Raw genomic sequence first — 115,343 nt, forward strand, 5'->3', positions numbered from 1 at the left:
GTTTGCAGAAAAGCGGCAAGGGCTTGCTCCTTGTCAGCCCGCATCCATTTATCCGAGCCATAGCCATTTTCGAATCTCTGCAGTTCGTTTCGATTAAGCGCCTGCCCCCCATCCTGAGCAGATGTCTTTAGCGCCGTTGTATAGCGGATATCCAGCCTATTCATCTCCCGAATATTTTCAATATGTAAGCTTCCCAGCCATAACATGGGACTCACAAGTAGTACAAAGATGATCGCCCAGTCAGTAATCTTCATTCAGGACCATTCCTCCATACATCATTAAGTCGGAAGCCTGCGAAGCAGGACTGCCATACAAAAAATCAGAGAAGATATCCATCGGCCCACGTGAACGATTTGTCAGCGTTACCGAGAAATAATCACCTGTCTGAAGCTTGTATCGTCCTTTCTTCCTGGGCGTGCCAGCCGTATCCCCCGGAAATAATACTGATAAAATTTCGGGGGAATAGTAGGCATCGTATACAACACTGAACTCATTCAAAAACGTGTTGGGATTGGCCGGATCGCCATACTCCGGATGATATTTCTTCCGGCGATGCTCCAGCTCCACCTCATGCATCCCTCCGCCTACCTCCAATTGGCGAATAAATTCTTCATACATAATGGAGGATATAAATCCCTTGTTCCTGACCGCGTCAGCAAATTGCACCATAGCCTGATAGGCAGCTAAATAACGAATATCCTCCTCCCGCTGAGCCGTCTGCAAGGCTGGATAGGCAAACAATAACAAAACAGCCAGCAAGGCAGCGGTCACCTTGGACAGAATATGGCTCACTCTTTCATCTCCTACCGTTGATAGAACAACGTATACTGAATGCTGCCATCTGCATCATAAGTCGGTTTGGCAGCATATTTGGCATTTAAATTAAGCACAGCTAACGCGATATTGCGGCTTCGCTCCAACACGTCCATGGAATCCGTAGCCGTACCGGATGTCAACGGAATCCCATCCACGACGACCAGTTGCCCTTGATTGCACCATTCCTTTAAGTTATGTATAATCTGCAAGCCAGTATAGGTATCCAGGTTCTGGTTCACTCCAGCTTCACCACTATGATATACAGGAGCCAATACCAAGCTTTGGGCCGCTCCCATGCGCGTAAATACACTGCGAACCGAGCTATGCAAATTCATGGCCAGGTAGTCTATCGCTGAATTTTGACGATGGTCGAAGGCCAGAGTCAAACTGACTGCTGCTAGACAGAAGCTGATGGAAAACAGCAGCCATAACATTCCCTTTACGTGATTCATGGACAACCGCCAAGCTGTACAACAGCAATCAAGGAATCACCGTGGTCTGAGTAAATACGACACCACGCACGACATTTGACCTATCCTTGATTACTCGTGCCTTAAATTTCCCACTTGGATTGACATATTCATTCAGAATTTCATTCCATGAATTTCCGATATCTGCATGGCTTGGCCCTATGACGGAGCCGTATTTTTCTGATCCTTCAGGAACATTAACATTTAATATGTCACCATACCATTCTCCTCCACTATTCTTCCCTGTTTTCACCAATACACCAAATTGCTGGCGGTCATTAAATTTCCGTAAAGCATTAGTCACCTGGGAACCGCTGATGGTCGTATCGTCATAAACCGTAAATGAAGCTTGGGACAACTCTGTTTGAATGTCCGAGAAATGAGTTTGTGCAGTTTTCGTTGCCTCCTGTGCTGACACAAACAAAATAACTACAATTGTAATCAAGGCAATGGTCAGAAAAATCCCTGCTGCTACTTTTAATGCGGATGATGCATTATTCATAATCCCTGTTCTCCTTTAATTTATAATTTTTGAATTTGTTCAAAATAAAAGCCCATTTGCTCAAAGCTCATCCAGATCAGCGGAATAACTAAATATGCAAAAACGAGCGAATACATAGGGGCAAATCCGATCATCCGTCCAAGTCCGGCCCTGGTATCCAGTGACTTCTCATAATCGAGACGACGGCATTCAAAGTGATACGCCATTTCAGTATCCAAATCATCAAAAGCATCAGCGATAGTGATCTTCTCGGTGGCCAAGATCAATTTATCCGTCAATCGCTGAAATTCGTCCAGGCTCACCTCGTCCTTAAGCTCTCTTAAGGCTTGTTCAGCTCCGTGTCCGTAATTGAGCAGACATCTTTGCAAAGGAGTACGAAAAATCACGGCATAGGAGGCGAGCCAATCCAATATCTCTTCTACGGAAATCCGTTCCAATTCACGCAGTATCGCGATCATCGTTTGGAATTGATACACCTCGTGCTTCATATCCATCAACCGCATAACACGTTGAAAATGCAACGCCCACAACGGAAAATAATATCCGGTTAACCCGGCCATCAAAGCTAGACCCATTTCCCACCATTTTAGATATTCACCATTCCACCGGTCCAGTTTATCTAGGATTCGCTGTGTGGCTACAACAATGTCCTCGAAGGTAATCATGTTGTTTTCTTGATTTAGCTGCGCCATCACGGACTCGCTAATGGCATCATAAGTCAAGTTCTCCTTCATGCCGAGTTCCCGCATGACAGCCGCATCCAGTTCGGCCCCGTGTCGTCCGGCTTCCACCATATCCTGAGGTATGGAGCCGAAAAATACCGGCTCCCTTGGAGGCTCCGTCATAATTCGTTGCTGAGAAATAAAATGCAAGGCTAAGGCAAAGCCCAGAGCCAGGAGGAAACAAGCAATAAAGCTACATATTCTTCTTACCTGAAACAACTCCACACGCAACCGTTCATTTGTATCCTGAATCAGCCGTGTCAAGCGATAATAGGTCACCGAAGCAGGAGAAGGAACAAAGCAACGGCATATCCACGCTAATCCTTTACACTCCAGGATCACCGCTTCCCAAGGTCTATTCGCTGGTTCGGCCCGGTAAGAGGTCTCCACTTCGCTCTTCAGCTTTTGCAGCAGTATGTAACAGAGCAAAATGATCAAAAAAATACTCAGTTTGATTAAGATTCCGGCTTTGCTCAAATAAAACTGATCCATTAACGGGAAATTTCCCCTGGCCCATATTTCAATAGGCTTCGTAAAAAATACCGGTAATAATGCAATGACATGCAATCCCTTAAGCAAATAATCAAGCCGGTTCTTGCGAATAAGCTCAAGCTGTATTTCTCCGGTCAAGCTGCTGATTCCGCGTAAATAAAGCGAACCACGTTCACGCTTGCGATCACCATACTCCAGTATTAGTCGGGAGATACCGGCGAAGGCCTTGAGAAAACGATTTGGTGCCGTTTCGTAGTATTTCTCCAACGCCTCATCCGGACGGGCGTTCTCCAGTGCTTCACTAATTAAGTGGGCATGCACCCCAACCTCATGACCTGTCTCCTCGCCCGCTTCTTCAATAGCATCGGACACCATTCCATGCCGGTGATAAGCATGTCTGACAGCAGTAAAAAAATCGAGCATCTGTTCCAGCAGCTTCTTCTCCAATTGATTGACATAGCCGTCCAGCAGTAAGTCTTGTATGACTGTAGCAGCAAGCAACATTAATAGAAAGAAACTCCAGCTTGGGTTCAAAATCGTTAACAATAGAATTCCAAGGGTAAACGAAATGGTAATTCCATAAACAAACTTCATCGTTTGCCGTCGGAGCTCGAATTCATTATAACGATGAATGATGGATAACCGGGTTCGGACCTTCCAGATATAAAGCTTAAGCGGCGGGCACTTCATACCCAGCGCATAAGATTTTAACAAGACTGAGGAAAGAACCGCACCAAGCCAGCGTAGAGGCTGCCCCTTCGACACATCCCCCATTGCGGTTCCATCTGCCCAAAGGGCCTGCTCCTTCCTTCCGGCATACCGCCCGGCCAGATACAGCACCAGGCCACCAACTAAAGACAATACGAGGATAAGCTGTAGAAATGTCTTAAGCTCCAACCGTCTCCCCCCAATACGTACTGGCGAATTGATCAAAAGCAGCCGCATCCTCTGGCAGCATTTCCCGTATCATGGCTTGGCGGCAACGGCTTGAAATAGCTTGTACAGCCACATATCCTCCGGCACGGTACTCAACGATGACTCGTTCCACATATCCTTGGCGGGTTAAAGCTTTTGCTGACTCCCCATGTGCTCTCTCTGTAGTGGCACCACCAATAGCAACTTCACCTGGCTCTAGTCGATAGCATTCCGTGATGCGCTCGATATAACGATTGCCCGCCATGTCGCGGCGAAGATGAATATCAAAATCGATTACGGAGGCCACCTGAAGCTCCGCTATGTTTTCATCCCGGAATACCCCCGTCTTGAGTAATGAATTACGCAGCGACTCGATCAAATCCCGGAAGGTTTTGGCATGGTGTGTGAAGATGGTAAACAAGCTTGCTACCTGCGCCATCTGCACCATCCAGGCTGCCACCTCATCCGTAGCGACCTCTCCCAGAATATTGACGGTTCCATCCGTCTTCTTCTGCAGATCCAATCCCGCTTGTCCACTCACATAGTCCGTCTCCCTGAAGCTTAAAATATTCCGTCCGCTATACAGCCGTCGTAAATTAAGCTCAAAGGACATCTCCTGGACACGCAGGGTATAAGCCGCATAGATATGCTTGACCATAGCCATTAGCAATGTGGTTTTCCCCGAGCCTTGTGAACCAGTAATTGAGGTGATTCGACTGCCCTTCATCAAATACTTGAGCAACTGGACCGGCAGACCCGCATTATTGCCCTGTATTAACTGCTCCAAAGCGGCGTTCTGTACATCAAACTTGCGGACAAAGAAAGCCCAGGTCTCGGCAAAGGGAGGCCTTACTACCACGACCCGCGATCCATCCTTCATCTCATTAACCTTGAATCCATTTGCTTCAGACAGTTGTCCAGGCAAGTTGAATTTATAGATATTTTGACAAACTCGCTTTAACTCAGCTTCACTCCCGAAGGACAGAAATGATAGACGCAGACTTTTGCCCTTATAGAAAACCCACACACTTTCCCAAAAGCGGACAACTCGTTCCCCATCTTCATCTAACTGTAAGTCTGACACTGACTGCTGCCAAAGCTCCGGGTACTCATCAACGGTTGCGAAGCTGCCGGAAACCCCGCTTACCCCTCCACTAACACCATCGATCCGCATCTCTCGCAGTTCATCAACAACTGAAAACCCCTTGTACCCTTGATAGACACGTTGAACTACGATATCGAGCTTCTCCTGAAAGGAAAGCGCACGATACTCCAAATAGAACACCCGATCCACATCTTCTCTATTGATTTCATAAACTGAGGTGCCATTCGCCGTCTTAGGGGGCTTAGGCTCATCCAGGGCATAATCTTCAATGATTCTGCGCAAGCTCTCCGTGCCATAACGTAAACGATAAAGATACATTATAATATCGAACCGATCCTGCGGAGTCAGCAAATCACGACGCTGAAAGGGCATGATATCATCTATGTTCCCCTCATGAATACCGCAGCTTCCGGTCAAGATGTCACGAATAAATGATTTGACATAACGTTTATCGCGCAAATCCCCATAGGTACAGCCTCGTAAAGCTTGACGAAGCTCCGTCCTTGCCTTGACCCTTCGATTCCAGACATCCTCACCGATTCCCCAATCATTGCTGTACGGGCGACTAAGCTCATGCAGGCTTTCCTTCACCTGGTTGATTAACGTTTCAATCCTAAAGGGCTCCTGTTCCGCTGGTTCTTGTCCTGTCCGGTTAAGAGAGGTACGAACCTTCAACCAGAGATACAGCAGCAGAAGCAGCAATATTAGCGCAATCATCAGGCCATTGGTTAATTTGTTCAAGTGCCTAGGCCCCCTTCTCTTGCCTTGGGCCGTTGTGACCGGTGCCCTCCACAAGCTCCAGCAGCTTGCCTCCAAGACGATAAAATTGATCCAGCAGCTGCTGATGAGCATTTTTGGGCCGAGGTACCCATCGGTATTTACGGAAAAAGGTCAATATGTCCTGATCATTCCAGGCATCCATAAATTCCGACTGATGCGGAATGCCAAATATGGGCAAGCCGGATTTATAGCGACGTTGAATATTGGCCAGGCTCCAATGGGATTTTGCATCAAAGGAAGAAATAGCAACGCAAATGTCTGGGTGCTGCCTGGACAGATAGGGAGCAATATCGTTAAAAAAAGCTTCCAACTGTGCTCTTCGCTGCGGAAGTACCGCAACCATAATATCCCCCTTTTGTCGGGAACGCAGAGCCTCGCTCAGTCGCCGGCGTCCTTGAAGATGGAGAACGACCAGATCATAAGCCTGCTCAGCCATTTGCAACAGAGCCGCTACCTCTTGTTCCCCTTCCCCCGCCAGAGCTAATCCGTCATGCTGTAATCCCCCAGCAAAATCAAGCCTTCCCCGCAACAGAGGGAGTGTGTAATCTGCGATATTTCCCGGCTTGAGACGCCCGCTGGCAGCCATACGCAACAAGGCAGCCATGCCGAATTCATCCAGTTCCCTGTTTGCTCGTCCGGCCTGATGGCGCAGTACAGCTTGACGCAGTCCTTCTTCAGGCCCGCTTGAGACCCGACCTTGATTGAGCAGCAACACCCGCTGCGAATAATGCAGCCCTAGCATGATGGCGCAGGCAGTGGCGATTTCAGCAGCTATGCCCTGACCTCCGTCCCAGAATAACAGCCGGCTCATGCCTGTCTCCTTTCTGCCTGACGTAGCGCTTTTTTGGCCATAGTCGATTCCCAGCCAGCCAAATCATGCAATAGCTGTCGTAGTGCTCTTTTGTAGGAGCGGGACAGATGGGAAAGACGCAAGCGGCCTGCATGCTCGTTCTCCAATTGGACAGCCAGATTCAACTCGTTCCAGGGAATGCGGATCCCATCCTTACGCCATTCCAGTGCAAGCCCGTCCATAAAGCTCATAATATAATCGCTGCTCAGGTAGCAATCCACTGTACGGATATACACCGGACGAACAGTCATCCCCCGCAGCTCCGGCCATAAATGTAACAAAGTACCAAACCACTGTGCACTTGCCTCCACCTCATAACGGTCATACGAGGTTACCCATATGATCTCATCCGCGGTTGCAAACCACTCAGGTCCAAAGCCATTTAATGACTCCAGATCATACAGCTCATAATCATAAGCGTTTGCGGTTTCTCCACCCGGCTTCTTCATAGAGGCCTGCGCGGCCGTCAACGGGCATGCAATAACATCAAAACCGCAGAACTCGGTCACCGCCAGCCCGGAATCATTGCCCCCCAACGCATACCGATACTTTCTATTCTCAGTGCCATCCGCCAGCAATACCTTTGTACCCGTCGCTGCTAACGCACTGCACAAGTACAACAACAGATCACGTTTATCACTCTTGCCTACAAACAACCAACGCTTCACGTCATACCCTCCTTTATTTCACCGTATCCAATTTGAAGCTGTCCTCCGGCGCTATCCCTCTGTCCCCTGCTGATCCGGGTGAAGCTAAAGCGTCAGACGAAGCAGAGCTTGCCCGGTAATCGGACAATTGGGCTTGACGGCTGGAGTATTCGGCTGCATGCTGCGGCGTCATCGTTAGCAAATCACTTTCCAGTCCCTTCCGCGCATTGGCACTAAGCACCGCTTCCGCCTGTTTCACAATATTAGGGTCCTTCTTGATAAGCTGCATGACAGCCTCATTGGCCGGATAGGTTGGCACCGGCTTCTTTTGTAAATAGGGCTCGACATAAGCGAGCGCATAAATCGATGCTTTATGTAAGTAAGCGTCTACTATGGCACTGGAGAGCGTTAATATTTCTGCTTCTCCAATCGTAAGGGTGACCGTCCCCGAAGCTAGCTCTTCAACCTTTTTCTTGGATAGCAAAATATAATCCTGACCCGTCGGGAACTGAATCCGTATATCAACAACGTCGCTCTTCTCTAATAGTCCGGGAAGCTGTACAAAGGACATCTCTCTCCATCGCAAGTCATCCGGTGTGGGCTCTTCCTCATAAAGCAGCGTTTCCGTTAATAGTGTACGCGGCTGCAAGGAGACTTTCGCATATTTGCCTGCAACCCCCTCCTGCGCGCTCAGGACATCGGCCGGAATACTGTCTATCGGCAGCTTTACCCGCTTTAAATCCTCCTGCTTGATGGGATGACCGGCTATGATTTCACGAGTGATTACCCAACCCTCAGCCGTCTCCCTGCTGGCAACTCCCCTCAAATCTTTAAGCTGTTCTTCATATGATTGTGATAATGCTTGCTTGGCTGCACGTTCTCCATTTTCCTGAATCAGAGCATATGCGATGAATATCGCACCTACAGCAGCAGCTCCGATAAATCCGGCGATCAGCATTTGCTTCGATTTTTGCCTAAGTCTTGGCATGCCTCAGCTTCCCTTCCTTACTGTTTTTACTTAATCCAATAACTTGACCCTGTACATAATGCGCTGCAAGGTCGTTCTTGCGGACCCTCCAAGGCGCGGCAGCAAATCAGAACAGATCATTTCAAATACTGCCGAGCTATCCGCTCCCGGCTCAAAGGGATCCAACTCCGGGGGAAGTCCATAGATATGCTTGGTATGCAGCAATTTGCCCAAACGGCGAAGTATCGATGGCGCTGCAAAAGGAATACAGAATCGCAAATCCGGAGGCAGCTTCCCTACAGCCTTTGCGCCTTCTATGAACCGTACCAGCTCCTCGCTTCTCCATACTGCGCCGGACCCCACCACAATCGGTAAGTCAGCACGCCGGAACTCTTCCAGCAAGTCGGCACTCCGTGCAGCACCCAAATCGCAGACCACGCAATCCAGTCCTTGAGTTAACAATTCAATAAATTCAGATCGAGTGCATGGCTTGGTGTAGACTACACGAGAGATGCGAAACATACTGCTCGGACTGGGCCGTGCCGATAGCCGTTCTTCCTCGCTCATACCTGCTAGAAGCTGAAACGCCGTTGCTTTGGAGTCCATCTCTGCTAATGCTACCCTCTTGAAATGCCGGGATAGCATATGTGCCAGTGAGATGGCTGCACTTGTCGTGCCCACTCCGGAGGATACACCAAGCATAGCTATGACGAGCGTGCGGCCGCTGAGCGGATGAGCAGCAGCGGTTGCTTGTTTTGGCCTCCTATGGATCTCCGGGAGGTTATCGGAAGCATGGAGTATCGCATCCTGCAATGCCGTGATCACCATCTCGGCTGATGAATACCTGTCCTCCGGATTTTGCTTAAGCAAGCGACTTACGATAGCAAGCAAAGGGCCGTAGCCCTGGCTACGAAATGCACTTGCTGCCTCCTGCGACCAAATGCTATAACGGCAGCCACTCCCCAAATAGAGCAGAACAGCCCCAAGTGAATACAAATCGGCGCGGGCATCACTTTGCCGGCCACCATATTGCTCTGGCGCAGCAAATCCTAGCGTCCCAAGCTGTACAGTATCCTCCGACTTGCTCTCCGCAAACATACGGGCGATGCCAAAATCCACAAAGCGAAGTTGACCCTTGCCGTCTACCAGCACATTGGAGGGTTTTACATCCCGGTGAACAATCGGTGGCTGATGGTTATGCAAGTATTGCAAGCCTTCCAGCATCTGTAAGCCAAAACGGGTTAATTCTTCCACTGTTAGCCTTTCAGCTTTTGCACTTACATAGCGATCTAAATGAACACCCTCTATGAAATCCATCACGATATACGAATACCCATCCTGATCCGCATCCATAAAATCTACGATTCGGGGCAACCGGTGATGGTTTAGAGAAATGAGCAACTCCGCCTCCCGCGCCACCAGAAGGGGCTCCCCGGGACGGGTCAAGCACTCCTTCACAGCCCACACTTTGCCTCGCAGCTTCAAATCTGCTGCCAGATAGACCCGGCTCATTCCACCCTGCCCGAGCAATCGCTCCACCCGGTAACGCTCGGCAAGCACTTGCCCCGGAGCCAGCCTGGAATCGAAGCGCATCTGTTAACCTCCTTCTCCGACCGCACGCAAAAAAAGGAAAGCCTCCATATCCTCGCTCTGGCCAGTAGGCCAAAACAATGACATGGGATGCTTTCCCTTTGTACGATCAATGTATAATTTTGGAATCAGTATAAAACAATTAGGAAGTAAATGTAAAGCTCTTTTTTAAAAATCTCTATCTCAATATATAATTTATGTCATTAATATTTAATCATATATAATGTAATTTCATCGCGATTATGGAACAATTGTTTGGCTTGCTGAATCTGTAGCCTGGCCTCCTGGAACATCCCGGTTACCTCTTGAATCAAAGCCATCGGCTTCTTGGTCAGCAGCTTGACGGTCACAACGACTGTTCCGCCCGGAGCCAGAGCATATAACAGCTCTGTAACCAATCTTGCCGTCAGCTTCGGGCTCCAGCTCATATCGCAGACTAGTAGATCAAATTGATTTTCTCTAAATTTTACGTTATTCGCGTTCCGTTGCAAGAAGGTTAGCTTTGGCGAAGACAATAAAGATGAATCCAGCTTGGCCGTATCTACTGCCGTAACTTTGAGCCCCCGTTCTAGTAGAAATGAAGTCCAGCCCCCTGGAGCCGCGCCGATATCCAACGCTTCATGGAACGAAGCAAATGGAATGCCAAAGGCAACCTCCGCCTCGAGCAGCTTGAATTTCGCACGGGATATTTGCCCGTCCTCCTTACGGAAACGGACGGCTCCACCGTTCCAGTCTGACAAATTATCCTGAGGGTGAGACACCCCTGCATATATACGATCTCCTGAAGCAAACAGCGAGATGATCCAATCAGCCTCTCGCACGACAAACTCAGCTCCCGCTATATCTTTTAATTCCTCCTGCAACCGATCTCTCAACTCCGCCGCCGAGCCTGCCCACAGTGATTGTTCTGACTTTCGGGCCTGTATCGCGATCTTGGCTGCTGGCAACCGGAAATCAGCCATTAGATATTTACGCAGTGGAGTAAGCCAGGTTTCTTCTTCATTACTCTCATGCTCTAGCGGAGACCATTCCCAGTCCACAAGGAACGTATGACGCAAAAAGACAGGTGGTGCCTGGATCAGCCGATGATGGACATCCTCCGGTATAGCCTGCAATGTAGCAACAAACACTTCACCAGGCACCAGCATCTTGCTCTTTACACTGCCGAAGGCGCGGCGCAATTCCTCCTGCGCATAGGGAGCAAAGCCATGATTCGCCGTACAAATCCACTTGGATTCAGGCGGCACCTTGCAGTTCCTGGCGATTTCCTCCAGCCGCTCGAACGGTATCGGCCCATTATGCAATTTCACCTGTGGCGGAAGGTTAGGATATAAAATTTCGTACATGCTTTTTTTGCCCGCGATGCTGGAGGTATGCAGATAAATTTCGCGCGGGAACTTTCCCTCCCGAACCAGGGCTGCCGCCATTTCCGTTCCTGTGGGTTCGCCGGGGCCCATATCATAATCGAGCGATAAAATGTCAACCTCCGTCAAGCGAAGCAGTTCCAGACACTCTTCGGTAGTGCGCGCTAACGTAAATCCTTGCGGACACCTGCGAAAATCGTCCATATATACATGAATCAATAGTGTTCTTCCTTTCCCGCGGTATTCAGCTTCAGGCTTCCACCCACCGCCTCACTCGCTCCAAATCCTCTCTATAGGTCCCGTCTTTCCCGGTTTCGCTCTCCATAATCAACGGCAACCTCCGGATCGCATCAATCTGCAGAAGGCGGCGGAAGCCAGCCTCCCCGATGTATCCTTGACCGACACGGGCATGACGATCCTTACGCGAAGCTACCGGATATTTTGAATCGTTCAAATGGATCACGCACAAGCCATCCCAATAGCCAAGCTGCTCAGCTTTGTCAGTAAACCCCTTATCCGCTGCTCCCTGCCACATTCCTGCAGCAAACGCATGACACGTGTCAAAGCAAAAGCCAATGTATTCCGGATTCCGGCATAACTTGCGTACCTGCACTAATTCCTCAAGCGTCATCCCCATCAAGCCGTGATCTCCAGCCTGGTTCTCAATTAACAGCTTTGCCGATCCTTTCCAGTCAGAAAGTACATCATTTATACATTGTATAATATTTTGGTAACCTTGTAAGGGGTTTCCTTGCTTAAATATGCCAAAATGAACAACGATCCCTATTGAGCCGCAGGCCTCGGCAATGTCCAGATCATTGCGCAGCGAGTCCACGATCTGGCGATATAATATCGGCTCTGTCTCGGAGTTGACCGCCAGATTGCTGGGATATGGTGTGTGTGCGACGGAGACCAGACCTTGCATGGAGCAGAAGCTCCGGCAATTTTCAGCGTCCCGCAGGTCAAAGGATTTCAGCTTCAGGCTGCGCGGATTTTTTGGGAAAAACTGAAAGGCCCCCGCGCCCATGTGAAGGGCCGATTTGGCAGCACCGAGGTAACCGTCCCGAATGCTGACATGGCCCCCCAATTGGAGTTCATCGGTCATACTGGCAGCCCGGGCTGTAAAACACCTTGCGCCCGTTCATTTCACCTTTGACAATGCGGTCCCCGCATCGCGGGCAAGTCTCTCCTTCCCGGTCATATACCCTGCACCACTCATTGGCTCCCCCCGTCAGCTTATCATCCGGAGTCAGCGGCATCTCCATATATCCGCCAGCCTCTGTCGCTTCCATAAGCACCTCACGAACTGCTTGGTACAAGCGGGAGAAATCTTCATCGCTCAGACTTTGAAGCTTGACAGTCGGCAGCAGACCGGCCGCGAAGGCGATTTCATCCGCATAGCAATTGCCGATGCCGGCTACTACGTCCTGATTCACCAGCGTCGTCTTCAGGCTGCCGCGCCGTTTGCGCAGAAGGGCTGTGAACCGTGCTTCGTTCATCCTCCGGTCCAGCAATTCCGGACCTAAATGAGCCAGCAAATCCTCCGCCTCCTTGGCGCTATGTAAATGCAGATACCCTAGGCGCAAGCCAATAAAATAAAGCACCAAATCCTCACCAAAGGTAATTTCAATCTGGGTGGTGCGATTGGGACGGTCTTCCTTCCCGCTCAGATAAAGCAACCCGCCGAGCATCAGATGAAGCAGCAGTCTTTTTCCGTTATCGAGGTGAAATAGCAGATGCTTCGCCCGGCGCTCAACAAAAATAACCTGTCTCCCCGTCAGCTCCCGGATAAAAATATCGGTGTCTACGTTAACGGATTTCTCCCGATTAACAACAACCTTGCTTATAGGTGTATCCAAAATTCGTTGCGATAGCTGGATTCGGTAATTTTCCATCTCCGGCAATTCCGGCATGGTTCATCGTTCCCTTCATTCATAAGAGTAATGTAATTAGTGGTTGCTCTGTCTAATATGCTCTGCAACCTCACTCAGCGTATGACAGACGACATCCGGATGTACCCCGGAGGATTCGATATAGTCCGGCAGATTATCAACCGTCGTCACCCCGGTTAGCGCCAGAATTGTACCACAACCGGCACGGACTCCAGCGGCGATGTCGGTATGCATATTATCCCCGATTACGGCCACCTCTGCCGCCGCAAGTCCAAGACGAGCAATGGCATAATTCATTAGCGGCGCCTCAGGCTTACCGATGATCACAGGCTTCACTCCTGTTGCTGCCTGAATGGCCGCACCCAGCGTACCGGCTCCAGGCATCAAGCCATCTTGCGAAGGCAGCAGCAAATCGGGATTCGTCAGCACATACCCGGCACCGCCGCGAATCCAGCGTGCCGCACGAGTCAATGTCTCATATGTAAATTGCCGGTCGATGCCCTGCAGCACGACCTCCGGCTGCTCTTCATCCAATGTAAGCCCGGCTTGACGGACCGCTTCCCGCAACCCGTTCTCACCGATCACGGCTACCCGGCGCTGCGACATCTCCACAGCAATATATTCCGCTGCCGCTACTGCCGAGGTGCAAACTTCTTCCGGCCTAGCCGGAATTCCCATCCTTTGCAGATGCTCAGCCACCTCCACTGGGGTACGGGAGGAGTTGTTGGTCACGAACAGAAAAGGAATAGCCTTGCTTCTCAGCAAAGAGATCAGGGTATCCGCTTCCGGTATCATCGTTGTCCCATGGTACAGCGTACCATCCAAATCAATCAGAAAGGCTTTCCAAAGCTGTGGCAATATGTTCATCCTTCCCATGATGCAATGTCTCTATTATTGTACCTAGTATACATACGAACAGGCAAACTTTTCCGTTGCGCTTTATTGACGGGTAATCCATATTTCTCAGGAACCATGCACATTCACCATGCATTTCGTCGAACTATCCCGAACACTTGGAGGAAAGGCAGCTTATGCCTGGCAAACTTTGAAGCGGCCTGTCATTTCCTGCGCTTTCCCGGAAAATAGTAATTATACTCGTCTGAGAATGGGATACAGCACATGCTCCTGAGCCAATACGGCTCCCGGGAATACCGCCTCCGCTTCTTGCTGCAGACGAAGCAACTGATCACCCGATTTGTAACGGGAGCTAAAATGAGTGAGCAGCAGCCCCCTGGCACCGGCCTCCTTGGCTGCGAGTGCCGCCTGATAAGCCGTACTATGATGGTACTCATAGGCTGTCTCTACCAGCTCCTGCAAAAAAGTGGACTCATGCACAAGCATATCTGCGTTATACGCAAGCTCCCCTACGGCCGTGCAGGGCCGAGTGTCTCCAAGGACGGTGACAATCCGCCCTGCCTTGGGCGCTCCCAGCACATCTTGGGCTTGCAGGATGGAGCCATCGGGAGTCGTAATATTTTCCCCCTTCTTCAGTCGTCCATATAAGGGCCCCGGACGGATACCATGCCGAGCCAACACAGCCGCATCTAGCTTGCCCGGCAAATCCTTCTCTATGATCCGGTAGCCGTAGCTATCGATGCGATGCTCCAGCAAAGCCGACTCTACCCGAAAGGTATCATCCTCGTAGATAATGCCCCCGTCATGCTCCACGATGTCCAGCTTGTAATTGATGCGGGATTCACTTAGCGCAAGCACCGTATCTACGAATTGCTTCAAGCCCTTTGGTCCGTATATAACCAGCGGTGTATCACCGCCTTGATAGGCACGGCTCGAGATCAGCCCGGGCAAGCCAAATAAGTGGTCACCGTGCAAATGAGTGATAAAGATGCGTTCCAATCTGCTCAATTTGAGCGGAGAACGCAGTATTTGATGCTGCGTGCCTTCGCCGCAATCGAACAGCCAGAGGGAACGTCTTTCTTCAAGCAGGCGTAAAGCCACTGAGGTCACATTCCGCTCCAACGACGGAACGCCTGCATTCGTTCCTAAAAAGTAAAGTTCCATGCCGATCGTCCTCTCGCTTGATAAATTAAACCGCTGAAACCCTCCGAATTTCGGAGGGTTTCCAAGATGCATACTTTAAAATAAGTGTTCAAAAATTAAAATTTTCAGCCCCAAAGCTTATGCTTCCGACGTGCGTTTTAGGCTTAGGTTTTGTCTACATTGAAGTATTGAGCCTCCGGATGAGCAAACACCATGGCCGAGACCGAGGCCTCCGGTTCCATCATGAAGCCGTCGGTAAGGGTGACACCGATATCCTGTGGCTGCATTAATTCAAATAACGGCCCCTGATCCTCCAGGTCCGGACATGCCGGATAACCAAAGGATACGCGAATGCCTTGATAACGCGCGCCATGGCGCTGCTTCATCGTCATGGTTGCCGGATCCGGGAATCCCCAGGTATCCCGCATCATATGATGGACACGCTCCGCCAACGCCTCGGCAAGTTCCAAAGCAACGGCTTGCAGCACGTGGGAGCGCAGATATTCTCCCTGCTCCTTCCACTTCTCCGATAACTCGCGTATGCCCTGTCCTGCCGTAACCACAAGGAAACCCACATAATCCATTACACCGCTGTCCACCGGCTTCAGGAAGTCGGCCAAGCATAAGAACGGCTCCACCTTTTGCCGTGGGAAGCTGAATTTCTTTAGCACCTTGCTGGTATCCGCCGGATCATAGATAAGGATGTCATTGCCGGACGACTGTGCCGGGAAGAAGCGATACATCGCTTGTGTGCGCACAATTCCGTCCGTTATGGCTTCCAGTAAAATCTGGTCTACCGTTTCCTTAAGCTGCACGGCCTTGGCATCTCCGGCAGCCAGCAATTGCTCCACAGAGCCACGTAAACCAAGATGATGCCCCAGCAGCATTTGCATATTAATGTAAGGGGTAATATGTCCAATTGGATACTGCCGCAGGACGTGCCGATTTAAATCAGGCGGAAGATACACCGGGGCATCTGCTGAAACTTTGGAGCGCTCCACACGGGTTAATGCAGGCAGCGGCTCGGCAACAGCAACCACCCGGTCCGCTTCCTTCTCCGCTTCCATTTCCAGACGCATCTGCTCACGGATAGCCGGGTCCATCAGCTTATTAGCCAGATCCAGACCATCCATGGCATCCTTGGCATACACAACCATTCCGTTATATTCAGGCCGGATGCGCGTCTTGGTAAATTTGCGTGTCAATGCTGCACCGCCCACCATGATCGGTACATCGATGCCGGCATTGCGCAAATCCTGCGCAGTTGTAATCATTTGCTGAGCTGATTTCACCAACAAACCGGAAAGGCCAATCGCATCCGCCTTCTCTTCCCGGTAAGCCTCGATAATGCGCTCCGGTGGTACTTTTATACCCAAATTCACGATATTGTAACCATTATTGGACAAGATGATCTCCACCAGATTTTTGCCGATGTCATGCACATCGCCCTTCACCGTAGCCAGCAGTATTTTGCCTTTTACACTGCTTTCGTTCTTCTCCATAAACGGCTCCAGGAAAGCAACCGAAGCCTTCATGACCTCAGCGCTTTGCAGGACCTCCGCTACGATTAGCTCGTTATTATTGAATAAGCGGCCTACCTCTTCCATCCCGGCCATCAACGGGCCGTTAATGACCTCCAGCGCAGTATAGCGGCTCAGGGCCTCCTGCAAATCCGGGATAAGCCCTTCCTTGGTGCCCTCAACGACATAAGAGGCCAGACGTTCTTCCAATGTCAAGTTCACGGCCTTCTCAACCTTCTCGACCTTCTTATTCCGGAAAGCAGCGACAAAGGCGGCTAACGTCTCATCGTTGGTGTTATAGATCAGCTCCTCGGCCAAACGGCGTTCTTCCTCAGAGATCTTGGCATAACGCTCCAGCTTCTCCGTGTTAACGATGGCATAATCCAGCCCAGCCTTCGTGCACTCGTACAGGAATACTGAATTCAACACCTCGCGGCCAGCCTCCGGCAAGCCAAACGATACGTTGCTGATACCCAGCACAGTATGCACTTGCGGCATGGCCTTTTTAATCAGACGGATGCCTTCAATCGTCTCCTTGGCGGATCCGATATATTGCTCATCTCCTGTCCCAACCGGAAAAACAAGCGGATCGAAAATCAGATCCTCAGCATTTAGTCCATATTTATGCACCAGCAGATCATGAGAGCGTTTGGCTACTTCCAGTTTGTCTTCCCGAGTAATGGCTTGTCCACGCTCGTCAATCGTCCCTACAACGACGGCTCCGCCGTATTTATGAAGGATCGGAGTTACCTGCTCGAACTTCTCTTCGCCATCCTCCAAATTAATGGAGTTAATGATCGATTTGCCCTGGCAATATTGCAAGGCCAAATCAAGCACCTTCGGATCGGTAGTGTCGATCATCAGCGGTACCTTTACCTTCTTGACCACCAGCTCCAGAAATTTCTTGATATCCTCAGCTTCATCACGATCCGGGTCCTGCACGCAGACATCAACGACCTGGGCGCCGTTCTTGACCTGGGCACGGGCGATTTCAGAAGCTTCCTCATATTTACCTTCAACAATCAAACGCTTGAATTTTCTCGAACCCAGAACATTTGTTCTCTCCCCGACAAGGTACGGACGATTGGCCGATTCAATGTATACTGGCTCAATGCCGGATAAGGCCGGCGAATGGTTCCCAGCCAATTCACGCGGGCGATGCTTGCTCAGCGTTTTAGCCAGGGCTTCGATATGGGCCGGGGTTGTGCCACAGCAGCCACCGGCAATGTTCAACCAGCCCGACTCGGCAAAGGCCGACATCTTGCGGGCAAGCGAATCCGGTGATTCATGGTAATGTCCGTTCTCGTCGGGAAGCCCTGCATTGGGATGACAGCTTACCGCTGCTTTGGCGATACTTGACAACGTACGAATATGATCGCGCATAAATTCCGGGCCGGTTGCACAATTAAGTCCGATAGAAATGGGCTTCAGGTGTTCCAGGGAAATGTAGAAGGCCTCAATATTTTGCCCGGCCAGCGTCGTTCCCATCGGCTCGATCGTCCCGGAGATCATAAGCGGCAAGGTCTTTCCTGTCTTGGCAAAAGCCCGCGTTATCGCAATGCTTCCTGCCTTCACATTAAGTGTATCCTGCGAGGTCTCCAGCATAAGCGCATCTACCCCGGCATCCATCAGGGCAACGACCTGCTCCTCATAGCTGTCTGTCAGACCGTCAAAGGTAACCCCCCCGGTAACAGACAAGGTCTTGGTTGTTGGCCCCAAAATTCCTACCACATAACGCGGATGCTCTGGTGTGCTATATTTTTCAGCGGCTTCAATCGCCAGCTTGGCGGCTGCCAGATTAATCTCGCGGGCTCTATCCGATATATCGTATTCAGCCAGCACGACAGAAGCCGCGCCAAACGTATTGGTCTCAATCAAGTCGGCTCCAGCCGCCAGGTATTTCTCATGGATTCCCCGAATAATGTCCGGACGAGTGAGCACGAGCATCTCATTGCAACCATCCAGGTCTTCTCCACCAAAATCGGCAGGAGCCAGATTTTCCTGCTGAATCATAGTGCCCATCGCACCATCAAGGATTAGAATTCGCTCTTTTATTCTTTCAAGCAGGCTTGGTTTACTCATGATCCTGTCCCTCCCGTAAAACGTTAAGATTTAGTTTAACAGAATGAAGCGTTGAAGAAAAGAGGTACAGCCTATCCATTCGGGAGAATCCATGTGCCTGTTCCTGTCGGTCAATCCATATCGGTTTGTGTTTTATGCCGAAGCCATTATAATGAAATAGCAAATCCTCTGCCATTGAATCATTAGAAAGCCAGGTGATCTGATTGATCAGCACAATTATGGTGGCCCTTGTAGCCATCGAGCATATTTATATTCTTATAATGGAGATGTTCCTATGGACAAATCCACGTACAATGAAAACCTTCGGCACCACACCGGAGCTTGCCCAAGCCACCAAGTCGCTGGCTGCCAATCAAGGACTCTATAACGGATTTCTTGCCGCAGGACTCATCTGGGGGCTGCTTCAACCTAACCTACAATTCGCGACCCAAATCCAGATTTTCTTCCTTGTGTGCGTCGTGATTGCAGCACTGTATGGCGGGGCTACAGCTTCGCGGTCCATTATTCTGAAGCAAGGAGCACCTGCTTTGATTGCTTTACTGCTAGTAATTTTCTCCTGACTACCACCCTCCCCCGAAAAGCTAGATAGTAGACAACAACGGCGGTGCAGGGATTATCACTCCTGCACCGCCGTTGTATTTTGGAATTGAATTAATGGACGATAAATGATTTTGATGGCATCGAATGCTGATCCCTGGCTGTCACATGAGAGATCACTTTGTAGGTTCCCGGTTGATCAAAGGATTGCTCCAGCACATAAGTACCGTCTCCAGCAGAGGTTACCGTAATTTGACTGTGCTCCTCTTCGGTATCGTCTTCACGCCAGAACTCAAACGCAACCTCATCAGCATCGTTTATCCTCTCCTCATTATGGGTGACAGTGGCCGTGAATGTCACCGTCTCTCCAACCCGCACTGAATCAGGCGTTACTTGAATTTGAACCTGAATGGGTACAAGCGAGAAATTCTCCATTGCCGCCGATTCCGTACGTGCACAACCGCCAAGCAAAGTCAACGTCAAGATGAAAGCGGCCAGCAACCACCCGCTTCTCTTCATGAACGATTCCCCTCTCCACGATCGCCAATGCTTTTGATGCGGTATCTGGAAGCTGGTCTGTTATTCTAGCCCGGCGATAATATCGTATAGCTCCGTTAAACGAGTAATTTCGTAATCAGGTACGATCTCATCATTGCGCGATTTATGCTCGCGATTCACCCAAACTGCATTCATACCAACGCTAAGGGCTCCCTTGATGTCCGTCGTCAGCTTGTCTCCAACCATCAATCCTTCACGGGGATCAATGTCCAATAATTCCATCGCATGCTGAAAAATAGACGGGTCCGGCTTCCCCTTCCCGAAGCTGCCAGAAATCAGGATTTCATCGAAGTAAGGTGCCAATTCCGGGACCCCGTCAAGCTTCTCCTGCTGGAGTGCCGGACAACCGTTCGTCAGCAGCAACAGCTTGACCTTTCCCTTCAACTCCTGCAACACCTCAAACGTTTCTTCATAGATATGAGGACGGGATCTGCGCTCGCGACCAAACTGTTCGGCCAATTCCTCCGCTAGCGATTCATTGTCAACCCCAAGAGCTAGCAACCCTCTTCTCCAGGACTCCTTACGGTAGACAGGAGCAAGCTGTTCCAACTGGCGGAACTCCGGCTGTTCACCCGCGGAGAACGTAGCCCATAATCCTTCAAAGGGATTTATGCCGATCATCGTAGTGAACGGGTAAGTCTCATAGGATTCGTACAGCCCTCTTGCCTCACGGCGAACAGCTTCTTCAAGCTGCTCGGCTTGAAGCGCCGTACCGACCTTCTTTACTGCATTTTCACAGGTTGCCGCAAAGGCCTCCTTCACACTGCGGTCATCCCAGAGCAATGTGTCATCCAAGTCAAAACAAACCGCTTTGATCGTCATCTTTCCGTGTCCCCCTGGTTCTCTCTTCTTTTAGAGGTTGTTTAAAAAGTTGTCTTCCAGGACGAAGCTGGAACTGGCTCCTATATAGAAGACTATTCTTTTTCAAGCTTGACATGATGTGTGTTGGCATATAACTCCAGTCGCGCAGCCATCGCTTCAACATCAAACCGGTTGCGATTCCGGTAAAATACCCATTTAGGCTCTCTTGTCTTCGGCTCAATCACAATCTTGTTCGCGCTAACCTTAATTTTACTAATGTTGCCCGCGTCCAGCATTTTGTCGCGGTTGAATTTTGACGTATACAGCCAGCTCTTGTTAATCCGCAGGTATGGCTTGCGAAGATAAAGGGCAAGGGAAAGTATCATATACAAAATAATGGTTGTCCAATACAAAAACGAGCTTACTTGCTCTGGGCCACTCATAAAGCCCACTACAGCATACATCAAGGCCAGCAAAAACAGTACAACAGGCAAAATAATGTTGCGCCCCTTGAATACATCCCCGTCCCCATTGGCTCCCAAGGAGCTGCGGGAATTGGGATTGCTTGGTCCGCGTCCTACATTCGGACCTTTCCCCTTCTTATTCATTCTTACTCGATTCCGCTCTACTTTGCGGTCAAACGAAGCCATCTACATTTCCTCCCTATTTATCTACAATCTCAATGGAATCAAGCTGCTGCCGAAAGTTCCTGCGCACGTTTTGCAGGTAGGTTTCCCGAAGTTGGGCTCTTTCCAGCACCTCATCCTGCGTCAATCCTTCCGTTTTGTGCTTGCGAGCCAATTCATTGATTCGTTGTACCAAGGCATCAATATCCATAAATTCCTCCTGCTATTCGTTTATGATATTTCCCTTACGACCGTCCAAAATTTAATCAGGTACTTCGAGATCACATAGGGCATTAATTCCTACTTTGACATGAGAAAAAGAGCTTGTCAAGGCGCGCTGGTTCATCACCAGACTCGTTCCAACAAGCTCTAAACAATACATGTATGCTCCACTTGTCTGTTCTCAAAAAAATCCATTTTGTATCCTTACCTCTGATCCATCCAAGTGATCTTATCGAGTAGGAAGTAAAAGAACGTCGCCTGCTTGAATTTTACTGGTCTCCAGACCATTTGCCCGCTTCAGCTTCTCTACATAAATACGCGTATCCTGATTTGCCGGTTTATGAGCTACAGCTATCTCCCATAACGTGTCTCCCGACATCACAACCACTTGGGCAAGCTCTGTCTCTATCGACTTGTCGTCCGATGAAGCGGCTAAAGCCGTTACGACGCCGGTGCAAGTGACAACCAAAACAACCAATAAAGTAATCATTTGAAAAAACCGGAGATTAGGCCAGGTGCTCTTATGTAAAACTCGCTCAACCACGGGACGACGTAAAGAGGGTTGCTCGTAGATACTCCGATAAGAACTATATTTCAACATAAAAATCATACCCCCAAACAAATGTTCTCATTTCATGCTTTGAATATATCACGAACATTTGTTTGATTCAATATCTTTTTACGAACATTTGTTCTTTTTTATTTTCGCCTCATAATTAGAACTAATGTTTGTACGAACGGAAGTTCTATGTTATAATTTTCCCAAACATTACTAAATGGGGTTGATCCGAAAATGTCAAAGGTATCAAGCCGTCAGCAGGCTATTCTTGAGTTTATAAGAAATGAAGTGCGGGCTAAGGGATATCCTCCTTCCGTACGTGAGATCGGTGAAGCCGTTGGACTGGCCTCCAGTTCTACTGTTCATGGACATCTGGATCGGTTGGAGAAGAAGGGCTTTATTCGGCGCGATCCAACGAAGCCTCGGGCCATTGAGCTTCTAGGTCAGGAGGACTCGGAGAATTATAACTTGTTCTCTCATAGCGTAGCTCGTGTTCCCGTTGTGGGAAAGGTCACTGCCGGGATGCCGATAACCGCCACAGAGAATATTGAGGATTACTTTCCACTCCCTGAGCATTATGCAGGTGGTGCAGAGATCTTTATGCTTGCCGTCGTCGGCGACAGCATGATTGAAGCAGGTATACATAGCGGAGATTACGTCATCGTCCGTCAGCAGCAAACAGCTAACAACGGAGAGATCGTTGTAGCTATGACAGAAGAAGATGAAGCTACCGTCAAGACCTTTTACAAGGAGAAGGACCATATTCGTCTCCAACCAGAGAATTCCTCCATGGAACCCCTTCGTCTGAAGCATGTTACGATTTTGGGCAAAGTCATTGGATTGTTCCGCGACTTGCATTAATGACAAATAGGACAAAACGTGATGATCCATCCGTTTTGTCCTGTTTGTTATCATACTCATCTAGCCCCATCCTATGGCTGTCCTCCCCACATCATTCCTCCCAGCGGAGATCCAGCAATTGGGGCGTATACCCCGTTTTTTCACGACGTCCTCTTGTACTCCAACCCAAGCCGGAGCGTTCCGATACCCACCATAACTTTAGTCTGGAGCGCCGCCGTTGGTACCTCTTCAATTCACTTATCGCCATAGCTTCAACCTCCTTGGCTATAAGTTGCCCATCTTTGAATAAATCATGTAAATGTTTAGCATTTTCAGAAATTAAAAAATTACCTACATTGGATATTAATTATTTCCTTCAAACTGAATATGCTGGTTTATAAAGTTTTGATAAGAACGCAGAATTACCGATATCCATTTACATTGTGTTCCTTAACTCAATGAGAAATTACAAGGGTATATAAAAACGATAAATAAACGGTGCTTCAGGTTTAGGGGTGAAGAATTGCTGTGTCACCTTCACCGTGTATTAATTTAAACCCCTAACTCTTATTTGTCAAAATAACTATTCATTGTATCCCACATTCGATTAAATGCATTTCGTTCCATAGAGTGACTAACATGCAGCAGCTCCGGCTTATCATTAGTCGTTGGATCAAAAGCCAAGAACTCCTCACGAGTAGGACAAACATAACACTTTCTGTTCATTAACATTTCAATTTTATTTTCAAATGGGCGATCCAACAATTTAACAACAGCAATATTCCCCTCTCTGTACTTCGTCGCTGAGTAATGAATAAGAAAATATCCTTGTTCAAATCGGTATTCAACCGGATAACCTGTCATAATATACCTCCAGATTCTTCTCCTGTGTTTTCATACAATTCTGTAAGTCATTGTAATGTCATATCAGCAGTATATCGTATATCCTCTGGAATCAGTAACACATACCTTCCGGATAATACTCTTTATGTGCCTTGATATATTCATGCTTTCCGCAGCCGTTTCTAACGAATCAGAAGGGAGATACACCCCGACTCTCCAAAAATCGGTATGCCTTAACATCTGAATCCCCTCTACCCGGGTATTGCCTCCTTATCAATAAATCCTGCCCTTCAGTCTGATGTCCTCCATCCGTTCCGTAAACGAACAAAAGGCCAGCTCCGGCCCTTTTGTTCGTTTACCCTCCAAACCCTTATTATTCGTGGTTTCTGCCCTATTTCCTTACCATTATGTTTTTAAAAATCATTAGGTTCTAGAAGTTCAAATTATCCATTCATTTGTTATATTTCTGATCAAGACGTTCTTTTCGCACTTTTTCATAATCATTTCGTAGCTTAACTCTTTCCTTTTCTTCATTTATACTTTTTCCCATTAAATCATTTTGTTCCTCTTTTTTTTCTTCAATTACTTCATTAATTAGGTTATTGATTGAAAAATACTTTCGCGATGTATATAAAATTACTATTGATATAAAAACCATCAAGATCATAAATGATAAAAATAAAATTGTAATTTCTCTGAAATTCCTTAATATTTCCTCACCTTTAAGTTCTGCCGTCTTTAAAATAATTTCTTCACCTTGAGATTTTTTAGTTTTAGAGACATTCCATTCTTCCTCTATTCCTTTCAATCTTAACTGAGCAATATCATCAATTATTGCATTATTAAAATTTAATTGGTTCTGATTAGACGTAGTAACAATACTTATAAAAAGTGAGATAATTAAACTTAAAACCGAAAAGACATAACTAATGGACTTATACCACTCGCTTAATGCATTGGCATCCGATTTTAATGTCCTTAATTCATTTAAATCCCTCTTTTTTAGATCTTCTTTCATTTCATGTTGTTTGTTTAAAGAACTCCTCCAAGAAAGAAGCCTTATATTATATTTTTTCTTTAGAAAATCCTCAATATTTTTGAATTTTTCCATTTTTTCATCACCTTATGTAATTGTTGATTAATTTCTTTCGTACCGACTTTTTATTTACACACAATTTTTCGTTATTTTATTTCCAAATAGCACGGGAATATAGTCATAACCACCGGCTAAGCCGGTGGCTTCCATCAGCCCTATAAGGGCATGGTACTAGCAAGCGCCTAAGAAGGCGCACTGAAAGTCTGCCAACCGCGAGCGGTCTCGGGCATGCCCCTTTAAGGGGCTTTTTTACTTGCCCTTTCCTACCGACTCACCCGTAAACGGGTTGAACAGTTCTTTCATCGTGAGTTGTTCGTAGTTCTTATCTTCTGTTAGCTAATTCTGAATGTATTCGGCTATCGCTTTCCTGTTACGTCCTACCGTATCCACAAAGTATCCTCTACACCAAAACTGTCGATTTCCATAGCGATACTTTAGATTGGCAAACTTATCGAAGATCATGAGCGAACTTTTTCCTTTCAAGTATCCCATAAATTCCGACACACTTAACTTAGGTGGGATACTCACCAGCATGTGTATACGGTCTGGGCATGCCTCCGCCTCATGAATCTCCACACCTTTTCTCTCACTCTCGTATGATTTTTCCGATTTCTCTTTTCAATTTCCCATAAATTACTTGTCGTCTGTACTTTGGTGCAAATACAATATGGCATTTGCAGTTCCAGCGGGTATGTGCTAGACTGCTCTTATCCATTTCTCTTGTCCTCCTTGATTTCATGATGCGGTTGGCAGACCGGCTATCATTTTATCATAATAAATCAAGGGATTTTTACTCATAGCTATAAGCTTTCCTGAACCCCCAGTCGAACTGGGGGTTTTCTGATACAAAAAAACCCTCACACCTTACGGCGCAAGGGTTTCCCCAATTAATACAAAGTCATATATTGATCTCTTTCCCATTGATGCACTTGCGTACGGAAGATATCCCACTCAATTTCCTTCAGCTCGTAGAAATGAGTCAAGGCATGTTCGCCAAGCGCTTCGCTAACTACTTCGCTGCGCAGCATTTCGCCAAGTGCTTCCTTGAGATCTGATGGCAAGCTAGGAATACCTTCCTCCACACGTTCTTCTTCGGACATGATGTAAATGTTGCGGTCCACGGGCTCAACCAGCGGAAGCTCTCTACGAATACCGTCAAGGCCTGCTTTGAGCATAACAGCCAGTGCCAGATACGGGTTGGCTGCCGGGTCCGGATTACGGACCTCAACGCGAGTGCTAAGACCGCGGGAAGCCGGAATACGAATCATCGGGCTACGGTTGCTGGAAGACCAGGCCACGTAGCAAGGTGCTTCATAACCAGGAACCAGACGTTTGTAAGAGTTGACAGTCGGATTGGTAATCGCCGCCATAGCGCGGGCATGCTTCAGGATACCAGCCATGTAATAACGGGCTTCCTCACTAAGACCAAGCTTGTCACTCTCGTCATAGAAAGCATTGACATTGTCTCTGAACAACGATTGGTGACAGTGCATCCCCGAACCGTTAACGCCAAACAAAGGCTTAGGCATAAAGGTCGCATGCAATCCATGTTGGCGAGCTACTGTCTTAACAACCAGCTTGAAGGTTTGAATTTGGTCAGCAGCTTTAATTGCACTTGCATATTTAAAGTCAATCTCATGTTGGCCAGGAGCTACTTCATGGTGAGAAGCCTCAATTTCAAAGCCCATTTCCTCCAGAGTCAATACGATCTCGCGACGGCAATTCTCACCCAAATCGGTTGGTGCCAGGTCAAAATAGCCACCCTGATCGTTAAGTTCAGTTGTCGGGTTCCCCTTCTCATCCGTCTTGAACAGGAAGAATTCAGGTTCAGGACCTACGTTCATCGACGTATATCCCATCTCTTCGGCTTCCTTCAAGACACGCTTCAGAATACCCCGCGGGTCGCCAGCGAATGGCGTCCCATCAGGCATGTACACATCACAAATCAGACGGGCCACACGATCTTCAGTAACCCAAGGGAAGATAACCCAGGTATCCATATCCGGGAAAAGATACATATCGGATTCCTCAATACGAACATAACCTTCGATGGAGGAGCCGTCAAACATCATTTTATTTTCCAAAGCTTTCTCCAATTGGCTTACCGGGATTTCGACATTTTTAATCGTCCCTAGCAAATCCGTAAATTGCAAACGGATAAAGCGTACGTTTTCTTCTTTGGCAATGCGCAAAATGTCTTCTTTGGTGTATTTCGAATAACTCACACGAACCTCTCCCAACATTTAAATTATTTTTTGAAAAAACGGGACAACTCTCCCTGGATCAGAGACACCTGACCAGGCTTGCTTCCTGATACCAATTGCTGCTTTAGCATACGATAGATTTGCGAATCCGTCATCTCCCGACGTTTCTCTTCCGTATCCTTCGTAATCACAGTTGCTTCCTGGGACTCCCGGGACATCGGGTTCATCACCTGCTTAATGCCTGCGATATTAACACCTTTATCGATGAGTCCTTTAATTTCAAGCAAGCGTTCCACGTCGTTCAGGGAGAACATCCGCTGATTTCCCGACGTGCGGGCAGGCACGATAAGCTCATGCTGCTCATAGTATCTAATTTGTCTTGCGGTCAAATCCGTAAGCTTCATCACAATGCCAATAGGAAACAAGGCCATATTTCTGCGAATTTCCTCACTCATCGCTATCAACCTTCCAGTTAAGTTATCATGAACCTATCATATGTCAGTTATCCTAACATGTCAATAGATGTGTTAGGATAACTTACAACAAGTTGCGATCCTTCATAGTCTGCAGCGCAGTGAGCAGGCCAAATTTGACATGTGAATAGGTTAATCCTCCTTGCATATAGGCGATATACGGGGCACGGATGGGAGCATCTGCCGAAAGCTCCAGACTTCCTCCCTGGATAAAGGTTCCGGCGGCCATGATCACCGGATGTTCGTACCCGGGCATGTCCCATGGCTCTGGAACAACATGACCGTCCACCGCTGCCGCCCGCTGTATCCCTTGAACGAAGGCAATCAGTTGCTCCGGTTGACTAAAGGAAATGGCCTGAATCAGATCGGTCCGCGGGTCCTTCCATCCTGGTCGGCTCTCGAAGCCGGCCTGCTCGAACAATGCGGCTGCCAAAATGCTGCCTTTGACCGCTTGTCCCACAATGGTGGGAGCCAGGAATAATCCCTGATAGATTCCGCGTGTGGCCCCCAGCATCGCTCCTACCTCTCCGCCGATTCCCGGTGCCGTCAAGCGATAGGCGGCAAGCTGTACCAACTCAGATCGGCCACATATGTATCCCCCGGTCTCCGCCAGACCTCCGCCTGGGTTCTTGATGAGAGATCCGGCCAGCAAATCGACTCCAACCTGTGTGGGCTCCTGCTTTTCCGTAAATTCACCGTAGCAGTTGTCAACAAATACAATCACATCGGATTTGATAGCCTTTACACGCTCCACCATGTCACCAATCTGAGCTACCGTAAAGGAGTCGCGCCAGTCATATCCCCGGGACCGCTGAATGCCGATAACCTTGGTCCGTTCGGTCATTTTCGCTTGCACGGCATCCCAATCTACTCCTCCACTGGGCAATAAGGCGGTCTCGCCATAGGCAATACCGAAATCCTGAAGCGAGCCGCTGCCATCCCCGGGTTCTCCTATCACCTTATGCAAGGTATCATACGGACGTCCTGTAATATAAAGCAATTCATCTCCAGGACGCAACACACCAAACAATGCGGTGGCAATCGTATGTGTTCCAGAGGCAAAATGCGGCCGGACCAGGGCCGCCTGGGCGCCGAACACGTCCGCATAGACCAGATCCAGCACCTCACGTCCGCGATCATTATAGGCATACCCGGTAGAGCCTGCAAAATGATAATCGCTAACCTGATGGCGCTGGAATGCCTCGATGACTTTCCATTGATTCTGATCGACGATCCGGTCAATATCTCGAAAACGTTCTTCTACCTGCCGTTCTGCGGCTTCCAACCAATGTACGATTTCTTCTGCAAATACTGCCATGCTTAAGTTACCTCTCCCTTAACCGGTTCGTTCCTGTTGTTATAATCCGTTCACCCTATTGGGTTCGTTGATGCACTCTTTTTGTCCAGCTTCATGTCCTCGGTACGAATTGTCATCAGCTCCAGCCTTCCCGGCGAGCCACCGGCATACTGGTTCAACAGCCGTACCGCTTGCTGCCGCACAGAACGCTCAATAACATTGCGAACATAGCGGGCATTGCTGAATATTTGCTCGCTTTCACACTTCTCCCGCAGCAGATGCTGCTTCAGCTTGAGTATGGCTTGCGGCATTAGAATATAGTCGCGTTCCTTGGCCATGCCCTCGGCAATTTGGATAAGCTGATCAATGGTATAATCGGGAAAATCCATCTGAATCGGAAAGCGGGAAGGCAAGCCTGGATTAGTAGCCAAAAAAAAGTCCATCTCATCGGAATAGCCGGCCAGAATCAGAATGAATTGATTCTTGTGATCCTCCATCGCCTTGACTAGAGTATCGATCGCTTCCTTGCCGAAATCCTTCTCCCCGCCGCGAGCCAAGCTGTAAGCTTCGTCAATAAACAATATACCACCCAGCGCCTTCTTCACCAAATCGCGTGTCTTCTGCGCCGTATGACCGATATATTCACCCACCAGATCAGCTCGTTCCACCTCGATCAAATGGCCTTTGCTGAGTACTCCCAGACGTTGAAACATTTTGGCGACAATGCGCGCTACCGTAGTTTTACCCGTTCCCGGATTTCCCTTGAATACCATATGATAAACCTGCGTCCCGGACAGCAGTCCCGCCTCAGAGCGCATCGATGCAATTTGTAGCAAGGCGTAAATTTCATACATCAGCTCTTTAATATGATCCAAGCCAATCAGGTGATCCAGTTCTTTTTGAATTTCTGCAAAAAGGCCCTGTTGCGGTGAGGGCTTTGCAGCAGACTGTGGTTCGCTATCAGGTACAGCTTGGGAAACGACCGGCGGTTCGCTGCTGCGCAAGATGACATTGATCTGCCGGGAAGGTCTCTCCTCAGGGGAGCCGCTTCTGGCCATAACACGCCCAGACATAGGTAATCACCTCTTTATAAGGGTAGGGCTGAATAAATTCACGATATGCTCCTGCTTAAGCAGCACACTTTTAAATGTATTCTCTCTCCCTGTCCGTTATTAGAAGTTTTGCTATTTCAGGCCAATCGCCAGCGCCAGTTGATCCAGCTTCCACTTTGAATAGGCCAGCACCTCACGGAAAGTGTTAGGGAACGGTTTTAACACCTTGGACTTGATGACAGACAGCTTCGGATTGGTGTAATCCAACGCTTTGGCTATTTCCAGCGCCCGATTCCCGTGAAAAGTATGCGTGATGATCAACGCGGATGATAAGCCTTGTTCCTTCATTATTTCCTGACTAAATTTAAGGTTCTCATAGGTACTGGTAGCCTCGTTCTCAAGCAGCATCTTCTCTCTTGGCACTCCATGCTGCTCCAGGTAATTGGCCATCCCCTCCGCCTCTGTGACGTTGGATTCAGGGGTATCCAGACCCCCCGTCAACACGAATAATTCAAATCGGCCTGCCTCGTAATCCCTCAAACTTTGGTCCAGGCGCTCCTTCAAGCCCGGGCTGGGCACATCTCCCCACAACGATGCTCCAAGCACAATACCAACATCCACTGGTTCGGCAGACTGCGTAATCGCGGCTGCATTGCGTTCAATACTACCGATTTGCGCCAATACAAACAGCAGCCAGCAGATGCCAAGCACCGCTATGAGCCATCCAAAGCGAAGCAGACGTTTACGCTTGCTGCCTCCTCGTCTTACGGTGGAAACCATGGAATATTCCATGCTGCGCCGTCGTCTCCACATCATAGACTTCCTTCCGGTTCAAAAGGCTCCGAAGTCATAAAGCCGCTGCGATAATGCTCCATTGACAGGTCAAAATACGGAAAACGCTGACCTTTAATGGCATGAAGCAACCGCTCCGCAGTCTCTGTGGCCAGATCATAATCCTTGACGGTAATCTGTCCCTTGGTCAGCGCCTCATCCAGTTCGTCTTCATCCAGCAGGAAGGTCTCCCGATTCTTCAGGACCACAATGTCCAGGTACAGGTCATCAAACCAAGGAACACCTTGATCCGTAATCCCTTGCGTCTTGCAGATATCGATATACCATTCTACAATATCTCCATGATCGTCAAACATAGCTGTAACGATAAAATGCTCGCCTTTAGGATAATATTGCAACCAGGTAAAGCCCTTGTCTGCTATACGAAACGTATGTCCTCCGTATGTCTTCCATAACGGATCACGCAAGGCGGTGATGCTGTACAACGTCACGTAACCCGTAAAAATGCCGCTCTCCACATATCTGGACTTGAATTGACGCTGGGTCACACGGCGCCAATTTGCGCGGTCTCCGAATTTTCGCTTCATACATATTACCCTTTCAACACAGTGTAATATCAGCTTACCATATTTAAAAAAGAGTCACAAAAAACATTTTCTGCCCCATTTTGCAGCAAAAAGACCCCTGGCTGCACCTTACGTGCTCCCAGGGGTCTCGTTTTCACAGCTTTATCTCACTTCAGCACAAATGGCAACTTGTTCACCTTGCCTGTAAAGCCAGGGGGTTAGCCGCCATTTCCGGCAGGCATATTCAGAACCTCGCCCTGATTGCTGCCTCCATCCCCTTCTCCTTCAGGGGGAGGCGCGCTTCCCCCATCGTCCCCATCCATTGGCTCGGATTCATCGTTCACGGCTCCGTTCCCAGACCCGTTCCCTTGACCCTCGTTGCCATTGCTGTTGCCGCCATGGTTCATGTCTCCCTGACCGTCACCACCCGGGCCGCCCTGATTTTCTCCATTTCCCGGAGGGGTGCCATGGTTGCCGCTGCCATTATTCTGACCCCCATCTTCCGCTCCAGGGTAATCAGGAAATTCCGGAATTTCTGGAGTTTCCGGAAGCTCCAGTCCCGGATCAGTCTGTTCTTCACCATCTGGAGGAACTTCGGCTTCAATCAATACCTGAGCAAGATTCGACGGCTCACTCTCCACAGCATTGACAGGATCGTAAGCTGTCACATAATAAACATACCCTGTGCCCGAGGTAACGCTAATATCCTCGGCTTCTGTCGTAACGGAATCCATAATCGGGCTGAATTGCTCCTCAGTAGCCTCGCGACGGTAGATGTGGTATACGACATCCGCCTGTTCCACAGGATTCCAACTCAGCGATACTACACCCGTATCCACATTATAGGAAGCACTTAAGCCTGTAGGAGCCGTCGATTCCGGTTCTTCCTCTTTGACCGGCTGCAAGTTATCGGGAATCGGAAATGACTTCTGTGGCACTCCCTTCAGCGCTTCATTCATTACGGCAGCGAACAGGGCTGCTGTCTGACCGCTGCTACCGTTCAGCAAATGGTTCTTATCCGCTGTATCGTAACCCATCCATACCGCACCGGTCCATTCCGGCGTGTATCCGACGAACCAGACATCACGGTTTTTGCTGCTCTTCAGCCCTGGAATACCGTGCTGAGTTGTTCCCGTCTTACCGGCAACCGGACGGTCCAGCCTTGCGCGTTTCCCCGTCCCATCGTTGACCACGTTTTGCATCATTGAAGTCATGTAGTAAGCGGTCTGCTCACTAAGCACGCGCTTTGGCTTTGGCGCATTGTATTTGTATTTCTCCACCCCATTGTGGTCAACAATTGTCTTGATGGAATACGGCGGGTTATAGGAGCCGCCATTAGCAAAAACGCTAAAGGCTCCCGCCATTTCAAGCGTATTGGTACCATGGGTCAAGCCACCAAGTGCAATCGCCAGATTGCGGTCGTCCTTATCCATGGTAATACCCATCTCTTTGGCATATTTCACACCGGTGCCAACACCCACTTCATTCAACAACCACACCGCCGGAATATTTTCCGATTTGGTTAATGCGGTTGTCAAATTAATGGTCTTGGAATAGCCATGCAGGTTCTTCGGACAATAGTCGCCAAAGCACTGCTTCTCGTTGCTAATCTGCGAATTTGGCGTAAACTTGCCTGATTCCAGTGCCGGCGCATAGGATACGATCGGCTTGAACGCCGAGCCTGGCTGACGGCGGCTGTCCAGACGGCTAAAGCCTTTACGCTGATAGTCGCGCCCGCCAAGCAGGGCGACCAGGCTGCCGTTCTCATGGTTCATAATGACCATAGACGCCTGCACCTGCTGCTCGTCCTTGCTCTTCTCGAAGAAATCATCATTATCAAATGCCTTCTCCAGCGCCTTTTGCGCCTGGGCATCCATCGTTGTATAAATTTTGTAGCCGCCACGGTTCAACTCATCTTCCGTCAGGCCAAATTTCTTTTCCGCTTCCTCGACAACATAATCTATGAACGCAAGATAGCTTTGGTTTCTTGCCGGAGGCTCGTAATTGTAGTCTACGGCCTTGGCATGGTCCCGCTCCTCAGCGGTAATATAGCCCTCCTGATACATCAGCTCAAGCACCACGGCACGCCGTTCCTTGGATAAATCCGGATTCTTGAGCGGATTGTAGCGTGAAGGGGCCTTCGGCATCGCTGCGAGCGTCGCCATTTCCCATAATTCCAGTTTATTTAGATCGCTCTTGCCAAAATAACGAATCGAGGCAGCCTTAATGCCATAAACGGTTCCCCCAAAGTTAATGCGATTAAGGTACATCGTGAGAATGTCCTCTTTCGTCTCATGCCGTTCGAGAGCCATCGCAATCGACATTTCCGTCGCTTTGCGGAAGAACGTTTTATCAGCACTCAAGAAGATGTTCTTCGCAAGCTGCTGGGTAATTGTACTGCCGCCTTCTACCAGCGAGCGGGCCACGATATCCTTGACTGCTGCACGTCCGATGGACCACAGATCCACCCCGTTGTGCTCGAAGAACCGCCGATCCTCCGTAGCAACAAACGCTTCCCGCAGTAGTTCAGGAATTTGCTCATGCTCCACAGGCTCACTTTTGTCAATCGAGAGCTGTCCCATCAGGACACCGGTACGATCATAAACCTTGGTTGTTTCATATACCGTCAATTTATCCTGGTTCTCCAACAAAATCTTCTCGCCGCTGACTGTAATATACATGTAACCGGCAATCGCACAAAATATGGCAAACGCAACGGTAAAAAACGAAGTCCATAATACCTTTCTAACCGACAGCCTTCTTTTTCTCTTCGCCTTTGGCGAACTTGGCTTTTTCTCGGTTTGACTACTTCTTTGCAGTCTTGAAGGACCTTTCCTAGACATGTTTCTGACTCCCTTCCTGCCAATCTGCCTAAAAGAGGTAGTTCAAAAAGTTATCGCTCCGCTATCCAGTCCCTAGCTTCATTCAATCTGTCAGGCGTTATGAGTAAACGCACAGCGAAAGCATAAGCTTGGTGCTGAAAACCGGACTTTTTGAACACACACTAAAAAGAGATTGCTGCCTGGATAAGGCAACATAGCAACCTCACTTAAAGGCTAATGCTTATTCAGGTGCGCGGAAAGAAAAGAACAACCCGAATCAGGTTGTTCCTCCCTATCCCTATACTTTTAACGTATTGAAATCAAAAAAGTTTCAGCTCTGCTTAATCCTCGCTTGGCGGCTCCTGCATCAGCGATACATTCCGCTGCGGCTGGAAGGTCGAGATGGCGTGCTTGTACACCATTTGCTGGCGTCCATCGCTATCAATCACGATTGTAAAATTGTCAAATGCCTTGATTGTCCCTCTGATCTGGAAGCCATTTGTCAAAAATACGGTGACCGGAATGCTCTCTTTGCGTAGTTGATTTAGAAATGTATCCTGGATGTTGATGGTCTTGTTCATAGCCGTACCCCCAATAGGAATCAATTAGTGTTTTGAATTATATTCAAGATCAGCGGGAAACTTTCCTGCTATTATAGCATGGGCCTCCGCTAAAATCCCGGAAAAATTTTTACCGTCACCAACGTCAATCCAGGCAATCTCCTTCATATGGCGGAACCAGGATAGCTGTCTTTTGGCAAAACGGCGGGTGTCGCGCTTCAATTTCTCCACAGCCAGCTCAAGTGGCAGGCCGTCCTCCAAATGCTCGATGATTTCCTTATAGCCGAGTCCCTGCATCGAGACCAGTTCGCGGGTATACCCTTTATCAAGCAATCCACGTACCTCATGGACCAGCCCCAACCGCAGCATCTCGTCAATTCGCTGTTCAATACGGTTATAAAGCATTTGACGGTCCATTGTCAAACCAATGATGCACAGCTCGTAGGGGGATTGCTTGTTTTGTCCTTCTAATTGAGACGATAGAGTACCGCCTGTCAGATGGTAGATTTCCAGTGCGCGAATAACACGCCGCACATCGTTGGGATGAAGCCGGGTCGCCGACTTCGGGTCTACAGCCGCAAGCCTGGCATGCAACGCCTCAGCCCCGTGCCTGTCGGCATAAGCCTGCTGATTGGCGCGAAATTCCTCATCCGCCCCCGCTTCGGTAAATTGAAACTCATAACAGACCGATTCCACATACAGGCCAGTTCCCCCGACAACAAAAGGCAAATGCCCCCGAGCTGTAATCTCCGGAATAAGCTGACGGCACCACTCCTGAAACATGGCGACAGAGAAAGGCTCATCCGGTCGCAGGACATCGATAAGATGATGAGGAACCCCGCCCATTTCCGCCTGACTGATTTTGGCCGTGCCTATATCCATCTCCCGGTATACTTGCATGGAATCACCGGAGATAATCTCGCAGGACAACGACTTGGCCAGTTCAATGCTTAACTTGGTCTTGCCAACGGCGGTAGGTCCGACCAGCACAAGGAGTCTAGGTTTATGAAGTTGAGTCAAGGGAAATCACTCCGTAAGCTATTTTAGTATGGGCGCGGGTGCTCGCCGTAAAGCCCAGGCGATCAAACTCGCCGCTGTCCTTCTGCTCCTTGAGCACCACGGTCTTGCGTGCTACCCGGCAGGCTTCCTTTACCGCCTCGGCATCCAGTCGGCTGGAATTGGCAAAGGACCGCAAGGGAGACAGAGAAGAGGATTCAGCGATTGGATTGCGGAACATCGGATCGAAATAGACGATATCGACGCTATGATCAGGCATAGCCCGTAAAGCCTGCAAATGGTGGGCGTGCCGCACCTCAATGCGTCTAAGCGCCTCGTCAAAGGGAAGCAGTCCGGACATGTACCGCTGTGAGCCTGCATATAATAACGCCCAGAGCGGAAGCGAATCCTCCAGCGCTACTACGCGCCCTTCCTGGCCTACCGCAAGCGAGAATACCATGGCATCAGAGCCCAGACCGGCTGTGGCATCAAGCACCGTATCGCCGGGCATCACGCCTGCCGCCTCCAGCATGGCATCTCCTTCGCCCTTAAGCAGCCGCTTCGCCCGCACGAAGGCCATGCTGGGGTGAAACGTCATTGGCTCCTGCCCGGCGCGATGCAGACGGGCCCCCTGCTCCAGAATGACCAAAATGTCGCCATCGCCGTAACGTTCGGCGAGCCTAGGCAGGGCCGTCCGGCTTCTGGATACATAAGGCTGGGCGGACAGCGCCGCTAGCTCACGCGCCCGCTGTACCGTACCGGGAGTTTCGTGGTCGCCCGTTGTAATGATCATAATTCAAACCCAATCCCTTCATTTCACGGTCAGTCCATCGTTACATGACCCGTTTGAACAGCTTTTCCAAATCATAAGTAGAGAAAGAAACAAGTATCGGACGCCCATGCGGGCAGGTATATGGCTGCTTGCAGGCGGCAAGCCGCTGGATCAGCGTACCCGCCTCCTCCATCGTCAGCTTCTGGTTCGCCTTGATGGATGCTTTGCAGGATACCAGGGTGGAGGATTTCTCGCGCAGCTTGGACAAATCGATCGTTCGCTCGCTTAGCACCCATTCGGCCATCTCTTCAATAATCTCGGCTTCTTCCCCTTGGGGGAACCAATAGGGATGGGCCACCACTCGAAAGGTGCTGCCTCCGAAATGCTCCAGAATGACGCCTGCTTGCTCGAACCAATGCAGGCGTTCCTGCAGCTTGGCCCCGTCCGAAGGCGTAAATTCCAGTGTGATCGGCAGCAACAGCTCCTGGGAGGCATCTGCCGGGTGTCCAAACTTCTCATAGTAGTATTCGTAATTTACTCGCTCATGCGCAGCATGTTGGTCGATCAAGTATAAGCCCTGCTCGTTTTGGGCGATCAGGTAAGTGCCATGATGCTGTCCGATCAAGGATAGCTCGGGAAAGGCCGGAAGCTCCGGCGCCGCCTCGGGCGAGCCGCCGTACAGCGCTTCCGGCATCTCTTGCAGCCGCGCGGGCGACAGCGGCGGCTGCGCTGATGCGCTGCCGCCATACGCTGTGGCGGCAGCGTTGCCTTGGCCAAGCCCGCCTTGCGGCTTGGCCAAACCCGGCCCGGGCGACGGCGCAAAGCCCGTCGCCTCTGGCCGTGCGGCGCCGTACGCGTCGGCGCCGCCAGGGCCGCGTTCCCGCAGCGGTGGCAGGCCTTCGGCCGCTGCGGGAACGCCATAGCCCGCGGGACGGGCGGCGGTCATACCGCCGCCGTCCGCACGCGGGCCCGGCGCCGCCTCGCCAATGCTTGGCGGGCGCTCAGCCTGGGCCGCCGTTGCCGCTGGCCCGGCGGCCCCATCTCCCGCGCCTGATCCCGGCGCGGAGAAGTGGAATTGCTCCTGGATCACGGAGCGACTTCCTCCCTTGCCGATGTTCTGCCGCACCACCTGCGGAATCAACACCTGTCCGGACAGCACGGCCCGGATGCTGTTTTCCACAAACCCGTTCAGCTCTGGTTCCTTGCTGAACCGCACCTCCAGCTTCGCCGGATGCACATTGACATCCACCAGTGATGGATGCATGTTCAGCATGAGCACCGCGATGGGATAACGGTTGATAGGCAGCAGTGTATGATAGGCCCGCAGCATGGCCTGATGCAGCCCATGATTGCGAATATACCGACCATTGACAATCGTGGACATGCCATTGCGGTTCGAGCGAGCCAGATCGGGACGTCCGATAAATCCCGTAAGCTTATAATCCAGATCCTCCGCCTCAATCGGCACCATCCCTTTGGAGGTATTGATGCCATAAATGGCGGCAATAACCTGAAGCAAATCGCCTCCGCCTGGAGTTTGCAGCAGCGTATTGCCATTATGCCGCAGCGTAAAGGCAATTTCGGGATGCCCCAGCGCCTGACGGTACATCACATCAGAAATATGCCCAAGCTCCGTCTGGATGGTTCTCATATATTTCAGCCTTGCCGGAGTATTGTAAAATAATTCCTTTACCTGAATATCCGTCCCTTGCGGAGCGGCTTCATCATCCTGTCTCTTAAGCATGCCCCCCTCAATCTCGATCACCCGGCCAAGTCCCGTATCACTGCTAGAGGAGACAAGACGAACCTTGGACACGGCGGCAATACTCGCCAGCGCCTCACCCCGGAACCCCAGCGTGCGAATCTGGTACAAATCCCGTCCGGTGGCAATCTTGCTGGTTGCATGGCGGAAGAAAGCCGTCTCGCAATCCTCGGGGTCGATGCCTGATCCGTTATCAGTTACCCGGATCATTTGCAATCCACCCTCATCCACCGCAACTTCGACTTTCGTCGCTCCCGCATCCACGGCGTTCTCCACCAATTCCTTCACCACGGAAGCCGGTCGCTCCACGACTTCCCCGGCTGCGATCTGGTTGGCGATATGCTCGTCCAGTATTGCGATTTTTGCCATTTCCTTGCCCTCCCGTCGAATAAGTCCGGCTCACGGTACACGGTCAGAAGCTGATGCTTCCGACAAGATGCGAAGCCGAACTCACTTCCTGAATCCCTTTGTGATCAAAAGATGACTTTTGAACTACCTGTTATAGCTCCCTGGCCTTCATTTTCAGATCGTTGACTAGCTGCATTGCTTGCAGCGGTGTCATATTCATCAAGTCAATTTCTTTAATGAGATTAATGATCTGCCGCATGCCCGGGTCTTCCGGGGCTGGGGCGGATTTTGCTTTCCGCTTCGGTTCCTCATCGCCAAAGATTGACAGTTGGACAACCTCTTGGGCTTCCTCATTCTCCGAGGCTGCTTCAGCAGCAGCTTCACTTGCAGCAGCCTCAAGCACCGCCAGCTTTGCCCCTGCCAAACCACCTGGCTGTTGCTCCAATCCGTTAGCCAGCGGCTCGCCAGCCTTCATCTGCTTGGTGTCAGCCCCATGCAAATAAGTAGAGGCGCCTTCTCTGATAACGGCAGGTTTGGTCCCGCTATCTTCCAGACCATGCAGCAGCCCGTAGGCGCGGCCAATGATTTCGTCTGGCAAACCTGCCAATCTGGCACAGTAGATGCCGTAGCTCGTATCGGCAGCACCCGGAATCAGCTTGCGCAGGAAATGCACCTTATCACCGCTCTCCTGCACCGCCATGCTATAATTGCGCAACCCTCGCAAGCTCTGCTCCAGATGGGCCAGCTCGTGAAAATGGGTTGAGACGAGCGCTTTACAACCGATGCGATCATGCACGTATTCAATGACCGCCTGAGCAATGGCCATCCCTTCGCTGGTTGAGGTGCCACGGCCCAACTCATCGATGATGATCAGGCTTCGCGGAGTCGCCTTTTCCGTCATAAGCTGAATGTCAGCCATCTCTACCATAAAGGTGCTCTGGCCGCCAATCAGATCATCCGCGGCTCCAATTCGTGTAAAAATGCGGTCCACCAGCGGCATTTCCGCCTCATGAGCCGGAACGAAGCTGCCGAGCTGCGCCATAATTGAAATAAGGGCTACCTGCCGCATATACGTACTTTTGCCCGCCATATTTGGCCCCGTAATCAACAGGATGCTGGCGTCTTCCTTGCGCAAGGCCGTGCCGTTGGCGATAAACGCGGAATCCTGCATAACCGATTCCACGACCGGATGTCTTCCTTGTTCTATGATGAGATCATAGCCGTCCGTTAATTGCGGCTTGACAAAGCCGTTCTCCGAAGCCACGGCTGCCAGAGACCGCAGCACATCAATACCGGCGATTTGCTCTGCCAGCTTTTGCAAACGCGGGATATTGCCAGCAACCTGCTCGCGCAGCTCGTTAAACAGCGCATATTCAAGGTCGACCATTTTTTCCTCGGCCTCCAGAATCAGCGCTTCCTTCTCTTTCAGCTCAGGGGTAACGAACCGCTCCGCATTGGCCAGCGTCTGCTTTCTTTCATACCGTCCTTCCGGCAAAGAAGCCAGATTCGCCCGGGTAACCTCAATATAGTAACCAAATACTTTGTTATAGCCGATTTTCAGGGATTTGATCCCGGTAGCTTGCCGCTCCGCCGCTTCCAACTCCGCGATCCAGCGCTTGCCGTTCACTCCCGCTTCCCGCAGCTCGTCCAATCGAGCATGGTAACCGGGTTTGATGATGCCGCCGTCTCGTACCGATACAGGAGGATCGTCGGCAACCGCCGCATCAATCATGTCCGCCAGATCCTTGCCCTCATCCATTGAAGCAGCGATTTCGCGGAGCGTGATCGATCCCGAGCTAGCGCACAGCTCTTTGATTTGCGGTACTTGCCGCAGGGAGGTCTTCAGGGCAACCATATCCCTGCCGTTGGCATTTCCGAAAGCGACGCGCCCGACCAGCCGTTCCAAATCATAGATTTCCTGCAAGGAGCTGCGCAGATCCTCTCGCAAAATAAACGCGCCATGCAAATGACCCACCGCCTCCAGCCGTTCCTCGATGCGGCTCTTTTGCAGTAACGGCTTATCGATCCAGCGTCGCAGCAGTCTTGAGCCCATGGAGGTTTCGGTCTTGTCGAGCAGCCAAAGCAAGGAGCCTTTCTTCGAGCGTTCCCTGACTGTCTCTACGAGTTCCAGATTACGCCGGGTGAAGGGATCGAGAATCATAAAATGCTCGGGCTCGTAGGCGGATATTTTCGTCAATTGTCCCAACGAACGCTTCTGGGTTTCGCTCAAATAGCCGATAAGCAAAGCGATATTGTCACCACGCTCCGGCTCCAGGCGAGTCCATTCCGCTTCCCCAAACAACGTGCGCCCGGTCTCCGCTTTGGCTTTAGCCCAAGGTGTGTAGACGACAGGCTTGCTGAGCGGAGCGGCTTGTCCGCTAACCCAGTCCAGCAACGCGGCGTCGCCGATAATTTCCGCCGGATCGTACAGACCGATCTCATCGCGCAGCCATTCCTTGCTGGACGGCGCCGAGGTCGTATACAGCTCTCCGGTGGACAGGTCGCAAGCAGACAAGGCCATTATTCCTTGACGCTCGGTAATGCATACGATGTAATTGTTAACTCGCTCGCTGACCGTTTTACCTTCCATTATTGTTCCCGGAGTAATGACTCGCACGATTTCGCGCTTCACGACGCCTTTGGCGACGGAAGGGTCCTCCAGTTGCTCGCAAATCGCTACCTTGTAACCCTTCTCAATCAGTCGATATATGTAGTTGTCCGCCGAATGGTAAGGAACTCCGCACATCGGAATTTTCTCCTTTGTGCCCCCGTCCCGTCCGGTTAATGTAATTTCCAGTTCCTTCGAGGCCAAAATAGCATCGTCAAAAAACATTTCGTAAAAATCACCCAGCCGGAAAAAGAGAAACGCATCCTGCGCTTCTGCCTTGACCCGCAAGTATTGTTCAATCATTGGCGTGTAGGTAGCCATGATCCCCCTCCACCTTGTCCTCTTTTAGTTGAAGCTTGCTAAGATTAATTTTGATCACGATGATACTCATGGAAGTTTACTCGGCGGCGAATCTTGAACTCAGGCGGGACTTCCGTGGCTCACGTAGGCTTACGAAGCATGTTTTCTGCAGAAACCTTCCCGCAGCTCACGTACTCCTGCTTCCGAAGTCGTTTTCTGCGAAAACACGCAGTTCGTTTAGCTCGTGTAAATCCGCTTCTCATTCCCTACCTTTATCCAGCTCAAGCGTTTGTAAAAAAAGCACAGCTGAAGCATAAGCTTTGATGCTGAATAGCTAACCTTGGCAAGCTTTACCCGATTGTAGTGGCTTGCCTAATCTTTCTTCCACAGATTTCTATTATACCAGAAAGGAAGCTGCGGTTACGAGAGGTTTTACAGTTTCAGCAGGGCAGTCGCTTACGAAACAGACACCGGTACTCCTACAAAGGGACAGCATTTTGTCGGCGGCGGAAACGCAGCAAGCCTTCAGGCTGAGACAAACAAGTGGGAAATTCTCCCTATAATTTGCACAAAACGGCTGAATTTCGAGGTTTAGCTGGAAAAACTCCCTATAATTCCACACTTTTGGTCCATATCAGGTGATTTCGATCGTATTATATGGACAATTTCCCTATAAAAGCCAAGAATCCATCGATTAGTAAACTTTAGCTGGAGGATTTCCTGTTAAATCGGCAATTGCTGCAATTTATGGTAGCAGCTCCCCTAATAATCAGGACCGAGCCAAAGGGGACCAAGGCAACGGGGACCAAGGCAAACAGGGCCTAAGCCTTACGGCCCCTATCCATCTGCAAGAGATGGCCCCGTAAGCTTCCAGGCCCGGCGGATATCGGCAGACTCATCCCAGGTGCGGCCGGATAACAGCAGCTTGAAGAAGGGAACAAGATAGCTTTCATAGGCGGCATATGACGAAGCAGCCTGAATATCCGCGATGATGCGCGGCAGCGCCGCTTGAAGCATTCGCCGGTCTCCGCTATAAAAGGCCGAGAAAATCTCCTCCCGATCCAGCGGTCTGGCCAGCAGTTGGCTGGCATTCTCAGCAATCAGGCAGGCCAGAGCTACCACGCCCTTGGTAATACGCGGCGAGACAAGGAAGCTCGGCAAGGTGCGATACTCAAAGCCGCCGTATTCCTTGCGGCGAAAATCGCCAAGGAAGCCGTATTTCGGACGGCGCCGAGCGCTCCCCTCTGCCTCCAATAGAGAAAGAGGCAAGGCCAAATAGTTGTCGAGCGTCCGTAATAGCTCAGCCGTCAATAACACGCCGCTGAAATGCAGATGGCCTCCCAGCGGAAACCCCTGCTGCGGCATCGCTCCTGCCTGCCAGATCAGTTCGCGGTTATCGATCGCCGCCTGAGCCTGACGAAAGGCTCGCAGCAAATGTGTGACGACCTCGCGGGGCTCTTGACCCGGTCGGGGTCGCAGTTCAGCGAGTGGGAACAAACGTCGCCCCCGATAACGCAATACATCGCAGCCCGCTTCTCCATGAAATTGCAAATAACGCGAGGCTGGAATTACCTTGCGTGTGGTATCATTAAACAACAGAAATTCGGGGTCCATCCCGATTAACCGTTCCCCGGACAACTCCAGCAGCCGCTCCTGCTCGGCAAGCTCATCACGCATTGCCAAAGCCAGGCCGTTCGCGACCGCCGAGCTGCGTATTTCCGAAGATATAGACAACGGGTCAATGGTGAATCGGCCCTCCTCACCTGCCGAGATGATCACCTCGCCCATATCCAGGCCAAGCGCATAAAGCGCCCGGATGGCCGTGCTCTCCAGACGCTTCCCGAGCGGGGAGTCGGAAGCAGGGCCGCTCCCTGGCAGCGGCAAGGTCTGTCCGGTATTCCCTAGCAAACGTGTCTCCAGTACCCGAAGGTGAAATACCGTCACCGCATAACGCCGCGCGAAGGACGCTTCACCGCCGTTTTGAGGCATAGAACGGACCTGTGCCACCTGCAAGCCGGCGGCTTGCAGGCGCTGCCGCCAGGCCACCGGATCGCGCAAAACCAGGCGCCGGCTAACAATAATCTCCTCTACCGGCCCGCCCCAATAGGCCTCCTCGGGTCCGTAATAAATCCAGCGTGGGCCGGAGCTCTTGAGACCATCGGCTTTGCGCAGCACCTGGTAAGGCCCGCCAAGACGGACGAGCGCTTGCAGCAAACGAGCATGAGACGCCTCTGAGCTAAGTCGGATTTTAAACACAAGACATTTTTTCCTAACCATAGCTCCACCCCTCCTTTCGCCCAAAAGGGGGCTTTTTCCACAAAAAGAGGGCAGCCGCCCTCTTCGACGACGCCCCTGCTGCATATACTACACTGTAAGCGGCATAACCCGGTTCTTCTCCACTACGACTTCCGGCACAGACACGAATCACAATTCGTCGTCGAGGAGATCCGGGTCCAGGTCTTCGTAATCCCCAAGCTCCGAGCCGAAATCGTAATCCTTGTCTTCAATGTCGCTACCCGGCACTACAAGGACATTCAGCTTCGTCTCAGCAACCAGTTCAACCGAGAATTCGCGTTCCACCCGAATGGCAACGCGGCCGTCTCCTGACACACTGGCTTCCACGGTACTTGGCTCTTGCGTAGCTTCGGCGGACACCTCTACCGTAGAAGTACGGTGTCTGGAATCCAGATAGTTCAACGGCACATTCTCAACATAAGATACAGTTTCCTTGGCAACCTCGGTCTGCGAGTTCTTGTCGTACGAATACCAAATGTTAATATCGTAAGTACCAATAACTTCAATTCCGTCTCCCGCCGCAACCGCTTCATACTGGTGGTTAATAATCCAGGCCCCCAGAATGCTTGAAGGTTTGTGAGGTGGAGTCACGGTATGTGTTACGGTAGAGAACTTACGACCTTTTCCGCAGATCGCTTTCGTGATGATCTCTCTACTTTGATATTTCAATGACATGTTAGAACCTCCTCCATACATCATTCACTAAAAGTGTATGCAGGACATTCGTCTAGGGTGACAACTATTTTAAAAGCTATTTCAGTTCCCCTTCACCTGTTGCTCTGCAATTCGCTGAATCGGGGTTTTATTTTTTTTGGAGATATCCAGAAATAAAGACAACTCCCGGCATAATTGGAGGATCGCCGAGCGAATCTCGAACTCCTCACGAGTGGACGGCAGCTCCATCATTTTAAAGTTCTGCTCCAGATCATCCAGCATTTGCTCCGTAATGCCGGTGTACTCCTCCTCGTTCACATCCACACTAAGTCGGTCGAACAGCAAGGCGGCAATCTCGCCCTGGGGCATTTGCTGATATACCTGGGAGATGAGCTCCAACATTCCTTCAATACGCTCCAACTGCTGCTTACGCATATAGAAGTACACCGTCCAAGCCTCGTTTGGGGTAATCATCTGATTCTCCAGCGCGCGCCCCGCCGTCGTTACCCCTTCCTCAACCAATCTACCGGCATTTGTTAATTCCTTCCCGTCCCAGATATGCTTCGGGTCTCGCAGCGTCTCCGCAATTTCCTGAAAGATAATGGAAAACAAGCCATCCACCCTGCGACGCAGGTCCATGAGCTTGTCCTCCGTCTTAGGCATATACAGAAAGTTAACGACCATTGCCGAGCCGAGACCGATGATAAGTAGTTCCGTTTGCGTCAGCAGGACATGCCAGGATATCTCCTCGCCACCGAACACGCGGAACACCACTACCGAACTGGTTACAATGCCTTCCTTGAAGCCAGCCCGGGTAATGAGCGGAAAGGCGATCAGGATGTAGATGGCCAACACCCAGATATGAAAGCCCAAAACGTAGAAAATGCCGAAAGCCAGCAGCAGACCTAGCAGTGAAGCGAAGAAGCGCGCCCCGATGGATTTCAGACTCCGCTTGCGCGTTACATCCACGCCCAGAATAGCCAGCAAGCCCGCCGAATTAGCTCCAGGCACATTCGCAAAATCAGCGATAAAAATCGCCATCAGTGTGGCTATTGCTGTTTTGATGACTCGAAATCCCATAGAAACCACCTTTTCCCGCATCGGATGAACAAACACTATAGTATGGCAATATCCTACTTTATTTTGCACATTCGGACAATCCTTATCTAAAAAATCCAAGATTCGACGCCGAGGTTGCTTCCGGGTCCTCTGCGTGATCCACAGATGACTTTTTCCAACAATATCGAAAAAGGAGCGTCACCGCTCCTTGATTAGCTTGCGTTCAATATAGACAACCATCTGATACATGGCCGTGGCAACGATGGCGATAATGACCAGACTTGACAGCACTAGCGTAAAGTTGAATACCTGAAAGCCGTACACAATCAAATAACCCAGCCCGATCTTGGCTACGAGGAATTCTCCCACAATAACGCCAACCCAGGCCATGCCTACATTCACCTTGAGTGTGGAGACAATAGCGGGAAAAGAAGCGGGCAAGATCGCTTTCAGGAAGACATCGCGCCGACTGCCCCCGAACGTGCGAATGACCTTTACCAGATTGGAATCCACTTCATTAAAGCTATTAAACACAACCAGGGTGGTCACAATCACGGTAATAGACAATGTCGTTATTACAATAGCGGTAAACCCGGCGCCAAATAATACGATAAAGATCGGTCCCAGCGCCACCTTCGGCATACTGTTGAATACAACCATATAAGGGTCAAGCACCTTGGACAAGAAGGGAGACCACCAGATTAATACAGCCAGCAATGTGCCGAGCAGGGTGCCCAGCAAGAAACCTACAGCCGTTTCGCCCACCGTCATTGCCAGATGAGGCCATAGCTCCCCGTTTACCATATCCTTGATGATCTGCCCGCCCACCTTGGAGGGATAGCTGAATATCAGGACATCGATCCATCTCATACGTCCGGCCAGCTCCCATAACAGGATAAAGGCTGCTAACAACATGGCTTGCACCCCAAACACCCAGCGGTTCATCCTCCGCTTTCGCTTGCGGTGCTCTGCCCATTTCTCCTCCAGCCAGGCTTCCAATGCTAGGCCCCCCCTCTTTCGGCACTCTCAAGATCGCGCCAGATTTCATGAAATAGCTCATTGAACCCTTCCGCATCGCGGGCGTAGAAGGGTGTAGCCTGCCGAATCGACTCGGGGATGATATATGTGCTGCGAATGCGGCCTGGATTGGCAGCGAGCACAATGACCCGGTCGCTGACCGCAATCGCTTCGGAGAGATCATGGGTGACCAGAACGCCTGTCTTGTGACGTTGCTTAAGCGTTCCCCACACCAGATCCTCAAGCTGAAGCTTGGTTTGGTAATCCAGAGCCGAAAAAGGCTCATCGAGCAATAGCAGCTCAGGGTCGGTTGCTAGCGTCCGCACCAGCGCGACCCGCTGCCGCATACCCCCGGAGAGCTGATGGGGATACAGCTCCGCCGTATCCCCAAGCCCCATCTCGGCCAGTAATTCCCGAGCCTGCTTCCTGCTCTCCGGCGTCAGGCGACCTGTCAGTTCCAACCCCAGCACCGCATTATCCAGAATGGTGCGCCAAGGAAACAAATAATCCTGCTGGAGCATATAACCCACCTTCGGAGACGGCCCGTTCACAGGCTGGCCATGCAGCAGCATTTCGCCGCGCGACGGAGGAAGCAGGCCCGCCATGACGGACAGCAGCGTCGTCTTCCCGCAGCCGCTGGGGCCAACCAGGCTGATCATCTCACCTGCTTGCACCGCCAGACTCATCCCTTGCAGAGCAAGTACGGCTTCCCGGTCCGTGACGTAGACCAAATCCAAATGCTTTAATTCCACGACAGAAGGCATCAAAGGCTCACGTCCCCTTTCCGTATCGTTGATGAATACGCTGCTTCCTGGGCCGTTGTTTATTTAGCCGCTTCTACGGCCTTCTCCGCAAACGTATTGTCCACTAGCTTTTTGGCATCTACTCGCTCATTTAACTCGCCGGCCCCTTCCATCACATCCAGCAGGTTGTTCCAGGCTTCCTCTTCCAAAGCCGGAGTCGTGGCATAGGTTCCCTGTTCGAGATAGCGCTGAATCGAGCTGGCCAAGATATCCATATCGGTATCTTTGAAATAAGGGGCGACTACCTCTGCGACTTCCTCCGGTGTGTGGGACTGCACCCAGCGCTGCGCCTTATGAATGGCATTTGTGAAGCGCTGGACCGAATCGGCATGTTCATCAATGTAACTTTGGCGCGTCATAAACACTGTGTACGGCAATTGCCCGCTTTCCGTGCCGAAGGAGGCAATGACCTTTCCTTTCCCCTCCCGCTCGATGATAGAAGCCTGGGGTTCAAATAACTGAACGAACTGCCCCGTACCGGAGACAAATGCTGCCGTAATATTGGCAAAGTCGATATTTTGAATCAGATTCAGATCCTCATGCGGATCAATTCCATGCTTCCGTAAAGTGAACTCGCCGGCCATTTGCGGCATGCCCCCCTTCCGCTGTCCCAGAAAGGTGCTTCCCTTCAGCATCTCCCAATCAAAATCGCTAATCTCTTCCCGTGACACCAGAAAGGTACCGTCCGTTTGCGTCAGCTGAGCGAAATTAATGACCGGGTCCTCGGAGCCCTGCTGGTACACATAAATGGACGTTTCCGCCCCAACCAGCGCCACATCGATGGCTCCTGACAGCAGTGCGGTCATCGTTTTATCCCCACCAGCCGTAGTTTGCAGTTCAACATCAAGCCCCTCTTCGGCAAAAAAGCCTTGGGTTAAAGCTACATATTGGGGCGCATAGAACACCGAACGGGTCACTTCCCCTATTTTTATCTTGGTCGCTTGACCCTGATCTCCACAACCGCTCAAGGCAGTGGTCAGGAGCATGACTAGGGCAAGCCATAATCCAGCATGGCCTTTGCTCATACCGTTCACCTCTCCTTCCAAATTAGCCGTCTCCTAGCCAAGCCTTCATCGGCACAGACCAGAACATACTAAATAATATGCATAAGCTAGGCAAAAGGTTAAGGCTGGGCGCTTGGCTCCAAATTACAGCAAAAAGCCGCTGCCGAAGCGGATTTCTCCATTTCGGCAGCGGCTTTGTCGTCAGGCTGGTCTCCAGATCAACCAGCGCATTAACTCGGCTAGTTACTTTTAAATTCCATAAATCGCTTTGAATTTTTCTTCCAGATAATCGGCCAGATAATCCGGGTTCAGCTCTTCACCAGTTACAGCCAGAATAATCTCCGACGGCTTGCGGCTCTTCCCGTACTTATAAATCTTGTCCGTCAGCCATTCCTTGATCGGCTGGAAGTTGCCTTCCGCAATAAAGCCTTCAAACTGTGGCAGTTCCTTGCGCAAGGTATGTGTAATCTGTGCAGCGTACATATTGCCCAGCGCATAGGAAGGGAAATAGCCGAACAACCCGCCGGACCAGTGCACGTCCTGAAGCACACCAAGTCCATCACTTGGCGGAGTCAGACCGAGGTAGGATTTGTATTTCTCATTCCATACCTCAGGCAGCTTGCTGACGGCCAAGCCCTCATTGAACAGCATCTTCTCAATTTCATAGCGAATAATGATATGCAGGTTGTAGGTAAGCTCGTCCGCATCAATACGAATCAACGAGTTTTTTACAAGGTTGGCCCCCTGATAGAACCTCTCCGCAGTCACATCCTTCAGCTCGGCCGGGAAATGCTGCTGCAGGTCGCCAAAATACCGCTGCCAGAAAGGCAAGCTGCGTCCGATCACATTCTCCCAGAAGCGGGATTGCGATTCGTGAATCCCCATAGATGTCCCTTGGCCGAGCGGCGAGCCCGCCAATTCTTCAGCCACGTTCTGCTCATACAAAGCATGTCCCCCTTCATGCAGAGAGCTAAAGATCGCACTGGTTACATCATCCTGCTTATAGTTGGTTGTGATGCGCACATCTCCATGATTTATAGTTGTCTCAAACGGATGAACGGTCTCGTCGATTCGTCCTGCTTCAAAATCATAACCGATCTGCTCCAGCAGGAAGCGGCTAAACTTCTCCTGCTGATCCTTGTCGAACAACTGGTTCAGGAATGGAGCCTCCGGCTTGTTCTTGGCAGCCGTGACGGCTTCCACCAGTGGAACCAGGCGAGCCCGCAGTTGGCCAAAGACCTGATCCACCTTCTCCACCGTCAAATCGGGTTCATACATATGCAGCAAGGTATCGTAGCGGGTCGCTCGCGGCCCCCAGTAATCGATAAACTCCTGCGTCTTATCCACAATCTGTGTTAAGTAAGGCTCAAATCCGGCGAAATCATTATTTTCCTTAAAATCCTCCCACAGCGTCTCCGCATGAGCCGTCAATTCCGTATACTCCTGGAATTTCTGAGCGGGAATCTTGATGCTGCGATCATAATCCTCCTGCACTTCCAGAACCATGCGCCGCTGAACATCATCCAGTTCGCCCAGAACGGTGGCATGATTGAGATAAGAAAGGTATTCCCCCATCTCAGCCGAGGTTTGCAGCTTAAAGGCTTCCGTCGATAATAGGCCGATCGTGGCTGCCCGGGTTTCCGCTCCTTTGCGCGGCGCTCCCGTACGTAGATCCCAGTTCATCAGGGCTACCGCTTCCTCATATGCGCTAATCTTCTGTAGAAGTGTCCGAAATAGCTCCCACTTCTTGGCCGTTTCCTGCTTCATGACATCTCCCACCTTTACAGGTTAAAATTATTTTATTGCTACTCTTGATGATACTTTTAACAATCCGTATAATCAAATTTTAAGATAGAAAATAAGCTAATAAAAGGAGGCAGGTCAGATGAACCAGCTTTATTCGATCCTCGATTTCAACCGCAAATTTGTTGAAGGCAAGGAATACGAGAAGTATTTGACAGATAAATTTCCTGAGAAAAAAATTGCGATCGTGACCTGCATGGATACACGGCTCGTTGAGCTTCTGCCTAAAGCGATGGACCTTCGCAACGGCGACGTCAAGTTAATCAAGAACGCAGGCGCTATCATTTCCCAGCCCTTCGGGAGTGTTATGCGCAGTCTCATCGTAGCCATATATGAGCTGCATGCTGAGGAGGTCTTCATTATAGGGCATACCGGCTGCGGTATGGCGGCCTTGAATTCGGACCGGGTCATTGGCTCTATCCGCGAGCGGGGCATCAGTGATGATGTGCTGAATACATTGGAGAACTCCGGAATCAAGCTCAAGAAATGGCTGAGAGGGTTCGATAACGAGAAGGAAGGGGTTGTTCAAACGGTCAATCTTGTCAAAAGGCATCCTCTTCTGCCTGCGGATATCCCCGTGCACGGAATGCTGATCGATTCGGTGACCGGAGAACTCGAACTGATCATTGACGGATACGAGCAGCTGCCTGCAAACCCGACTTTTTGAACTCGCACTATAAGGAAGGGATGAAAGCATAAGATGAACTACCATTTGGATGAAAGAATACAGCGACGGGGAACCTGGTCCGAGAAGTGGGATAAGGGACAGCAATTATTTGGCGATCCCGATGTATTGCCGCTTTGGGTAGCAGACATGGACTTTGCCTGCGCACCGGCCATTGTTGAAGCTGTTACCGAACGCGGCAAGCAAGGAATTTACGGGTACACGCTGCGGCCCCAAGAATATGTGAATGCCATTACAGGCTGGTTCTCACGCCGGCATGACTGGCAGGTGGACTCAGCCTGGCTGACAGATGCTCCAGGCGTAGTGCCTGCGCTCAGCATCGCTGTCCAGGCCTTAACTGAGCCCGGAGATGCCATTATTGTACAGCCTCCGGTGTACAACCCCTTCTACGATGTCATCCGCAGGAATGATCGGAAGGTTGCCGAGAATCCACTCATTCTGGAGAATGGGCAGTATCGCATGAACTATGCCGAGCTTGAAGCCTTGATGCAGGCCGGGGCCAAGCTGCTGCTGCTTTGCAGCCCCCACAATCCCGGAGGACGTGTATGGACCCGGGAAGAACTGGAACAGGTCGGCAGCCTTTGTGCCCGGTACGGGGTTAAAGTAGTAGCGGATGAGATCCATTGTGATCTGGTCTTCCATGAGTACCGCCATCTCCCCTTCGCCTCTTTGTCCGAAGCTCATGCCCAGATGACAGTAACCTGCCTGGCTCCTTCCAAGACGTTTAACATTCCGGGCCTGGCTACCGCCTTTGCGGTCATATCCAACCCTGAGCTACGGCAGAGGTTCATTGACCGGATGCAGGCCTTGGCCCTCGGTTCAGTTAATTACTTTGGACCTGCGGCAACGATTGCGGCCTATAATCATAGTGAAGACTGGCTGGAAGCGGTACTAGAGTACGTGCAGGACAATCGTGACTATACGATAGAGTACCTAACCGCCAATCTGCCTGGTGTGCAGCCGATGCAATCAGAAGGAACCTACCTTCTTTGGGTAGATTGCCGGAAGCTTGGCCTCAGCGGGACTGAACTGAAACGACTGATGTATCGCCAGGCCAAAGTCGCCTTCACGGAAGGTTCTGTTTACGGAACGAACGGAGAAGGCTTTCTCAGAATTAATCTGGCCTGTCCTCGCTCCTTGCTGACAGAAGCGCTGGAACGATTTGTAGCAGCAGCGGGATGTTAGCGTCCCGTTACTCTATTAAAATATGCCAATTCATCCAAGAATCATATTTTTCGTCGACATATGATAGAGTATCCTAACAGCAAAGGAGGGATACTATATGCCAACCCTTATTGATGGCAGAACCTCACAGAATGCCAGCACCGCTGGCTCCATCGCTATCCCGATTCTTGTCATCGACACTCCACAACTATTTGGACAAATTGGCTTGATTACCCAAGGAGCGGTTGGAGTCCCGCGTGTGCAGTTGAAGGGAACAATTGCGCTTCAGCTTCCATTAGCTCTGGTTGCCGTTACGATCACCGTGGTCAGGGGAACACTTCCAACTGATCCGGTCGTCTATAGCGCTTCGTCTATATTTAACCTTTCTGTACTGGCTCCGCAGCTTCTCACCTTCTCGGCCAACGATTACAATCCTCCGCTGACCCCCCAGTTAACTTATAGCGCCTTCATATCTTCCAGCTTACTGGGAACGGTTCGCGTCGGTCCGGAGAACTTTGACGGCATCCTGATCGCCGACTAACATTTTGATTCATCATCCCAAGCCAAGTCCTGGGATAGCTGCATCAGGACTTGATTTATCTACCGGTTTCAGCAAATAAGCCACTTGTCACAAGTGGCTTATTTCACCTTGCCGTTTCGTTATGTCCGGTAGCTTTTAGCCGCCTTGGCTGGCCTCTGCCTTCTCCTTGCGCAACGTCTTTAATTGCTCCGAAAGTTGCTCCAGTGATTTCTTCCGCCGCTCCATCGCTTGCTGATGCTGCTGCTCCAGCAAAGCAAATTGTCGGCAGTCAAACTGCATCCAGGCCATTAGGCTAGGCGCGTCCGGCAGGACACCTCTCTTGAGATGATTGCGTCTGCGAGCGACACAGCACAAGTATTTATGCTGCAGCTCTACCTTCTGTATCTCAAAATAGGGATTCATGCAAACTGCCAAGTTCCCGGCATAGAACGTCTGCTTATGATCGTAAAAAGGGTGGTAGCCGTAAGGCACCGTCACCACCAATGTGCCATTATCCGCCAGCAGCCGATGAGCATGCTCCAGCAGTGTCTCCGGGCGAGCAAAATGCTCCAGAATCTCACCCAAAATGATGGAATCAAAATTGCCCTTTCCCTTCCAATCCGTAATATCCATCAGCTTGAATTGAACTTTGGCTCGCACGGAGACGGACTCCTTGGCTAGCTCCTGACGGGCATACTGGATACTCTTCTCCTCCAGATCGATGCCAGTAACTCGTAATCCTTCCCGCGCCAGCAAGATCGCCGTAATGCCTTGGCTACAGCCTACATCAAGCACGGTCTGACCGGTAACCGAACGGCAAATCCAGTGCACCCTAGCCCGGGTCGATTCATGGGATTCCACTGAATTGACCAGACCGTAATAACGCTCGCTCACTCGATCATGAATAGCCATCTGCCTATCGTCTCCCCTCTCCTCCTCAGAATCTCCTGCCTCAGATCATAAATTCCCTCAGCACCTGCTGGATCTCGGCCGGAGTCAATCGATCCCGCGGTGGAACCTTCTTCTTGGAGGTATTGGTGGCATGCACCACATTTACATAGTTGCGAGGAGTCAGCAGTTCATGGGGCAGATCAACCACATTGCCATGCGTGCCTCTTCCCGGCAGCTTGATCCGGTAGCCTGACAAATAGTCGGCCGTCTTGTACAAGAAAACGTAGAACTGTGGCGAACGATGAAAGGTTGGCGCCATTTCGCCGGCGACGCTATCCCATAAATATCCGTTCTGATTGGTCAAGGCCATCGTGTCCGGCTTCGGCTTCACATTATACAATTGCTGTACATAAGTACGGTGGTACAGATCGTCTGAATCCAGGCGGGCAATGTATAAATCCTCGCTATCGCCTGCAAAAGCCGAAATCACATTTAAACTCTCCTTATTCGTGCCGAACCAAATATTTTTGGGCAGCGGGCTTTGACTCGCCAAAATGTCGGCAACTATCTCCTCAGTGCCAGGTGCAATTTTCAATATAGCCATAAAGTTCTGATTGGTTTGCGCCTTCAGAGAACGAAGTGTAAAGTTGCGAAAAATTTCCATCCGGTTCACCAGCCATTCCTTGGTCAACCGCTGGGGATCAAAACCGAAGGTATTGAAATTGGTCTCAATAATTACCTTTCTCGACATGCACTCTCCTCCTTCACCGTTTAAACCACCGGTGTTGTACTTTATGCTCGAAGTGGCCAAACCGACAGGACGTATGCAGCAATTCCAGCAAAATATAGATCATTGTGTCGGAGCCTATGCAGCAGGCAGGATAGCCGCACAATAATTTCATCAGCTAGCTACATAGAGTAAAGAGATTTATATGTCTTCATGTGAAAGGATGAAATCGCATGCAACAGGTATTTCTGGAAAGTAAAGATTTATTAAAACGCATATCACAGGCTCTCTGGAAAAAAGAGCCTTTTTCTCTGGTACGAATCGGGGATGGAGAGAACCTTGTGTTGTCCCAGGATACGGTATGGCCGATAAGCAAAGTTCTGGAAGAACGCTGGGCCATTAAGGCCAGCAAAGGAGAGAAAGGCCTATATTTGCCCAACCTTCCCTTGCGGGATGCGGTTGCCGCCTCGATTCGGAATGCATCGGTGGTTGGCATACTGCCGTATAACGATAGCTTGATCAAGGCACCAGACTATTTAAAACGGCCGTTAACCGATCAGGTATTCCGCCATTTTGATCTGAACCCTGTATTGGTGTGCCATGCCGGGATCAACCGTGAACTGGCAGAGATGCAGGAGTTCTGGAGGCTGCTAAAGCAACGGCGCATTCTAATCGTCACCCGGGAAGCTGAACAACTGCGGCAACGCCTTGAACAACCGCCCTACTCTCTTCATATCGTGAAGTCCTTGCCGTTTGATCACTGGGGACAGTATCGGGAGACGATGGACTGGATTACCAGCCATGCAACCAGCTTCGACATCGCCCTCTTCTCTTGCGGGGTGAATGCCGTCGTGCTGGCCGAGCGGACGATGGCCCTTACTGGAAGAATAGCACTCGATTTCGGCAAAGCCGCTAATATTGTCCTAAAGGGACGGGCCAATTGAGTGAGGTGGTTCATCTCAGAAAGCTCGTGATGCACTCTTGGCTGGAAGCAACAAAAAAGAAGCGGGCCCCTGGGAAAGGAACCGCTTCTTTAAATTTTTACCAGGTCTTTTCTATGGTAACGGCTTTCCTGCTTCCAGCAGCGCTTTGTTGCGTACCAGGAACAGGGATAAAAATATCATGAGCAATCCCGTGCCGAGCAGCAGCCATTCAATCGCGAATATATCGGCAATCGGGCCGAAAATCAACATCCCCATCGGCATCATGGACGTTGATATCATGCTGAACACCCCGAAGATGCGACCCATATAGTTCTCGTCTACCTTCTCCTGGATCATAACCATGGTTGGTGTGTTCAATAGTGGCATCGCTATGCCAAAGATGCCCATGAACACAAGGTAAATCCAGAAATTAGGAACCGCCCCCAGCAAAAAAGTACATATACCCATGACTATAGTTGCCAACGTCATAGTATGGATTTTATTGTTCATCCCGCCCCAAGCCGCAATTAATGCCCCACCTGCCATCATCCCGACAGAGAATACAATCTCGATGGCTGTCAAACGCCAAACATCTTCGCCAAAAGTACGGGTAACTTGCAGCGGCGTCAGGAAGGATGCCGGAGCCATAAGGATGAAGAATAGCGCCATGAAGGGAAAGAACGCCCTCAGGTAAGCCTGCTGACCGATATAAGCCAACCCTTGCTTGAGATCGTCAAAATATCCCGTAGCAACGTTCTCTGCCGCTTTGCGATGAACCGGGATGCGAAAGAACAGCAGCAGCGTCAGGATTGCGAGGGCAGCCGTGACGACATCGATGAAGAAGATGGTCTCAATGCTGGCCACTGTCAGCAGAGCCGCGCTCACGATTGGCGATACGAACATGATGATAGCTTGCAGGCTTCCGTTCAGCCCATTAACCCTTGTCAGTTTGTCTGCTGGCACAATCTGCGGCAGAATCGCTCCAACGGCCGGGCTCTGCACTCCTGCTCCAAGCGCACGGACAGCGGCGATCACGAATAACAGCCACGCCTCATCGTAGCCCGCCAGAAATAGTAGAGCCAGGATGAGCGTTGACAATGCAATCATGCCGTCAGCCAGCATAATCAGCAACTTACGGTTGTATCGGTCTGCCCACACCCCCGCTACCGGAGACAACAAAAAGGTGGGGATAAAGCCGCAAATGATGTACAAGGTCATCATCATTCCCGACTTCGTGTTCAGTGTGATATACCACATGATGGCGTACTGAACCAGAGATGAACCAAATAATGAGATAGTTTGGCTGCTAAGGAACAGGATAATATTCCTTTGCCACCGATCCGGCGACGGATTGGAAGTTGAATGCTCTGCGTGGTTCACCTTTGTCCCCCTTTATCATAAACAACATATGCTTCATTATAGAATAACCCGCTTCTGTCTCCAATACTAAAATTTTAATGCTGTTCCCCCTTACATTTCAGAAGGTTCAGACTCTTCCCGATATCAGTTCTGCTCTCACGGAGAGAAACCTGCCCAGCTCACGGGTGGTGATGGCATCCACCCCCATACCTGCAAGCCGCCTCATATCGTCAGCCTCGGACACCGTCCAGACATACACTTGCAGCCCCTGGCTGTGGGCTTCCTCCAGCAATTCCTGCTGGACAAGCTCATAAGGGAGATTTAACCCGAAGCAGCCAGTCGCCCGACTATCCGCACAAGCATGGGCAACTGCTTTGGCATAGCTAACCGTATGGAAGTGAGCAACATCCACATTTAACAGCTTGCGAAGCTGTGGCGCACCCAACTGTGCCTCAAAAGCGGCGGTATAACCGCAACCGCTCAGAAAGACCTGATCAGCCATATCAAGACGGTCAATCAGCATCGCTAATGGCTCCAAGCAGGCAATCGTCTTTAAGTCCAGATTCATCATGATGCCCGCATCCTTCACAACAGACAGAAGAGTCTCCAGCAGAAGGGGCGGTGAGATCGCCTCATCCTGTAACTCCTCCAAGCTCATGGCCAAAATACTGCCTTCACCACCGTTGTGCAAGCTGACCCTGTCGTCGTGAGCGAGGATAAGCCTTCCATCGCGCGTTACGCGAATATCATCTTCATAAATATCAGCTCCTAGTTCCAGCGCTGCATCCAAAGAAATCAGGGAATGATCAGGATGCCCCATGCAGCCGGTATGAGCAGTCATCAGTGGAAATTTGTGCATGTTATGAAATACCTCACCTTCGGTCAGAAATACGACAAGAGCTTAAAAGCTCAATTTCTTATGTTACGCAACATCGATGATCTCCATATCATCATAATGTTAAGATTATGTAAATGCTGATTCATTTCCTGAGAATAATCCTCTTATAATTGCTTCAATTTTTAGTTTGTGGTGTCACGTAATTGTTCAACTAAAGATCTTTTTTGAAGAATGTTTATTACAACAGAAGATATTATAATTGAAAGCAAAAGAACCACAAGGATATATCCGAGAAGGTAAATCATAGGGAAAGTCCAAACCCATGAATCATCACCAACACTATTTAGATATAAAACAATTCCGAATCCTGCCAAGCCACCAAAAAGTAGGGTAAATACAATATTCCAGCCAGCTAAAATTAATCCCTCGTATTGGATTGATCTTATCAACTGACTTTTACTCATTCCGACAGACCGTAAGATTGAAAATTCCTGCTTACGGGACAGAGTATTTGCCATAAGTGTATTAATAAGATTGATAATTGCGAAAAGCATAGTAAATCCGCTGATTCCCCAAATCACAGCACTTGTACGTTGATACATAGATGAACTTTCTTCATAATAATCGTATAGAGTTTCCAATGATAAGAGTGGATTTTGGGCGACTAAATCTTGAATTTGACTTCTTATTGCAGATTCCTCAGCATTATTATTTATCGAAACAACTACAGTTGAATTTAAGTTTATTCCTCCTGGCACCATTCGTTCAAGTAATTCTTGAGGAATTATAAAATGCTTAGCAGTTCCAAACGCTTTTCCACCAACAGTATCCTCAAAAACAGTATCATTAATTTCACCAGCAATTTTATATTGTTTGCTTTGATAATTTTGCCCATCATACCAGTTGAATGTTATGGTATCGCCAATTTTAAATTTCCACCCATATACAAATTCTGCATGTGAATTTCTTAAAACAAGAATTTCATTGTTATCAATCATTTCTTGATAATTAATTTTTCCTTCGGTAGCGTACTGATTTAGTAAATCTACTTGTTCACTCTTAAAAGGGGATAAGGTATCACGTTCCTGACTGTCCTGATAATTGTAAGAAACAGCTAAGTTCTCAAAAATAGATAGTTCTTTTATTCCACTAATTTTTGAAATTTCTTTTATAAATTGGTCACTTAACGGATTCTGCATTTGTACACCGGTAGCTCCAAATTCATTATTTTTTACTGCATTTCCCGATAACGAAATAATAAATTCTCCATAGTCCATCATGCCTTGTCGTGCGAACTTCTCCATATTGAGTGAAGCAATTAGTGTTGTTCCAGCCAGAAACATAATTCCGGCAATGCTAAGAGATATAACTGTCATAATGATTTTCTTTCGATTTCTTGTAACACTCATGAGAGCAAGACTAAAAGGCGTAATCTTACGGTGCAGACGTTTTGAAAATAACTTTTTGAAATTGTTATAGCTCGAATTTTTAGTAGCTTCTATTGGCGAAATTGAACTTGCCATTTTGGCTGGCTTACGTAAGGATAGAATGACTGTCGTATAAGCAAAAATAAAAATGGCAATGCTGGCTATCAGTGCATTTCTAAGGTTCCAGCCGTCCGGCTTGAAAAAATAGGCGATAGCATATCCTATAGGAAGTCCTAATACAGTACCAATAACACAAAGGATTCTTCCCTCTATTATTATCATTCGCCGTATCTGTTTTGCAGTTGCCCCAATAGTGCGCAATTGACCAAAATCTCGTATTTGATTCTGAATATAAATATAAAAAATACTGTAAATAACCAAATAGCTAACAAATAAAATAAATATGGTTACAAGCAGAACAATTATTATATCTTCCCCGTTAGGGGTGAGCGATTTTGCAAAAGCATCATTTACATCAATGTTTTTATTTAAAAGGCCATAGGTTGTGCCAAGCTCTTGCGCAGTTTCTTCAAAGGAGTTTTTAGACATATTCTCTGTATTCTTTAACTGAACCGCAAGAGCCGTGATAGCGTCTTTTAGTTGACTCCCTTTTTCTGCGTATTCTTGGGAAAAATATAGGGAATAAACTTTTTCAGTTGAACCATTGTCTGTAAAACCTGTAACAGTAAAAGTTTCAGTAATTCCGTTATAAAAAGTAACCGTTATTTTATTTCCGAGTTGTAGTTCCTGCCCAATCTGCCGCATATAGGCTTTATCAACGGCCAATTCATCTATATTTTTTGGGTAGTGCCCCTCAACTATTTGATCTATTAAAATATTTCCGGTTTTTTGTTCAAAGTAGATTGGAATTACTAAATAATTATCAACTTCGCTGCTTGGAGCTTGTTTGAACAAGAGTGTATCCAGAGTTCTTGTATCTTCACTAATTTGTTTAATTTGGTCTACATCTACATCTCTAAACAATACATGGCTTGATTGCCGTAGTTGTCTCTGTTCAGAAGTATTCATTCCCACGAGTGATAAGACAAAAGCTGATAGTAAAGATACAGAAATCATAATGGTAAGTACAATAAGTATGTTTCTTATCTTTCCTGTTTTCAAACTGCGGATGGCAAGTTTTTTTGAAATCTTGCTCGTGTTATTTTCAAATGGTAATGTCATAATATCCCCTCCTAACCAACGATTTTGCCATCTTCAATCCGTACAATACGGTCGGCAAGTTGAGCAATTTCACTATTATGAGTAATCATGACGATTGTTTGATTAAACTCACCGCTAGTACGCTTTAGAAGCCCCATTACATCTGCACTGGTTTTACTATCAAGATTGCCGGTTGGTTCATCGGCGAGAATAATAGCCGGCTTTGTTACAAGGGCGCGGGCGATTGCGACACGCTGTTGCTGTCCACCTGAAAGATTGCTTGGCATATTTTTCAACTTATCTTCTAATCCGAGCATAGACACAATTTCACCTGTAAATTTTTCTTCTGCCATTTCACCGTCAAGCATTACAGGAAGAATAATGTTTTCGTAGACATTTAGAATTGGCACAAGGTTATAGTTTTGAAAAATAAAGCCGATATTACGACGTCGAAAAATAGTAAGCTGTTCATCGTTCATTCTGGCAAGTTCCTTATCCCGCACAACAACGCTTCCAGAAGTAGGAATATCCAATCCCCCCATCATATGTAGCAATGTGGATTTGCCTGAACCAGAGGTTCCGACAATAGCAACAAATTCACCTTTCTCTATAGAAAGAGTTACCCCGTCAAGAGCATGGGTAATATTTGGCTTTATACCATAATGTTTTTTCAAATCTTTTGCTTGTAATATACTCATATCATTCCTCACCTTTTTTGTTTGATGTGCTCATTGTAAAGCAAGAATGTTGCAAAAACCTCCTAGCACAAAGGATTTTGCACACGAATTGCTTCAAGTTTGGGATATTCTTAGCAACTAATTATTTTTAGGCAGGAAAACAGAAAAAGTGGTGCCTTGTTGAACCTCTGAAATGACTTTAATATAGCCGCCCTGTTTTGTAATAATTTCTCTAGCCATATAAAGACCAATTCCTATTCCGTCAATTTCATGGACAGATTCTTCACGATAAAATCGTTTAAAGATTGATGCCTGTTCGCTTTCTGGAATACCTTTCCCTGTATCCACTATGTCTATTTTTATATACATTTCCCAATCGTGGACAGCTATTTGAATACTGCCATTAGCCGGAGTATATTTTACTGCATTATCCAATAGATTAAACAGTGCTTCACCTGTCCAGCGAACATCATGATAAAGGATTAGCTCTTCAGGACAGCTTACGGTAAGAGATAGTTCTTTTTTCTCTAATGGAGCTAAAATACCATTTAGCGCAGATACGATTGTTTCATAGACAGGAGCGAATTTCTTTTCCAAGACAATTAATCCAGTTTCCAAACGAGAAGCTTTCACTAATGCCTGAATCATAAAATCAAGTTTTTCTAATTGACCACTTGTAGCTTGTAAAAACTCATATCTTCGTTCTTCCGTCATAGTACGTGTTAATAAGGTATCATTTATAATCTTTAAATTAGCTATTGGTGTTTTTGTTTGATGGGAAATATCTGAAACAAGGGTTTGTAGCTCTGTCTTTTCCTGTTCAATCTTCTGCCTGTTTTCTTGCATGATATTATAAAGTCGATCCAAACGGTGACTAATGCGGGCAAGCAGACTTTCCTCTTCTAAATTAATCTCCGGCTTATTAGTTCCATCTATCATATTGTCTAATGTTCTGCATAAATCTGCGGTAAACTCAGACAGTTTATATTGAAACAGGTGTAGAAATAAAACGCCCCAAAACAGCATAGAAATAAGCAGTGCCAAGCCCCCATAAATTACAAATGTATTTTTAATTAGTAAATACATCATTGTAATTAGGACAAAGAGCGTAAGGGTTCCTCCTATGGAAATTCCAATAATAATTTTGTGAATAGAAAGAGATTTTTTGCTCATGAATTACCACCGCCAATCCATTGATAGCCTATACCATAAGCGGTTTTAATATACTTATGGTCGCTTACCTCAATTTTTTTGCGTATACGGCTTATGATAGTTGTTAATGTATGTTCATCTACGAAATCGCCGTCAATATCCCATAATTTTTCTAAGAGCTGTCGTTTTGTCAATATTATTTTGGGATTCTCTATAAAGAGAAGCAGTGTGCGGTATTCTTTAGGAGTAAAATCAACAGTATTATTATTCAAACTAGCGGACTGTTCAGAAAAGTCTATTTTCAAAAAGCCATCATCATATAGATCATGCCTTGGATTTTTCTGCTCTATATTTTCAAAAACAGCATTTATTTTCTTGCCAAGAACAGCAACAGAAAAAGGTTTTGTGATATAGTCCGCACCCCCTACCTCATATCCCTTTAGCATGTCGCTTTCTCTATCGTTGGCGGTCAAAAATATAATATAACTATCAGCATACCTTTCTTTGATTTCACCACATAAATCCAGTCCGTTTCCGTCGGGTAAATTAATATCCAGTAATACTAAATCGAAATATGTTTCTCGTAAACATTTAATACTAGAAGCATAGTTATATACCGAAACGACTTCATATCCGTCAGAAATCAAATTGTATGCCACTGTTTTATTTAAAAGGGTATCATCTTCAACTATCAAAATTTTCTTCATTCTAATCACTTCCTCCTATGGCCTCACTATAAAAATTCATATTACAATACAATTGTTGCAGAAATATCCTAAATACTATAAATGAGCAAATTCACTTCCAGTAAATTGTAAAAACAAATAAAAAAGAGACAAAGTGCTTTCCTTGTGTTAAAAAGTAGTCACCACAACACACTTTTAAACGAAGGAGAATCACGAATGTCTCATACCGCCATCGTACCTGAACCGACTGCTGTCCGCAACTACTTGTTGCAGCATCGACTACCTTTGTATTATTCCAAGCCTGTTTTAGCACATCTGGAAACCTACATGACGGCGATACATCCAATACGACGAACCGTTCACGGTGACGAGGCGAACGTCTTCTTTGCGGATGTGCTGTGCGAAGTCTTGAATGGAGACGCGGATCCCTTGGGGGTAGAGAATCCGATTGGTCTTCAGTGCACCGATGACATGATAGCCCGCTCAGAAGCAAGGTCAACGTTTACGGCATATCCATCAAGGGCCAGCTTGCGAATAAAAGCACTCTGATTTTGACTATTCACTTCTGCCATGCGTTTTTGTATGGTGGCTAATTCTTCATGCGTTACCATGATATGAAGCCGCAGATTCCGTTCTCTTTTCCTCAAATTGTTGAATCCGAGGGGGAACAGCTTGTCATAGAGGGTTGCCTAAGCTATCTTGGCATTTAGGTCGCCCAAAGAGTATTATGCGCGCAAGCACTTTTGTTGGCTGTTGTAGGAGCCGCCACCTTGCCGTGACTGCTTGGCATGGCTGATGTTCTGAAAAAAACAAATTCTCAAAAAATAAATCATAACCACCCGTTTGAAGGATGGTTATGATTTTCTCAGCTCTTGCCTATTCCTCGATCACTCCGATGCCACACTCAGGACCCGTAGACCTTCCAGCTTTGCAGGCCCGTAGATGTCGTTTCCTTGGCCACAATCATAAGCCGCAAGCGGTCGGTCGTCACCGGCGAGAATGTCGTTGTGTTGTATTGATCGGCCTCAATCCCATAGCCGGAAGCTCCGGTTACGTCCACCCAGGCTGCCCCGTCCCAATATTGAATGGTATAGCTGGCAGGGAGGTCAATCCCTCCATCGTCATCGAACCAGTATACATCCACCTGATCCACGGTGAAGGTCTCATTCCACTCATATTGAACCCATTGGGTCGTGTTCGGGTTGTCCCAATTCCCATAAACCGCATGTCCACGATCATTGGAGCTGGTTGGTGTGTAGCCGTCATTCAAGCCGTCCAGACTTTCCCAAGGAGACACATAGGAGGCGGAAGCCGTAGCTAGTGGGGCGATATCCTCCGCCTCCTCCTCGCCTCCTCCAGAATCACTAGCCAGTGCAGCAATTTCGCTAGCGCTGAGCCCACGACCGTAAATCCGGAAATCGTCAATGCTTCCGTTCAGATAAGGATCCCCGCCAAATTGAGAGCGCCCGATCCAGTTCTGTGTAGTCAGTCCCAAATGCGATGGACTTAGGGTCAACGCTGTATTTCGCGCGACTTCGCTGCCATTGACGTACAAAATGCCCGTTGATCCGGATTTTGCAACCGCAACATGAGTCCATTCTTCGGTAGGCAGCGGCGTGTTCACACTAATCTGCTGCTCGCTGCCATTCCCATTCGTTGTTATGCCGAATCGCAGCCCGGCGGCTCCCCCGGCATCGGGAGTCAGGAACATATAGCTGTCCGTTCCTGTTCCAAAATCAAAAATCCGGGCCCACTCCGAATTAGCGCCTGGATTCACCCAGGTAGCTACCGTAAAATCGTTCAGATTGCTGGTGATCCCTGAAGGGAGTGATGCGTATGCATTTGTGCCATTCAAGGCCAGCGCATTGCCGGATTTGCCTGTGACCCAGCTAGTTCCACCGGACAGGGTAGCGTTGTACCCATTGCCTGAGGTATCGGTGGCCATCGAGCCCGCTGTCTCATCCAGAGGATAGATAGCTACTACTTCCGGTGTGCCCGGCACTCCCGGACCTTCGCCCGGTTGCAGCTTGATGTCATAGGTCGTGGCCGTGCCGATGTTCAGGGAGACCACCGTCGGTGCTCCATTGATTGCTGTCACATAGCCAACGACATCGTCATTGATTAATACATCATAGGAATCCGCAGCAAGACCGGTAAAGGTAACCTTTGTGGTATGAGCGGTCCCTGGCGTAGCATTCTGGAGCGAAAATTGAACATGGTCCTTGTAGGTTGCTACCGTGGCTGTCGTATAGGTATCCCGCTCCAGTGCCATCCCGAATTTCTCTGTAATCAGATTCAGCTTCTGGAACACTCCGTCTTTGGGAATAACAACGTAGTTGTCCCCACTCTTAGTGACATCGGCCCCATAGCCGTAAAGGCCAAACAACGGGTCGACCGCCACATCGGCGCTCATAATTTTGATCGCACCCCACAGACCAAGATCGGCTTCACCGGACATGCCACGCCATCCGTTAAACAGCGGTCCACCTCCGACACCGAGCGCCCCATGGTTGCCTTTGGTCATCTGATACGTCCAGGCTACCGCCCCAATATCTTCCGGATCGGAACTGATCTGCCCGGAATTGATAGCGCTCAGATTGCCAATCTTTGAAGCATAGGTCAGACGTTGCTCCACCTCCGGATTCGTGGAATAATTGCGCACCCAGTCATCCATCGCATAGCCTTGCAGGGCTACCGTGTACTGGAAGTTCCACCACGGCTCACCTGTAATCGTTACCGGCACCGAGTAAAAGTACCAGAGCGGCATATGGCCGCGAGTCGCCCGAACCTTGGTATTGATCTTGTTCATCATCGTCTGGTTGTTGTTCATTTTCGCCAGCATATATACGGATTCTTCTCCCGTATTATCATAGTTGTATTCCGAACCGTACGGATAAGTAGTGTTGCGGAAGTTGTTATACTTGCGATTCATTTTATTGATAACATCGTTAGCCTGAGTGTTGTAGCCTTCCTCTTGCAATGCCTTGATCATTTCCGGCGTGCTTAACTCACCCATGAGTCCGGTGTTCCAGTTGTAAGCAACCGGACCATCATAAAGGGCTTTAAAAATATTATAGGCTCGCAGCAGATAAGTCGTGCGCGGATGTTCATAATCGATCATATCCGGGTACATCTTCGCCAGCTTGTACATGCTGAAGTAGGTATTGTAAATATGCGGGTAAGCGTAACCCCGATAAGTTGGCGTCGTATTCGGCTCCGGCATCAGGAAATCGTGAATTAAATAATCCTCATGATGCCCATTCATCAGATTGGTCCAGATCGCCGTCTCCAGATAGTCATCCACAGCTTGAATTTCAGACGCTACCGGTCTCTGGACGTTCTTTTCGGCCAAGAACTGGCCATGAGTCAAGCCCCAATCGTCTCCCCAGCCCCAATAACCATCAAATACATTACGGCGGGAGTTCGATTGCATCATCCAGTCGTCAAATACCTTGTCCCGGATATCGCCCGGCACATTCCACTGTTGCTTCTGCACCATAAACGTGGCATGGCGCTGTAAAGCATCTGCAATCGGCTCAATAGCGTAAAATTGCAGGACAGTTTTCTCTCCGCTACCATAGTTGACTGTAATATCATTTTGACCAAGCCTATTTAATTGCAGCGAGTACAGTTGATGACCACCCGGCGCAGCACCCAGCGAAGTAATCGTGGTCTGCGAAGGGTATTGCGCCACGACAGAGTTGATCTCCTTGGTCGTCCGCAGACTGAACTTGGCCGTCTGGTCCGTAGGCACAATCATACCCGGTACGACAGTGAAGTCGATCATGCCTTCCGATTATAGCCGATCCTTCACCGCTTGCTCGTTAGCGGCTTTAAAAAACTTGAAAGCATATGTCTTGCTCGCTCCTGGTGCCAAGATCAGGCTCGTGTTGGGCAAGTAGCCCCGGTTCGTGCTCTTGATGACATTGGAGTGGATGTAGAACACCGTCAGTCCTTCTGGCCAGCCGCCTTGGTCGGCTGCCCACATGCTGCCCGGATGCTCTTCAACCCGCCAGTTGTCCATATATTCAAACCCGGCTCCGGTCGTGCTATCCGGTACCATAAGCAGCGTATTGCCAATGCCGCTTGGACGTTGAACAGTAATATAGGAGTTGTTGTTGGCTACGTTGGAGTGAGTTACGACCCGAGACTCGTAAATTTGCTCGTTCCCTCCAGCTGACCAATATTCATTGAAAGGCAGAGGCAGTCCGAAATCGCCGATCTCCAGCGTTTGATTGCTGGTGTTGGTGACAGTGATCTCCCAGCGCAGGTGGTTGTTTTGCAAAGAGTAAGCCTCGTTCACCCGGAAGTTGCGAATCCCCTCCGCATGGCTGGAATTCTCATACGTAATATTGACCGTATTCCCGGATTGGCTTTGTGTCCGTCCATCTGCAGAGCGGTTGGTCCATGCCGTTGTCCAAGCCCCGTTATTCAGACGGTACTTGAACATCAATTCCCCCAACCACTGGTGATCAGACGTATTTTGCTGCGGTGCGTTGGTAGCATTCATCACGTAGTTGGTCGGAAAGCTATCCCCGACAATCTGCAAGCTGGTGATTTCTCCGTGATCTCCGGTAGTAACCTGAAAATCGCCGTTGGACAATGTATAGGCGGAAGCCGCCTTCGGTAATGCGATAACCAGCGTACTTGCCACAAATAAGCCAACTAGCCATTTCACAGGTCTTGACAACGTCCTTCCTTGCCCCATCATTCGCCGCCTCCTTCTTTGATTCAGGAATAGTCAGAACAGCCCCTCTTCACCAATCCGGGTTCCATTTGTATGCTCGTCCCCTCTCCGCTGCTTGCCCGAAAAACAACTCACCTCCCTTTAACTAGATTTCTCATCTCTCATCTGCCTGAATTTTATGTTATTTTCATTATAATGTAAACGTTGTCAATGTAAAACTATGAATTTTTCATATAAATTAACATTTTATAGATTCCTGTTTCGTAAAGAGCTTCATGAACTGGTCCGCTGGTGGCTTTTCTTCGTGAGTCTATGTCAGACTGGATAAAATGGCCACCCAATTTTTTTCTATTTCATTTGTAACGAAAGTTTAGTTTTATAGATATATAGTGTGAGAGGGGGTGAACTAATGGCGAAGGATTTGGAAGAAATCTATAAAAATCATGCTAACAGCGTCTACAGATATTTACTCAGTTTGACTCATGATGATGACTGGGCTGAGGAACTTACGGAGGAGACATTTTACCGGGCTGTTTATTCCATTGATACTTATGATGGCTCTTGCCAAATCAGAGTTTGGCTATGCCAAATTGCCAAGCATATTTGGTATCAGGAGCTGGCCAAGAAAACAAAGCAAGCCCATCATGAGCTTCACGAGGATATTCCTTCGCCGTCTAAATCCCCGGAGGAAGCCGCACTGTTCCAGAGTCACAAGATGGATTTGTACAAGGCTATTCATCAACTAAGCGAGCCGATGCGTGAGGTTGTACATATGCGGATATCCGGTGAATTTTCATTTGCCGAGATCGGTGAAATTTTGGGCAAAAGCGAAAATTGGGCACGGGTGAACTTCTACCGGGCCAAACAAAAACTTATGGAGGTGCTCTAATGCTTAAATGTCATGTTGTTCAGGATTTATTACCTAGTTATATAGACGGCTTGGTGAGCAAAGAGACGGAGGCGGAAATTCAGCAGCATTTGCAGGAATGCCAAGCCTGCCAGGCTATTTATACTAAAATGTCCACCCCCACAACAGCCGCCCCCTCTAAAGAAGCTCACCGCGAAATCGACTTTCTCAAGAAAATCAGGAGGAAGATTACGGGGAAATTACTTTTGGGTGCTGCCGGCATCGTCCTGGTTCTTGCTGTAGCGGCTTACTTCATCGCAATAGGCTCACCTGTAAGTCAAAATCAACTGGTTTATAAGACTCAGGTTGAAGGAGACCTTTGGCAGCTTGATTTGGAGTTAACCAATAACAAGGCCTTGCTCGTACGGACCGAATCCCTCTATGGTGAAGCTAATGCGGATGGCATCCGCCCGGTGATTGGCAAGATTCTTAAGCCGTATCAACTCGTGCCCTCTCCCCTTCTCGAAGCCGAGAATAAGTCGTTTTTGTATGGTACCCAACTGGACAATTTCGAGCGGGAGGATTATAAAATTATTTTACGGCTCGACGATGGTGATATTACGTTCACCGGGGATAATCTCAATCCTTAAAGATGGCTAGCACTAGTGTAGTGTCCAAGGTCGATGTATAATAAGGGCTCCAAACTAAAATCAGTGGTTGACGTTTGGGCGAAGGGGAGACTGCGCGTTCGTAAAGAAATTCATTCACAAAGGCGACCGCTCCGTTTTTCCAGAACCCCTACGACCCTCCGCTGCATAGGGGCCTGCTGTCAACCACTAGTCTTAAGATAGAGCCATTTGTTTGGTTTATTAGCAGAAATGTTACCAAGGAGTTGGACCCACCGATGACTACGCTCCACCCTGACTATATTCCAGCCATTCTTGAAGCCTATTCGCTTCCTCCTGGCCTTGGAGTCGAGGAGCGCGACAGCGGCATGAATAATACAACGCGGTATGTGCTGCTTCCGGACGAAGAGGTTCGGGTGCTGCGTATCTATGAAAATCACCGTTCAACGGAAAAGCTTGCGGTTGAACACGAGCTGTTGCGGCTGCTCGCGGAGCAGGAACTGCCTTTTGCCATACCTTGCCCGCTGCGCACCCGGGAAGGCGGCACCTGGACCATCGCTCCGGACGGCAAGCTTGCCGCGCTGTTCACTTACCTGTCCGGGGCGAAGCCCACACCGGAACAGCACCACCTGGCTTATGCCTATGGCCTCGCCACAGGCCAGCTTACGCAGGCCATGGAGGGACTGCGGCTTCAAGCCGCCCCCGCCTACCCGCCCTATGACGAATTGCTGGGCGGACACACAGCAGAGGCGGCGGAAAGCGCCCGCCGCCTCTATCATGCCGACCCCGCCCTCGCTTCGCTTGCCGGGGAGGCGAACTTTCTGCTGGACATTTGGGTCTCCTTGTCCAGCCGGGCCGAATCCATCCGCCATTTGGAGCGGCAATGGATTCATGGGGATTTCTCCCACGCCAATGTGCTCATGGACGGTGGGGCCGTCAGTGCGGTGCTCGACTTCGAGTTCGCCACCCATGACCTCCGGGCGATGGAATTGGCCGTAGTCCTGGCCGAGCAGCTATCTGCACCTGGCGGACTTTCCAGACGCGTAGTGCTGGATATGCTGGCCGGGTACCGTCAGGCCAGTCAGCTTACAACGGATGAATGGGCCTGTCTTCCCGAGCTGCTTCAACTCCGCAAGCTTGATGTCCTCCTGCATTTCCTTAACCGCTATGAAGCCGGGCTGGACCCGGTAGCGATCTTAGTGGACCAAACGCGCAAATCCGCAGCCGTCTGCCAATTTATCAGCACGGAAGCGGATTGGATTCGCAGCGTCTAAAGCCTCTATTCGGAGAACTCCGTCAGCAATTCTTCCACTGGAGTTCTCCTTTTCGGCTTGGGTGCTTTATCGAAGTAACCGAGATGCAAAGTTCCCACGATGCGCTCATGGGGCTGCACCCCGACTTGTTGATGAAAGGAAGGGTCCCAGTTCCACTCATTGGTCTTCCAGACTACCCCCACCTGTCGTTCCCATGCCAGCAATTGGATATTCTGAATCAAGGCCGAAGCCGCTCCAAAGGCGTCCTCCCCATATTTTTGACGGGAATCAGCTTCAATGACCACCAGCAGATGGGCCTGCATCAGCTCGCAGTATTGCCTGAATGCCCAATCACTCCAGCGTTCCGCAAGCTCGGACGAATACGTTCCAATCACGGCTTTTGCAAAGCGTTTTCGGGCATCCCCGGTGAACAGGATGAATCGCCACGGCTCCTTCCTGCCGTGAAATGGCGCCCAAACAGCATCTCGCAATATACCGAGAATAACCTCTCGCTCCAGTGGCTGGCCGTTAAAATCCCGAACGGTTCTTCGCTCCCTAATGATGGATACTATGTCCTTCTCCTTACCTGCCATCTCCGGTTATTTCCCTTCCTCGGGACTTGCCGGAGCCAGCATATCTACCGCTTCCTTCATCGTCTCCCGAATCGTGACAATATCGGAGCCATAATACTTGTCTGTCTCCAGGAAATGCAGCTTCCCGTTTTTCACTGCATCCAGGCTGTTCCATAGCCCCGATTCTTTAATCTCTTCAAAGGCTTGGCGATCATCGCCCTCTTCACGTACGATAATGAACAGATGGTCACCCGCAAATTCCGGTAATTTCTCCATGGAAATTTGCACGGCCGAGCTGTTGGGATTTTGCTCAATTTCAGCGGTCACAGCATCCGGTGCAGGAAGCTGCAAGCTGCTGCGCAGCATATATCCGGCGAAGTTCCGGTTTAAATAAATACGCAGACGACCCTTCTCCACCCGGAAAATAGACACCGTCTCGTCGCCAATCGCGGTGGTCAAGCGCTCTCGTGCAGCTTCTGCCTCCTGCTCATATTCGGTAATCCAGGCTTTCGCTTCCTCACTCTTGCCCACCAGTTCAGCCAGTTTGACGAAGATACCATAGATAGGATCCTGGTCGAAGCTCAGGTAATATACCGGCGCAATCCGAGCGATCTGTTCCATCTGCTCTCGGTAAATCTCCAGGAATACAGTAGGTGCTACAACCAGATCCGGATCAAGCTCCAGGATTTTCTCCGGGTTAGGCGGGTCACCAATACGGTCCACCCCTTTCATCTGATCCAACGTATAAATGACCTTAAATCCGTTATCCCCCGAGGCGATCGGCTTGATGCCCAGTGTCAGTAGTTCGGGAGCAAACTCCCCGGCCACAATCCGGGATGGTGTCACGGGAACCTCTACTTTACGGTCCAAGTCGTCCACGACAGTGCGAGTCTCCGCAGATGTCGAAATCGAGTTTTGCGGGTCATCATTATTTTTTGATGTATTCGCCAATCCGCATCCTGTCGCCAGCAATGCCAGTATTAATAGCAGCACCAATAACGTATATCCCGGTTTTCGTTGTAGTTGCAAGTCATGATGCAAATTCATCGGACCCTCCCGCTTTTTCTGTGATAATGATTATCAATTTATATTTTAATCATCTCATCAGAACGGCTCCATGGCGAATTCTTGCGTAAGGGATGGATTATTCCGACATACGGCTCCCGGATAACAGCCAGCCGGCCGCTTCCTCCATCTGGAAATAAATAGATATAGGATCATAAGCCAGCCAACGGCTGACGTCTAATTCATATACTCGGCCTGAGAGACGAGCGGGATGAGAACGAAATGAATGGGCGGCCTGCAACTCCCTCCACCGTCGCCGTGCTCCTTCTTCCGGCTGTACCACGACGAACAGATCATCGGCTTCGTAAAATCCGATTTCTTCTATACTTATGGCACTGGAATGAAAATGAATATTGCATAGACTTTGCAGCAGAATGCGCTCGGGAGGAACCATTTGTAAAGAGCGATAGAAGGGATACCCCATATTTTGCATGCCGTAAATTTGCAGCAACGGTTCCCTGACGCGAAGAATCGCTACACAACGCGGCTTCCCGCCCTTCGCATGCTGCAATCGCAGCATATGACGGCGTTCTTCGTACCCCTTGATCCAATGTGCCGCCTGCGCCTCTTTGCCAAAAAAGTGCGCAAGTTTGAGAAGCTGCCCATAAATCGGGTCCTCCAGCACGTCCAAATATACAACCGGGGCAACCTCTGCCAATCCTTGCTCGTGCTGGCGATTCATTGTGATGATGACATCAGGCTTCAGCGCAGCCAAACGCTGCTTGTCCACCTCCCGTTCCCGGGATAAAGACAGTGGCTCAACATCCTCCATCCATGGCACATATTTACCGATGGCTTTGACATCAGCCGCAACAGGCCTCACACCAAGCGCCAGGCAATGCCCATAACCATCGAGTGCGACCACGCGAAGCTGGGGCGAGGCCATATAAGCTGAAGGAGCTATGCCAACCATTTGCTTGAACCTGCGGCTAAAATGGTATGGGTCCTCGAACCCTACGCTGCGGGCAACCTCCATAATGGAAGCGGGCGACTTGGCGAGCAAGGATTTCGCCTTCTCCATCCGCAAGCGTGTGATATACTCCTTTGGGCTGGTCCCCGTTTGCTTTTTGAACATCCGCGAGAAATGATCCGGGTGAATGCCCGCAATGTCAGCCAGCTCAGAACGGCTAATTGACTCGTTCAAATGATCCTCTATATACGTCATAGCTTGTTGAATATGCCCATTTTTCATGATTGCACCTACCGTCTTCCATTCATATGAGAATCATTATCAGTAGAATTATAGCATATTCAAGGCACAGGATTTTCAGCATTTCAAAGGTTCAACCACCCACCAGTGGTTTTCGGTTTCCCACGCTTCGCGTACTCAACTGACTTAAGCCATCAATAAAGCGATCTTGATCAAAATAAAATTTTGACCAAGATCATTTAAAATTTTATTTTTTCCTTTTTAACAATTTACCTAAGATATATTATTGAATAATCCTTGTAAGGCGAATTTCAGAACTTATATAGTTTACGGCAGTAACTAGAGTAGAATCAATAATTATGCCCTCTCCAAATGGGATTAAACGCACAGTGTCACCTGCGTTAAACACGGAGTTTGAAAAAAGCACGGAAAGCTGACCAGGAACAGCTCTATCGGTAGTAAGTGCGGTCGATGCATTTCTTACCAACCGTACATTGCTTGGTGGACTTGTCGAGCTTACTCTAACCCTCGCTTCTACTAGATAGTAGCCAGATTGAGTTATAGTTACTAAACCATCGGAGTTAGTAAATGACCCTGGGACATTTTCAGTAATCTCAACTAGAGGTATAGTACCGTTTTCCGGAATTGTTGTTGGTGGTACTGTATCATTAGCATCCCGAGTAATTCGCCCAACTAACATACTTTCTGTTGGTCCTGTTGGTCCTATAGGCCCTGTAACCCCATCAGCTCCTGCTGCACCTGTTGGTCCTATAGGCCCTGTAACCCCATCTGCTCCTGCTGCACCTGTTGGTCCTGTGGCTCCTGTCGCTCCTGTGGCTCCTGTCGCACCAGTTGCCCCTGTGGCTCCTGTGGCTCCTGTCGCTCCTGTTGCACCAGTTGCCCCTGTCGCTCCTGTTACACCAGTTGCCCCAGTTGCTCCTGTTGCTCCTGTCGCTCCTGTCGCCCCTGTCGCTCCTGTCGCTCCTGTGGCTCCTGTCGCTCCTGTTGCCCCTGTCGCTCCTGTTGCCCCTGTCGCTCCTGTGGCCCCCGTCGCTCCTGTGGCCCCCGTCGCTCCTGTGGCTCCTGTCGCCCCTGTGGCTCCTGTCGCTCCTGTAGCTCCTGTCGCCCCTGTGGCTCCTGTCGCTCCTGTCGCTCCTGTCGCTCCTGTTGCCCCTGTTGCTCCTGTTACACCAGTTGCCCCTGTCGCTCCTGTTGCCCCTGTCGCTCCTGTTGCCCCTGTCGCTCCTGTGGCTCCTGTCGCTCCTGTCGCACCAGTTGCCCCTGTTGCTCCTGTGGCTCCTGTTACACCAGTTGCCCCTGTCGCTCCTGTTGCCCCTGTCGCTCCTGTGGCTCCTGTTACACCAGTTGCCCCAGTTGCTCCTGTGGCTCCTGTCGCTCCTGTTGCCCCTGTGGCCCCTGTCGCTCCTGTTGCCCCTGTGGCCCCTGTCGCTCCTGTTGCCCCTGTCGGTCCTGTAAGCCCATTTGGTGCTTCGATATTTATATTGGCTGATCCAGGTGCAACGGTTATATCGAGAGTAGTAGAGATGAAGTTCATTGAATCTCCCGGCAACATAGCTGCAGAGCCGCCAGTTTGATCATTAACCGAGAAAAGCGCAATGCCAGCATCAAACGTTCCAGTCGGCCCAGTCGCTCCCGTCGGGCCAGTAGCGCCAGTCGCTCCAGTGACACCAGCTACAGCTAATGGAGTATAATCTGGAGATGAGCCTGGAATACCACTAGGCGGGGCTGAATTTACCATATAAGTGCTGCCGTTGTAGGTGACAACTTGACCAACTGGATAGGTTGGTGTATTCAAAGGGTCAAATACAGTTAAACCTCCTAACCCAATACCGGTAGCCCCAGTAGCACCTGTAGGTCCGGTCGCTCCGGTTGGCCCTGTGGGTCCCATAGGCCCCCCAGCAGGACCAGTGGGCCCTGCTGGGCCAGTAGGGCCTACCAATACACTTGAGTTAAGAGCATGATCCATTTTGGTTTGTAGAAACATTTGATTACGTGTAGTATTATTCAAAATGTTTCCTATACTGTTATTTATTCTTAACAAATCTTCGATTGTAGCTGGAGAACCAGTTAAGCCTGGCAGTGTTCCTAGTACATATTGCAATTTTTCCCCTTCTGCATTCAGAATGTGACTAAGCCCCAATTCTTCCATAGCAATAGATGATAGAATCAGGTTAATTGCATCCTCCCTTGTTAAAGAAACACTCGGTGTAATATTTGGCAAGTTAGGTTGAGTCATGTTTACTACCTCCATCACAATTTGTAATTTCGATACCTATATATTGTATTCAATTATTAAAAATTGCTTTGTGTTCTTTCCTTATTATCTATACATTCAAAAGAAAGTCCGCATGTTTCTCCACCATCTCCACTTTATGGAGTAGACTTATAGCATATTCAAGTTATAGAATTTTCAGTATTTTCAAAGATTCTAGCTGTCGCGTCACATCGTTTATTTCGTAATCAACAAAAAAAGCAAGCTCTCCCAGATCGGAAGTGCTTGCTCCTCTTGTGCTATTTGTTCATCTTATTCCTGTGGATGGTTTCCGTGAATATCCCATTTAGGTCGGGACGGCTCCGGTTCTGGAATTACCGTATCGGGAGTCAATGTAATAAATGACATATCCTCCTCTGGCGTATTAGAAATGTCCTTTATAAAAACAATGTTTTCCTCTTGGGAGAACTCAAGAAAGCTTTTTAACACCAGAGCATTGTCTGCCGTTAAAGCCCCATCCTTCGTCAAGACAAGGTTTCCATATTCCCCTGAATAATCCAGACCATTAAATTCAGAGGTATGGATAAGTACAATTTGCAGGTCCTGTAAGTAATAAACCTTTGCTCCGGTCGCTTCTCCTACAATACGCAGGGGAACATAGACGCTTCCATTTTCCGCAAATGGAGCTGCCTGCAAGCCTTTCTTTTGACCATTAATGTAGGCGGATTTGCTGCCAAGTGTAAAGGACACCTTAAGGCCTGCCTTCGTTCCTGTTACCGTCTTCGCCTTAGCGTCATACGCAACGGCGAGCCCAAGCTCATCGAATATCTTACGGAATGGAACAAAGGTGATACTCCTCTTACTCACAGCACTTACTATAAGTGGCTTCCCATCAACGACTACATCTGTTTTGCCAAGAAATGCCGAAGCTGTTAAGGGCATTGCTCCAATTGCCATAACCATAGCTATAAAAACCAACAAAACACTTTTCTTTATCAAAATATTCCCTCCTTAGCAATATACCAAGGAATATCTTATCATATATTCTCTGGAAAACGGGAAAATTCGTGAGCATTGACGTCTGTATCACACCGTATTATACTGTATTTGTATATACAATACAGTTACTCGCGAAATGGTGGTGTCAGCTTGGAAATTGTAGTGAGCAATCACGCAAACCGTCCTTTATATGAGCAAATTGCAACCCAAATTAAAGCGGCTATCATGAGTGGCGAATTGAAAGCCGGAGAAGCAATTCCTTCAGTGCGCTCATTGGCGAAATCGTTGAAAATTAGCGTATTAACCGTTCAGAAGGCATATGCCACTTTGCAAGAAGACGGCTTTATTGAAACAACCGCAGGTAAGGGCTGCTATGTGTCAGCCCAAAACCAGGATTTTTATCTTGAAGAACAGCAGAAAAAGATCGAAGAACATTTCACAAAAGCAATTGAGATCGCTCGTTCCAGCGCTATAAATCTTGAAAAACTGACCGGACTGCTCACACTTTTATATGAGGATAAGCTTTAAATGACCAATAACATACTGGAGGTGCTTTACTCTTCCCCGCGGTGTAATTATGGGACTCATCGGGGAAAACGGCGCGGGTAAATCCACCACAATCAACTGCATTTTGAATGAAGTGCAGAAAACCGCTGGACAAATCCTGATTTTTGGCAAAGACCACATGACAGACGAAATTGCAATCAAGGATCAAATCGGTGTTGTATTTGACGACAATCATTTTCCCGATATTTTTACGCCTGTGGAAATCGGCAAATACATGTCCGGCATTTATTCCCGTTGGGATTGGCAAGCTTATCGCAACTATTTGCAACAGTTTCAGTTGCCTGACAATAAAAAAGTTAAGGATTTTTCCAAGGGATTTTTCCAAGGGGATGAAAGTAAAATTGGCATTTGCGGTTGCCCTCTCCCATCAGGCCGACTTCTTAATTCTGGATGAAGCCACTAGCGGGCTTGATCCGATTGTACGGGACGATATCCTGGATATATAAAGGGGGTTGCCTTTAGCAGCTTTGCGTTAACGCTTTTGTTCATTGCGCTGATCTTACCGTCAAACTACTCTATGGGCGTTAATGCCGGCTTTGTGATGATGCTGGTGTTGTTAGGTGTCATTTTACTTTTGGGCTTTTGGTCGAGTAAGCACGAAAATGCAATTATCCTGTCCGTTGTGAATCACTTTGAGCTATGGATGGGAGCTCGCTGCTTTAGCCGTTATTGTTATCTGTCTGATCCAGGAAATAAATGAGAAACGAGCCCTCTGCTTGCTTAGCGGCTCGTTTCTCTTGAATATGAATTTGAATCCGGAGTTAATCTTCGCTCCCTACCTCCGCCACTTCATAAACCGGTAGTCCAGCACATCCACCAGCAAAAATAACAAAAAGCCGACCAGGCTGAACAGCAGAATTCCGGCGTACATTTGCGGATAATCCAGCCGAAGCCAAGCATCCATGATGAAGAAGCCCATGCCATGCTCGGTTCCATAAATCTCCGTAAAGAACAGGACCGAAATCGCGGTCCCCAACGAAACCCGAATCGTGCTGAGGATGACGGATAAGGCGCCGGGTAAAGTAACATGCCAGAACTGCTGAACCCGTCTTGCCCCGATACTCGTCAGTACATCATAGGTGCTTGCCGGTATCGCTTTGATGCCATCGCGAACAGAAATGATAATCTGGAACAACAAGATCAGCATGATCATAAGAATCTTGGAGGTCTCGCCCAGTCCAAAGAACAACATCACCACGGGGAGCAAAGCGATTTTAGGTACCGGGTACGTCAAATACACCACCGGATCCAGCAGTTTGTTCCAAAGGGCGGAACGTCCCATCAGCAGCCCGACAAGCAAGCCGAGAATCAGTGCCAGCAGAACGCCAGCAAACACGCGCATCAAGCTATAGCCTACATTCAGCACAAGCTCTCTTCCACCAAGCTGGCCCATCGCCAGATAGACTCCGGTTGGGCTAGGCAGCATAGGATGATTCACCAGAATATGCGCCACGTACCAGATGGTATTCATCCCCATGAACACAAGCAACAATCTCAGGATATAATTAAGTCTCCGCGAATTCACCATATTTCCTGCATAACCTTTCTGACCTTCTTCATTTGGGCAAAAAAAGCATCGCTAGACCGCTTCTCCGTAAGCTTCAGCGCAAATACTTCCCCGTTGTCGATGATTTCCGCAGGATCGCTTTTGCTTGAAGGGAGAACAATCAATTTCTGCCCGAGCAAAATGGCCTCGTCCACATCATGGGTCACGAATAGCGCGGTAGCCGGATTGGCCTGCCAATGCTCCAGGAATAACTGTTGCAGCGTCTCCCTTGTTATGGCATCCAGGGCAGAGAACGGCTCGTCCAGCAATAGCATGGATGGAGCGATGGCAAAAGCTCGGGCAATAGCAACCCGTTGCTGTTGACCTCCGCTAAGGGATAGCGGATAACGCTCCGCCAGCTCGGCAATGCCCATCGCCGTTAGCCAGTGGTCTATTTGCGTTTCCCGTTCCTGCTTGCTTTGTCCCTTGGGATGCGCAATGCTCATCGCTACACGAATGTTGGACTTAACGGTCTTCCAGGGCAGCAAGCCGTAATTTTGCGGAACCAAGCCCATCAGAACGTGCTGTTCACGCAAAGAGCTTCCATTGAACAGCAGTTCACCCCGGTATTCCGGCAATAGACCTGTAATAGCGCGGAGCAGCGTAGATTTCCCGCTCCCGGAGGGGCCGAGAATGGTATAGATGCCATGCTCGGGCAAAGTGAAACTGATCTTCCCCAATGCCAGTTCCCCGCTTCTGTACTCTACCTCAAGCTCCTTGACACATAGTCCGTTATTTCTTGAACTGGACATCGGAGATCACTTCTTCGGGGGTAATGTCTTTGGTCAACAGCCCCTGTTCACGAGCCCAGGCGAAAGCCGCTTCCACTTCCTTCACATCCACCTGGTTAGCCGGAATGTAAGCAGGCACCTCAATTTGCTCCTTCAAGGTTTCAGGATAGCCTACCTCTTTAATCACCAGATCGATGTAGTCCGCTTTGTCATGGGATTGCATATAAGCAACTGCCTCATCATAAGCAGCGTACATGGCGCGAATCGCCTCCCCCTTGGCATCGATGGCGCTCTGCGGGAAAGCCAATACGAACGGATTTACATTCGCCTGGTGCGTCGAGCTAAGCATACGCAAGCCTGCGGCTTGGCCCATCGTGACAAAAGGCTCCGGTAAAATGGCCGCATCCGCCTTATTATTCTTCAACAGCTCCAGCCGGGTTGGAATTTGCGGCACCTCTGTAATCCGAATATCCTGCTCTGCTAGACCGGCCTGCTTTAGCATCATTGCAACAGTATATTGCGTTGAAGTGTTCTTGGACAGGATCACCGTCTTCCCTTTCAGGTCCTTCACATCCTGAATTTCGCTATTGCCGGTAAGCAGGTCAAATTCTCCAAAGGTAGTGCTGGTAATTTTGACATCCAGCCCCGCTTCATTATAGATGGAGATCGCCACCAGATCAGCGCTGATTCCGTCCACCTTCCCTGCTTGAAAAGCCACGTCCCGATCCTTGGCGCTCTTGAATGTCTCAATATCCAGAAGAACCCCGTGCTTTTGATCAAAGCCTTGCTCATGAGCAATCACAAATGGAATGGCATCAATGGAGGGCAACAGGCCCAGCGTCAGCTCAGCCAATTCCTCCGGCTGATTTTTTGCCGAATCAGCTACCACCGGTATGCCGCTTACCTCACTCGTATTCGTAGTGCTAGCTGCTTTGCTGCCGCAAGCCACCCCCACCATGCCGAAGATCAGCATCAGTGCAAGCAGCATCATAGTTCTTTTAGTAGTTCCAAGCTTCATTGTTGTCCCATCTCCCTGTATGTTCTATCTATAGTAGGCATAGCCATGTGCCATACTGGCTCAAGTTTGTTCTACCGTCTTTACTTGCAATTTTATTCACAATATATAAGACAAATAGACCATTTTCCTCCAGGCAGCCTCAAATAACTTCATTTTACACCCATTGCTGCATTTTGTATATTTACATTTTTAAATATTTGATTTGACGTTGTCTCAGCATAAGAAGATCGTCTATCGACGATCTTCTGAACAGCCCCTGGTCCCTTAGCTCTTTATCTAGCCCGCGTCGAACTGACTGTTGTACAGCTCGGCATAATATCCACGCCGGGCCAACAATTCCTCATGACTTCCGCTCTCCACCACATCTCCATCCTTCATATACAGAATCAGATCGGATTCACGGATAGTAGAAAGTCGGTGAGCGATGATAAAGCTGGTCCTGCCCTTCATCATTCGTTTGAAGGCTTGCTGAATTCGTATCTCTGTCAAGGTGTCAATACTGCTGGTTGCCTCGTCCAGAATCAGCATCGGCGGGTCTACCAGCATGACCCGGGCGATCGTCAATAATTGCTTCTGCCCTTGGGATAAGCTATCTCCAGTCCCGCTGAATTCCGTATCGTATCCCTTGGGGAGTCTTTTGATGAACGCATGAGCGTTCGCTGCCTTGGCGGCTGCAATAATCTCTTCCAGTGAAGCTTCCGGCTTGCCGTAGGCAATGTTCTCACGAACTGTGCCGCCTTTGAGCCATGTCTCCTGCAACACCATGCCAAAAGCCCCTCGCAAATGATCCCGGGTCATATTTTTAATATTAATGCCTCCGATTGTAATCTCGCCGTCATCCACATCATAGAAGCGCATCAGCAAATTGACGAGCGTCGTTTTCCCTGCTCCCGTCTTACCCACTATAGCAATGCGCGTTCCCGGTGTTACCGTCAAATTCAGATCTGAAATCAGCGGACGATCGGGTTCATAAGCAAACCGGACGTGCTTGAATTCAATAGTAGACTGTCCCGGTGGCAAAATGGCGGCTGGCTGTGGATCATCCGTTTCCGCTCTCTCGTCAATAACTCTGAACACACGTTGTGCCGAGGCGGTAGCTGCCTGCAGCTGCGCCATTACGCCGGTAATTTCATTGAATGGCTTCGCGAACAGGTTGGCATAGATCAAGAAGCTCGACAAGCCCCCGACTGTTATTCTGGACAAAATCACCAGTATTCCGCCAAACATGGCGATGGCCGAGAAGGTAATATTGTTGACCAGACGAGTGGAAGGGTTAGATAGGGAGCTAATAAATTGCGACTTCTCGCCCGTTCTCTGAAGACGTTCATTTTGCACTTGGAAGGCTGCGAAGCTGCGCTCCTCATATTGGAAAGCCTGAACCACCTTCTGACCGCCAACCATCTCCTCGACATAGCCGTTCAGACTACCGACAATCTCCGCTTGATCCCGGAATAATTGCTGGGAACGTATGGTTATAAACCGGGCTACATAATAGGCTGCCGGAGCTGAAAGTAATACAACGACTGTCAGAAGCGGGCTGGTATACATCATCAATACAATCGAGCCTGCTATCGTCACAAGGCCCGTCAGAAGGGTTGAAAAGCCCTGAAGCAGTCCGTCTGAAATAGCATCCATATCATTCACAAAACGGCTGATGCTATCGCCTTGCGGATGATTATCATGATATTTGAGCGGTAAGGTGTTCAGCTTGTCAAACATCTCGCGACGAAGGTCGTTTATCGTCTCATAGGCAAGACGATTAGTCCAGCTGGCAAGCAGCCAGCCGAACAGACTACCGAGACCATATACGACAGCCAGCCAGGCAAGCAAGCGAAATACCGCATTAAATTCAACAGCCCCCTGAATGACCATGTGATCAATAGTTCTACCGATGAGAAGCGGCCCTACCAAGCTGGCAGTTACACTAAGCAACGCACTGATCAGGGTTCCGAGCATATAAAGCTTGTATTTTCCAGTATAGGTGAATATTCTCGACCAGGTTTCTTTCATGCTCATTATTTTGCCTCCTCCTCTGACAACTGGGAGTTGCAAATTTCACGGTAAGCATCACATTTCTGCAACAATTGCTCATGGGTACCGATCCCCGCAATCCCACCGTCCTCCATGACGATGATCCGGTCTGCATAACGAACTGTGCTGACTCGCTGAGATACAAGCAGCAAGGTCATATGCTCCCCGAAGTCCCTGATCGAATGGCGAAGTGCTGCTTCTGTGACATAATCAAGCGCACTGGAGGAATCATCCAGAATCAGAATATCCGGGCGGGCAATCACGGCTCTGGCAATGGTTAGACGTTGCTTTTGACCTCCGGACAAATTAAGACCGCCACGAGCGACCTTGGTGTCATAGCCTTCCGGCAGCTTGCTGATGAACTCATCTGCCTGAGCTATTTGGGCTGCCTCCCTCACCTCTGCATCGGTAGCCTGCTCCTTCCCCCAGCGAATATTGCTCGCAACGGTGCCTGTAAAGAGTACGGCTTTCTGTGAAACAAGCGCAATCTTACGGCGAAGCTCGGCCAGCCCCAGGCTGGATACGTCCTGTCCTTCAACACGCACCACGCCCTGCTGTGGATCATAAAAGCGCGGAATCAGGTGCACCAGTGTAGATTTGCCTGAACCGGTCCCCCCGATAATGCCGATGGTCTCGCCCGGCTGAATAGCAAAAGACAAGTCACGAAGCGCCGGATCACCAGCCTTGTTATAGCCAAAGGTCACTTGATCAAACTCTATAATCGGTACACCTGGCTTGCTGCCCTTCCCCACTTCGATCGACTTCATCTGCGCTGATTCAGGATTGGCTATCCCTGGCTCGGTATCCAATACTTCATTGACCCGGGCTGCCGAAGAGGAAGCCTTGGTGAACAAAATGATCAGATTGGATACAACAATCAGAGCGAGCAATATTTGAGTTACATAATTGATGAAGGCAATAATCTCACCGGAGGACAAGGTTCCTGCCTGAATATGAATGCTCCCTACCCACAGAACAGCAATAATCGTCGAGTTCACAACCAACGTGGTTGTCGGACTAAGCAAAGCAGAGATGCGGCCCACACGAATCGCTGTAGCGGTAATATCATCGGCTGTTGCGCGAAACCGCTCCTGCTCTTCTCTACGTTTGGCAAAGGCACGAATCACACGAACACCGCCCAGGTTCTCACTTAGCACTACCGCCAGTCGGTCAAGCTTCTTCTGATAAACACGATACAAGGGGGCCGATTTCTTGATAATTAAATATAAGACCAGACCAAACACGGGCGTGGCCGCCATCAGCACCAGCGAAAGACGCATATCCAGCAGCATAGACATAATAATGGCCCCAATGCAGATAAACGGAGCTCTGATGACCAGACGGATCAGCATGGCTACGGCTGTTTGAAGCTGGTTGACATCATTGGTCGTTCGATTGACAAGTGAAGGAGTCCCAAAATGATCCAAATCAGCATAGGACAACGAGGAAATATGCTTGAACAGCTTATTCCGTAAGGTGGTTCCAAAGCCCTGAGAGGCTCGCGCCGCATAAAATTGGCAAATTAGTGAGCAAGCGTAACCGAGTATGGACATAGCGAGCATCAGCCCGCCCATCTTGAGCACATATGTACTATCCTTGTTGCCAATACCATGATTGACAATCAATGCAACAACGGTTGGCAGAAGCAGCTCTAATATAGCTTCAATCAATTTAAATAATGGGCCAAGAATCGTTTCCTTTTTGTAGGGTCTGAGAAATGTAGCCAGTCTGAACAAGGTTGCACCACCATCGCTTATTTTTATAATTGCTGAATGTAGAGGTAGTTCTTAGGCTTAAAGTGGTTCCCCTCCAAACAGCCAACTTTGATTATGACATAAAGGCTGATATATTAATAATATTGCCTTCATATTAATTCCATATGTTTTCAATATATCAAAAGAAGGGATTTACTCATGGATATAAAGCAGCTACACTACTTCCTGACCATAGCAGAAGAAGGACAGATTACAGCAGCAGCCAAAAAATTGCAAATGGCACAGCCCCCCTTAAGCCAGCAGCTCAAGCAGCTTGAGGATGAACTCGGAGTTAAGCTTGCTGAACGCGGCCCACGCAGCATTCATTTAACAGATGCAGGCGAAATTCTTCGCCGCAGAGCTATGCAAATTATGGCATTGGCAGATTCTACAGTGCGAGAAATCCAGGATATGTCACATGGACTGATGGGAACACTACAGCTTGGCACGGTTTCATCCTCCGGGGCAGCTCTGCTTACCGATAGGTTAACCGAGTTTCAGCGAACCTACACAGGCGTAAAGTTTGAAATTCATGAGGGCAATACGTTTCATGTGATTGACTTGCTTCAGAAGGGCGTCATTGAACTGGGGATCGTACGAACGCCATTTCAAACCAATGGGTTGAATTGCAAGTATATTTCCTCCGAGCCAATGCTCGCGGTCATGACACCGAAGTACGACTGGAGCCCCGGTCAATCCGGCTGTGAGGTGGAAGAGCTAAAGGATCGCCCGCTGATCATATACAGACGGTTTGAAAGCTTGCTTCACGATACCTGTGAACGTGCTAATTTCGAGCCCAAGCTGTTTTGTAAAAATGATGATGCCCGCACCACTGTACAATGGACTCAAGCCGGGCTTGGCATCGGCATCATTCCTCAGTCAGCCTTGAAGCTAACCAACTCCGAGGGCCTCATCGCCAAGATGATTAACAGCGAAGGGCTTTGGACCAGAATTGCCGCTATCTGGCCCAAGAATCGTTATCTGTCAGGCCTGGCTGAGCGTTTCCTTGCCAGCTTTGGGGAAGCTTGATCGCAACATAAAGAGGCCAAAGTGTACCTCCTGTTTACAGGGTGCAGCCACTTTGGCCTTGTATTCCGAAATGTCATTTAGCAGTTGCCTTAAACCGAAGCGTTGTTGTTCGGATTACAATTGTCCATTTTGCCCTTCCTTTAGCACAAAAAAACCGTTTCTGGCAAAAGACAAAATTTTGCTGGCGCTAATGCCTGTCTGCTTGGAAATATCGATGACCATCGTATCCGGATATACTTCAACAATACTGCGTATTTTTTCATAAGCCTCTTCACAGCTCTTGCACATCTTCTTGCTTGACTTTTCACATAAATTTCCGCAAAAATCACAAATCTGATAGTTTCCCATGCTAACCCCTTACCTTATATTATGTAGAGCTTAATTCTATAGTTGAAATAATATCAAAAAACATATCATATTCCGCACTTTTCTCTTCCATTTCGCCACTTGTAACCATTAAAGATTTATCCTCTTCTTCAAAAACCACATAAAATATCAACAGCTTTACTCCACTATCATCATCCGCCTCAGTTGTCACTAGTCGAGCTGGCTGATCATTAATCATCATCTGTTTGTCTTCTATGATCCTGGTCTCTTCATCTTCCTCTAATGTTCTATTCATAAAATTCATGTCCTTTGGCTTGGTCCCATAAAATAGAACCGACGAACCATCTGTAAATCCCTTACCTTCCTTGGACAAAGCTAATATGAAATTCCCGGCAGCAGTGTCATCCTTTACAGACCATTCCTTAGGATATTTGAAAGTAATACCAAATTCAGAATATGTATAGGTTGCGTAATCAAAACTAATCTTATCTGAGGTACAACCTGCCAGCATAAAAACCAGTATTGTGAAAAGCGCTAACTGCCTCATCCCCGTAACCTTCTTTCATCTTCCCTTAAATTCCATCTAAATTATACTCAAGTCCCAAATTTCGTTAACTACCATCGCTGCTTTGTGAATATTCACGATATCCTTCCTTTTCTGTGTCCACTAATAAGGAATTGCCGCTTGGTCTTATGAGAGCTAGCAAGATATTGCAAGTATACCATTAATCGATTATGAGAGGTTATTTAAAAAACCATTGCCCTACTTTTTGAACACGCACTATAAGGAAATCCCTCTCTGCAGATATTTCAGCTTTTATCTTAAAAAAATTGGAATTATCAATTGTGATGTTACTTAATGTATGTTAAGGTATTGTTAAGTAACATATTTGGAGGGATTCTCTGTGCAATATGTAAATCCGATTCGAGATATTGAGACCATACAAGCGATGAAGCTCGTACTGAGAAAGCAATCGCTCAGAGATGTGTTGCTGTTTGTGCTGGGAATCAACACCGGGATCGGTCTTGTTGACATGCTGAACCTTACCGTGCAAGACGTCTGGGACGGTCAGAGCCCCAAGCCATTCCTTTATCTTAAGGATGCGAACACCGGGGAAGTGAAGGCGTATTACCTCAATAGTAAAATTCGGCAAATCCTAGATGAGTATTTGTCCGGCTGCGACTGGAGTCCGGAAGATTATTTATTCAAATCCAAAAAGGATCGTCGCCCGATTACCCGTCAGCAGGCTTATCGTATTATAAATCATTCGGCAAGGGAGGTAGGAATTACGGAGAAGATCGGTACGCATACCCTGCGGAAGACCTTCGGTTATCATGCGTATCAGAAAGGTATCGCCATCTCGATCATCAAATCGATTTTGAATCACCACTCCACTTCGGAAACCTTGAAGTATTTAGGAATTGATAAGAATGCAGACTTACCCATCAAAGTAGATGTGAATTTATAGCGATTCTGCTTTTGTCCCAAAAAAATACCCTCCGTAACCACCGGAGAGTATTCAATACAATAGCCTATATTCACAGTTCCTAATTATTCATCGGTGTCTTCCAGACCCAACGCTGCATCGATATCTACGTTTTTCAGCTCAGTGACGATTCCATCGTCCACCAGAACCTGCAAGGTCTCGGCATCCTTCATGAAGCGGAAGATTCCATTATCAAAATCCGTGTCCACTTCCTTGAAGAAGATGCCTTCAAATTCCGTATCTTTCTCGTGATTAAAGCTCAGCTTATAATGATCCTCTTCCTTGATCAAATAAGCACGTGTGCCGTTTCTGTACATTCCTTCCCCATCCCGAATATAACGGGAGACCGAAACGATGTGCAGATCGACAAAAGGAATTTCGCGCACCAGGGAATTGATAATGGAGCCCTTTGTGATTTGCTCCCAGCGGCTCTGAGCCGTTTGACCGAGAATAATCTGAGTAATGTTCTTTTCTCTTGCGATTTCAGCAATAATCTTTGTCACGGGACGGCTTTCATTATCTTTCATAATAAATTCTGCTGAGCTATGGGAGTTCGCATATTCTTTCCATTTTTCAATATAAAAAATTTTCTCCGCATCCAATTCGTCGAACGGCTTGGAGTCGATCGTCAAAATGTAAAGCGGAGCCTTTAACATACTGGCGATTTTACAACCGCGTTTGATTAGCCTTTCGCCATTGGGTCCATAATAAACGCAGACAAGAATACTTTCATTGAACAAATTATCCATTTTTTAACTCTTCACCTCAAGGTTAAATAGTAGAGCTTCATTTAAACTATGTAAGACTATAATTGAAGTTACGGAAAGAGTCAACTCGAAGCCTATATTATTCGAAAGTAAGGAGGAGGACGCTTGGCTACATTCTATTTTTTTATGTTTCTTCCGTTTATTAGTGCCCTGCTGGTACCTTTTCTGTACAAGTATTTGAATCGTCAGATACATACAGGTTGGTTTGTATTACTAGCCCCCCTATCCATCTTGATCTATTTACTTCAATATATACCTTCAATCGCTGCGGGTGAAACGTACAAATATACCCTATCCTGGATTCCCACCCTTGGCATCGATATTACTACTTATGTAGATGGCTTAGGCTTATTATTCGGGTTGCTTATCACGGGAGTGGGTGCCCTGGTGATCGTCTACTCTATCTTTTATATGTCTAAAGGCCGGGAGGCGCTCCATCATTTCTATGTCTACTTGCTTTTATTTATGGGAGCGATGCTGGGTCTGGTATTCTCAGACCATCTGCTCGTGTTATATGGCTTCTGGGAGTTGACCAGTGTATCCTCCTTCTTATTAATTGCTTATTGGTACGAGCGCAAGAGCTCGCGTCAAGGCGCATTGAAGGCCATGCTGATTACCGTAATGGGCGGCTTCGGCATGCTGGCTGGCTTCATTATGCTGATCATGATGGGCGACACCTACAGCATACGGGAGATTATCGCCCAGATGGATCTGATTCAGGGCCATGCTTTATTCATTCCTGCGATGTTGTGTATCTTGCTAGGGGCCTTCACCAAATCGGCGCAATTCCCGTTTGGCATCTGGCTGCCTGATGCGATGGAAGCTCCTACTCCGGTAAGCAGCTATCTGCATTCCGCAACCATGGTCAAGGCGGGCATCTATTTGGTTGCTCGTATGACCCCGATCTTCGGCGGCAGTTCCGTATGGTTCTGGCTTGTGGCCGGTGTCGGGATGATTACGCTGCTATATGGCTCCTTATCAGCACTTCGTCAGACGGATCTTAAGGCGCTGCTGGCTTACTCTACGATCAGCCAATTAGGCTTGATTATGAGCTTGCTTGGTGTAGGCTCTCTGGCAGTGTATTTTGGGCCTGGCGAGAATGGCACTATTTTCACAGTAGCTACCTTTGCCGCCCTGTTCCATTTATTCAATCACTCGACCTTTAAAGGCAGCTTGTTTATGGTCGTCGGCATTATCGACCATGAGACAGGCAAACGGGACATACGTTATTTAGGCGGTTTGATGCAGGTGATGCCAATGACATTCACCATTGCGTTAATCGGCGCTTTCTCTATGGCAGGCCTACCACCGTTTAACGGCTTCCTGAGTAAGGAAATGTTCTTTGGCGCAGTAACGGAACTTACCCATACAGGGGTTTTCGGTCTGGAGCATATCGGCGTTTTATTCCCGATTATCGCCTGGGTAGCTAGCATATTCACCTTTGTATACTGTATGATTTTCGTCTTCAAGACCTTTGGCGGCAAGTACCATCCTGAGAAGCTGACACGAAAAGTACATGAGCCGTCCCTGGGAATGTTGTTCGCCCCTATGGTCCTGGGACTGCTCGTCGTGTTGATCTTCTTCTTCCCGAACGTGCTAGGCAAATATATTCTTGCTCCGGCGCTAACCGCGGTGCTGCCGATGATGCCTGTCACTGCGTACGATTTGAAGATCAGTGCATGGCATGGGCTCAACATGGAATTATTGATGACCATCGGAGTCGTTGTGATTGGCTTCCTGTTGTTCAAGTCAGCCAAACACTGGATTCGGGTCATTCGCAATTATCCGCAAAGGCTAACCTTGACGCATCTGTATAGTATAGCTCTGCCAGCTATGGAGAAAGGCGCAGCCTCCTTAACAAACCGCTATATGACAGGTTCGCTGAGACATTACCTGAGCTACATTTTCTCCTTCTTTGTCATGCTGTTGCTGGGCTCGCTTCTATTGCTTCACGGGATTCATTTCGATTTCTCCAACAACGCGAGCATCAGCTTCTTCGATGCCGGGCTGGTATTAGTCATGATTATTGCGGCACTGACCGTGCTGTTCACGAACCATCGCGTAGTAGCCATTGTGGCCCTGGGCGCGGTAGGCTACATGGTATCCATGTTCTTCGTGATCTTCCGGGCACCCGATCTGGCATTGACGCAGATGGTGGTCGAGACAGTCACCACCGTGTTGTTCTTGCTCTGCTTTTATCATTTGCCGAAGCTCAAGAAGGATATCGAGCGCATTCCATTCAAATTAACGAATCTGATGATCTCGCTAGCCGTCGGGCTGACCGTAACCATTCTGGCACTCTCGGCGAACGGGCACAAATTGTTCGAGCCGATTACCTCTTTCTTCGAGAATGCCTTTGAGCTGGCAGGCGCTAAAAATATCGTCAATGCCATACTGGTTGACTTCCGCGGCTTCGATACCATGCTGGAAATATCCGTTTTAACCATAGCGGGCTTGGGCGTTTATGTCCTCATCCATCAGCGGCTCAAAAGGAGGGAACACGATGAAACCGAATAATGTCATCCTGCAGACAGTTACCCAGGTTGCTGTATTCATTATCTTTACCTTCTCCATCTATCTGTTCATGAGCGGTCATCACCAGCCAGGCGGCGGTTTCATCGGTGGACTCAGCACGGCAGCGGCCATTGTGCTGCTCTACCTCTCCTTCGGGATTGAGAAGGTGCGGGAGAACATCCGAATCGACTTCAAGAAGCTTGCCGCCGTCGGGGTCTTTATTGCTGTAGCCACAGGACTTGCGGGGGTAATCTTCGGTCAGCCGTTCCTGACACAGACCTTCGGTCATGTGCAGCTGCCGATCTTCGGGGATACGGAGCTGGCCTCAGCCATGATCTTCGACACAGGCGTTGCACTGGCCGTCATCGGTACTGCGGTCAATATTATTCTGAGCATATGTGAGGATCGCTAATATGGAGACTTTAATCATTCTGCTGGTCGGCGTGCTAATATCCATTGGAACTTATTTGATTCTATCCAGACGGCTGCTGCGCATCGTGCTTGGATCATCCCTGATCAGCCATGCGGTGAATTTACTGCTCATTACCTCCGGTGGCTTGAAGACGGGAGCAGCTCCCTTGCTGAGCGAAAAGACAAAGCAATTTACCGATGCCATCCCGCAAGCCTTGATTCTCACGGCCATTGTCATCAACTTTGCCGTAACTGCGCTAGTATTAGTTCTGGGTTACCGTGCCTATCAGAGCTACGGAACCGATGACATGGAACAGTTAAGGGGAAATGAGTATGAATAACTTGTTGATTGCTCCGGTGGTTATCCCTTTGTTAGCAGGAATGGCCCTCATTATTTTACAGAAGAACATACGTCTTCAACGGGCTCTTAGCCTGAGCGCCCTGTGCGTTACCGCCATCATCAACGTGCTGCTGATCAACCAAATCAGCCATGGCGGAATTCAAACCTTGCAATTGGGCGGCTGGGAAGCGCCGTTTGGTATTAGCTTCGTGGGCGATATGTTCAGCGCTCTGCTGCTGCTGGCCACTTCTATCGTTGCTATTGGCTGTCTGATCTTCGCCTTCTCATCAACGGAACGACGGCAGGAGAAGCTCTATTTTTATCCTTTGTTTTTGTTTCTGATTACAGGGGTTAACGGCTCATTCTTAACGGGGGACTTATTTAACTTATACGTATTTTTTGAAGTGTTTTTGGTTGCTTCCTATGTCATGATCACTTTAGGTGGTACCCAAAAACAGCTTCGGGAGTCGCTCAAGTATATCTTCACGAATATTATATCGTCCGCCTTCTTCCTCATAGGCGTAGCTTATTTGTATTCTATTACTGGCACACTCAACCTGGCGCATCTCTCGATGCGGATTGCCGAGGTAGGTCAAGATGGACTGATTACCACCGTGGCCCTGCTGTTCCTGATCGTCTTTGCCCTAAAAGCTGGCCTGCTGCTCTTCTTCTGGCTGCCGGGCTCCTATAGCGTGCCACCTACAGCCGTCTCGGCTATCTTTGCCGCCCTGTTGACCAAGGTTGGCATCTATGCCATCTTCCGTATGTTTACCTTGATCTTTTATCACGAGCCAGGGGTTACCCATCTCGTCATTGGCATTCTGGCGGCGGCAACCATGATACTGGGTGGGATAGGTGCGATCGGGTATTGGGATTTGCGCAACATCCTCACCTACAATGTAGTGATCAGCGTCGGATTCATCATGCTGGGCTTCGTCTCCATGACAACAAACGGGATGATGGGCTCTATCTATTATTTGCTCCATGATATGGTGATTAAGGCACTTGTATTTCTCATAGGCGGAACCATCATTCACCTGACGGGAACAAGCCGTTTGAAAGAGATCGGCGGCTTGATACGCTTGCAGCCTGCACTTGGCTGGATGTTCCTGATCGCCGCCTTATCCATGGTTGGCATCCCTCCGCTCAGCGGCTTCCTGGGCAAGGTGTTCATTACTCGCGGCGCCTTCGAGTCCGGTTACTTCTGGCTTGGCGCGGTCGGACTGGCAGCGAGCCTGTGCATCCTGTACTCCATGATCAAGCTGTTCATGAACGCCTTCTGGGGTGACACGATGCTGAATGAAGAAGAATTAAAGGGAAATGCCAAGGGCCTGCTGTTCCCCATTGCCTTCCTGACTTGCGTCAGCTTGGCCTTGGGAATAGGCGCCGAAGGGATCGCAGGATACGTAACCCAGGCTGCCAATGAATTGCTTAATCCAAGCCTGTACATTCAAGCCGTGTTCAAATAAAGGAGGGATGATCATGCCCGTTCAGGTATTGCTTAACATCTTCATCGCTTGCTTGTGGATGTTCCTGCAAGACAACATCAGCGTATTGAACTTTATCAGCGGTTATATTGTAGGTCTATTTATTTTGTTATGTACGCGCCGGTTCTTTAAAGACCGCTTCTATGTCTTCACCCTGGCTGCCATCGGCAAGCTGTTTATCATTTTCATTCATGAGCTGATTACCTCTTCCATGATGGTTATGAAGCATGTGCTGCGCCGCAAGATTGAGGTCACTCCAGGGATATTCAAGGTCAGAACCGACTTGGAGGGAAGTCTGGAGGTTACCCTGCTCTCTCTGCTGATTTGCTTGACACCAGGTTCGGTGGTGATGGAGCTTACTTCGGATTCCAAGGAACTGTACATTCATGGCCTGAATTTGCCCGAGTCCAAAGAATCCGTCATCAAGTCGATTTCCGTATTTGAAAAAGCGATAAAGGATGTGACGAGAAAATGATCTTCCAGACGATATTGCTCATCGCTTTAGGCATATTAATGCTGTCAATCCTGGCCAATATGTACCGGGTCGTGAAGGGGCCTTCCGGAGCGGACCGCGTTCAGGCCCTGGATTCCATCGGGATCAATATGATCGCCAGCATTGCGGCCTATTCCGTACTCTTCCATACTCAAGCCTTCTTTGATCTTATCCTGCTGATCGGGATTCTCTCGTTCATCGGAACGGTTGCCTTTGCCCGGTTTATAGAGAGGGGTGTTGTCATTGAGCGGAAGCGGTGAAGCCGTAGGGGCCATCCTCATTCTGGTCGGGGCCATTTTCAGCTTGATAAGCGCCATCGGGGGCATACGTTTGCCGGACGTGTATACCAGGTCTCATGCTGCATCTAAAAGTTCTACACTTGGCGTGCTTTGCGCGTTGGTAGGAACCCTGCTGTTTTTCCTGATTTCCGACGGCTATTTCAGCATTCGCCTCATCCTGGGCATCTTCTTCGTATTCCTGACTGCCCCGGTGGCCGCTCATGTCCTGTGCCGATCAGCCTACCGCAATGATGTCCCGATGGTGGGGACAGCCGAGGATGAATTGAAGGACTATTACATGGAGAATGAGAACACGGACGATGACAAAGAGGAATCGACCGAAAATGAAGAAGCCCCTGCGATGAAATTGATTGACAGCGAGCCCCCGCTTCAGGTTTCGGAAACTTAAAGCAGCAGCCAAAATGGGCTTAGACTAACTGTTTCTGTTCCATGTCGGCCCGGCAACTATGAATCACTCTTTTAAGCAAACAAAACGAGCCCCGGTTCATGCCGAGGGCTCATTTTGCTATCATATTTGGATCACTTCATCTTGTTTCGTGCGTTGAGCACTATTTCTCTAATTTGTTTGGCATTTTCGCTAATTTCTGCCTTAGAGCCCTTTGTAAGCAGCCCCCCAATACCTACGCAGTCTACCCCATGTTCAATCCATGCTGATAAATGATCCAAGGTCACTCCACCTGAAGCGATTACAGGCATGTGCGGGATTGGTGTTTTAACAATGGATACAAGGGACGGGCCATAGAAATTCGAGATAGGAAATGCCTTCACAAAGGAAGCGCCTAGCTCCAGAGCTTGGACCATTTCAGATATGGTGGCGCATCCCGGCGCATAGGGAATTCTGTATCGATTACAGATTCTGGCAACCTGCTTGCTAAGGTTTGGGGCAATAATGAATTTTGCCCCGGCTAACATGGCCAGTCTCGCGGTTTCACTATCCAGTACCGTGCCGGCCCCGATCAGAAGTCTGTCTCGGAACCTACCGTCCAGCGCCTGGATAATTTCTCCTGCGTTCGGGAGGGTATAACTGATTTCCAGTACGTCCACTCCCCCATCCAGACATCCCTCGGCAATTTCAATGCCTCGCTCAATCGTTTCCACGCGGACGATTGCCATGACTCCAGAATTTGCAATTCTTTTCTCAATATCCGCTTTGAGCATGGTTCTCACCTCCCGCCAGATTGTAAAAGTTCAGCGTCTCTCTAATTTTAGCCAGCACTTCTTCTTCGCTTACTTCCCTCACAGGCGCTCTTGCTGAACCTACCGGAATACCTGACAATTCCACAGCTTTTTTCAGTACAGAAGGAGGGGTTCCAAGCTTCAATACGGACCGAAGAACTTCAACCTCTCTCTGAGCCTTTTCCGCTGCTTCGAGATTCCCATTCACAAAATGGTTGTAAATTGAAATGTCCAGCTCGGGAATTAAATTGGCGGTTGCAGCTATAGCTCCGACTGCTCCGGCCTGCAAAGCCTTAAGAATTAAGGAGTCTGAGCCGGATAGAGTAACGAAATCCCGGCCTTTGGCCGCCTTAATATAATTCTCTATATTTTCAAGCCTGCCGCTGCTATCTTTAATGCCAATGATATTGTCAATTTGGGCAAGCTCCCCGGCTGTAGCTGCTTCAATATGAATTCCTGTATTCTTAGGCATATTGTACAAAATGATAGGGATCTGAACGGACTCTGCTATTGCTTTATAATGCAACAAAAGCTCCCTCTGTGTCAGAGGTACAAAATATGGGGTAATGACAGACAAAGCATCTGCTCCCAGCTTCTCCATCTTCTTGGCCAACGAGATGGTGTCTCTGGTGCTATTCCCGCCTACGCCTACATAGACCGGTACTCTTTGCGCAACAGCATCCATAGCTATTGAGGCAAATTCTAGCTTCTCCGCTTCACTCAGCACATGAAATTCGCCATTGGTGCCAAGTATAAATATGCCATTGACCCCTGAGTCAATCAGTTTATCCACCAGTTGTCTTGTGGAAGCTTTATTTATCTTCTGATCTTGATCCAGAGGAGTAATCATGGCAACAATAATTCCCTTGACCTGCATAATCTCGACCTCCTGATCTATCTTTTATTTACTGAACTATATAAGTTGAACCATTCCCAAAGGCGAACAGTATATGCTTCCGATGCAGCTTTCTTGCAGAAAGCTTTGAGCTTCTTCAGAATCATTTTTCTCGCTTGCTTGTTTTGCCTTTTCTTCATTTCAATTTATATAGCTTACCCAACGCACCACTTGGATGCCATTTCACATATTGCTCAGGAGTTAGGTTCCGTTCATCCTGAAGAAGGATGCTTAGCCCCTGCAACATAATGATTTCAGCCACCACAGAGGCGCGGGGAGGCTTGTTCAGCGGGTCGCCCTCCAGCCTCACACCGGCGTGCAGAACGACATCCCCCATGTTCGCCAGCCATGAATCCTTATTTCCGGTTACAGCGATAATTTTAGCCCCATTGCTTATGAGTGTTTGAATCGTCGCCTTCAACTCTTCTGTTCCCCCACTGTTGGATATGGCAATCACCACGTCTCCCGGAACGACCTGACCTGATGAACCATGAACCGCCTCCGTACCATTCAGTTCATAGGCTGGAGTTCCGGTGGAGGACAATAAGGAAGCTATATAGCTCGCAACGTGACTTGGTTTTCCAATTCCTGTAACGTGAACACGGTTTTGATGACTTTGTGCCTGAAAGATCAGATCGCGGGCTTGTTCAATGGCCACCTCATCAATGGAAGCAATAAAGTTAGAGATTTCACTCTGTAAAATATTTAGAAATGCAGGCAATGCTTTATTGGTCATAGGGCTTCTCCTCCACTAAACACATTAGAAATTGCTTGAAAATATCCATTTACATCGGTTTTATGAATTGAAAAATGGAATGGAGCACGGTTCCGACAATATTGTAGTCAATGTTCGGGAAGGTTGCGCCTTCAATACCTAGTGTTCCATAGACCGGATACAAAATCGTCGGCAAGAACGCCAGCAATAAACCAACCACAAAGGATCCGGCAACCGCCCCCCTCCATCCGCCAGACGCATTGCCAAATACGGCTGCGGTCCCTCCGGAGAAGAAGCAGATATGTGCTGCTGGAATAATGACTACGGGGAATACACCAGGAAATGCAGCCATCACCACGATAGCCAGCAAGCCGGCGACATAGGCGGAGACAAAGCCTACAATAACTGCATTGGGAGCATACGGAAACACGGTTGGCACATCAAGTGCCGGGCGAGAACCCGGAATAAATTTTTCGGAAATTACTACAAAGGCTGCTGTAATTTCAGCCAGGAACATACGCACTCCTGACATCAAGACCGACATTCCGGCAACAAAGGTAAACGCCTGAACGATTGGAAATACGAGCCAGTGCTGTGAGCCTGCAAGCTCCTGGGCAAATGTCTTTCCCGCTTTTAATGTGGCGATATAGAACAAAAGCAGCATCACGATGGATAATCCCATCAAGAAATCTCTAAAAATAGATAACCATTTTGGAAATTGAATAGTTTCCGTTGTTTGATGCTCATATTTTTTAAATATAAGTCCAATGTAACCGGAAAGCCCGTAACCCAGCATATTAAAGTGACCAATCGCTTGCTCGTCTCCACCTGTCATTTTTCGCATAAATGGCTGACAAAATTGTGGAAGTGCAGCGGACAGAAATCCGAGAAGTATGCCACCAACGATTATCGTTGTTGTGCGGTCAAAGCCATGGGCAGTCATGATGAGAACTAGCACACAGGAGAAAAACAAGCTGTGCCCTGTTGTAAAAAATATATTTTTAAACCTTGTAATACGGGCAAATACCAGATTCAATATAAAGCCGAGGATCAATGTCAAGGACACCTCAAAGCCATAGGTGCTCTGCGCTAATGCTGTTGCGGCCTCCGGCGATGCGATGACCCCGGTAATGCCAAAGCCATATTGAAATAATTTATTAAAGTTCTGCAAAGCCCCCGTCATTGCAGAAGCCCCGATGCCAAAAATCAAAAACCCAATCAAGGTTTTAGATGCTCCTGTAAATACTTCTGTAGCGGACTTCTTTTGCAACATCAAGCCGATGAATGCCACTACTCCCAGTAAAACAGCAGGTGTGCTTAGCAAGCTAATAATAAAATTCACATTGCTTCCTCCTCGCCCTGTTCATGATCAGAATGCTATCCTACTTTTGAAGCGAGAAACTGCTCCAGTGCGGCCTTGATCTCCTGACGATCTATGATGTTATGAATACCTATGACGCCTATTTTCAGGTTCTTCCTGCGCAACTCCTCCGCAACATCAATCAGCGTAATTACGGCATCACCATGGAAGCCCTGTAAGGCATCCAAGGAGCCATGTTCTACTTCAATCGGGAAATTATTTTCCTTAATGACCTGCTGTATTTTGATTTTCAACATTAAGCTAGATCCAACTCCTGCTCGGCAGGCGACTAATACTTTGTACATTCGGATCACTCCCCCTTGAAATTTTGTGCTTTGATAAAATCAATAATTTTTTTTGCATCTGCCGCATGATCCAGCAATTCAAAAAATTCCTCCATCTCCAGCAGCTCAGCCAGCTCGGACATGGCTCGCAAATGGGAACTGCTATCCACGGCACTCAAGGCGAATACATACTTCACCGGATCGTTATCTCTGTGGCCGAATTCAATGGGCTGCTCCAATGTCGCAATGCTGATGGCCATTTCCTTCGTGCCCATCTTCGGTCTGGCATGCGGCAAGGCCACGTGCTTGGAAATGACAATGTAGGCGCCGGATTCTCTGGCTGAATTGACCATAGCATCTACATACTCCTGGGTTACTTTGTTGTTTTCCACCAACACAGCCGCCGATTTCCGTATAGCTTCCTCCCAGCTTTGGGCCGGGACCTTTAATTGAACCAGCTTCTCATCAACAAGCTCCTTCAGCATAGGTTGTTCGTCTCCTTTATCCTGAAAATTTTCTATTTGTGTAAAATAGGACAATAACTCATGGGAAAGCTGCTTGTCTGAAATGACCTCCGCATGCTTCCTGATAATGCCCATGACGTCATCAATGCGAGGCTGCCTGAGAAACAGATCCCCCACCTGGATGTACACTTCCCGCATGATTTTATATTTTTCCTTGGAAGTCATGACCGGGCTTACCTTAACCATCGGCACATCTAATTCCAGATTGACCGCTTTATAATTTGTGGTAAATACAATATCAATCGCATCGGTAAAATGCTTTAGCTCAGAGGATTCTACAGGTTGCAGGAAATGCAGCTCCGGGAACAGGTTTGTTAATTCTGCATATAAAATGGCCGAGCTGCCCACCCCATTGGAGCACACAATCAATGCCTGTTTTTTCTTTAAAGCATCAAGCTCCTTCTTATTCGAGAATACGGCGGCAAAGTGCATGGTAAGGTAGGCCAGCTCTTCTTCCTGGATAGCTCCACCAAACAAGCTGCAAAATTCCTTTGTTATATTGTTCACAATCCGGTAAACACTTCGATATTCTTCCTTGACCTTCTCACAAAGTGGATTGAAAATAGGAATCTTGAATAACAGCCGATAGTATGCTGGCCGGAAATGCGAATATAGCTGTTTGAACACTTTTTCCTGATGGATAAAATATAAACCGCTTACATACTCGAATTTACTCATCATATTCATGACAATCTCCGAGATAACGTCTCTATCCTCTGTAATCGCCTCAGCATTTCCCACGGAGATTCCCAGCACCCAGGCACTGATATACATCACATCATGAGGTTTAATCTGCTCCTTGTCCTCGCTCACTTCCAGGAGCTCTTCCGCGAATTTGTACTCCTTCATAAAAGTCATCGCGGTCACACTAGGAATATCTATACTCGAATCATCTACGTGGCTTTTCGATAACATTCTTGCTTTCAAAAAAATAAAAATATAGATGAATTCCACCAGTCGATCCTCAACAAAGTTAATTCCGTGTTTTTGGATAAGCTCAAGAATGCGTTTCTTCGACTGATCGAAGCTGTCTAACTGGTACTCCTCGATAAAAAGATCAAAAACTCGGGAATTTTCCACAGCAGACAGTCCTTCAATGATGTTTTGTATCAATACGCTCCTGATTTCCACTTCCGAGCCAACCAGATAATAGCCATGTATGCGATTATTCTTAATTTGAATCCCTTTTCTATCCAGAATTTGTACCAGATTTTTAAAATCCAGATTTACTGTTGATCGACTTACTTTCAAAGAATCAATAAAATGGTTAAGCGAAATATCCTCCAAATTAATAAACAGCATCAAGTACATGTACGTTAGTCTTTCAGTTTTACGCAAATAATAAGTCACTTTGGAATACTTCTTGTCAAGAATAGCTCGGATAACATCCTTCGTTTCTTTGGGAATGATTGTGTCTTTTTGAGTGCCCAGGGAGATAACAGGAACTTGCTGTGCTTTCAATAAGGAGTTGATCTTACTTAGCCGGTAAGCAACCTGTCTCTTTGAAGAATTAGTTTCTTCCTGTAGCCCTTTACATGTGACAACCGTGCTGTTCAACAGGATTCGGAGAATAGACTCGATGTCTTTGTCCATTTTGCCACCCCTCCATTCTTGACTTCCGTTCCCGTTTCTCCCCAGCCGTCTTGTGTCCCTCCCTCCTCCTTGCCCTTATTTTATGGGACGAATATAACGCTTTCAATTGTATTTAGGTTCGACTTTTGTTCCTGGTCTGGACAAAAATCATACCCATGGGAGCAAGCCCCCAAGCCGCCTGAGCAGATTAAGGCAAGGTATGTCTACAAAGACAAAAAAGGACAGCACCACCCAATAGGGGGTACTGCCCTTTCAACCATCTTTACCATACTTTAAATGTAAAACGATAGATTTCACTTGAGTCTAGTGTGGATCCACCAACAAATAGGCTATCTTCCCACCAGGCTAATTTGTAGAAGTCCTGAACATTGCGATAAATGATCGTATCGGACTGAAGCCTATTATTTCTCAGGTAGGCGACATGTAGCTCGTTCTTGCTCCACTGTCCGTCCAGCATTTGTATGTATGCAAGACGCGATCTACTCTCATCCCATTCAAAGCCAAGAAAGTCGCCTTTTAATAAGACCTCATATTCCTTCTCACCAGGGTCATACAGAAAAATGCCACTTGTTCCGTCTACTCTGCCCATCAGCATAAAATCTCCATTATTTAGCAAGGCATATTGCAGGATTTCTTCAGCGCGAATAAATAATTCATCATCCTGATCATCTTTGAGTGAATAGCGGTAGATGGCTTCATCGTTTGCTCTGAAAGAAACGATCATATATAGATGCTTCTGGTCCTTACTAATTGCCATGCTGTCAGGTAAAGCCAACACTTCATTGTCAGATACGCTAGCTGTGAATCGGGACAAACGAGACGCAAGCTCTTCATGAGTATAGAACCTTCGTTCCTTCCCGGACGACAAATCGACTTCCATATAACCAGTATCGTCATAACCCACATAGACATTCTCATTTAGAAAGAGGCGCTTGTATGCCTGATTCTGATCCAGCTTTTGGCTTACTCCATTCTTCCAGTCATAGGAGAAAGTCTCGGCTCCTTTACGATCTTGCTTGTATCGGGTATACACGATTTTCGTACGATCATAGGTAAAATCAACGCCGTAGTCCGTATTGGTCACGATATCCTGTACAGCATTGTCATCCATATGCAACAAGGAAAGCCTAACTCCCTGAAATGCAGGGTATATACTGTTGAGCAATATTGTATTGGAATCCGCGACCCAGAACCCGTACATGGCAAATCTATTGCTCTGCTTCGTGGCGCTTTCAATGAGAAATGCAGAATCCGAAGGCGGCGTGAGATGCTGACTTACCAGACTTTCCGGTATAATCGTGAGCCTCGGCTTGGTATTCATCCCCGTGAATAGACCACCGATTCCATAAAGTCCTGACACAAAGAACAATAGTAGTCCTGCAAGGATGAATACGTCTCTCTTTCCCCGCAGCCATTGGCAAATGTGTCTCATGTATGGTACACCGGCAGGATCATTTGGATTTCGCTTCCCTTATTCAAGGTGCTCTCCATCTTGACCTTCCCTTTATGCTGCTCAATTGTGTTTTTGACAATGGATAATCCCAGGCCTGCACTGCCCTTTTCCTCCCGATTCACATCATTATCACGATAGAACGGTTCAAAGATTCGTTCCAGCGCCTCCTCCCGAATGCCCTCTCCCTCGTCACGAATGGTAATCACAATCTCATGGCCTTGCTGGAAGGCACGGACTTGAATAAGAGAATTTACATACCCATACTTAATGGAATTATCCAGTACATTAATAAATACTTCCTTTAGCTTGTTCCTGTCGCCTTGCATGAACATTGGGTTCTCCACTTGAATATTCACGGATATATTGTATTTGGCTGCTTTCAGAGACATTTCATGACAGGTTTCCTGCAATACATCGGATATGTTCATGTGCTCGAACCGGAAAACCTGCCTTGGGGAAGCAGCAACAGAGGCATCCAAAATATCTACTACCATTGTATTAAGACGCTTGGTTTCATTAATGATAAAATTCATTCCCTTTTCATAAAAGGTATAATCTGTAAACCCGTTATCTCGTAAAATCTGCGCATATCCGAAAATAGTCGTCAGCGGGGTCTTTAATTCATGAGTCACATTATCGAAGAAAATTTTGCTGCGCTCCTGAACTTGCTTCACTTCATCTCGCTCATGCTCGATCACATCAATCTGTTCTTGGATTCGCTGAATCATACTTGAGAAGCTTAGCGCCAATTCTCCAATTTCATCATGCGAGCTCACTCGGATGTCCGCATTGAGATGCCCCTCTGATACGGACCTGGCGTGCTGCGTCAAGACCCGTATCGGCTTGGCCATTTTCCGAGAGATCACGATCGCCCCAATAAAGACACACACGAAAATAACAATGGCAAAGGCAGTAATCGTATTCTGGAATTGCATACGTTGCGCGAACAAATCGGCATAATCCATTTCAAAACGGATAATACCAATGACCCTATTCTCTCTGATCAGCGGTGCAGACAGGCTTGCCTCTATATGTCCTTTATTAATGCTTGTGCTATAAGCAATTTGCGAGTTGGCTGCTGCCTTTACGTCTTCCTGAACAATAGTAGCCGGCACCTCGTTTCCCGGAGCATGTCGGAAGGAAGCGCCGTCTGCACGGTAGAGATTAACCTTTCCTCCAATCGCCAGACCGATTTGCTTTTCGATCTCGTTGACCTCCGCCGCAAGAGTGGCTTCATCCATCCGTTTGTTCAGAAGAAGGAAGTATTGGCTGATGGCAATGTCCATGTTTTTTTTATAATTTACCATATCATTGTCTATCTCACGGTACATATTATCCACACTCACCTTATTGAACACGACTAATAAAGCAGCAAAGCCGATGAATATGATGACAGAAAACAATACAACCATCTTTAACTGAATAGTCCATTTCATATCTGTACCGATGCATCAAGCTTGTAGCCAATGCCAAAGACCGTTACAATCATAGAGCCTGATGAATGAAGGTGATCAAGCTTTTTACGAATTCGCTGCACGTGAATGTCTACGGTACGGGTATCCCCTGCGAACTCGAAGCCCCATACCTTACCCAACAGCTCGGATCTGGAGAATACTTGTCGATTATGGTCCACCAGAAATAATAGAAGGTCATACTCCTTGTTAGTTAACAGTACATGGGCTCCGTCTTTCCACACCTCACGCTCTTTACGGTATATTTCGATACGATGGTCCAGCCGAACGACATCCCGGGCCGGCTGCTCCAATGGCTCTCCTAGCAACTCGATACGTCTGAAGATCGCCCGAATACGGGCAACGACTTCACGAATATCAAACGGCTTCGTAATGTAATCATCCGCACCAATTTCCATACCGAGTACCTTGTCAAGCATGTCCGACTTGGCCGTAATCATGATCACTGGCGTTCGGGTTGTGGCAGACAGCTGTCTGCATATATCAAATCCGCTCATGTCTGGCAACATAATGTCCAACAACACTAAATCTGCGCTTTCTCTCTCCAACACCATGAATCCTGCTCGTCCGTTTGGTGCCTCCAGAATATCAAATCCTTCTTTTCGCAATGAATACGACAAAATATCGCGGACGCCCTCTTCATCCTCAATAATTAATATTTTTTTGGGTCTCATGCGGCTTTCAATCTCCCGTCTTCGTGTAAGATTCGCTCTTTCTATTCGTAACGCAGCGCATCGATAGGCTTGAGCTTGGAGGCCTTGAGTGCCGGATATACTCCGAAGACTACCCCGACCAGCACGCAACTGGTAAAGGAATAAATAATCGGCTGATACGAGAATTCGATCGGCATATTCGCTAACTTATGTAACAACCTGGCTGCGCCAATGCCAACAAAGATACCAATGATGCCTCCCATGATGCTAATAAAGATCGACTCCGTCAGGAATTGTGTCAAAATATTGCTGCGTCGCGCCCCGATCGCCTTGCGGATACCAATCTCACGTGTACGCTCGGTGACGGATACCAGCATGATGTTCATAATTCCCACTCCGCCAATGACAAGCGCAATGCCAGCCACGCCAAGCAGCAGCAAATTCATCGTATCGTTGACACCAGAGGACATAGACATAATTTCCGACTGCGTCGTAAATTCAAAGTCATCTTGCTCCTCAGGCTTCAGCTTGTGACTGCTGCGCAGCAGCTGCCGGATCTCCTCCTTGGCCTGATCAATCTTGTCGAAGGCGATCGCGGAGGCGTTCATTTCCTGAATATCCATCTGCCCGAACATATTTACCCCTGTGGTGATGGGAATGTATACCTGGTTGTTCATGTACCCCTGTGAGCTACTCGGTTTATTCATCACTCCAATAATTTTGAAAGGTATGCCTTTGAGTTGGATCGTCTGTCCTACTGCGGTAGAGACCGATTGTCCAAATAGCTTCTGTGCTACATCAGAGCCCAGAATGACAACGTTCATGTGGTTGTCCACCTCATGATGGGTGAAGGTGCGTCCGTAGTTCAGCGAGAGCTTTTTGACAAGGTGAAAGGACTCGTTAGTAGCATCAATCTGAGTATCGACCACCTGCCGCTTCCAGGTAGCTTTAGCCGAACTTAAAGCACTGGGCGCTATATGGGCAACGGAAGGAAGCTTCTCAATAGCTTCAACATCCTTGAGAGTGAATTTTTGGGACTGGACCATGTTCATCCAGTTATTCTCGTCGTAAGGCGCAAACGGATAAATCATGAGCAGATTGCTACCAAGCCCGTTAATCTCCTTCGTAATACTGGCAGTTGATCCACGTCCGATAGCCATGATGGCAATGACTGCGCCGATTCCGATGATGATCCCCAGCATGGTGAGAATCGTGCGGAGCAGATTACTGCGCAGACTACTCAGCGCTACTCGAATTGTCTCAAAGATATTCACTCTGCCACCACTTCCTCCCGCGCAAATCTCCGGTTCTCAACCGGATGATCCTGTTCAATTCGCCCATCTCGAAAGTGAATCAGTCGCTTGGTATACTCTGATACCTCAATATCATGTGTGACCAGTACAATCGTCTTGCCGCTATCATTGAGGTCCTGGAAGATCTCCATAATCTCGCGGCTCGTTCGTGAATCCAATGCTCCGGTCGGCTCATCTCCCAGCAAGATGACGGGATTGGCAACAAGCGCTCTGGCAATGGAGACACGCTGCTGCTGTCCTCCAGATAGTTCATTAGGCTTGTTGTACATCCGCTCGGCCAGCCCGACTTTCACCAGCGCCTCCATGGCCCGCTCGCGTCGCTCCCGGGCAGGCACACCTGCGTAGAGTAAGGGCAATTCAACATTTGCTAGAGCTGTCGAACGGGGGAGCAAATGGAACTTTTGAAAGACGAAGCCGATCTTCTCATTGCGAATATGCGCTAGCTCGTTTTCCCGCGCGTTGAGAATGGAATATCCATCCAGATAAAATTCGCCCGATGTGGGAGAATCCAGGCAGCCCATCACATTCATCATCGTGGATTTGCCAGAGCCCGACGGGCCCATGACAGTTACGAACTCTCCCTCATGAATAGACAGACTTACGTCCCGAAGCGCATGAATCTCTTGATCGCCCACATGATAGATTTTCCTTAGATTCCGAATCTCCATTACTACATTCATGGCTGAGTTGCTCCTCCCAAGTCATCCATCATGCCAGCGCCGCCGGGTGCAGGAATGACGATGGTGTCCCCTTCACTTACGCCTGACTTTAGCTCCACTCGATCTGTTGTGTAGAGTCCCAGCTCTACCGGCTTGAACTCATATGTAGATGGATTAGAGGGGTCAGCGGCAACATAAACTCCATCGGCTCCTCCGTTAGATTGGATGGCGGTCACGGGAACGAACAGGACATTCTCAACCTTGCTGAGCTCAACGTCGATGTTCATTATCATCCCCGTCTTCAGCTTGTTTTCCGAATTCGAGATGGAGAGCTCGGCAGCGTAGGCATTCACGCCTTCATCGGTAGAGACTTCTGGCGAGATGAAGCTGACGGTTCCCTCGAATTCTTCACCAGGATAAGCTGTCGTCGTCAGAATAGCTTTTTGCCCGGTCTTGACCTTCACAATGTCACTTTGGTTGATTTTGGTCGCTACCTTCAAGTCACTGGAATTGGAGTTGTTCATTACGATAAACGGTGCTGTAGGGCTTGTCCCCACATCGCCATTGACCTTAAGAATGACGCCATCCCAGGGCGCTGTAATCTGCAGCTTGTCCAGCTCATTGCGCTTTTGCTTTAGATCCGTCTCGGCACGGCTAATATCGATGCGCAGATTCTCCAGTGTAGTTTTCTCAACTGGATCATTCAGTTTTTTCAGCTCCAGTTGGGCCATACGGTAGGACATCTCTGCATCCTTAATTCCATTCTCAATCTGATCGCGAACCTTACGTATCTGGAGCTCGATTGTGTCATAGCTCGCTTGGGCCTTCTCCCATGCCTGCTCGGCTTCTAACTTCTCCTTATCGGAAATGGCGCCTGAATCACTCAGGAATTTTTGATCCTCATAGGTCTTCCTTGCCATTTCAAGATCACTCTTGGCCGTCTTAAGCTGATTTTCCGCCTCCTGAAGCTCATAGCTGCGCTTGGCAGTCTCAAGCGCCTCCGCAGCCTTCTGCACATTTATTTCCTGCAGCTCCACCTCGGTCGCCTTCGGTCCCTCGGTAGCCTCCGTCAGCTTGGAACGTGCCATACGGAGCGAATCCTCGGCATTCTTGATCTCCAGCTTGGCTTCCGTATCATTTAGCCGGCCCAGCAGCTGTCCTTGCTTCACCTGATCTCCAACCTTGACATTGACTTCAGCCAGCTTGTCTGTACTGGTGCTGTTAAAGTTCAGATTCACCTCTTTGGAGGCTTCGACCGTTCCGGTAACAGACAAGGTTTCGATGATGTCACCGCGTTCAACGATGACCGATTCATTCGGGATAGCCATCATGGCTGGCTCAGACTTGCCCATGAAGCTGTATGCAGCGACTCCCCCGCCGCCAAGCGCAAGCAGCGCGACCAGAATGATAATAACTTTCTTTTGACGTTTCTTCCTTAGCATCTGTAATGCGTTGTTCATTTGGTTCTCCGACATGTGCGGCTTCCTCCTAAAACCTTTGTGAGCGTTACTTCCTGAATCATCTTCGTACAAAACTCATTTCGGAAGCATTGGCTAACTGCTCCATGGTTTGTGCAAAGTATAGTTGGACTGAATCAGTCCAATAGCCAGATCGTTGATCTGCTGCTTCAACTGCTCGACATTCAAGCGGGCTTTGAGGAGCTCCAGCTCTACGATCAGGCCGCGTTCCCATTTCTTCTGAGCCAGCACCAAATCAGCTTCGGCAATGGCCAGATCCTCATTCAGTTGTGCATATTTTTTCTGCTCGTCCTGCATGGTGGTATATAGGGATCTTACAGATTCGGCGAAGTTATCCTTGCCGTTGGTCAGGGCCTCATTGGCATTTTTCAGGTCCAGCTTGACCAGATCATAATCCTCAGAGGTACCTTGAAAATTGTAATAATGCAGACTAATCTCCGCATTCTTCACAGCATCCTGCAGTTGCCAGACGGTGGGGTTATCTTTGAGTAGCCTTGTAATATGTATCTCGACATTCATTGGCTCTGGGGCCTGATAGACTGGAGGACTCACTAGAGTGAACTCGGTCCCTTTGGGCTTATTCATCAAGGTATTAAGCTCGTCCTTGGCCTTCTGCAAATCGGTGTTACTCTGCTCCAGCGTCAGTTCGGCATCCGAGCGTGCCTTGGTGCTGTCGATCTTGCTCTTCTCCGAGATCAGGCCCCGAGACAGCTTGGCGATGGCAATTCGCTCCTCCAGCTTGGCGATCTGAACAGATTCTTGAGCGACAAGGACTTTATTCTCCGCAGTGAAGATCCGGTAATAAGCTTTCATGGTCTGAGCATAGACCTTGTCCTTCTCGAATTCGCCTTGCTTCAAGGCTGACAGATAGGATAAATTAGCAGCGGTGTAGTCTCTCCAGGCAGAATTGTTGGCTGCGTAGTAGTCTGACTCTTCCGAGTTAGGCACGTATCCCAAAGCATCCGTGCTCTTTTTCAGTTCGAGATTCTTGCGTTCAAGCTCCTGTGCGGACGTCTTCAAGCCGAAGCTGTTGGCCTGAGCCCAGGCATTAGCCTGCTCCAAAGTCAGCTCCTGTTGTTTAGCGCTGGTATTGGCATTGGCCAATTGTGATGCCTGTGAAATAACAACCGGGGTAAGACCACTGGCAGGCGCCAGAGTTGCTTGAGCTAGCTCTGTTCCGGACGGCATGATGGACGCCGAATTCCCGGCAGCCCCGACAGCCAGCGGCATACTGAGGGCAGCAGACAATGATAGCAGCAACACAGCTGTGACTGGTTGATGTTTCATACGATGCTCCTTTCCAACTTCAGAATAAAAAATGTAAATCGTATATTTTCTTAGCTCTTTAGCACTATGGGCTTCTTTATTTTGCGGGAAACATTCGTGCTTGACTAGCCCTTTGGGCTAGATATTACAACTTAGATACATGCTTGTCCTATTACGAAACATATGGATGCTTGATCCAGTTATCCCCCCTCAGGACGCGCCGTGCAAATCATCCTCAAATCTGGAGCTGAACACAATGATCACGATCAGACCCTGACAAAGGTTACGGATTCATCGATAACGATACGCCAGAGCCTGGTATTGCGGTGCATCTAACATACCGAGCGAGTGGTATCGTCCGGAGCTTAATGCATGAACTTATTGAGTAAGCAAAAAGGGATGGCTCGCCACCCCTTTTCCTTAATGTCGCTCCTCAGAACGCTTCCACTATGAAGTTATATCAGAACTTGGGAGTTCGTGTATTGGGGGGGGTCCGGCACTTCATGAAATTATGAAGCTCAAGCTTCCCTCCTGCTAGGCTAATCCATCTGCCCGCTTCTGCGATGCTCCGGCCGACCGCTTCCGGTACTCCTTGGGCGAGATGCCTTCGGTTTTATTGAATGTATTCGTAAAGTAATTAGGATCGTTGAAGCCGACGGCTTGAGCAATCTCGAAGATTTTCATGTCCGTGCTTTTGAGCAAGAGTTTGGCTTTTTGTACGCGCAGATTCTGGATGTAGCCGGTGATGCTTTCACTCGTCTCTTTCTTGAACAGATTGCTGAAATAGCTGGCGTTCAGATGCACTTGGGCGGCAACTTCCGTTAGCCCACATTCGCCCATATAGTTCTCTTCAATGAACCGGATGGCCTGCTTGACCGGATTGTCATTCTTGCTGACCAGCCAGCTATTATGGGAGTGCAGGAACTCCCGAATATAGGTTTGCAGCCAGTCAACTACCTCTTGGGACGTGCCACATTGCTGCACCGCTCCCCATTCAATCGAACGCGAAGCCACCCTCCACTCGGGGAATTGCACCTGCACCAACCGCAGGAACGCGGTCGTCAGCAGCAACGCTTCGATTTTGGCCGTTTGCGGGGGCAAGCCGCCGATCCGTACCATTTGCTCCTTAAGCTCATTGTTCAACTGCTCATTATCCCCTGACATCAGCCAGGACACGATTTCCTTCTCTTTTTCATACTGTGCCGTCTGATTCAGCAAAAACTCATGAGCAGCGCTGCGCTCTGCCGTCTCCTCCCGATCCGTCCTGTCGCTATATCGCTCGTAAGCCCGGCGAAGGTCGTCGGCATGGCGACATGTCCCATGCCCATGGCAGGCTAGCTCCAGCTTCAGATAATGATGCACCGAATCATTGAGCGCCTGCGTCCAGGATGATGGCGTCTCCACTCCGAAGGCCGCATGATCCACCAACAAAGCCCATTCGGAGGAGCTTAAGGAGAACAGGCGGAAGCCTCCTCCTACCCATTTATTCAGATGCTCCCGTACCATATTGCTAAGCGCAAATTGCAGGAGAGGGATATCCTGGGTAGAGTATTGTTTTGCCGTAGATAAATACGCAGGGACGTTGAGAAAATAAAGCCCCCCTTCCTTCATCCGTCCGAGCAGTGCCTCTACCTCCCGCTTGTTACAAGACATCCCGAGAATGGCCGAGCGAAGCTGGCTGTCCTCATGCTGCCGCTTCCAGTCCTCCATTTGCCGCCGGGACTGATTCTCCTCAATCAGCCGTACATAGGTCCGGTCAAGCACACCCAGAATATCTCCCTCTACGCAAGGCTTTGTAATAAAATCCAGCACACCGTACTTGAGGGCCAACTGAGCATAAGCAAAATCCTTATACCCCGTAATAATCACAATCCACGTCTTCCAGCCACGGATCTTGATTTCCTTGGCCAGTTCGAGCCCATCCATGTGAGGCATACGGATATCCGTCAATAGCAAATCTGGTACGCCTGACTCCATCGCTAGCAGAGCATCCCGACCATTGGCCGCTTCACCCGCCACCACCCATTCACTAGAGCGCTTGCCTGCCAATTTCAACAATCCGTTGCGAAAATTGGGTTGATCCTCAGCGATAAACAGCTTCCCTCTCATCCATTCCCCTCCCCCTAAGTTGTATGCGCCGCGCTTCCCTATCCTATATCTCCTGCGGCCTCGTCCGAAGGGGAAGCCGGATATTCACAGTGGTTCCTTTCCCTTGTACACTCGTAATCTCTACTCCGTAAGGAGCCCCATACACGAGTTCGATGCGCCGCAGCACGCTCTTGAAGCCGATCCCGGTATTGCCTCTCTCAGGCAGCACCTCTCTGGCATCTGTTAAGGCTGCCAAAGTCTGTTCATCCATGCCACAGCCATTGTCCGCTACCTCAATACAGAGGGCATCTTCCTGCAAAGCCGCCTTCACCCGCAACACCCGGTCCTTATCCATATCGCGGAAGGCATGAACGAACACATTCTCCACCACTGGCAGCAGCAGACATCTCATCATCCGCAAGTCCAGCAGGCCCTCATCGGCCTGAATAATCGTCTCGATCTCCCCGGTGAACAGCTCCGTCTGAATCATAATGTAATTACGAATTTGCTGTAATTCCTCGCCCAACGTCGTATCGGTATTGACTGGCTGAAGCGAATATTTCAGCATCTCCGAGATGGCATTGATCAGCAGCGCTGCCTCCGCTTGATCTTCGTTGTATAGCTTCCAATACAATTCATTGAACAGGTTATGCAAATAATGCGGGTTCAACTGCGCCTGAATCGCCTTCAACTCCGATTCCCGCTGGCTGATCTGGGCGAGATATACCTTGTTGATCAGTTCGCTCACTTGCTCGGCCATGCTATTGAAGCTCTCGCTGATAAATCCCAGCTCATCCCCGGAACGGACGCTGATTCGCGCCGCGAAATCCCCGGAACGCAGCTTGCGCAGTCCCCGCATCAGATCAGCCAAGGGCTGTAGCAGCGTACGGGTTGAGAGCGTAATCAGCAAGGCGCTAAGCAGCGCCACGCCCACGCCGGCAATCACAAAGATATGAATGATGTCCTTGTTCTTGCGCTGAATCTCTTGCAGCGACACCCCTCCATAGAGGGTAAAGCCCGATGGCTCCAGTCGGTGCCGGACGAAGAAATAAGCGATGCCGTTCATCCGGGCATAATGAGGATCGCCAGCCTCAATCAGATGCATAAGCTGCGCCGTCTCCTCCCCGCTGGAATTGGAGTAGAGCATGCCCCCCATCGGCTCCAGCAACAGCACCTTGCCGTTGCCATTCTCCGCGAGATCCCGCAATACGCGGGATACTAAGCTCTCCTCCATCACCATAACCATCGTGCCATAGGGAGTCAGCTTATCATTGAGCATCCGCCGAGCTGCGATCAGCACCGTTCGGCGTCCACCAGGATCGACTGCACTCGGGAGACTGGCTCGCCCCCAGACCAAATTGCCGCGATACGTCTCCAGCTTGCCCATCACCATGTCCAAATCTGCTGGTTCCGGCTCGCCCGATGCCCCATTTCGAGACAAAACCGCCAGTTCTCCACGCTCATTGAACAAGAACACCGAGCGGATCGAGGGGGCATCTACTTGCAAATTAGTTAACTGCTCTTCGACATATTTGCGGTTCTTGAATTGCGTATACAGGTCTCCGCCAGGATCAAGACTTTCCCTAACGAATAATTCGATCGATTCATTCAAAATGATGGATTGCGATACCCGGCTGACCTCCTGGAAGGTAAGCTCCAATCGGGCCAAAGCCTGCTCGTTGGCAATGGAGAACTGCTTGCTGATCTCGCTCTCCATCATTTGGACATTCAGTCGGGAGACCAACCAGCCCGCCAAGACAAAGGCTAAAGTAACCATGCAGGACAGCAACACAATCAGCTTCAACTTGAAGCTGCCCTTGAACTTGTCGGCAATGCGTCTTGGCCAGTTCATTGCATTCAATTCTGGCTCCCCCCAAGATGTAGATGATTTATTCCGATTGTACCCCGTTACCCCGGGATTTTAAAAGAACAAACTTGGCCCGGCATCCGCCGGACCAAGCCCCTATTCTTTTTATGGGAATCCCTATTTCAGTTGGGAACGCACCATCTCTAGCACATCCGCGCCTAGGAAGGCAGTTTCCTTATTTTCCTGATACCAGGAGTTCATGTATTCCTCGATTTGCTTGCCGCCACTTCTATCCCAGGCTGCCTTCGCATCTGCCACTGCCTGCTCCGCCGTATAATTTGCCCCGCCAATAATCCCTTTAACATAGATATCGCTTAATTCCTTATTGACGTTGGTATTGATAACGACCAGATCACTTGGCAATACCGGCATATGCTCATAGTGAGTCAGAGCGGGATATTGAGCCTCAGGATCCAGCAAGAACTGATCCGCCGCGTTCATCATGTCCAGACCCGCCTTCTGATCCGGGTCTTCCAAATTGAAGGCTGCTGCCGAGGTCAAGTGTGGATTTTGCGGCAGAGAGTAGAACATGGTATAATCCGCTGCCCAATCCACTTCCTTCATGTTCTTGTCAGGATCGATCACGACAGGAGCATCGCCTTCTCCCTTCTTCCAATGTTCGCCTTCCAAACCCTTTCTCAAGATCAACGCCGTGTCTGGCTTCATCATAAAATTGAGATATTCCATCGCCGCCTTGGGATCTTTGGCACCAGCATTAAGCACCGTGGTCATTTGCAACGGATTAGTCACGTGATGAGTGAACAATCCCATGGGTGACCTGGGTTGTTGCATAGGAGCAATTTCCGCATCCGGCACCACTCTGCGGATCGTCCTGATATCGGTGACCGTACTCTCGAACCAGTTGTTAATGTGAGGTGGAAGGAATACACCAATCTTGCCATTCAAGTAATCCTGCTTCGCCTTGGAGCCGTTCTTGTCAGCCAGATAATCCCGGTCAATCAGCCCCTCCTCGAATAGCCTCTTCTTGAACTTCAGTGCCTCCAGTGTGTTATCCCAACTGCGGACAATGTGATCATCCTCCAGCAGCCACCCGTTCGAGCCAAACATGGAATCGACCATACCGCCTGAGGTATAGCTGATATTGGTTCCATACGTATCCTTCTGACCGTTGCCGTCTGGGTCCTGCTCTACGAAGGCCTTGAGCACGGTGTACAGCTCTTCGGTTGTCGTTGGCATCTCCAGATTCAGCTTCTTCAACCAGTCCACCCGGATAAAGGCTACGCTTTGCAGATGGGGTTCATTAATTTTGCCGATTTCGTACAGCTTGCCATCCGACTTGGTGCCCACATTGCGCAGTTGAGGATAAGCCTTCAGCAGCTTTTCATATTCAGGAGCATACTGCAAGTAATCATCCAGAGGCAGCAACTGCTTTTGTTGGTACAAGGAATCCCGGAATCCTGTATCGTAATCATTGACGATATCCGGGGCACTACCGGAGGCGAACATTACATTTAGCTTCTGTGTGGACTCCGACCGCAGCACAGGCACAAACTTGGCGGCTACCGGCGAATTCTCGTTGATCCATTGGGTCCAGCGATTCTCTTCTACCGTTCCCTCTGCAGCGGGGATATTCCCTCTGTCATAGTTGGATACGGTAATGATCGGCTTGCCCGCACTTTGCCCTTCTCCCTTGGATGAGCCGCAGCCCACGACCCCCACGGTTAACACCAGAACCAATACCGCAGATAACCAGACCCTCTTGCTCCATTTGAATGTTTGTACAGACATGTTGGAAGCTCCTCTCAATCGATAATGGAATATGTTGCCGCTAGCCTTTAATGGAACCCAGCATGATTCCTTTGACAAAATATTTCTGCAAGAACGGATATACGACCAGCATCGGTACCACCATCACCATGACGCCTACCGCCTTCATTTTCTCGGAGATCAGCTCCTGCTGCTGCGCCACGTCCATGGCCATCATGTTATCCATACTTTGAATTTGCAGCATGCTCTGGACGATCACCGTCAGATTCTGCAGCTCGGTCCGGTTAATGTACAGGATGACATTCATGAACATGTTCCAGTACCCGACGCCGTAGAACAACGTCAATGTCGCCAGCATTGGCAGGGATAAAGGCAGGATGATTCGACCTAACAGTTGCATCTCCCCACAGCCGTCAATTTGAGCAGAATCCGTCACTTCCCCCGGAATGTTCTCGAAGAAGCTCTTCATAATGAGCATATTATAGGTGCTTACCAATCCAACAAACCATAGAGACCAGTACGTATTTGTCAAATGCAGGCTGTTCATGACCAGGTACGTAGGAATCATCCCACCGCTGAACAGCATGGTGAATAAGGCGGCTGTCGTAATTGGCTTACGGGCATACATGTAGCGCCGTGATAATGGATACGCTGTTAAAACAGTGGTCAGCATACTCAGCGTTGTCCCGCACAAGGTGATAATCACGCTATTCGTGAACGCCCGCAAGGCTGGCGTGTTCTCGAAGAAATAAGCATATGCCGTAAAATCAAGGCCCACCGGCCAGAAATACACTTGCCCCAAATCCACCGCATGCCCCTCGCTTAAGGACAAAGCGACCAAGTGCAGGAACGGCAGAAGGCAGGTGAGCGAAATAATAATCAAAACGACGTGTACAAAGACGCTAAAGACTTTTCCTCCAGTAGACTCTCTCAACGTGATTCTCCCCCCTAAAATAGGCCCTGATCAAATTTCCGTGCAAGCGCGTTGGCCGACAATACCAGAATCAGCCCCACAAAGGATTCAAACAGCCCCATCGCGGTGGTCAAGCTGAATTGAGCTTGCTGCAGCCCCACCTTGTAAACGTAGGTACTGATCACTTCCGCTTGCCCCAGAACGGTCGGATTTTGCAGGTTATACACCTGATCGAATCCGACCTCCATCAAACGGCCCATCCCCAGGATGAGTAGAAGAATAATCGTGGGACGAAGTCCCGGCAGCGTGATATGCCAGATCTGTCTCAGCTTGCCTGCCCCGTCCAGTCCGGCAGACTCATACAAGCTGGGGTCGATGGACGAAAGGGCGGCCAGGTAGATGATTGCGCCGAACCCCATCTCCTTCCACATGCCTGAGCCGATAAAGATTGCCACCCATGAATCGGCACGGTACAGAAACGGTACGGCCTCCATCCCCCATTGCGCCAGCAATTTGTTGATGGTACCGCCGTCGATCGAAAATATAGTCAGGACAATCCCCGCAACGATAACCCAGGATAGAAAATGCGGGAGATAAATGATGGTTTGAATCCAGCGCTTCAGCCAGCTCTGACGAACCTCATTCAACGCAATGGCAATAATGATAGGAGCAGGGAACCCGAAGATCAGGTTGAGAACGCTTAGCTCAAGCGTATTCCAAATGACTTGCAGCGTAATCTTGGATTGAAATAAAATCTCGAAATATTTAAGTCCCACCCAGGGACTGGACAAGATGCCGTCACGGAAGTTGTAATCCTTGAAAGCGATAACAAGACCACCCATAGGAAAATACCGGAAGATCACATAATACAAAAATCCCGGTATCAGCATGAGGAACAGTGGAATATTCTGTCGGAACCTCTTCGTCTGGTAAAAGGCTTGCTTGGGCTTTAGCACCCTGTCCGTTCCAGCCGCAGCAGGTGTTGTTGTCATGGTCTAACCTTCTTTCTTGGTTGGATGCTGATCAGTTGATGTGTATACTGTACCGCAATCCTGGAAGACCTTACCTTGAGAATCTATAGGTTTTTCTATAAATTTTTTGTGTATCTCCGGGGTTGCCCCAAATACCTCAAGTCTCTATTCATCCAACGCCCAAAAAGAAGCAAAATATCCCCTTACAGCTTCGGTACCGCATTCCTGTCTCCAAGAATGAATAGCACCGTCTACTGGAAGGGGATATGACCTTGCGGATGGTTCCCATGATAGATCTATCGATTTTTCATTGATCTGCCTGCTTAGTAATTAGCGGCCGATCCGCCGCTTAGTTCACCTTCACGGCCAGCACATTCTCCTGTCCGGCGGTCACTTGGCCCGGATATTCCGTAATCTCCCCCACAGCGTCAAGCCCATGGGGAATAATAATCGACGTAATGTCAGGCAGCTCACGCCCGCGAATCAGCGCGGAATCAAATTCGAGCAGCAG

103 protein-coding genes and 6 pseudogenes (2 of these 109 cut by a window edge) are annotated in these 115,343 nt (G+C 48.8%); 22 read left to right on the top strand and 87 right to left on the bottom strand.

Annotated features, from left to right (window positions below; genetic code table 11):
• The 16 genes from C557_RS0115645 to metH all read right to left on the bottom strand — a co-directional run.
• Nucleotides 1-254, bottom strand: partial view of a hypothetical protein gene (locus C557_RS0115645; RefSeq protein WP_018752830.1) — the 5' end (the start) only. The gene continues 745 nt to the left of window position 1, outside the view; only the first 254 of its 999 coding nucleotides appear in the window; the start codon lies at nt 252-254; its stop codon lies off the left edge, out of view.
• Entirely contained in the window at nt 241-792 is a 552-nt protein-coding gene (locus C557_RS0115650; protein WP_018752831.1) for a hypothetical protein, read from the bottom strand. Before C557_RS0115650 ends, C557_RS0115645 begins: the two co-directional genes overlap by 14 nt.
• 11 nt (nt 793-803) lie before the next feature.
• Nucleotides 804-1,268, bottom strand: coding sequence for a hypothetical protein (locus C557_RS0115655; protein WP_018752832.1), 465 nt, complete (start codon nt 1,266-1,268; stop codon nt 804-806).
• Between the two features lie 28 nt (nt 1,269-1,296).
• Complete coding sequence (locus C557_RS0115660) at nt 1,297-1,788, bottom strand: hypothetical protein (protein WP_018752833.1); 492 nt, start codon at nt 1,786-1,788, stop codon at nt 1,297-1,299.
• A 20-nt stretch (nt 1,789-1,808) separates the two neighbouring features.
• Nucleotides 1,809-3,899 (bottom strand): hypothetical protein, encoded by a 2,091-nt coding sequence (locus tag C557_RS0115665; protein WP_018752834.1) that lies wholly within the window; start codon nt 3,897-3,899, stop codon nt 1,809-1,811.
• Nucleotides 3,889-5,739 carry an ATPase, T2SS/T4P/T4SS family gene (locus C557_RS0115670; RefSeq protein ID WP_040677151.1) on the bottom strand — a complete coding sequence of 617 codons (1,851 nt, stop codon included), beginning with the start codon at nt 5,737-5,739 and terminating at the stop codon, nt 3,889-3,891. Before C557_RS0115670 ends, C557_RS0115665 begins: the two co-directional genes overlap by 11 nt.
• Before the next feature lie 28 nt (nt 5,740-5,767).
• Nucleotides 5,768-6,613 (bottom strand): hypothetical protein, encoded by an 846-nt coding sequence (locus C557_RS0115675; RefSeq protein WP_018752836.1) that lies wholly within the window; start codon nt 6,611-6,613, stop codon nt 5,768-5,770.
• Entirely contained in the window at nt 6,610-7,320 is a 711-nt protein-coding gene (locus C557_RS0115680; RefSeq protein ID WP_018752837.1) for a hypothetical protein, read from the bottom strand. The genes C557_RS0115675 and C557_RS0115680 overlap by 4 nt, the downstream gene beginning before the upstream one ends.
• 13 nt (nt 7,321-7,333) lie before the next feature.
• Complete coding sequence (locus C557_RS0115685) at nt 7,334-8,287, bottom strand: SAF domain-containing protein (RefSeq protein WP_018752838.1); 954 nt, start codon at nt 8,285-8,287, stop codon at nt 7,334-7,336.
• Between the two features lie 30 nt (nt 8,288-8,317).
• Nucleotides 8,318-9,859 carry a serine/threonine-protein kinase gene (locus C557_RS0115690; protein WP_018752839.1) on the bottom strand — a complete coding sequence of 514 codons (1,542 nt, stop codon included), beginning with the start codon at nt 9,857-9,859 and terminating at the stop codon, nt 8,318-8,320.
• A 200-nt stretch (nt 9,860-10,059) separates the two neighbouring features.
• On the bottom strand, nt 10,060-11,439 hold the full coding sequence (locus tag C557_RS0115695) for a cyclic-phosphate processing receiver domain-containing protein (RefSeq protein ID WP_018752840.1): 1,380 nt from the start codon (nt 11,437-11,439) through the stop codon (nt 10,060-10,062).
• 31 nt (nt 11,440-11,470) lie between these two features.
• Nucleotides 11,471-12,325, bottom strand: a complete 855-nt coding sequence (locus tag C557_RS0115700) for a deoxyribonuclease IV (RefSeq protein ID WP_018752841.1) — start codon at nt 12,323-12,325, stop codon at nt 11,471-11,473.
• Complete coding sequence (locus C557_RS0115705; RefSeq protein WP_018752842.1) at nt 12,315-13,133, bottom strand: Fpg/Nei family DNA glycosylase; 819 nt, start codon at nt 13,131-13,133, stop codon at nt 12,315-12,317. The genes C557_RS0115700 and C557_RS0115705 overlap by 11 nt, the downstream gene beginning before the upstream one ends.
• A gap of 36 nt (nt 13,134-13,169) precedes the next feature.
• Entirely contained in the window at nt 13,170-13,970 is an 801-nt protein-coding gene (locus C557_RS0115710; RefSeq protein WP_018752843.1) for a TIGR01457 family HAD-type hydrolase, read from the bottom strand.
• Between the two features lie 231 nt (nt 13,971-14,201).
• Nucleotides 14,202-15,131: a ribonuclease Z gene (gene rnz, locus C557_RS0115715; RefSeq protein ID WP_018752844.1), complete on the bottom strand. Its 930-nt coding sequence runs from the start codon at nt 15,129-15,131 to the stop codon at nt 14,202-14,204.
• 143 nt (nt 15,132-15,274) lie between these two features.
• Complete coding sequence (gene metH / locus C557_RS0115720) at nt 15,275-18,712, bottom strand: methionine synthase (protein ID WP_018752845.1); 3,438 nt, start codon at nt 18,710-18,712, stop codon at nt 15,275-15,277.
• Nucleotides 18,713-18,930: 218 nt separating this feature from the next.
• Here metH and C557_RS0115725 point away from each other — a divergent pair, with 218 nt between their 5' ends.
• Nucleotides 18,931-19,272: a DUF1304 domain-containing protein gene (locus tag C557_RS0115725; protein WP_040677154.1), complete on the top strand. Its 342-nt coding sequence runs from the start codon at nt 18,931-18,933 to the stop codon at nt 19,270-19,272.
• A gap of 91 nt (nt 19,273-19,363) precedes the next feature.
• On the opposite strand, the gene C557_RS0115730 is transcribed toward C557_RS0115725, so the two are convergent.
• The 5 genes from C557_RS0115730 to C557_RS0115750 all read right to left on the bottom strand — a co-directional run bounded on the left by C557_RS0115730 (nt 19,364) and on the right by C557_RS0115750 (nt 22,057).
• Entirely contained in the window at nt 19,364-19,768 is a 405-nt protein-coding gene (locus C557_RS0115730) for a FixH family protein (RefSeq protein WP_018752847.1), read from the bottom strand.
• Nucleotides 19,769-19,828: 60 nt separating this feature from the next.
• Entirely contained in the window at nt 19,829-20,629 is an 801-nt protein-coding gene (locus C557_RS0115735) for an HAD family hydrolase (protein ID WP_018752848.1), read from the bottom strand.
• Between the two features lie 92 nt (nt 20,630-20,721).
• Nucleotides 20,722-21,258: a hypothetical protein gene (locus C557_RS0115740; protein WP_018752849.1), complete on the bottom strand. Its 537-nt coding sequence runs from the start codon at nt 21,256-21,258 to the stop codon at nt 20,722-20,724.
• A gap of 13 nt (nt 21,259-21,271) precedes the next feature.
• Entirely contained in the window at nt 21,272-21,445 is a 174-nt protein-coding gene (locus C557_RS24520) for a DUF896 domain-containing protein (protein ID WP_018752850.1), read from the bottom strand.
• Between the two features lie 240 nt (nt 21,446-21,685).
• On the bottom strand, nt 21,686-22,057 hold the full coding sequence (locus C557_RS0115750) for a LysM peptidoglycan-binding domain-containing protein (protein ID WP_018752851.1): 372 nt from the start codon (nt 22,055-22,057) through the stop codon (nt 21,686-21,688).
• A gap of 192 nt (nt 22,058-22,249) precedes the next feature.
• Between C557_RS0115750 and lexA the strand changes: the two genes are divergently transcribed.
• On the top strand, nt 22,250-22,876 hold the full coding sequence (gene lexA, locus C557_RS0115755; protein WP_018752852.1) for a transcriptional repressor LexA: 627 nt from the start codon (nt 22,250-22,252) through the stop codon (nt 22,874-22,876).
• Nucleotides 22,877-22,967: 91 nt separating this feature from the next.
• On the opposite strand, the gene C557_RS25190 is transcribed toward lexA, so the two are convergent.
• The 23 genes and pseudogenes from C557_RS25190 to C557_RS0115870 form a co-directional block, all read right to left on the bottom strand.
• Entirely contained in the window at nt 22,968-23,123 is a 156-nt protein-coding gene (locus tag C557_RS25190; RefSeq protein ID WP_018752853.1) for a hypothetical protein, read from the bottom strand.
• A gap of 299 nt (nt 23,124-23,422) precedes the next feature.
• Nucleotides 23,423-23,719 (bottom strand): hypothetical protein, encoded by a 297-nt coding sequence (locus tag C557_RS0115765; RefSeq protein ID WP_018752854.1) that lies wholly within the window; start codon nt 23,717-23,719, stop codon nt 23,423-23,425.
• Nucleotides 23,720-24,149: 430 nt separating this feature from the next.
• Nucleotides 24,150-24,809: a hypothetical protein gene (locus C557_RS0115770; protein ID WP_018752855.1), complete on the bottom strand. Its 660-nt coding sequence runs from the start codon at nt 24,807-24,809 to the stop codon at nt 24,150-24,152.
• A gap of 234 nt (nt 24,810-25,043) precedes the next feature.
• Nucleotides 25,044-25,509 (bottom strand): annotated as a pseudogene (gene tnpA / locus C557_RS23635) (IS200/IS605 family transposase).
• Between the two features lie 172 nt (nt 25,510-25,681).
• Nucleotides 25,682-27,037 carry a type I glutamate--ammonia ligase gene (glnA, locus tag C557_RS0115780; protein ID WP_018752858.1) on the bottom strand — a complete coding sequence of 452 codons (1,356 nt, stop codon included), beginning with the start codon at nt 27,035-27,037 and terminating at the stop codon, nt 25,682-25,684.
• Nucleotides 27,038-27,042: 5 nt separating this feature from the next.
• Nucleotides 27,043-27,453 (bottom strand): MerR family transcriptional regulator, encoded by a 411-nt coding sequence (locus C557_RS0115785; protein ID WP_018752859.1) that lies wholly within the window; start codon nt 27,451-27,453, stop codon nt 27,043-27,045.
• Between the two features lie 82 nt (nt 27,454-27,535).
• Nucleotides 27,536-28,789: a methionine gamma-lyase family protein gene (locus C557_RS0115790; protein ID WP_018752860.1), complete on the bottom strand. Its 1,254-nt coding sequence runs from the start codon at nt 28,787-28,789 to the stop codon at nt 27,536-27,538.
• A 50-nt stretch (nt 28,790-28,839) separates the two neighbouring features.
• Nucleotides 28,840-29,841 carry an AAA family ATPase gene (locus C557_RS0115795; protein WP_018752861.1) on the bottom strand — a complete coding sequence of 334 codons (1,002 nt, stop codon included), beginning with the start codon at nt 29,839-29,841 and terminating at the stop codon, nt 28,840-28,842.
• A gap of 111 nt (nt 29,842-29,952) precedes the next feature.
• On the bottom strand, nt 29,953-30,633 hold the full coding sequence (locus C557_RS0115800; protein ID WP_018752862.1) for a YdcF family protein: 681 nt from the start codon (nt 30,631-30,633) through the stop codon (nt 29,953-29,955).
• Nucleotides 30,633-31,199: a ribonuclease FAU-1 family protein gene (locus C557_RS0115805; protein ID WP_018752863.1), complete on the bottom strand. Its 567-nt coding sequence runs from the start codon at nt 31,197-31,199 to the stop codon at nt 30,633-30,635. The genes C557_RS0115800 and C557_RS0115805 overlap by 1 nt, the downstream gene beginning before the upstream one ends.
• Before the next feature lie 197 nt (nt 31,200-31,396).
• Complete coding sequence (locus C557_RS0115810) at nt 31,397-34,021, bottom strand: PBP1A family penicillin-binding protein (protein WP_018752864.1); 2,625 nt, start codon at nt 34,019-34,021, stop codon at nt 31,397-31,399.
• Nucleotides 34,022-34,341: 320 nt separating this feature from the next.
• The gene (gene hfq / locus C557_RS0115815) at nt 34,342-34,581 is read right to left on the bottom strand and encodes an RNA chaperone Hfq (protein ID WP_018752865.1); all 240 of its coding nucleotides are present in this window, start codon (nt 34,579-34,581) and stop codon (nt 34,342-34,344) included.
• 24 nt (nt 34,582-34,605) lie between these two features.
• On the bottom strand, nt 34,606-35,580 hold the full coding sequence (gene miaA / locus C557_RS0115820) for a tRNA (adenosine(37)-N6)-dimethylallyltransferase MiaA (RefSeq protein WP_018752866.1): 975 nt from the start codon (nt 35,578-35,580) through the stop codon (nt 34,606-34,608).
• Nucleotides 35,564-36,349 (bottom strand): class I SAM-dependent methyltransferase, encoded by a 786-nt coding sequence (locus C557_RS0115825; protein WP_018752867.1) that lies wholly within the window; start codon nt 36,347-36,349, stop codon nt 35,564-35,566. Before C557_RS0115825 ends, miaA begins: the two co-directional genes overlap by 17 nt.
• A 40-nt stretch (nt 36,350-36,389) precedes the next feature.
• Nucleotides 36,390-38,459 carry a DNA mismatch repair endonuclease MutL gene (mutL, locus tag C557_RS0115830; protein ID WP_018752868.1) on the bottom strand — a complete coding sequence of 690 codons (2,070 nt, stop codon included), beginning with the start codon at nt 38,457-38,459 and terminating at the stop codon, nt 36,390-36,392.
• A gap of 130 nt (nt 38,460-38,589) precedes the next feature.
• On the bottom strand, nt 38,590-41,367 hold the full coding sequence (mutS, locus tag C557_RS0115835) for a DNA mismatch repair protein MutS (protein WP_018752869.1): 2,778 nt from the start codon (nt 41,365-41,367) through the stop codon (nt 38,590-38,592).
• An 816-nt stretch (nt 41,368-42,183) separates the two neighbouring features.
• Nucleotides 42,184-43,623 carry a putative amidoligase domain-containing protein gene (locus C557_RS0115840; RefSeq protein WP_018752870.1) on the bottom strand — a complete coding sequence of 480 codons (1,440 nt, stop codon included), beginning with the start codon at nt 43,621-43,623 and terminating at the stop codon, nt 42,184-42,186.
• Nucleotides 43,624-43,770: 147 nt separating this feature from the next.
• A complete protein-coding gene (gene cotE / locus C557_RS0115845) occupies nt 43,771-44,316 on the bottom strand; it encodes an outer spore coat protein CotE (RefSeq protein ID WP_018752871.1) in 546 nt (181 codons plus the stop codon).
• 81 nt (nt 44,317-44,397) lie between these two features.
• Nucleotides 44,398-45,375 carry an aromatic acid exporter family protein gene (locus C557_RS0115850; protein ID WP_018752872.1) on the bottom strand — a complete coding sequence of 326 codons (978 nt, stop codon included), beginning with the start codon at nt 45,373-45,375 and terminating at the stop codon, nt 44,398-44,400.
• A gap of 177 nt (nt 45,376-45,552) precedes the next feature.
• A complete protein-coding gene (locus C557_RS0115855; protein WP_083930219.1) occupies nt 45,553-46,299 on the bottom strand; it encodes an ABC transporter permease in 747 nt (248 codons plus the stop codon).
• 56 nt (nt 46,300-46,355) lie between these two features.
• On the bottom strand, nt 46,356-47,135 hold the full coding sequence (locus tag C557_RS0115860) for an ABC transporter ATP-binding protein (protein ID WP_018752874.1): 780 nt from the start codon (nt 47,133-47,135) through the stop codon (nt 46,356-46,358).
• Nucleotides 47,136-47,194: 59 nt separating this feature from the next.
• A complete protein-coding gene (locus C557_RS0115865; RefSeq protein WP_026263520.1) occupies nt 47,195-48,199 on the bottom strand; it encodes an ABC transporter substrate-binding protein in 1,005 nt (334 codons plus the stop codon).
• Nucleotides 48,200-48,427: 228 nt separating this feature from the next.
• Nucleotides 48,428-49,945: a carboxypeptidase M32 gene (locus C557_RS0115870; RefSeq protein WP_018752876.1), complete on the bottom strand. Its 1,518-nt coding sequence runs from the start codon at nt 49,943-49,945 to the stop codon at nt 48,428-48,430.
• A gap of 118 nt (nt 49,946-50,063) precedes the next feature.
• Between C557_RS0115870 and C557_RS0115875 the strand changes: the two genes are divergently transcribed.
• The 3 genes from C557_RS0115875 (at nt 50,064) to C557_RS0115885 (ending at nt 52,371) form a co-directional block, all read left to right on the top strand.
• Complete coding sequence (locus tag C557_RS0115875) at nt 50,064-50,648, top strand: beta-class carbonic anhydrase (RefSeq protein ID WP_018752877.1); 585 nt, start codon at nt 50,064-50,066, stop codon at nt 50,646-50,648.
• 33 nt (nt 50,649-50,681) lie between these two features.
• Nucleotides 50,682-51,851, top strand: coding sequence for a MalY/PatB family protein (locus C557_RS0115880; RefSeq protein WP_018752878.1), 1,170 nt, complete (start codon nt 50,682-50,684; stop codon nt 51,849-51,851).
• A gap of 97 nt (nt 51,852-51,948) precedes the next feature.
• Nucleotides 51,949-52,371: a hypothetical protein gene (locus C557_RS0115885; RefSeq protein WP_018752879.1), complete on the top strand. Its 423-nt coding sequence runs from the start codon at nt 51,949-51,951 to the stop codon at nt 52,369-52,371.
• Nucleotides 52,372-52,506: 135 nt separating this feature from the next.
• Here the strand turns inward: C557_RS0115885 and C557_RS0115890 are convergent, their stop codons facing one another.
• Both C557_RS0115890 and C557_RS0115895 read right to left on the bottom strand, forming a co-directional pair.
• Nucleotides 52,507-53,262: a class I SAM-dependent methyltransferase gene (locus C557_RS0115890; RefSeq protein WP_018752880.1), complete on the bottom strand. Its 756-nt coding sequence runs from the start codon at nt 53,260-53,262 to the stop codon at nt 52,507-52,509.
• Between the two features lie 40 nt (nt 53,263-53,302).
• Nucleotides 53,303-53,992 carry a glycosyltransferase gene (locus C557_RS0115895; RefSeq protein ID WP_018752881.1) on the bottom strand — a complete coding sequence of 230 codons (690 nt, stop codon included), beginning with the start codon at nt 53,990-53,992 and terminating at the stop codon, nt 53,303-53,305.
• A gap of 209 nt (nt 53,993-54,201) precedes the next feature.
• Here C557_RS0115895 and C557_RS0115900 point away from each other — a divergent pair, with 209 nt between their 5' ends.
• On the top strand, nt 54,202-54,912 hold the full coding sequence (locus C557_RS0115900; RefSeq protein WP_018752882.1) for a GT-D fold domain-containing glycosyltransferase: 711 nt from the start codon (nt 54,202-54,204) through the stop codon (nt 54,910-54,912).
• Nucleotides 54,913-55,023: 111 nt separating this feature from the next.
• Here C557_RS0115900 and C557_RS0115905 read toward each other — a convergent pair whose 3' ends face one another.
• The 6 genes from C557_RS0115905 to C557_RS0115930 form a co-directional block, all read right to left on the bottom strand.
• Nucleotides 55,024-56,271, bottom strand: a complete 1,248-nt coding sequence (locus C557_RS0115905; protein ID WP_018752883.1) for an MFS transporter — start codon at nt 56,269-56,271, stop codon at nt 55,024-55,026.
• Nucleotides 56,272-56,377: 106 nt separating this feature from the next.
• Nucleotides 56,378-57,109, bottom strand: coding sequence for a glycerophosphodiester phosphodiesterase (locus tag C557_RS0115910; protein ID WP_018752884.1), 732 nt, complete (start codon nt 57,107-57,109; stop codon nt 56,378-56,380).
• Nucleotides 57,110-57,270: 161 nt separating this feature from the next.
• Nucleotides 57,271-59,697, bottom strand: coding sequence for an ABC transporter permease (locus C557_RS0115915; RefSeq protein WP_018752885.1), 2,427 nt, complete (start codon nt 59,695-59,697; stop codon nt 57,271-57,273).
• A gap of 11 nt (nt 59,698-59,708) precedes the next feature.
• Nucleotides 59,709-60,374, bottom strand: coding sequence for an ABC transporter ATP-binding protein (locus C557_RS0115920; RefSeq protein WP_018752886.1), 666 nt, complete (start codon nt 60,372-60,374; stop codon nt 59,709-59,711).
• Nucleotides 60,375-60,491: 117 nt separating this feature from the next.
• Nucleotides 60,492-61,526 (bottom strand): sensor histidine kinase, encoded by a 1,035-nt coding sequence (locus tag C557_RS0115925; RefSeq protein ID WP_018752887.1) that lies wholly within the window; start codon nt 61,524-61,526, stop codon nt 60,492-60,494.
• Nucleotides 61,523-62,212, bottom strand: coding sequence for a response regulator transcription factor (locus tag C557_RS0115930; RefSeq protein WP_018752888.1), 690 nt, complete (start codon nt 62,210-62,212; stop codon nt 61,523-61,525). The genes C557_RS0115925 and C557_RS0115930 overlap by 4 nt, the downstream gene beginning before the upstream one ends.
• A 195-nt stretch (nt 62,213-62,407) precedes the next feature.
• On the opposite strand from C557_RS0115930, the pseudogene C557_RS25710 reads away from it, so the two are divergent.
• Nucleotides 62,408-62,527 (top strand): annotated as a pseudogene (locus C557_RS25710) (IS701 family transposase); the annotation flags it as partial.
• On the opposite strand, the pseudogene C557_RS25495 reads toward C557_RS25710, so the two are convergent.
• Together C557_RS25495 and C557_RS23640 are read right to left on the bottom strand one after the other, a co-directional pair.
• Nucleotides 62,525-62,671, bottom strand: a pseudogene (locus C557_RS25495) (IS701 family transposase); the annotation flags it as partial. The pseudogenes C557_RS25710 and C557_RS25495 overlap by 3 nt on opposite strands.
• Before the next feature lie 424 nt (nt 62,672-63,095).
• Nucleotides 63,096-66,899: pseudogene (locus C557_RS23640) on the bottom strand (DUF5695 domain-containing protein).
• A gap of 388 nt (nt 66,900-67,287) precedes the next feature.
• Between C557_RS23640 and C557_RS0115955 the strand changes: the two are divergent.
• From C557_RS0115955 to C557_RS0115965, 3 genes are all read left to right on the top strand, one after another.
• Nucleotides 67,288-67,767, top strand: coding sequence for an RNA polymerase sigma factor (locus tag C557_RS0115955; protein WP_018752893.1), 480 nt, complete (start codon nt 67,288-67,290; stop codon nt 67,765-67,767).
• A complete protein-coding gene (locus C557_RS0115960; protein ID WP_018752894.1) occupies nt 67,767-68,375 on the top strand; it encodes a zf-HC2 domain-containing protein in 609 nt (202 codons plus the stop codon). Before C557_RS0115955 ends, C557_RS0115960 begins: the two co-directional genes overlap by 1 nt.
• 254 nt (nt 68,376-68,629) lie before the next feature.
• The gene (locus C557_RS0115965; protein ID WP_018752895.1) at nt 68,630-69,625 is read left to right on the top strand and encodes a phosphotransferase; all 996 of its coding nucleotides are present in this window, start codon (nt 68,630-68,632) and stop codon (nt 69,623-69,625) included.
• A gap of 5 nt (nt 69,626-69,630) precedes the next feature.
• Here C557_RS0115965 and C557_RS0115970 read toward each other — a convergent pair whose 3' ends face one another.
• The 6 genes and pseudogenes from C557_RS0115970 to C557_RS0115990 all read right to left on the bottom strand — a co-directional run bounded on the left by C557_RS0115970 (nt 69,631) and on the right by C557_RS0115990 (nt 75,623).
• The gene (locus C557_RS0115970) at nt 69,631-70,197 is read right to left on the bottom strand and encodes a nitroreductase family protein (RefSeq protein ID WP_018752896.1); all 567 of its coding nucleotides are present in this window, start codon (nt 70,195-70,197) and stop codon (nt 69,631-69,633) included.
• Nucleotides 70,198-70,203: 6 nt separating this feature from the next.
• Entirely contained in the window at nt 70,204-71,223 is a 1,020-nt protein-coding gene (locus C557_RS0115975; protein ID WP_018752897.1) for an ABC transporter substrate-binding protein, read from the bottom strand.
• A gap of 97 nt (nt 71,224-71,320) precedes the next feature.
• Nucleotides 71,321-72,433 (bottom strand): helix-turn-helix domain-containing protein, encoded by a 1,113-nt coding sequence (locus C557_RS0115980; RefSeq protein WP_018752898.1) that lies wholly within the window; start codon nt 72,431-72,433, stop codon nt 71,321-71,323.
• Between the two features lie 241 nt (nt 72,434-72,674).
• Nucleotides 72,675-74,396: a collagen-like protein gene (locus C557_RS25020; protein ID WP_240472976.1), complete on the bottom strand. Its 1,722-nt coding sequence runs from the start codon at nt 74,394-74,396 to the stop codon at nt 72,675-72,677.
• A gap of 24 nt (nt 74,397-74,420) precedes the next feature.
• Nucleotides 74,421-74,663, bottom strand: a pseudogene (locus C557_RS25780) (alpha-helical endospore appendage domain-containing protein); the annotation flags it as partial.
• A 273-nt stretch (nt 74,664-74,936) separates the two neighbouring features.
• Complete coding sequence (locus C557_RS0115990) at nt 74,937-75,623, bottom strand: stalk domain-containing protein (protein ID WP_018752900.1); 687 nt, start codon at nt 75,621-75,623, stop codon at nt 74,937-74,939.
• Between the two features lie 150 nt (nt 75,624-75,773).
• Between C557_RS0115990 and C557_RS0115995 the strand changes: the two genes are divergently transcribed.
• The 3 genes and pseudogenes from C557_RS0115995 (at nt 75,774) to C557_RS25195 (ending at nt 76,636) form a co-directional block, all read left to right on the top strand.
• On the top strand, nt 75,774-76,151 hold the full coding sequence (locus C557_RS0115995) for a GntR family transcriptional regulator (RefSeq protein ID WP_018752901.1): 378 nt from the start codon (nt 75,774-75,776) through the stop codon (nt 76,149-76,151).
• 7 nt (nt 76,152-76,158) lie between these two features.
• Nucleotides 76,159-76,455, top strand: a pseudogene (locus tag C557_RS25500) (ATP-binding cassette domain-containing protein); the annotation flags it as partial.
• 64 nt (nt 76,456-76,519) lie between these two features.
• Nucleotides 76,520-76,636, top strand: a complete 117-nt coding sequence (locus C557_RS25195) for a P-loop NTPase family protein (protein WP_169338241.1) — start codon at nt 76,520-76,522, stop codon at nt 76,634-76,636.
• Between the two features lie 329 nt (nt 76,637-76,965).
• Here the strand turns inward: C557_RS25195 and C557_RS0116010 are convergent, their stop codons facing one another.
• From C557_RS0116010 to C557_RS0116030, 5 genes are all read right to left on the bottom strand, one after another.
• Nucleotides 76,966-77,718: an ABC transporter permease gene (locus C557_RS0116010; RefSeq protein ID WP_018752903.1), complete on the bottom strand. Its 753-nt coding sequence runs from the start codon at nt 77,716-77,718 to the stop codon at nt 76,966-76,968.
• Nucleotides 77,712-78,488, bottom strand: a complete 777-nt coding sequence (locus tag C557_RS0116015) for an ABC transporter ATP-binding protein (protein WP_018752904.1) — start codon at nt 78,486-78,488, stop codon at nt 77,712-77,714. The genes C557_RS0116010 and C557_RS0116015 overlap by 7 nt, the downstream gene beginning before the upstream one ends.
• Nucleotides 78,469-79,485, bottom strand: a complete 1,017-nt coding sequence (locus tag C557_RS0116020) for an ABC transporter substrate-binding protein (protein WP_018752905.1) — start codon at nt 79,483-79,485, stop codon at nt 78,469-78,471. Before C557_RS0116020 ends, C557_RS0116015 begins: the two co-directional genes overlap by 20 nt.
• Nucleotides 79,486-79,761: 276 nt before the next feature.
• Nucleotides 79,762-81,501 carry an ABC transporter ATP-binding protein gene (locus C557_RS0116025; protein WP_018752906.1) on the bottom strand — a complete coding sequence of 580 codons (1,740 nt, stop codon included), beginning with the start codon at nt 81,499-81,501 and terminating at the stop codon, nt 79,762-79,764.
• On the bottom strand, nt 81,501-83,252 hold the full coding sequence (locus tag C557_RS0116030; RefSeq protein ID WP_018752907.1) for an ABC transporter ATP-binding protein: 1,752 nt from the start codon (nt 83,250-83,252) through the stop codon (nt 81,501-81,503). Before C557_RS0116030 ends, C557_RS0116025 begins: the two co-directional genes overlap by 1 nt.
• 177 nt (nt 83,253-83,429) lie before the next feature.
• Here C557_RS0116030 and C557_RS0116035 point away from each other — a divergent pair, with 177 nt between their 5' ends.
• A complete protein-coding gene (locus C557_RS0116035; protein WP_018752908.1) occupies nt 83,430-84,299 on the top strand; it encodes a LysR family transcriptional regulator in 870 nt (289 codons plus the stop codon).
• 114 nt (nt 84,300-84,413) lie between these two features.
• Here the strand turns inward: C557_RS0116035 and C557_RS0116040 are convergent, their stop codons facing one another.
• A complete protein-coding gene (locus tag C557_RS0116040) occupies nt 84,414-84,647 on the bottom strand; it encodes a hypothetical protein (RefSeq protein WP_018752909.1) in 234 nt (77 codons plus the stop codon).
• Between the two features lie 19 nt (nt 84,648-84,666).
• Nucleotides 84,667-85,173 (bottom strand): PsbP-related protein, encoded by a 507-nt coding sequence (locus tag C557_RS0116045; RefSeq protein WP_018752910.1) that lies wholly within the window; start codon nt 85,171-85,173, stop codon nt 84,667-84,669.
• Between the two features lie 358 nt (nt 85,174-85,531).
• On the opposite strand from C557_RS0116045, the gene C557_RS0116050 reads away from it, so the two are divergent.
• On the top strand, nt 85,532-86,095 hold the full coding sequence (locus C557_RS0116050) for a tyrosine-type recombinase/integrase (protein ID WP_018752911.1): 564 nt from the start codon (nt 85,532-85,534) through the stop codon (nt 86,093-86,095).
• Between the two features lie 83 nt (nt 86,096-86,178).
• Here C557_RS0116050 and C557_RS0116055 read toward each other — a convergent pair whose 3' ends face one another.
• Nucleotides 86,179-86,862, bottom strand: a complete 684-nt coding sequence (locus C557_RS0116055; protein WP_018752912.1) for a universal stress protein — start codon at nt 86,860-86,862, stop codon at nt 86,179-86,181.
• A gap of 123 nt (nt 86,863-86,985) precedes the next feature.
• Here C557_RS0116055 and C557_RS0116060 point away from each other — a divergent pair, with 123 nt between their 5' ends.
• From C557_RS0116060 to mnhG, 7 genes are read left to right on the top strand one after another with little or no spacing between them, the layout of a single operon-like run.
• Nucleotides 86,986-89,397: a Na+/H+ antiporter subunit A gene (locus C557_RS0116060; RefSeq protein ID WP_018752913.1), complete on the top strand. Its 2,412-nt coding sequence runs from the start codon at nt 86,986-86,988 to the stop codon at nt 89,395-89,397.
• Nucleotides 89,384-89,806, top strand: a complete 423-nt coding sequence (locus C557_RS0116065; RefSeq protein WP_018752914.1) for a Na(+)/H(+) antiporter subunit B — start codon at nt 89,384-89,386, stop codon at nt 89,804-89,806. Before C557_RS0116060 ends, C557_RS0116065 begins: the two co-directional genes overlap by 14 nt.
• Nucleotide 89,807: 1 nt before the next feature.
• Nucleotides 89,808-90,146, top strand: coding sequence for a Na(+)/H(+) antiporter subunit C (locus C557_RS0116070; protein ID WP_018752915.1), 339 nt, complete (start codon nt 89,808-89,810; stop codon nt 90,144-90,146).
• Entirely contained in the window at nt 90,139-91,614 is a 1,476-nt protein-coding gene (locus tag C557_RS0116075) for a Na+/H+ antiporter subunit D (RefSeq protein WP_018752916.1), read from the top strand. Before C557_RS0116070 ends, C557_RS0116075 begins: the two co-directional genes overlap by 8 nt.
• Nucleotides 91,615-91,627: 13 nt before the next feature.
• Nucleotides 91,628-92,107: a Na+/H+ antiporter subunit E gene (locus C557_RS0116080; RefSeq protein ID WP_018752917.1), complete on the top strand. Its 480-nt coding sequence runs from the start codon at nt 91,628-91,630 to the stop codon at nt 92,105-92,107.
• The gene (locus C557_RS0116085; protein WP_018752918.1) at nt 92,104-92,385 is read left to right on the top strand and encodes a Na(+)/H(+) antiporter subunit F1; all 282 of its coding nucleotides are present in this window, start codon (nt 92,104-92,106) and stop codon (nt 92,383-92,385) included. Before C557_RS0116080 ends, C557_RS0116085 begins: the two co-directional genes overlap by 4 nt.
• A complete protein-coding gene (gene mnhG, locus C557_RS23655) occupies nt 92,360-92,812 on the top strand; it encodes a monovalent cation/H(+) antiporter subunit G (protein ID WP_338048802.1) in 453 nt (150 codons plus the stop codon). Before C557_RS0116085 ends, mnhG begins: the two co-directional genes overlap by 26 nt.
• Nucleotides 92,813-92,943: 131 nt before the next feature.
• On the opposite strand, the gene C557_RS0116095 is transcribed toward mnhG, so the two are convergent.
• From C557_RS0116095 to C557_RS0116185, 19 genes are all read right to left on the bottom strand, one after another.
• Nucleotides 92,944-93,582 carry a beta/alpha barrel domain-containing protein gene (locus C557_RS0116095; protein ID WP_018752920.1) on the bottom strand — a complete coding sequence of 213 codons (639 nt, stop codon included), beginning with the start codon at nt 93,580-93,582 and terminating at the stop codon, nt 92,944-92,946.
• Entirely contained in the window at nt 93,563-94,477 is a 915-nt protein-coding gene (dapA, locus tag C557_RS0116100; protein ID WP_018752921.1) for a 4-hydroxy-tetrahydrodipicolinate synthase, read from the bottom strand. The genes C557_RS0116095 and dapA overlap by 20 nt, the downstream gene beginning before the upstream one ends.
• Before the next feature lie 154 nt (nt 94,478-94,631).
• The gene (locus C557_RS0116105; RefSeq protein ID WP_018752922.1) at nt 94,632-95,231 is read right to left on the bottom strand and encodes an SIS domain-containing protein; all 600 of its coding nucleotides are present in this window, start codon (nt 95,229-95,231) and stop codon (nt 94,632-94,634) included.
• Between the two features lie 49 nt (nt 95,232-95,280).
• Complete coding sequence (locus C557_RS0116110; protein ID WP_018752923.1) at nt 95,281-96,552, bottom strand: PTS ascorbate transporter subunit IIC; 1,272 nt, start codon at nt 96,550-96,552, stop codon at nt 95,281-95,283.
• Between the two features lie 35 nt (nt 96,553-96,587).
• Complete coding sequence (locus C557_RS0116115; protein WP_026263522.1) at nt 96,588-96,875, bottom strand: PTS sugar transporter subunit IIB; 288 nt, start codon at nt 96,873-96,875, stop codon at nt 96,588-96,590.
• 5 nt (nt 96,876-96,880) lie between these two features.
• A complete protein-coding gene (locus tag C557_RS0116120; protein ID WP_018752925.1) occupies nt 96,881-98,971 on the bottom strand; it encodes a BglG family transcription antiterminator in 2,091 nt (696 codons plus the stop codon).
• A gap of 262 nt (nt 98,972-99,233) precedes the next feature.
• A complete protein-coding gene (locus tag C557_RS0116125) occupies nt 99,234-100,403 on the bottom strand; it encodes a hypothetical protein (RefSeq protein WP_018752926.1) in 1,170 nt (389 codons plus the stop codon).
• A complete protein-coding gene (locus C557_RS0116130; RefSeq protein ID WP_018752927.1) occupies nt 100,400-101,860 on the bottom strand; it encodes a sensor histidine kinase in 1,461 nt (486 codons plus the stop codon). The genes C557_RS0116125 and C557_RS0116130 overlap by 4 nt, the downstream gene beginning before the upstream one ends.
• Nucleotides 101,857-102,570: a response regulator transcription factor gene (locus tag C557_RS0116135; protein WP_018752928.1), complete on the bottom strand. Its 714-nt coding sequence runs from the start codon at nt 102,568-102,570 to the stop codon at nt 101,857-101,859. Before C557_RS0116135 ends, C557_RS0116130 begins: the two co-directional genes overlap by 4 nt.
• Before the next feature lie 41 nt (nt 102,571-102,611).
• Nucleotides 102,612-103,823, bottom strand: a complete 1,212-nt coding sequence (locus C557_RS0116140) for an ABC transporter permease (RefSeq protein WP_018752929.1) — start codon at nt 103,821-103,823, stop codon at nt 102,612-102,614.
• Nucleotides 103,820-104,542, bottom strand: a complete 723-nt coding sequence (locus tag C557_RS0116145) for an ABC transporter ATP-binding protein (RefSeq protein ID WP_018752930.1) — start codon at nt 104,540-104,542, stop codon at nt 103,820-103,822. The genes C557_RS0116140 and C557_RS0116145 overlap by 4 nt, the downstream gene beginning before the upstream one ends.
• Complete coding sequence (locus C557_RS0116150; protein WP_018752931.1) at nt 104,539-105,996, bottom strand: efflux RND transporter periplasmic adaptor subunit; 1,458 nt, start codon at nt 105,994-105,996, stop codon at nt 104,539-104,541. Before C557_RS0116150 ends, C557_RS0116145 begins: the two co-directional genes overlap by 4 nt.
• Before the next feature lie 78 nt (nt 105,997-106,074).
• Nucleotides 106,075-107,286, bottom strand: a complete 1,212-nt coding sequence (locus tag C557_RS0116155; protein ID WP_018752932.1) for a TolC family protein — start codon at nt 107,284-107,286, stop codon at nt 106,075-106,077.
• A gap of 513 nt (nt 107,287-107,799) precedes the next feature.
• A complete protein-coding gene (locus C557_RS0116160; protein ID WP_018752933.1) occupies nt 107,800-109,374 on the bottom strand; it encodes a response regulator transcription factor in 1,575 nt (524 codons plus the stop codon).
• A 43-nt stretch (nt 109,375-109,417) separates the two neighbouring features.
• Nucleotides 109,418-111,205 (bottom strand): cache domain-containing sensor histidine kinase, encoded by a 1,788-nt coding sequence (locus C557_RS0116165; RefSeq protein ID WP_240472977.1) that lies wholly within the window; start codon nt 111,203-111,205, stop codon nt 109,418-109,420.
• Between the two features lie 132 nt (nt 111,206-111,337).
• Entirely contained in the window at nt 111,338-112,969 is a 1,632-nt protein-coding gene (locus tag C557_RS0116170) for an extracellular solute-binding protein (protein ID WP_018752935.1), read from the bottom strand.
• Nucleotides 112,970-113,009: 40 nt separating this feature from the next.
• Entirely contained in the window at nt 113,010-113,882 is an 873-nt protein-coding gene (locus C557_RS0116175; RefSeq protein ID WP_026263523.1) for a carbohydrate ABC transporter permease, read from the bottom strand.
• Between the two features lie 14 nt (nt 113,883-113,896).
• Nucleotides 113,897-114,853, bottom strand: coding sequence for an ABC transporter permease (locus tag C557_RS0116180; RefSeq protein ID WP_018752937.1), 957 nt, complete (start codon nt 114,851-114,853; stop codon nt 113,897-113,899).
• 328 nt (nt 114,854-115,181) lie between these two features.
• Nucleotides 115,182-115,343, bottom strand: the final stretch of a protein-coding gene (locus C557_RS0116185) for a PTS sugar transporter subunit IIA (RefSeq protein ID WP_018752938.1). It continues 351 nt past the right edge of the window; only the last 162 of its 513 coding nucleotides appear in the window; its start codon lies off the right edge, out of view; it ends in the stop codon at nt 115,182-115,184.

The organism is Paenibacillus sanguinis 2301083 = DSM 16941 (genome assembly GCF_000374825.1).
Lineage (GTDB): Bacteria > Bacillota > Bacilli > Paenibacillales > Paenibacillaceae > Fontibacillus > Fontibacillus sanguinis.

What these genes read in the sequence shown, in the direction of transcription:
- C557_RS0116180 (WP_018752937.1), bottom strand. Translation starts at nt 114,853, where the DNA reads ATGACAACAACACCTGCTGCGGCTGGAACGGACAGGGTGCTAAAGCCC.
- C557_RS0115705 (WP_018752842.1), bottom strand. Translation starts at nt 13,133, where the DNA reads ATGCCGGAATTGCCGGAGATGGAAAATTACCGAATCCAGCTATCGCAA.
- C557_RS0115840 (WP_018752870.1), bottom strand. Translation starts at nt 43,623, where the DNA reads ATGGTTAGGAAAAAATGTCTTGTGTTTAAAATCCGACTTAGCTCAGAG.
- C557_RS0115795 (WP_018752861.1), bottom strand. Translation starts at nt 29,841, where the DNA reads ATGTCTGGGCGTGTTATGGCCAGAAGCGGCTCCCCTGAGGAGAGACCT.
- C557_RS25020 (WP_240472976.1), bottom strand. Translation starts at nt 74,396, where the DNA reads ATGTTTCTACAAACCAAAATGGATCATGCTCTTAACTCAAGTGTATTG.
- C557_RS0115960 (WP_018752894.1), top strand. Translation starts at nt 67,767, where the DNA reads ATGCTTAAATGTCATGTTGTTCAGGATTTATTACCTAGTTATATAGAC.
- C557_RS25190 (WP_018752853.1), bottom strand. Translation starts at nt 23,123, where the DNA reads ATGGCGATAAGTGAATTGAAGAGGTACCAACGGCGGCGCTCCAGACTA.
- C557_RS0115970 (WP_018752896.1), bottom strand. Translation starts at nt 70,197, where the DNA reads ATGGCAGGTAAGGAGAAGGACATAGTATCCATCATTAGGGAGCGAAGA.
- C557_RS0115975 (WP_018752897.1), bottom strand. Translation starts at nt 71,223, where the DNA reads ATGAATTTGCATCATGACTTGCAACTACAACGAAAACCGGGATATACG.
- C557_RS0115725 (WP_040677154.1), top strand. Translation starts at nt 18,931, where the DNA reads ATGGTGGCCCTTGTAGCCATCGAGCATATTTATATTCTTATAATGGAG.
- C557_RS0115890 (WP_018752880.1), bottom strand. Translation starts at nt 53,262, where the DNA reads ATGGCTATTCATGATCGAGTGAGCGAGCGTTATTACGGTCTGGTCAAT.
- C557_RS0116135 (WP_018752928.1), bottom strand. Translation starts at nt 102,570, where the DNA reads ATGAGACCCAAAAAAATATTAATTATTGAGGATGAAGAGGGCGTCCGC.
- C557_RS0115880 (WP_018752878.1), top strand. Translation starts at nt 50,682, where the DNA reads ATGAACTACCATTTGGATGAAAGAATACAGCGACGGGGAACCTGGTCC.
- C557_RS0116010 (WP_018752903.1), bottom strand. Translation starts at nt 77,718, where the DNA reads ATGGTGAATTCGCGGAGACTTAATTATATCCTGAGATTGTTGCTTGTG.
- C557_RS0115965 (WP_018752895.1), top strand. Translation starts at nt 68,630, where the DNA reads ATGACTACGCTCCACCCTGACTATATTCCAGCCATTCTTGAAGCCTAT.
- C557_RS0116125 (WP_018752926.1), bottom strand. Translation starts at nt 100,403, where the DNA reads ATGAGACACATTTGCCAATGGCTGCGGGGAAAGAGAGACGTATTCATC.
- glnA (WP_018752858.1), bottom strand. Translation starts at nt 27,037, where the DNA reads ATGTTGGGAGAGGTTCGTGTGAGTTATTCGAAATACACCAAAGAAGAC.
- C557_RS0115955 (WP_018752893.1), top strand. Translation starts at nt 67,288, where the DNA reads ATGGCGAAGGATTTGGAAGAAATCTATAAAAATCATGCTAACAGCGTC.
- C557_RS0116130 (WP_018752927.1), bottom strand. Translation starts at nt 101,860, where the DNA reads ATGAAATGGACTATTCAGTTAAAGATGGTTGTATTGTTTTCTGTCATC.
- mutS (WP_018752869.1), bottom strand. Translation starts at nt 41,367, where the DNA reads ATGGCTACCTACACGCCAATGATTGAACAATACTTGCGGGTCAAGGCA.
- C557_RS0116065 (WP_018752914.1), top strand. Translation starts at nt 89,384, where the DNA reads ATGAAACCGAATAATGTCATCCTGCAGACAGTTACCCAGGTTGCTGTA.
- C557_RS0115655 (WP_018752832.1), bottom strand. Translation starts at nt 1,268, where the DNA reads ATGAATCACGTAAAGGGAATGTTATGGCTGCTGTTTTCCATCAGCTTC.
- rnz (WP_018752844.1), bottom strand. Translation starts at nt 15,131, where the DNA reads ATGGAACTTTACTTTTTAGGAACGAATGCAGGCGTTCCGTCGTTGGAG.
- C557_RS0115735 (WP_018752848.1), bottom strand. Translation starts at nt 20,629, where the DNA reads ATGACGATCAAAGCGGTTTGTTTTGACTTGGATGACACATTGCTCTGG.
- C557_RS0115900 (WP_018752882.1), top strand. Translation starts at nt 54,202, where the DNA reads ATGCAACAGGTATTTCTGGAAAGTAAAGATTTATTAAAACGCATATCA.
- C557_RS0116120 (WP_018752925.1), bottom strand. Translation starts at nt 98,971, where the DNA reads ATGGACAAAGACATCGAGTCTATTCTCCGAATCCTGTTGAACAGCACG.
- C557_RS0115825 (WP_018752867.1), bottom strand. Translation starts at nt 36,349, where the DNA reads ATGATCATTACAACGGGCGACCACGAAACTCCCGGTACGGTACAGCGG.
- C557_RS0115850 (WP_018752872.1), bottom strand. Translation starts at nt 45,375, where the DNA reads ATGGGATTTCGAGTCATCAAAACAGCAATAGCCACACTGATGGCGATT.
- C557_RS0116105 (WP_018752922.1), bottom strand. Translation starts at nt 95,231, where the DNA reads ATGACCAATAAAGCATTGCCTGCATTTCTAAATATTTTACAGAGTGAA.
- C557_RS25195 (WP_169338241.1), top strand. Translation starts at nt 76,520, where the DNA reads ATGAAAGTAAAATTGGCATTTGCGGTTGCCCTCTCCCATCAGGCCGAC.
- C557_RS0115920 (WP_018752886.1), bottom strand. Translation starts at nt 60,374, where the DNA reads ATGAGTATATTACAAGCAAAAGATTTGAAAAAACATTATGGTATAAAG.
- C557_RS0116055 (WP_018752912.1), bottom strand. Translation starts at nt 86,862, where the DNA reads ATGGATAATTTGTTCAATGAAAGTATTCTTGTCTGCGTTTATTATGGA.
- mutL (WP_018752868.1), bottom strand. Translation starts at nt 38,459, where the DNA reads ATGGCAAAAATCGCAATACTGGACGAGCATATCGCCAACCAGATCGCA.
- C557_RS0115670 (WP_040677151.1), bottom strand. Translation starts at nt 5,739, where the DNA reads ATGATTGCGCTAATATTGCTGCTTCTGCTGCTGTATCTCTGGTTGAAG.
- C557_RS0116095 (WP_018752920.1), bottom strand. Translation starts at nt 93,582, where the DNA reads ATGCTCAAAGCGGATATTGAGAAAAGAATTGCAAATTCTGGAGTCATG.
- C557_RS0115700 (WP_018752841.1), bottom strand. Translation starts at nt 12,325, where the DNA reads ATGACCGATGAACTCCAATTGGGGGGCCATGTCAGCATTCGGGACGGT.
- C557_RS0115675 (WP_018752836.1), bottom strand. Translation starts at nt 6,613, where the DNA reads ATGAGCCGGCTGTTATTCTGGGACGGAGGTCAGGGCATAGCTGCTGAA.
- C557_RS0115805 (WP_018752863.1), bottom strand. Translation starts at nt 31,199, where the DNA reads ATGAAGCGAAAATTCGGAGACCGCGCAAATTGGCGCCGTGTGACCCAG.
- C557_RS0116085 (WP_018752918.1), top strand. Translation starts at nt 92,104, where the DNA reads ATGATCTTCCAGACGATATTGCTCATCGCTTTAGGCATATTAATGCTG.
- C557_RS0115855 (WP_083930219.1), bottom strand. Translation starts at nt 46,299, where the DNA reads ATGAACCGCTGGGTGTTTGGGGTGCAAGCCATGTTGTTAGCAGCCTTT.
- C557_RS0115690 (WP_018752839.1), bottom strand. Translation starts at nt 9,859, where the DNA reads ATGCGCTTCGATTCCAGGCTGGCTCCGGGGCAAGTGCTTGCCGAGCGT.
- C557_RS0115660 (WP_018752833.1), bottom strand. Translation starts at nt 1,788, where the DNA reads ATGAATAATGCATCATCCGCATTAAAAGTAGCAGCAGGGATTTTTCTG.
- C557_RS0116070 (WP_018752915.1), top strand. Translation starts at nt 89,808, where the DNA reads ATGGAGACTTTAATCATTCTGCTGGTCGGCGTGCTAATATCCATTGGA.
- C557_RS24520 (WP_018752850.1), bottom strand. Translation starts at nt 21,445, where the DNA reads ATGGATATTGATGCCTTGGTACAACGAATCAATGAATTGGCTCGCAAG.
- lexA (WP_018752852.1), top strand. Translation starts at nt 22,250, where the DNA reads ATGTCAAAGGTATCAAGCCGTCAGCAGGCTATTCTTGAGTTTATAAGA.
- C557_RS0116020 (WP_018752905.1), bottom strand. Translation starts at nt 79,485, where the DNA reads ATGAAGCTTGGAACTACTAAAAGAACTATGATGCTGCTTGCACTGATG.
- C557_RS0115730 (WP_018752847.1), bottom strand. Translation starts at nt 19,768, where the DNA reads ATGAAGAGAAGCGGGTGGTTGCTGGCCGCTTTCATCTTGACGTTGACT.
- C557_RS0116025 (WP_018752906.1), bottom strand. Translation starts at nt 81,501, where the DNA reads ATGAGCATGAAAGAAACCTGGTCGAGAATATTCACCTATACTGGAAAA.
- C557_RS0116080 (WP_018752917.1), top strand. Translation starts at nt 91,628, where the DNA reads ATGCCCGTTCAGGTATTGCTTAACATCTTCATCGCTTGCTTGTGGATG.
- C557_RS0116170 (WP_018752935.1), bottom strand. Translation starts at nt 112,969, where the DNA reads ATGTCTGTACAAACATTCAAATGGAGCAAGAGGGTCTGGTTATCTGCG.
- C557_RS0115810 (WP_018752864.1), bottom strand. Translation starts at nt 34,021, where the DNA reads ATGTCTAGGAAAGGTCCTTCAAGACTGCAAAGAAGTAGTCAAACCGAG.
- C557_RS0116015 (WP_018752904.1), bottom strand. Translation starts at nt 78,488, where the DNA reads ATGTCCAGTTCAAGAAATAACGGACTATGTGTCAAGGAGCTTGAGGTA.
- C557_RS0115930 (WP_018752888.1), bottom strand. Translation starts at nt 62,212, where the DNA reads ATGAAGAAAATTTTGATAGTTGAAGATGATACCCTTTTAAATAAAACA.
- C557_RS0115870 (WP_018752876.1), bottom strand. Translation starts at nt 49,945, where the DNA reads ATGAAGCAGGAAACGGCCAAGAAGTGGGAGCTATTTCGGACACTTCTA.
- C557_RS0115750 (WP_018752851.1), bottom strand. Translation starts at nt 22,057, where the DNA reads ATGTTGAAATATAGTTCTTATCGGAGTATCTACGAGCAACCCTCTTTA.
- C557_RS0116035 (WP_018752908.1), top strand. Translation starts at nt 83,430, where the DNA reads ATGGATATAAAGCAGCTACACTACTTCCTGACCATAGCAGAAGAAGGA.
- C557_RS0116150 (WP_018752931.1), bottom strand. Translation starts at nt 105,996, where the DNA reads ATGTCGGAGAACCAAATGAACAACGCATTACAGATGCTAAGGAAGAAA.
- C557_RS0115800 (WP_018752862.1), bottom strand. Translation starts at nt 30,633, where the DNA reads ATGTGGAGACGACGGCGCAGCATGGAATATTCCATGGTTTCCACCGTA.
- dapA (WP_018752921.1), bottom strand. Translation starts at nt 94,477, where the DNA reads ATGCAGGTCAAGGGAATTATTGTTGCCATGATTACTCCTCTGGATCAA.
- C557_RS0115770 (WP_018752855.1), bottom strand. Translation starts at nt 24,809, where the DNA reads ATGGAAAAATTCAAAAATATTGAGGATTTTCTAAAGAAAAAATATAAT.
- C557_RS0116160 (WP_018752933.1), bottom strand. Translation starts at nt 109,374, where the DNA reads ATGAGAGGGAAGCTGTTTATCGCTGAGGATCAACCCAATTTTCGCAAC.
- C557_RS0115865 (WP_026263520.1), bottom strand. Translation starts at nt 48,199, where the DNA reads ATGAGCAAAGGCCATGCTGGATTATGGCTTGCCCTAGTCATGCTCCTG.
- C557_RS0115885 (WP_018752879.1), top strand. Translation starts at nt 51,949, where the DNA reads ATGCCAACCCTTATTGATGGCAGAACCTCACAGAATGCCAGCACCGCT.
- C557_RS0115860 (WP_018752874.1), bottom strand. Translation starts at nt 47,135, where the DNA reads ATGCCTTCTGTCGTGGAATTAAAGCATTTGGATTTGGTCTACGTCACG.
- C557_RS0115740 (WP_018752849.1), bottom strand. Translation starts at nt 21,258, where the DNA reads ATGGCTTCGTTTGACCGCAAAGTAGAGCGGAATCGAGTAAGAATGAAT.
- C557_RS0115915 (WP_018752885.1), bottom strand. Translation starts at nt 59,697, where the DNA reads ATGACATTACCATTTGAAAATAACACGAGCAAGATTTCAAAAAAACTT.
- cotE (WP_018752871.1), bottom strand. Translation starts at nt 44,316, where the DNA reads ATGTCATTGAAATATCAAAGTAGAGAGATCATCACGAAAGCGATCTGC.
- C557_RS0115875 (WP_018752877.1), top strand. Translation starts at nt 50,064, where the DNA reads ATGAACCAGCTTTATTCGATCCTCGATTTCAACCGCAAATTTGTTGAA.
- C557_RS0116075 (WP_018752916.1), top strand. Translation starts at nt 90,139, where the DNA reads ATGAATAACTTGTTGATTGCTCCGGTGGTTATCCCTTTGTTAGCAGGA.
- metH (WP_018752845.1), bottom strand. Translation starts at nt 18,712, where the DNA reads ATGAGTAAACCAAGCCTGCTTGAAAGAATAAAAGAGCGAATTCTAATC.
- C557_RS0116040 (WP_018752909.1), bottom strand. Translation starts at nt 84,647, where the DNA reads ATGGGAAACTATCAGATTTGTGATTTTTGCGGAAATTTATGTGAAAAG.
- hfq (WP_018752865.1), bottom strand. Translation starts at nt 34,581, where the DNA reads ATGAACAAGACCATCAACATCCAGGATACATTTCTAAATCAACTACGC.
- C557_RS0116145 (WP_018752930.1), bottom strand. Translation starts at nt 104,542, where the DNA reads ATGAATGTAGTAATGGAGATTCGGAATCTAAGGAAAATCTATCATGTG.
- C557_RS0115685 (WP_018752838.1), bottom strand. Translation starts at nt 8,287, where the DNA reads ATGCCAAGACTTAGGCAAAAATCGAAGCAAATGCTGATCGCCGGATTT.
- C557_RS0115980 (WP_018752898.1), bottom strand. Translation starts at nt 72,433, where the DNA reads ATGAAAAATGGGCATATTCAACAAGCTATGACGTATATAGAGGATCAT.
- C557_RS0116155 (WP_018752932.1), bottom strand. Translation starts at nt 107,286, where the DNA reads ATGAAACATCAACCAGTCACAGCTGTGTTGCTGCTATCATTGTCTGCT.
- C557_RS0115925 (WP_018752887.1), bottom strand. Translation starts at nt 61,526, where the DNA reads ATGAGCAAAAAATCTCTTTCTATTCACAAAATTATTATTGGAATTTCC.
- C557_RS0115790 (WP_018752860.1), bottom strand. Translation starts at nt 28,789, where the DNA reads ATGGCAGTATTTGCAGAAGAAATCGTACATTGGTTGGAAGCCGCAGAA.
- C557_RS0116115 (WP_026263522.1), bottom strand. Translation starts at nt 96,875, where the DNA reads ATGTACAAAGTATTAGTCGCCTGCCGAGCAGGAGTTGGATCTAGCTTA.
- C557_RS0115895 (WP_018752881.1), bottom strand. Translation starts at nt 53,992, where the DNA reads ATGTCGAGAAAGGTAATTATTGAGACCAATTTCAATACCTTCGGTTTT.
- C557_RS0116165 (WP_240472977.1), bottom strand. Translation starts at nt 111,205, where the DNA reads ATGAACTGGCCAAGACGCATTGCCGACAAGTTCAAGGGCAGCTTCAAG.
- C557_RS0116045 (WP_018752910.1), bottom strand. Translation starts at nt 85,173, where the DNA reads ATGAGGCAGTTAGCGCTTTTCACAATACTGGTTTTTATGCTGGCAGGT.
- C557_RS0115910 (WP_018752884.1), bottom strand. Translation starts at nt 57,109, where the DNA reads ATGCACAAATTTCCACTGATGACTGCTCATACCGGCTGCATGGGGCAT.
- C557_RS0115785 (WP_018752859.1), bottom strand. Translation starts at nt 27,453, where the DNA reads ATGAGTGAGGAAATTCGCAGAAATATGGCCTTGTTTCCTATTGGCATT.
- C557_RS0115765 (WP_018752854.1), bottom strand. Translation starts at nt 23,719, where the DNA reads ATGACAGGTTATCCGGTTGAATACCGATTTGAACAAGGATATTTTCTT.